We start from the raw sequence: 115343 nt of genomic DNA, 5'->3' as shown, positions 1-115343 counted from the left end.
ATTGGCAACCTGTAATTCACCGGTTAATTTCCTGGTCATGTCGGAGATTATGGGTTATGAATGTTTTGGAGGATCAGGGGCTGCTGACGGTAACGGCATGCGGCTGATAGACCGTTTCGACTTGTCACAGAACCCATCTTCGACCGGTAGCAGTTGGGCTGGTTATTATTCAGGTATTTACCGTTGTAATGAATTGATAACCCGTGAAGAAGGAATACAGTGGAACGAGTCGGACAGCAAGCGTAATTTATACATGGGTGAATGTCGTGCCATCCGTGCCATCCGTGCTATCCTGTATTTCGATATTGTGCGGCAGTTCGGAAATATACCTTTGGTGGTAGAGCCTACTAATGAAAATGTTCCTCAGGCAGACCCGGCCGATGTGTATGCATTGATATTTAGTGATTTGAAATATGCGATTGAAAATATTCCGGCCGATGCCTATCCTAAGAGTCAGGCATCTACCAACGATGGGCATATTACTAAATATGCGGCTGAAGCCATACTGGCACGTGCCTATCTGTATTATACCGGTTATTATGGTACTGAGCCTGCCGATGTGACTAAGGCAGAGGCCTTGGCTGCTGTAGAAGATATCATTGCTTCCGGCGAGTTCGAACTGGTACCGGAATACAGACGTCTATGGCCGGCTGCCTGTGCAGGGAAGGCTGAAGTAGGCGATGTGGAAACCCTTTACGGTGATTATATAGGCGATGGAAATAGTGAGACCGTTCTGGCTGTAAAGTGTACAGCTACGGGAGACTATGCAGGTAACAACGATGGAAATACCTGGCAAGTAAATATTGCGATGCGTACGACCACTGGAATTGCTCCCTATATGTACGGATGGGGGTATGCTCCGGTAAATCCGCTGTTCGTTGAGGAATATGAAGAAGGGGATACCCGTCGTGAGGCTTCAATCATTGATGCGAAGGGAGAAGGACTGGAAGACAATCCGAATTTTGGCGTATGTATCAGCGGATCGCAGGAATATACAGGTTATTATATCAAGAAATATGCTCCGCTTGCCTTCACTAACGGCCAGAGCGCGGCCAAAGAAGACGGTACAGGAAATCTTATGATTAGCAATCATCAGGATTATGTACTGGTACGATATGCTGATGTCTTGCTGATGGCTGCCGAACTGGGAAGCCCTAATGCTCAGACTTATTTCGATAAAGTTCGTGAACGTGCTTTCAAAGGTAAAGACGGAAGTTTGTCCCCGTTGTATGTTGCCAAAGCTGCCACAAAGGAGAATATCATGGAGGAACGTCGTTTTGAGTTCGCTTTTGAAGGAATCAATTATTGGGACTTGCTACGTCAAGGTATTGAATATGCAGCCAATAAACTGGCGGTTCAGAATGTTCCGGTCTTGACGGCAGGTGCCCCTGCGGAAATAACAATTAATGCTCAAGATATTATTGATAAAAAAGGCCTTTCCATGATTTCTGAAACACAGATAACGCTTTCCAATGGTGTATTGAAACAGAATCCAGGTTGGGATTAAGGCGCTGTCAGGTACTTGTTCCTGAATGGTTTGAAAGGATTTCTTGTGTTGCTTTTACCTGATTGGCCTGGAGTGATAATAGCCTGTTCCGTCAAGGCTGACAGGTAAAGGCGACCTGGACTCTGGATAATAAATCGTATTTTTGACTTCTCTGATTCATGGGGTAAGTGAGATTGGATGAAGTAAAGATATATGATTATGGAGTATATCAACGGAATTGGGGCGACTGGCTCCTGTTGATGTGGTTTACAAATTTAATTCAAGTCAGCATGAAGATAAAATCATTTTTCTTGGTATCGTGCGTAATGGTATGTTTATCCTCTTATGCACAAGATGCCTATAAGTTTCAGAATATGAAACTTCCGGATGAGAAGCGCATTGATCTTCTACTCAAGGAACTTACGCTTGATGAGAAGATAACCCTGTTGGGAAGTGATTTGGCTGTTCCCCGTTTAGGAATTCTCCCCTGCAGACATCATGAGGGTTTGCATGGCTTGGCCTTGGGGGGACCGGCAGCTTGGGGAGGACGTGAGAAGGGAGAAAACGGACGTATGATTCCTAAGGATTGTCCGACTACCATTTTCCCTCAATCTTATGGACTCGGTTCTACTTGGGACGTTGATTTGGTGAAGAAAGTAGGGGAGCAGGCTTCAATCGAGGCACGTTATTATATGCAGCGTCCCGAAAACAAGCGGACAGCATTGGTTATGCGTGCTCCAAACGCCAATCTGGCACGCGATCCACGGTGGGGACGTACGGAAGAAAGTTTTGGTGAGGACCCGTTTCTGACTGCTCGTCTGACCGTGGCCAACATTGAAGGTTTACAGGGAGATAATCCGCGCTACTGGCGTACTGCTGCTTTGATGAAACACTTCTTGGCTAACAGCAATGAAGATAGACGAGACAGTACTTCAAGTGATTTCGATATGCGCTTGTTCTATGAATATTATGCGTATCCTTTTTATAAAGGTATTACGGAAGCCGGTAGCAGGGCATTTATGGCAGCGTATAATGGATGGAATGGCATCGCGATGTGTATTCATCCTTGCCTGGAGGAGATTACCCGTAAGAAATGGGGGAACAACGGTATCATTTGTACCGATGGTGGCGCATTGAAGCTGCTGGTAAACTCTCATCACGCTTTTCCGACCTTGGCAGAAGGGGCTGCAGCGGTGGTGAAGGCTACTACAGGACAATTCTTGGATGAGTATCTTCCATATATTAAGGAGGCTTTAGAAAAAGGTTATTTGACTGAGGCCGATATTGATAAGGCTATCCGAGGTAATTTGTATGTCGCATTGAAACTGGGCTTGTTGGATGGAAAAGATTCCAAGGACCCTTATCGTACGATTGGAACGGACCCGAATGAAATACCTCCATATCAACAGGAAGATGCCCGCCAATTGGCACGTGAGGTTACTGCCAAATCGGTCGTTCTTCTAAAGAACAGTCAAGGTTTGTTGCCGCTTGATGCTTCGAAACTGAAAAAGATTGCAGTCATTGGACCATACGCCGGTAAAATTGTACAGGATTGGTACAGTGGAACTCCTGAATACGAGACTACCATATTGAAAGGTATACGTGAGGCCGTAAATAAGGATACTGAAGTTATTTATGCGCCCAATAACGGGATTGACCAGGCTGTAAAAGCTGCGGCTGCGGCTGATGTTGCTTTGGTATGTGTGGGTAACCATCCATTCGGTACGCGTCCGGACTGGTTCTTTTGTCCGGTTCCGAGCGATGGGCGTGAAGCAGTAGACAGAAAGTCATTGATGTTGCCCGATGAAGATTTGGTAAAGCAGGTTTTTAAGGTGAATCCAAATACGGTATTGGTATTGGTTAGTAGTTTCCCGTACACCATCAATTGGAGTCAGGAACATCTTCCTGCCATTGTACATATAACTCACTGCAGCCAGGAACAGGGTAATGGCTTGGCCGATGTTCTTTTTGGTAAGGTAAATCCTGCCGGACGGACAGTACAGACCTGGGTGAAAGATATTACTGATTTGCCTGATATGATGGATTATAATATTAGGAACGGACGTACATACATGTATTATAAAGGTGATGTACTTTATCCGTTTGGATATGGTTTGAGCTATACTACCTTTGATTATCAGAAGATAGAATCCATCCAACAAGATGATGAGCATGTTACAGTGAAAGTCCTGGTGAAAAATACAGGTTCACGCGACGGCGAAGAGGTCGTGCAGCTTTATGCCAGTTACCCGGATTCTAAGGTTGAACGACCGATGAAGCAGTTACGTGCTTTTACTCGTGTCCCGATTACTGCCGGCGAAGTGAAAGAAGTTGTTCTCACGATTCCTAAGATTGATTTCGGATACTGGAATGAAGCACAAGATAAATTTGTTGTTGAACCTGGTAAGGTTAGGTTATTGGTAGGCGCTTCTTCCGCAGACATTCGTCTGGAAGGAGAAGTACAATTGACTGGTGATAAATGATTGCCGTAAAGAATTGTATGGAAATTTGGTCTTCGGACTGGATTTCTATACAATTCCTGTATTAAAAGAAAGTAGAAGGTTATGAAATACAAAAAAATATTGGTTTGGACACTGGGGGCTTTTTTATGCTTTCCGTTGAAGGCACAATGGCGAATGGCTCCTACACCTAACGATACGCTTCAATCTGTTCGGATTGAAAAGGATGGTAGTGTGGTGCTAAGTATCTATGCGCCTCAGGCGCAGAATGTTCGTATAGGCGGTGATATTGTTCCATGGGGAAAAGAGTTGAAAGTCGTGAAATCGGACGCCGGCGTTTGGTCTATAAAGGTACCGGAAGTGAAAGCCGGTGTTTACCGTTATCATTTTTTAGTTGATGGGATAAAGGTGTTTGATCCCAAATCTCCAGAGGCAAGTGAAACATCGGCGTTGATGAGTGTAAAATCTGATGGGAATGATTTCTTTGCAATGAAGCAGGTACCTCATGGCGCGATTGCCCAACGCTATTACTATTCCAAATCTTTGAAGACTACTCGTCGTTTACATGTATGGACCCCGGCTGGATATGAAAAAGGTTCGGATAATCTGCCTGTTTTGTATCTGATTCATGGTGGGGGTGATACAGATAATTCCTGGCCCACTGTAGGATGTGCTGGCAATATATTGGACAATTTATTGGCTGAAGGTAAAATCAAGCCGATGATTGTAGTAATGCCGAACGGGACTATTCCGTCGGAAAATTTGATGGACGAGGTCCCTTTGTTTGCTGAAGATTTGATGAATGATATTATTCCTTTTATTGAGGCGAATTATCGGGTGCTGACAGATAAAGATCATCGTGCATTAGCCGGTTTGTCTATGGGAGGAATGGAGACATTGGAAGCAGGATTGAATCATTATCATCAGTTCGGTTACCTGTGGGTCTTGAGCTCAGGCTGGTTTGAAGACGATACGGAAATGTATGCGGAACGAGGTGCATATCTGAAGAAAATTGCAGCTGATTTCAATAAGACGGTCCGTGTATTACATTTTACTCAGGGAGGTCCGGAGGATATTGCTTATAAGAATTGTAAAGCTATGCTGAAGCTGTTTGATGCGGCGGGCATTAAGTATCAATATTCGGAAGCTCCGGGCGGACATACGTGGCATACCTGGCGTAATGATTTATACAATTTGGCGCAAAAGCTATTTAAAGATTAAATGAACAGTACAGTTATGACAACTTGTGAATGATGTTTGCCATAACTGTATTTTTTGAATGGCAGGTTCTACATTTCAGTGAATGAGCCGGCCGTTTGAACATCTGTGTTAGTTTTTTGCACAAATCGGATAATCTATGCCGGCCGTTTCCGCTAATTTTACGCTATCGGAATCGGATGGTTCCGCCACTGCTTTCCCTGTCAAGGGACGTAGAGGTAAACTGGACAGGAACCGGTTTGCTTTCCGAGGCAGTGGGGTGATAAAATTTATATGAATTACATAAATCTGTTACGAAAATGAAAAGCATTACTAGAATGGTAGGCATTGGTATTGCAGCCTTATGCATGGCTGTCCCTGCCGCACAGGCACAGGTGAAACTGAATGCCGGTAACATTGATGAAGTGATCGGTCAGATGACTTTGGAAGAAAAGGTACGCATGGTAATCGGCTGTGGAATGTCTATGGGCGATGGAGTCAAGTTTCCGGGTACAGCGGGACGTACCTACGATATTCCTCGTCTAGGAATCCCTTCAGTTTATTTGGCTGACGGGCCGCATCGCTTGGCCATGAGTGTAAAACGTGATTTTGACAGCCGGTTTTATTATGCTACAGAGTTCCCTTCAGGTACAACAGTAGCCGCGACCTTCGACCCTAATGCCGCATTTCAGGTAGGAGCTGCACTGGGAGAAGAAGTGAAGGATTATGGTATGGATGTCCTGTTGGCTCCAGGGGCAAACTTGATGCGTAATGCGTTGTGTGGACGTAATCATGAATATTATTCAGAAGACCCGGTAGTTACGGGAAAAATAGCGGCAGGTTACATTAACGGTGTTCAAAGTCAAGGGACAGGGACTTGCTTGAAGCATTTTGCTGTAAATAATCAGGAAACGAACCGTAACAACAACGATTCAAGAGTAGCACAACGTCCGTTGCGTGAGCTTTATCTGAAAGGTTTTGAAATCGCTGTTAAAGAATCACAACCGTGGAGCATTATGACTTCATATAATAAGGTGAATGGTAAATATACCTGTGAGGATATTGATTTGACTCAGAACATCCTGCGTGATGAATGGGGTTTCAAGGGAGTTGTAATGTCCGACTGGAATGCCGGTAAGGATGCTGTAACTTCCATGAAAGCAGGAAATGACATGTTGCAGCCGGGGCAGGATCGTCAGTATAAGGCTATCCTGGAAGCTGTACAGAACGGTACGTTGGATGAGGCTGTTCTGGACCGGAATGTAAAACGTGTTTTGGAACTGGTGGTGAAGTGTCATACATTCGCCGATTATGAATATGCCAATGAAACCGATTTGAAGGCTCATGCACAAGTTGACCGTACCATAGGAGCAGAAGGTATTGTCCTGTTGGATAACCGTGATGTTTTACCGCTGGCATCCGGTATTAAGAATGTAGCTTTGTATGGAACTACTTCCTATGATATGGTACCTGCCGGAATGGGCTTCGGCAGCACAGGAGTAGGTTATTATACTGTTTCGCTGGTAGAAGGTATGCGTAATGCCGGCTATACTGTAGATGCTGATTTGATTAAGCAGTATAAAAAGCATCTGGCCGATGAACAGAAACGTCTTTACCCGAATGGCAGACCTCCGTTCTCGTTGACCCCTCTTAAGCGTGCAGAAGAATTTGTTCCTACAGCAGAGGAATTGGCGGCTCAGGTGAAGAACAACGATGTGGCTATCCTTACTTTTGGACGTACTAGTGGTGAGGCTTCGGATAGACGTGTAGAGGAATTCTACATGAAGGAGAATGAAACAGCCCTCATCAAGCAGGTGGCTGAGGCTTATCATGCTGCAGGCAAGAAGGTCGTGGTTGTCCTGAATATCTGTAGCCCGGTTGAGACCGCTTCATGGAAAAACCAGGTAGATGCAGTCTTATGTGCTTTCCAGCCTGGTCAGGAAGTCGGCAATTGTGTTGCTGATGTGTTGACTGGTAAGGTAAATCCTTCAGGACACTTACCTATGACTTTTGCTGTGAAGTATGGTGATGCGCCGTCTGACGCTAACTTCCCGTATGATTACGAGTTCAAGATGCCTTCCTTCGCTATGGGCAGTGGCATGAATTTCAAATCGAAAGAGAAGGAAGAAAAACCGAAGGAACCGGAACGTAATGTCGATTTTACTGATTATGAAGAAGGCATTTATGTAGGGTATCGTTATTTCGATACTTTCGGTAAGGAAGTCTCTTATCCGTTTGGACATGGCTTGTCATATACAACATTTGGTTTTGAAGTAGTATCATCGGATATGGATGCCGAAGATTGCGAAATGAAGGTGGCTGTGACCAATACAGGTAAATGTGCGGGTAAAGAGTCTGTACAACTTTATGTAAAGGCTCCGGAAGGTGGTCTCGAGAAACCTGCCAAGGAACTGAAGGCTTTTGCAAAGACCAAGTTGTTACAGCCGGGCGAAACGGAAGTTGTAACATTGTCCTGGAAACTGATGGATATGGCTTCGTTTAATGAGAAGAACAGTTCTTGGGAATTGGCTAAAGGTACATATCAGTGGATGGCTGCCACTTCTTCGGCTGATGTCCGGTGTACGGTAGAACAGAAAGTGACCAAGTCTCAGAAAGTAAAAGTACACGATGCCATGAGACCTCTTTATAAGATTGCTGAAAATGATATGGTAAAACGATGAAGAAGCGTTTGTTTCATACTGCCATCTGTGCTTTCCTTTGGGGAGCACTGATGGCTTCGTGCACTCGAAATCTTGTACTTGAAGTGGATGGCGGACAGATTGAAGGAGTGATAGATGAAGAAGGAGTGATGGTTTATAAAGGTATTCCTTATGCAGCTCCTCCAGTTGGTGATTTACGCTGGAAGCAACCACAACCGGTACAACCATGGGAAGGAGTGAAGAAATGTGATCGTTTCGGCGCCGCTTCATTGCAGGGGGGACAGACCGAAGGTTCTTTTTATTGGAAAGAATTCTATCAGGACGGTAATCCGGAAATGAGTGAAGACTGTCTATATCTGAATGTATGGACACCGGCTGCCGGCAAGAAGGATAGCAGACTTCCGGTGATGGTGTGGATTCACGGTGGTGCTTTCCAGAATGGCTTCGGACATGAAATTGAGTTTGATGGTGATGCGTATGCAAAAAAAGGGGTTATTTTGGTCACATTGAACTACCGGTTAGGCATGTGCGGTTTCTTGGCTCATCCGTTATTGACAGCCGAAAATGCCGGGAAAGGTTCCGGTAATTACGGATTGTTCGATCAGTTGGCTGCTTTGAAGTGGGTGAAACGTAACATCGCTGCTTTTGGAGGCGATCCGGATAATGTGACACTTTTCGGACAAAGTGCAGGGGCCGGAAGTGTACAGGCTTTAATCTCTTCCCCGATGGCAAAAGGTTATATACAACGTGCCATCATACAGAGTGGAGGTGGATTAGGAGGTATTATTTCTACAGACTCTCTGCAAAATGCTGAAGAAAAGGGAAAGGCTATGTGGAGCATGTCAGGCTGTACAACTTTGGAACAAATGCGCAACTGCCCGGCTGCCCGGTTCCAGGAAATAATGATGAATTATATGAAACAGCAGAAAACCTTCAGTGGATTACCTTATGGTCCTTGTGTGGATGGACAGCTGTTGGAGCAATCGGTCTATGAGGTGGCACAACAGAACAAGGAACTGGATATCCCTTATATGATAGGGTATACCTCGGAAGATATCGCACCGGACAGAATGAAGCAAGCTGCTGTTGATTGGAGTCTTTTGCTTGAACGTCAAGGACGCATGCCGGCTTATGTCTATTGCTTCAGCCGTGATTTACCGGGTGAGGATATGCCTGACCCCAAGGGCGGTTTTGGAGCTATGAAAGGTGCGTTCCATTCCAGTGAGTTGTGGTATATGTTTGGTACATTAGATAAATGCTGGAGACCTATGGAGGCTGCTGATTATGAACTTAGCGACCGCATGGTTTCTTACTGGACAAATTTTGCCAAGACGGGTAATCCCAATGGAGATGATTTGCCGGAATGGAAACCTTGTACGCAGGCAAATACCTATATACAGGATTTGAATGTAAAATAATTGAGATAACTATTTAATGATAGAGAAATTATGAAGAAATTATTGAGTATTTTAGCTTGTGCCTTATGGGCTAGTATGGCCTGGGCTCAGCAGGCTTTGTTCGGTGGAAACCAGATCGTATCTCCAGAGGTAAACGCCGACGGTACTGTAACCTTCCGGCTTTATGCTCCGAAGGCTGTGAAAGTAGAAGTCACAGGTGATTTTTTGCCTCAGGTGAAAGTTCCTACTCCTATGGGTGAAATGGAGCAGCCAGGTGTGGCTCCGTTGAAGGAGGAAAAAGGTGGCGTTTGGACTTATACTACAACTCCACTTGCTCCAGAATTGTATTCTTACACGTTTAAGGTGGATGGAATGACTTATCTGGATCCTTCAAACGTATACATGTGTCGGGATATTGCGACTTATACCAATATTTTTATAGTAGAAAAAGAGAAAGGGGATACCGGTGACCTGTATAGTGTAAACGATGTTCCTCATGGTAATGTTTCGAAAGTCTGGTACGATAGTCCTACGTTGAAAATGAAGCGTCGTATGACTGTTTATACTCCAGCCGGCTATGATAAGGGAGGACATTATCCGGTGCTTTATTTGTTACACGGTGCCGGTGGCGATGAGGATGCCTGGACTACTTTGGGACGTGCTGCTCAAATTATGGATAACCTTATCGCAGAAGGTAAGGCTAAACCGATGATTGTCGTCATGACAAATGGAAATCCGAACTGTGAGGCTGCTCCTGGCGAATGGTCAAAAGGAATGTATAAACCTTCGTTCATGGGGCACATGGAATCCAAACCGGTTGCTTCCATGGAAGAAAGTTTCCCGGATGTAGTGAAATATGTCGAAAAGAATTATCGAGTATTGAAAGGTAAGAAGAATCGTGCTATCTGTGGCCTTTCCATGGGTGGCGGACATTCTTTCTCCATTTCTAAACTTTATCCTGATATGTTCGATTATGTCGGATTGTTTTCGGCTGCTATCTTTATGAATGGAGGTAACGATTCGAAAAAATCAGCCTTGGAACAGATGAATGCTGATCCGGAATTCAATCGGCAGATGGCTGCTTTATTTGGTGCTCACCCCAAATTGTACTGGATAGCAATCGGAAAGACTGATTTCTTGTATAAATCAAATGCTGATTATCGGAAATATCTGGACGAAAAGGGATATCCTTATGAATATCTGGAGACGGAAGGAGGACATATCTGGCGTAATTGGCGTGTATATCTGACGTTGTTTGCCCAAAAGATTTTCCAGTGAAAAGTGTCTGGGGCCTTCATCGTTTTATCCTGATTTGATGGCCTTGGAAGATACGTTTTCTTTCTTTGTGAAATTTTACATTAGGTTTATTTGCGGAGAGACTGCTTGGGTATCGGATTGATATTCTGAAAGCAGTCTCTTTTTATGTTCAGGGCAGAAGACATTGGTTATCCTGTGCGTCTCTTTTCTTTACAGATATGTTTCGGATTATCAGTTTCACGCTTTCACGTAAATTTAACTGCTTGTTATATAGGTTTTTGGGGTGAAAGACGATGTTTCACTGTGAAAGCACATTTCTAGCAATGTTCGTTCATTTTCACCAGTCGGGGTGACTGGATTCGAACCAGCGACCACACGCCCCCCAGACGCGTACTCTAACCGGGCTGAGCTACACCCCGAATTGCGAGTGCAAAGGTAACGCTTTATTTTGAATATCCAAATGAATTTTCAGGAATTGTTACGTTACGTGTCTTACTTTCTGTAAAGGCATACTCGTTGGAAAGAGTGAAAGTATGCTTTTACAGAATGAAGGCCAGCCGGTTATCCCATCGTTTCGCTATAGAAGTCCAGCAGTTCGTAAATTTCCTCCTGGCTGGCCGTCTGATTGATGCGGATATCTCCTATTTCTCCCAAGAGAGTAAAATTGATGCTTCCTGCAGCCGCATTTTTCTTGTCATGCTTCATATATTCATACAGGCATTCGTAATCGTTGCAGGTAAAGGGGAATTTCCCGTAATTTTCCTTGATGAAATAAAGTGTCTGGTGCATCTTGTCTTTGGGAAAACCTGTCTTCAGAGCCGACAGATACAGTTCGCATACGATTCCCCAGGCTACAGCGTAACCGTGCAGTACCGGATGTTCCCGTTTCAAGGCAAAGCTTTCGAAAGCATGGCCGATAGTATGTCCCAGATTCAGGGCTTTCCGGATACCTTTTTCGAACGGGTCTTGTGCTACGATGTCTTCTTTTACATGTACCGAGCGTCCTACCAGTTGTTGCAGACGCGCATAATCAATGTTGGTAAGGTCGAAGTTCAGCAGTTCAGCCCAATGAGTGGTATTGCTGATGAGTCCGTGTTTCAGCATCTCTGCATAGCCGGACAGGATATTTGCGTGATCGAGTGTCCGCAGAAATTCACAGTCTATCAGTACCTGATCGGCCGGAGCGAAAGCACCGATTTCATTTTTCAGCCCGTTGAAGTTGATTCCGGTTTTTCCTCCTACGGCAGCATCTACCATGGAGAGTAAGGTCGTAGGAATGTTGATGTATGAGATGCCCCGTTTGAAGGTTGCAGCCGCAAAACCACCCAAATCGGTAACCATACCGCCTCCCAGATTAATCAGTAGAGAATGCCGGGTAGCGCCTCGGGTACTCAACTGAGTCCAGACATAGGCCAGTGTTTCCAGGTTCTTGTGGATGTCTTCTACGCCGATACAGAGCAGTTCGGCTCCCTGTATGCAGGGGAAAGAGGCTATGAGGGGATAACACATTTTGCGCGTGTGTTCGTCGGTGAGGACGAAAAGTTTGTCGAACGAGTGGGAGGTGACAGCTTTCTCCAGATCCTGCCGCAGGTCCGTACAGATAATGACTTCTTGTTTGCTCATAAGATGAATGCATGTTTTATTGCGCAAAAATAGAAAAAAAGTCAGATGAGGATGTCAGAAAGATAACATTTAATTATTTTTGTGGACAAATTTTAATGAAATGTAATTATGAAAGGAATTTTACCTGTTCCGTGCAGAGTGGCAGGCTATGCACTTCTGCTGCTGGCTGTTTTTGTGCCGATGTTGATGTATATGTTTGGTATGGTGCACGATGGCAATCTGGTGCTTGTCAAACTGGGAATGAAACTGGTTATTTGGGTATCTTTATTCATGGTCTTTCTGGCAAAGACCAAGGATGAGAATGAAGTGACAGGAAGTTTGCGTCTGAAAGCGATGAAATATGCGCTTTATGTGTGGGGTATCTATTATGTGGTGGTTCTGGTGAAGGCTGCTATTGATAATGATATGCAGGAGGCCGACAATTCAATCGGTATCGTATATATGGTGATTAATGTCATCTGTTGGGAATTTCAGTTGCAGAAACAGCGGATGGAAAGAACATTCCGTCGTAAATAACTTTTTTTAAGATACGCCTGTTAAACCTTTTCGGCGGATAGGTGTCAAACGGACAACTGAAATAAAAAAATGAAGCAACGACGATGAAAAAGTGGGTAATGGGTATACTGCTGATGTCACTGATGGTGATGTCTGCTTTTGCACAAAGCGGTAGCAGGAGAGTGACGGTGTCGGGTACAGTACTTGATGGAGACGACAAATCGCCTGTCATGCAGGCGACGGTACAGCTCCTTGCACCGAAAGACAGTTCCATGGTGGTAGGAAATGTGACCAATCTGGACGGAAAGTTTTCTTTGTCTGCCAGGCCGGGAGACTATTTACTGAAAATTTCTTTTGTCGGGTATAAGCCGGTATTGAAATCGGTAAAACTGACAAGTGCCCGTCAGCGTTTGAATGTGGGTGAAATCGAGTTGAATTCGGATGCCATCATGCTGGAAGGAGCTGTGATTGTAGCGCAGGCTCCGGAGGTAACGGCTTCGGAAGATACCTTGGTGTACACCAGTTCGGCCTATCGTGTACCGGAAGGTTCGGCACTGGAAGAGCTGGTAAAGAAATTGCCGGGAGCCGAGGTGGATGAAAACGGTACCATTACCATCAACGGCAAGGAAATCAAGAAAATCATGATAGACGGCAAGGAATTCTTTGCGGACGACCCGAACATTGCCATGAAGAACCTTCCCGTAAACATCATCGACAAGATACGTGCCTACGATAAGAAATCGGATATGGCCCGGGTGACAGGCATTGACGACGGTGAAGAAGAAACCGTACTTGACCTGAGTGTGAAGCCCGGTATGAATCATGGCTGGCTGGGAAATGCCGATGTGGCAGCCGGTACAGAAGACCGTTATAGCGGTAAACTGATGGTGAACCGTTTCTGGGGAGACAATCAGTTTACGGTTATCGGATCAATGAACAATGTGAATGACAACGGCTTTCCTGGCGGCGGCGGTGGCGGCCGATGGGGTGGTCAGAACGGACTGAATGCCGTGAAAATGGGTGGTTTCAATTTTGCGACCAAAAGTGAAAAACTGGAAACAGGTGGTAGTGTGAACTTTAATTATAGGGATGCCGATATCCAGAGCAAGACGAATTCAGAAACGTTTATTTCCAGCGAAACCAGTTCATTCAAGAATGCCCTGACTGCGAACCGGAACAAGACCACGAACTTGACAGCCGATTTCCGTATCGAATGGAATCCGGATACTTTGACTACCGTACTTGTCCGTCCACGGTTGACCTACGGAAAAACAAACAATGCCAGTGATTCGAAATCGTATACGTTCAATGCAGACCCCGAACACGATACCGATGAACTGATGAATGCTGAGGATTTGACATCCTTGGTTCCGGAAGAAAACATCATCAATACCATTGTCCGTAATTCTTTGAGTAAGAGTGATGATGTATCAGCGGGAGGTTCCTTGATGCTTAACCGTCGTTTGGGTAAACCCGGCCGTAACATCAACTTCCGTGGTACTTATAATTATACCAACAGCGAAAGCGAACAGTTCTCTACATCAACGACAGAATATTATCAACAGACGCTTGAAGAGCAGTTGGAAATCTTGAACCGATATATCACAACACCGACAAAGTCGTATAATTATTCGTTGCGTTTCACTTACAGTGAACCGATTTTTAAAGGTGGTTTCCTTCAGTTCAGTTATAATTTCCAGTATAGCAAGTCGAAGACAGACAATTCGACCTACGATATGCCGAATGGCTGGACTATCCCTGAAGGGTATCTGACTGATGTGGCTGTGTTCAATCCGGATTTAAGTAAGACGGCAGAATACGATTACTATAACCACCAGGCAGATGTGCAGTTGCGTTGGATTCGTGAAAAGATGCAGTTGAATGTCGGAGGTTCTTTCCAGCCTCAGAATACCAAATTGTCTTACAAGCAGGGAGATTTGGATACAGCGGTAGTCAGAAAGGTCTTCAATTTTACACCGACCCTGGACTTCCGGTATAATTTTTCAAAGACCAGTCAGTTGCGTGTGAATTACCGGGGAAGAAGTTCACAGCCGAGCATGACAGACATGTTGCCGATTGTAGACGATACAGACCCCTTGGATATCCGTGTGGGAAATTCAGGATTGAAGCCTTCCTTCACCAACTCGTTGATGGTATTCTATAACATGTTCAACCCGGAAAAGCAACGGGGGGTCATGACCCATTTGCGTTTCCAGAATGTATTGAACAGCATCAGTAACCGCCGTCAGTATAACGAAGAAACCGGTGGATACGTTACGATGCCGGAAAATATCAACGGAAACTGGAACCTGTTCGGTATATTGGGAACGAATACCGCATTGCGCAACAAGAAATTTACCATCAATACCTTTACGATGTCACGTTTCAACAATATCGTCAGCTATATCAGTGATGAGGACCTGATGAATCAGGCCGACAAGAACAAGACTCGTCAGCTGACTTTGTCCGAGCGTCTGCGCGGAACGTATCGCGGTGACTGGTGGGAGTTCTCTTTGAACGGATCGTTGAACTATACGCGTACACGTAACAACTTCCAGAAAGAAAATAACATGGATACCTATCAGTTCTCTTACGGTGCCAGTACCAATGTGAATCTGCCGTGGAACATGTCCATTTCTACAGATATCTCTCAGAACTCACGTCGGGGATATGCAGATGCCAGCATGAACCGTGACGAACTGATTTGGAATGCACAGATTTCGCAGAATTTCCTGAAAGGGAATGCGGCAACTGTAAGTATCCAGTTCTATGATATTCTGAAGAATCAGAGCAACGTAAGCCGTACCATCAGTGCTGCCATGCGTCAGGATACAGAGTATAATGCAATCTACAGCTATTGTATGGTTCACTTCATTTACCGCTTGAATCTTTTCGGTGGGAAGGGTGCCCGTCCGGAGATGGGACCTGGTGGCCGTGGAGGATTCGGAGGCCCGGGTGGCTTTGGTGGTCCTGGCCGTCGTCGTTTCTGACAATAATACTGCTTTTGTTCATAGAAGGTTTACTTGGCTTTTAAGGCCGGGTGAACCTTTTTTTGTGCCGGTATAGACGAGTTTCGGAAAATAGTCGTAATTTTGTTGAAAAGCAATGCCTATGACTGATTTCTCCTTACTTGGTGAAGCTGCTTATGTAGTTTTCTACATTTTATATTTCAGCTTGATTTTCAGTATAGCTCTGGTCATTATTCTCGATAACCGGAATCCGGTCAAGACAATGGCTTGGATTCTTGTGCTTTTCTTTTTGCCGGTTGTCGGTCTTGTCTTTTATTTCTTCTTTGGGCGTAGCACGCGTAAGGAACGTCTCATCAGCCGGAAAGGGTACAGCAGGTTACGGAAACGTCCGATGGCTGAATTCCAGGCGCAGCTTTCTCTTCCGGTTTCGAAAGACCAGCATATCCTGATGGGATTCTTCAGGCGTACTTGTAATGCACTGACGTTTGAGGGGAATGCCCTGGCTATCCATACGGATGGAGCTTCCATGTTGCTGGATCTGATACGTGAGGTATCGAAGGCGCGCCACCACATTCATCTGGAATTCTATATATTCGAGAACGATGCTACCGGCAGATTGTTGCGGGATATTCTGAATGACAAGGCACGTGAGGGGGTGAAGATACGTGTGCTCTACGACGATGTGGGCTGCTGGAAAGTGGATCGTGCCTTTTATGAACAGATGCTTTTCGAAGGTATCGATGCCCAGAGTTTTCTGAAGGTACGTTTCCCGCAGTTCACCAGTAAAGTGAATTACCGGAATCACCGGAAGATTGTTGTCATCGACGGTAAGGTAGGTTTTATCGGTGGAATGAACATTGCCGACCGTTACATCAAAGGGACTTCGTGGGGCCCTTGGAGGGACACCCATGTGAAACTGTCCGGTAAAGCCGTGTATGGACTTCAGACGGCTTTTCTTACCGACTGGTATGTAGTGGACCGGACATTGTTGACTGGTGAGGTGTATTATCCGAAAATGCGGGAAAAAGGAACGGTAGTTGCCCAGATTGTGACTTCAGACCCGGTAGGGGAATGGCGGGAGATGATGCAGGGCATTATGATGGCAATCAGCAGTGCACGGAAGTATTTCTATGTGCAGACACCATACCTGCTTCCTACAGAGCAGATATTGACCGCACTGCAGACTGCGGCCTTGGCCGGAATCGACGTCAGGATCATGATACCCAAGAAGGCCGATACCTGGTTGACTCATAAGGGATCTTTTTCTTACCTGGATATGTTGATGAAGGCCGGTGTACGGATTTACCTGTACCGGAAAGGATTCCTGCATTCCAAGCTGATGGTATCGGACGACCGGTGGAGTACGGTCGGTTCGACCAACATGGATTTCCGGAGTTTCGAACATAATTTTGAAGCCAATGCTTTCTTCTATGACAAGGAGACAGCATTGGCTTTGAAAAATATCTTTCTGGAAGACCAGAAGAAATGCATGTTTCTGGTACCGAAAATGTGGGCGGCCCGTTCCTGGAGCAATCGTTTTACAGAGTCTGTGGTTCGGCTGCTGGCTCCGCTTCTCTGAAGAATGAGAAGTTTACACTGCCATAGTGCCGGTGTTCTATAAAATGAGGGTCATTTTCGAAACTGAGGTCTTTCCCGTGTTCCAGGACGAAAAGTCCGTCGGGTTTCAACAGGTTATAGCGGAAGACCAGTGAAGGGATTGTTTTCAGCTCTTTCAAGGCATAGGGCGGGTCGGCGAAGATGAAATCGAACTGTTCTCCGCACCGTTCCATGTACTTGAATACGTCTCCGCGTATCGGAAGGCATTTGTCGGTCTTCACTTCTTTCATGACCTTGCAGATGAAGGCATAGTGTTGCGGGTCTTTTTCTACTGATATGACCCGGTCGCATCCACGTGAAACCAGTTCGATGCTGATGCTGCCTGTGCCGGCAAACAAGTCGAGGGCCGTTACATGATCTTCAAAATCCAGGTAATTGTTCAGTACATTGAACAGGTTTTCTTTGGCAAAGTCTGTTGTCGGACGTGCTTTGAATGTATGGGGAACATCAAAACGTCTCCGTTTATAAATACCGCTGATTACTCGCATGATATCAAGGATTGCATGTCAAACGGAATCTCTTCGATACGGCTGGCTTCCGAGTCGTTGAATTCCGCCTGGGGGTTAATAATGTATACGTGTCTCAGGTAAGGCTGCAGCATTTGCTGCAGTTCTTTCTTGGGCTGGTTTCCGGCCAGATGCAGTTCGTCCCGTTCCTGGTCGTAGCCCAGTTCTTTCCATACGTTGAGTATGTAGTAACATTGGTCGGCCGTTTCTCTGATGGAATAAGTGTTCAGCAGTAACGGTTTCCCTTTGTCGAAGGCCAACACGTCGATGGAGGCGGGATGGAGGTTGGCAAAGAGTTTCCGGTTGTTCCCTTGCTTGCTTCGGGCAGCCAGGTATTCTATCTGCGGACTGATGGCTGCAAAGAAACGTGCTTCCGGAAATTTCTCTGACAGGAACACGTGAGTCAGTTTGTCAAGCGAAAAGAGGACCACTGAATTGCTTCTTCCCAATATATTGCACAGAATGACTTCGTTATTTTGTCTGGGCAGGTTCTGATAGAAAAGTGTATCCATCTGTTCGTCCTCGTACAGCTCCAGGGGAACAGGAGTATATCGCGACGAATGTATCAGCAGGTTGGTCTGGCGGTAAGGAAGTGAAAGTTCTTCGGTCTCTGCCAGAAAAGACTTCACGTTGGCCGCCAGTGAATGCTGGGTATGGATGGGGTATGGCTGGAAATAGAAGTCGCTGCCACTCAAGGGATTGTAGATAGAAAAAGAAAATCCATCCGCGCTCAGGCGGATGGATAATGTATATTGGTCCGATTTGCTTAAATCGATACGTTCAGTCATTTTTTATGTAATAGAGGAGATTATTCCCAGTTACCTGCGTTGTTGTTCGGCTGTTCGATATCACCGACTCTCAAACCGCAGTACTTGTTCAACTTAGTCTGCAAGTCTTTCAGATTAAGCAATTCCTGTTCGTTGATTCCGCTCAAATAAGTTTCGTAAGGAACCTGAGCCTGGAACAAGTTCAGAGGAGCACCTGTTTCTGTAGTATCTTTGCGGATAGCCAGTTCAAACTTGTTGCCATTTCCGTAAGGAACGAACGGCAGAGAGTCTGCAACGAATCCTTTCGGGAAGATAGTATCCATAACGGCTACCCATACAGTATCACGACGGAAGTTTTCCAGACCGGCAGCCTTTACTTCGTCCCATTTACCGGTACGTTTTGCCTTCTGGATCATTTCCATAGCTTTCTTTTCAGTCATACCACCATTCAATTGGTCGTCTGTCAAAGAACCTTCCTTCATGATGAACGGTACCTTGGCTGTTTTAACGAAAGTAATCAAGGTATCCCAGTTGTCTGTATAGCATCGGTGTGCTGTACGATATTCTTGTTGTGCTTTACGAATATCGATCAAACGAGCGATAATCGCTTTTTCTCGGATGTCTTTTTCTTTAGTGAAGTTGATAGGGCCCATGATACTGCCGTAGCAGATATACACTAAGCAGATTACGCAGACGGCTAATACAAGATTAATAACTGTTTTCATGATAATATTATTTTTTTAGTTTATATTCGTATCGCAAAAATAAATAAATAAATTTATTCACGTCAAACTTATGTAAACTTTTTCTACAGCATTATGTTAATTGATGATTTGACGCAGCAAATTAAGCGAAATTTTTTGTATAAACCAACAGATGAGCAAGAATTTGCAATGAAATCTTTTGCAGAATTTCTCTTTTCAGGAAATCAGGAGGGAATATTCTTGCTGAAAGGGTATGCAGGTACCGGAAAAACAACCCTAATCGGCGCATTGGTAAAGACCCTTGACCTGCTGAAGTGGAAGTGTGTGCTGCTGGCACCTACCGGGCGGGCGGCCAAAGTCTTTTCCCGCTATGCGCAACACCCTGCCTATACCATCCATAAACGTATCTACCGGCAGCGGACTTTCTCGAATGAGACAGACAATTTTACGCTCAATCAGAATTTGTACCAGCATACCTTGTTTATCGTCGACGAGGCTTCCATGATTTCGAACGACGGTCTTTCCGGAATGTCGTTCGGAACCGGGCGGTTGCTGGATGATTTGATTCAGTACATTTACGGCGGACAGGGGTGCCGGCTGATGCTGGTGGGAGATACGGCCCAGCTTCCTCCGGTAGGTGAAGAAGAGAGTCCGGCCTTGATGAAGGAAATATTACAAGGATACGGGCTCGTGCCGACGGAATGTGTGCTGACGCAGGTGGTGCGTCAGATGAACGACTCAGGCATCCTTTACAATGCGACTTTGTTGCGCCGTTACATTACGGAAGATTTCGGCTTTGATTTGCCTCGTATCCGGTTAGGCGGTTTTCCGGATATCCGGATTTTGCCGGGAAGTGAACTGATAGAAGCCATCAATGAGTGTTACGATAAGGTAGGGATGGATGAAACCATGATTATCTGCCGTTCGAATAAACGGGCTAACCTTTATAATAACGGTATCCGGAATACCATTCTTTACCGGGAGGATGAACTGAATACGGGCGAGCTGCTTATGGTGGCTAAGAACAACTATTTCTGGGGAAAGGATTGCAAGGAGGTGGACTTCATAGCCAACGGTGACATTGCGGTAGTTCGTCGTGTGCGTCGTGTGCGCGAGATGTATGGCTGTCGTTTCGCCGACGTGGTGCTCGAATTTCCGGATTACGAGAACCTGGAACTGGAGGTGAAGATTCTGCTGGATACTTTACACTCGGATGCCCCTTCGTTTCCTAAAGAACAGAACGACAAGCTGTTTTATACCATCCTGGAGGATTACGCCGATTTGCCGACCAAACGCGAGCGGATGAAGAAGATGAAGGAAGACTCTCATTACAATGCCTTGCAGGTAAAATATGCTTATGCGGTAACCTGTCATAAGGCTCAGGGCGGACAGTGGCAGCGGGTTTTCCTGGATCAGGGATATATGACCGAGGAGATGCTGACTCCGGATTATTACCGTTGGCTTTATACGGCCTTTACCCGTGCTACCGAGGTCTTGTATCTGGTGAACTGGCCGAAGGCGCAGACGGAAGAAGCCGAATGAAGAAAACGAACTCGTGTCCGGATGAATTTGCCCGTTCGTTTGACTAAGAACGCCCGTTCGTTTCAATGAATACGTCCGTTTGTTTTGTGGAATGCGTCCGTTCGTTTTGGAAGAGACGGATGCTTGACTGAAATCCGATAAAAAGTAACGGCCCTGTCTTTCGGAAAGGCAGGGCCGTTGTAAGGTTTTATCGGTCATGTGCCGTAAACGGTTGTTCACGGTACATGAAGAATACGATTATAATCCGGCAAGTTCGATGATCTTGTCGACTGCAGCATTCAGACCGTCGATGTTCTTACCACCGGCAGTCGCAAAGTGAGGTTGTCCTCCACCACCACCTTGAATCAGTTTGGCGGCTTCTTTCACCAGAGCACCGGCTTTCAGACCTCCAGCCACAAGATTGTCGCTCAGCATGACGGTCAATGTCGGTTTTCCTTCGAACTGGGTTCCGGCAACGAAGAAAAGGTTTTCCGTGATTTCACCTCTCAGTTGGAATGCGATGTTCTTGACTGCTTCAGGGCTAGTCATCAATGCGCAGAGTTTGATAAGTTTGACTCCGTTCACTTCCTTGATGTTGCTCAAGAGTCTTTCCTTCATCTGTGCCTGCTTTTCTTTCTTGAATTCTTCCATCTGTTTCTTCAGACCGGTATTCTCGTCGATGGCCTTGCGGATGGAATTGGCCAGGTCGGGAGCATTGTTGAACAGGGACTTCAATTCACGCAGGGTATCCTGGAATCCGTCCAGCATTTCTTCTACGCGGGCACCTGTAATGGCTTCGATACGGCGTACACCGGCTGCGACAGAACTTTCAGACAAGATTTTCACCATACCGATGTTTCCGGTAGCGGCTACATGGGTACCACCACAGAATTCGATGGACGAACCGAACTGGATGACACGGACATGGTCGCCGTACTTTTCGCCGAACAAGGCGATGGCGCCCAGTTCCTTCGCTTCCTCGATAGGAATGTTACGGTATTCCTTCAGTGGAATGTTGGCACGAATCTTGGCGTTGACAAGGTGTTCTACCTGACGTATTTCTTCGTCGGTCACTTTCTGGAAGTGTGAGAAGTCGAAACGGAGTGAGTTCGGAGTAACCAATGAACCTTTCTGTTCTACATGGTCGCCCAGCACTTCGCGCAACGCTTCATCCAGCAAGTGTGTACAAGAGTGGTTGGCTGCACAGGCTGCACGTTTGTCGGTATCTACACAGGCCATCATCGGAGCATCCAGATGTTCCGGCAATTTCTTGGCGATGTGGATCGGCAGGTTGTTTTCTTTCTTCGTATCGATGATGTCGATGGTTTCGAATTCACTGACGATGACACCGGTATCGCCCACCTGACCTCCGCTTTCTGCATAGAACGGAGTCTTGTCGAGTACAATCTGATACAGCGTCTGGTTTTTCTGCTTGATCTGGCGGTAGCGCAGGATGCTGGTTTCGTACTCGGTATAGTCATAACCTACAAATTCGGTTTCACCTTCTTTCAGTACCACCCAGTCGCCGGTTTCTACAGCGGCTGCGTTACGGGCACGCTGTTTCTGTTTCTGCATTTCGGCTTCAAAACCAGCTACATCGGCAGTCAGACCGTTTTCACGCAGAATCAGTTCGGTCAAGTCGAACGGGAAACCGAAGGTATCGTACAAGGTAAAGGCGTCTACACCGCTGATTTCGGTCTTTCCGGCAGCTTTGGTATCAGCCATGACCTTGTCCAGCAGACGTATACCTGTTTCCAACGTACGCAGGAAGGCTTCTTCTTCTTCCTTGATGACCTTTTCAATCAGTCCTTGCTGTGCTTTCAGTTCCGGATATGCGCCACCCATATTTTCAATCAGTACAGGAATCAGCTTGTACATGAAAGCCTGTTTCTGGTCGAGGAAGGTATAGGCATAACGTACGGCACGGCGCAGGATACGACGGATTACGTAACCGGCCTTGGCATTAGACGGCAACTGACCGTCGGTGATGGAGAAGGCGATGGTACGGATATGGTCGGCAACCACACGCATGGCGACATCGATTTTCGGATCGTCACCGTATTTCTTGCCGGAAAGGTCACCGATGGCCTTGATGATGGGCTGGAATACATCGGTATCATAGTTGGAAGTCTTTCCCTGCATGGTACGTACCAGACGTTCGAATCCCATACCGGTATCGATTACTCTGGCTGGAAGCGGTTCCAGGCTGCCGTCTGCCTTACGGTTGTATTGCATGAATACCAGGTTCCAGATTTCGATAACCTGCGGATGGTCCTTGTTCACCAGTTCGCGTCCGGGAACTTTGGCCTTTTCTTCTTCCGAGCGGGAGTCGATGTGGATTTCCGAACACGGACCGCATGGACCTGTATCACCCATTTCCCAGAAGTTGTCATGCTTGTTTCCGTTGATGATGTGGTCGGCCGGCATGAACTGTTCCCAGTAGGATGCTGCTTCGTTGTCGCGTTCCAGGCCTTCCTCAGGACTGCCTTCGAATACGGTAGCATACAGGTCTTTCGGGTCGATTTTCAGTACATCTACCAGGAATTCCCATGCCCAGCTGATGGCTTCTTTCTTGAAATAATCGCCGAATGACCAGTTACCCAGCATTTCGAACATGGTATGGTGGTATGTATCGTGACCTACTTCTTCCAGGTCATTGTGCTTTCCGCTGACGCGCAGACATTTCTGCGAGTCGGTTACACGTTTGTATTTGGCAGGATGGTTACCCAGGATAATGTCCTTGAACTGGTTCATACCTGCGTTGGTGAACATCAGGGTCGGGTCGTCTTTGATGACCATCGGTGCAGAAGGCACAATCTGATGTCCTTTCGACTCAAAGAATTTGACGAATGAGTCGCGGATTTCATTTGCTGTCAACATACTTCTTATAATGTCTTGTAGTTAATATTCTGAAAATTGATTTGCAAAGATAATCTGTTTTATTATTTTTGTCCGTATGTTTGGCTCAAAAACTTGGGATTTTGTGCCTTAAAAAAATCCAAATCAGGTTTGAATGCGTAAAGTTTATTACATTTATAATCCGAAAACACGTACGTATGACCGGATTTATCCGACGATGCGTCAGCGGGTCTTGAGTTACCTGCGCCGCTTGTTTGTGGGAATGGGGCTGGGAGCCGGCAGCTTTCTTCTGCTGCTGTGGGTCTTCGGTTCTCCTTCGGAGAAGGACCTGAGAGTGGAAAATTCGCGTCTGCTGTCTCAGTATCAGATTCTTTCCTCCCGTTTGGATGAAGCCCAGAGTGTGATGCTGCGCTTGCAGCAGCGTGATGATAACCTGTATCGTGTCATGATGCAGGCCGACCCGGTGCCTGAAGAATTGCGTTCGGCCAGTTACCGGCGTACCAACCGTTACGAGGAACTTCAGGATTTGGCCAGTGCCGACCTGGTCATCAATACCACCCAACAGATGGACCGTCTGTCGCGAGAAATCTATATCCAGTCAAAATCTTTTGATGAGGTGGTGGAACTTTGTAAAAAGCACGATGACATGTTGGCCAGTATCCCCGCCATCCAGCCGGTGTCTAACAAGAACCTGAAGCAGACCGCTTCGGGGTATGGTACCCGTATCGACCCTATCTACAAGACAGTGAAATTCCATGCCGGAATGGATTTTTCGGCGAATGTCGGGACGCCTGTCTATGCCACCGGAAACGGAAAGGTAGTGAAAGCCGGTTGGGAAGGACTTTATGGAAACTGTATTGACATTGACCACGGTTTCGGTTACGTCACCAAATATGCTCACCTGAGTAAGATTAAGGTAAGGGCGGGACAGCAGGTGATGCGAGGAGAGATAATCGGTGAGGTGGGCAGTACAGGAAAGAGTACAGGTCCGCATTTGCATTATGAAGTGCATGTGAAGGGACAGATTGTGAATCCGGTGAACTATTATTTTATGGATTTGAGTGCCGACGATTATGACAAGATGGTGGAAATCGCGGCCAACCATGGTAAGGTGTTCGATTAATCTTGTAGGTAATTATGGCATTGAAGGCAGATAAAGAACTGAAGTTGTATTATTCCATCAGCGAGGTAGCGAAAATGTTCGGAGTAAACGAGTCGTTGCTCCGGTATTGGGAAAAGGAATTTCCCATGATTGCTCCCAAAAAGGCCGGTGGGAATATACGCCAGTACCGGAAGGAAGACATCGAGAATATCCGGCTGGTATATCATCTGGTGAAAGAGAAAGGAATGACGCTGGCGGGTGCCAAACAGCGTCTGAAGATGAACAAGGAAACTACCATGAATACGGCTGAAATTCTGGAACGTCTGAAGGAGATAAAAAAAGAGCTCCTCAGCATGCGCAAGGAGCTCGATTATTTGACTTGAGATAGCTTTTTCAGTCGGTCAGTTGTCCGTCGAAGTTCTCGATACGGGTTACCCGCTTGATGTTTTCCACCTTCTTCAGGTTTTCGCAGATGGTGTTCACATCGTCTACATCGTGTACGAAAAGCTGGATTCTTCCTTCGAAGATACCATCGTTTGATTCGATGTACAGCTTGTGGATGTTTACGTTCAGTTGCTGTGAAATAATCTGTGTAACCTGATTCAGCACACCGATGGCATCAATACCTTTTATATATACGTTTACAGGGAAGTTCAGTGCTTTCCCGATTTCCCATTGTACGGCCAGCAGCCGGTTCCCGAAGCTGGTCTTCAGCTGTGAAGCAATCGGGCATTGGCGTTTATGGATGATAATCCGGTTGTTGTCATCGATATATCCCAGGACGTCATCCCCCGGAATCGGTTTACAGCAGTCGGCTATGATATAGTTCTTCTGAATGGCATCCGGAGTCAGCTTGATGATTTTCTTCTTGTCTATATCCAGTTGGGCAGGTTTCTCTTCTGCCTGTTTTTCGCTCGACGTTCCGTTCCCCTTGTTCTTGTTGCCGCCAAAGGCGAAAGAAATGTATTTCTTCCAGTTGTTCTGGGTAGGTCTCTCTTTCAGTTCATTGACTTCGTTGTTGCCCAGCAGGATAATCTTTTTTCCGATTTTCAGTGCCAGCTCATCCACATCTTTCACGCTGTGCATGGCGCATAGTTTCGAGATGTTGGTTTCGTTCCATTCCAGTCCTTCCTTCTTGAAGAAGTCGTGCAGCATGTCTTCTCCCTGCATCTGCAGTTCCTTGTTTTCCCGCTTCAGGATGGCCAGAATCTTGGCTTTGGCTTTGGCTGTCGTAGCGAAGTTAATCCACGAAGGTTGTACTTTCTGCGACTTGGAAGTCAGAATTTCCACCTGGTCTCCGCTTTGCAGTTTATGGCTTAGCGGAACCAGCTTGTGATTGACTTTGGCTCCGATACAGTGGCTTCCCAGGAAAGTATGGATAGAAAAGGCGAAGTCAAGTGCCGTACTGTTCTGAGGCATGGTCTTGATTTCACCCTTCGGTGTAAATACAAAGATTTCTGAAGCAAACAGATTCAGCTTGATGGTATCCAGGAAATCCAGGGCATCCGGTTGGGGGTCGTCCAGAATTTCTTTGATGGTCTTCAGCCATTTGGACAGTTCGCCTTCATCTTCGCTTCCGCCTCCTTCCTTGTATTTCCAGTGGGCGGCGAAGCCTTGTTCGGCTACGTCGTTCATGCGCTCGCTACGTATCTGCACTTCAATCCATTGTCCCTTGTTGCTCATCAGGGTGACATGCAGTGCCTGATATCCGTTGGCTTTCGGATGGCTTACCCAGTCGCGCAGGCGGTCCGGATGTGGCTTGTAGATTTTTGAAATGGATACGTAGATGTTGAAGCAGTCGTTCAGTTCTTCCTCTTCAGAGCGTGGTGTGAAGATGATTCGGACAGCCAGAATGTCGTATATTTCTTCGAAGGTGATATGCTTGGCCTGCATCTTGTTCCAGATGGAATAAGGTGACTTGATGCGTGCCAGAATCCGGTAGGGGATTCCCATCTTGTCCAGTTGCGCACGGATAGGGGCTGTGAACTCTTCGAACAAGGTGTCACGTTCGGCCTGTGTGGCTTTCAGTTTTTCTTCTATCTGGTGATAGGTTTCAGGATGTTCGTACTTGAAGCTCAGGTCTTCCAACTCGGTCTTGATGCGGTTCAGGCCCAGTCGGTTGGCCAACGGTGCATAGATGTATAGGGTTTCTCCTGCAATCTTATACTGCTTGCTTGGCAGCATGGACCCTAAGGTACGCATGTTATGCAGACGGTCGGCAATCTTAATCAGAATGACGCGGATGTCATCATTCATGGTCAGCAGCAGCTTCTTGAAGTTTTCGGCTTGGGCAGAAGCGCGGTCACCAAAGATACCACCGGAAATCTTGGTCAGTCCGTCTACAATCTGTGCGATTTTCGGGCCGAACAGGTTCTCGATGTCTTCTACGGTATAGTCTGTATCTTCGACAACGTCATGCAGTAAGGCTGCACAGATGGAAGTAGAGCCCAGTCCGATTTCTACGCATGCGATACGGGCTACTGCCAGAGGATGCAGGATATAAGGTTCGCCCGAACGGCGTCTCACCCCTTTGTGTGCCTGTTTGGCGAAGTTGAATGCTTTGGTTATGATTTCTACTTTCTTCCGATGTCTACTTTCCAGGTATCTGTCAAGCAGCTCATTAAAGGCCGCATTGATTTGTTTCTCATCGTTTTGTTCTTGCATTAATGTATCATCCGTCATAGTGCTTACTCTCCATTCTATCAATAATGCAAAAATAAGGAAAATAAATAATTATGCAAGTGTTTCACGAAGACAATCGGAAACACTTGCATAATTTTTTTTCCTATCGGATTCTGAGGGATTTTCCGGCCCGGATGTTGTTTCCTCTGAGGCCGTTCAACCGGCGTAACTGGCTTACACTGACACCGTATTTGGCGGCTATGCCTCCCAAGGTGTCACCTTGGCGGATGCGGTAGTAAACGGCCTTTCCGCTTTTACCCTTTTTGGCGGACGTGCTTTGTGTTTCCGCTTTGACCGTGACACGGCGGGTCTGGTAGATTTCCGGTTTATAGTTGTAAATGGAATCTTCGTTTTCGAGGAACCTGCTGATGATGCTGTTCGGCAGACGGAGCGCGTAAGGCTCTGTGCTGAGCGGAATGATGTCTTTCTTGAACTCCGGATTCAGTGAACGCAGCTCATCGATGTTGATTTTGCAGACATCGGCCACTTGGTTCAGGTTCAGGTTGCGGGTGATATGGATGGTATCGGTTCCTTCGGGCAACCGCATTTCCAGTGGGCTGATATTATGTTCACAGTAATAGTTCATGATATAATTGGCGGCGATGAAGGCCGGAACATATCCCCGGGTTTCACTGGGCAGATAGTTGTAGATTTTCCAGAAATCGGTTTCTCCTCCTGCCCGACGGATAGCCTTGTTGATGGTACCCGGTCCGCAGTTATAGGCCGCCAGGACAAGGTTCCAGTCGTGATAGATTTCATACAGGTCTTTCAGGTAGCGGGCTGCCGCATAGGTCGATTTGATAGGGTCTCTTCGTTCATCTACCAGGCTGTTGACTGTCAGTCCGTAAAGTTGTCCGGTACGTAGCATGAACTGCCAGAGTCCTACCGCTCCCTGGCGTGAAGTCGCTATCGGGTTTAGCGCTGATTCGATGACCGGGAGGTATTTCAACTCCAGCGGGAGGTCATTCAGGTCGAGTGCTTCCTCAAAGATGGGCATGTAGAAATTGTTGGCGCTCAACATGAATGCTACTTTCTGGCGCAAGCGAATGGCATACATGTCGATGAATTTCCGTACAATATCGTTGTAGGGCATTTCGATGATGGCTGGAATACGTTGTAACCGGGCGATGTAGGCGGAGTCGCTTACTTCCGGATTGTCCTGTGTCATGGTACAGTTTTCAGCAGGATTGATATAATGCTTGGAAATCCAGTCCAGGTACAGGCTGTCTGTTTCCGAAAGCATACCTGCCGGAAGGTCTATGATTTCCTCTTCTCCTGTTTCTGTGCGTACAGTAATGCTTTTCTCATTTTGTTGTGCACAAAGTGTAGAAGCACTGATGAATGTCAGAAGGCTGATGACTAGTTTTTTCATGGTCTTTAAAATTTGATACTACACCGTATACCGATAGCTTCGGGATAACCACGGTGTACATCGTTAAACACTGCAGGTTCGAATGTCATACTCAAATCTTTGGAGATATCGAAGTCGGACAACTCGGCATCTACATAGGCATCGATGACTGAAAGCAGATAGACACCTATGAATACGAAGACACTTAAGTCGCGCTGTCGCCGGTAAGCGTCTTTTTTCCTTTTGAAGGTAGATTGGAAGTATTCCAGTTGCCGATTGACATCTTCTACGGTATAGCCGGGTGGAAGGAAATCCAGGTAACTGTCCTGACTGGGGTTGTTACTCATGATATCCTGATAGGCTTGTGAATAGTCTTTGTACATCTGGGAGTTCCAGGTCAGGGCATAGGCACATCCTACAAATCCTCCGTAAATGATGGGAAGTTTCCAGTATTTACGGTTGTAGATTTGGCCTGCTCCGGGGAGTACCATTGCCAGCCAGACAGATTTGTTGGAATTAGGTATCCAACGCTTTTTAGGAACTTCCATGGCTGCCTGCTGCTGGAGGGAATCGTTCTTGTGAGCCAGTAAAGCAGTATCGACCGGTGCTTCCATGGACCGGAGGATGGCTTCGCGATTGATGTCGATACTGTCCATTAAGGCCAGGCTGTCGGCGATGTGCTGCTGGCGGATAGAATCTGCGTCTAGCAGACCTGCCCGATGTTTTCGTGCCCTTTGTGCGGATACCTCGGTATGGCTGCATAAGATGACACTGAAGGCCAGGAACAAATATAAGATGTATGTATATTTATGCTGTTTCAATGTTGTCCTTTATTTATTCGGTTGATTTCAAGGAATCCAGAATCTCCATGATACGTTCCAGATCTGTTTCGTTATCGAAAGGAATACTGATTTTTCCTTTTCCCTTCGGGCTGCATGACAATTGTACCTTTGTTCCGAAAAAGTTGCACAGGTGATCCTGCAACAACGTATATTCTTCGGAGAGCTTGCACCCTTTAGGGGAAATCTTTTTTCCTCCGGATTCAATCGTTTCACCCGCCGAAAGCGATTTGACGATTTCTTCTACTTTTCTTACAGAATATCCTTGGGTGATGATTTCATTGAAAATCCGGATCTGGGCCTTCGGGTCATCCAGTGCCAACAAGGCTCTGGCGTGTCCCATGTCGATTTCCTTGTTTTTCAAGGCCATCTGGATGGGAGCAGGCAACTTCAACAGGCGGATATAGTTGGCAATGGTAGCTCGTTTTTTACCGACCCGTTCACTCAGACGCTCTTGGGTCAGGTCATATTGTTCAATCAGATGCTGGTAGGCCAATGCGATTTCCAGTGAGTTCAGGTCTTCCCGCTGGATGTTTTCTATCAGAGCCATTTCCATGACGTGCTCATCATTGGCCGTGCGTATATAGGCCGGGATGCTTTGCAGTCCTGCCAGAATAGAGGCTCTGTAACGGCGTTCACCGGCAATAATCTGATAGGAGTCTTCGCTCATCTGCCGCAGGGTAATCGGTTGGATAATCCCGATTTCTGCGATGGAATCAGCCAGTTCCTGTAAGGCGATGGGATCAAATTCACGGCGGGGCTGGTTCGGATTGACCGAAATCTTGCTCAGCTCTATCTCGTTGATAGAAGAAGAACCTGACGTCTTGACCTCATCGTTGGATATCAGCGCGTCAAGCCCTCGGCCTAATGCAAATTTTTTCTGTACTGCCATATTTGTTTTTTATGTTTCAAGCAGATACAGGGAATTCCAGAACTTTCCCGGGGTACGGGAGTCTGTGTACCGGAGATTCTCTGTACGGCTTTTATTTATTCTTGTTAATAATTTCGTTGGCCAAGGCCAGGTGGTTTTTGGCGCCGGTAGATTCCGCATCGTACAAGATGGCCGGTATACCGTGGCTCGGAGCTTCGCTCAGTTTTACATTCCGCTGGATGATGGTCTTGAATACCAGTTCCTGGAAATGCCGTTTCACCTCGTCATAGATCTGGTTGGCCAGACGGAGGCGGGAATCGAACATTGTCAGCAGGAAACCTTCTATTTCCAGTGACGGGTTCAGCTTCGTTTTGATGATTTTGATTGTGTTCAGCAGTTTGCTGATTCCTTCCAATGCGAAGTATTCACATTGCACCGGAATGATAACCGAGTCTGCCGCTGTCAGGGCATTGATGGTAATCAGTCCCAATGAAGGCGAGCAGTCTATCAGGATGTAATCGTATTCGCTTTTGATGGATTCTAGCGCATGTCTTAATATTTTCTCACGGTTCTCCAGGTTCAGCATTTCTATTTCTGCACCTACTAGGTCTATGTGAGAAGGAATGATGTCTAATCCGTCAATATCGGTTGTATAAATGGCTTCCCGGATATCGGCCTGTTTTATCAGACATTCATATACAGAACTGTCAATATCTTTCAGGTCCACTCCCAGGCCCGATGATGCATTTGCTTGGGGGTCAGCGTCTATTACCAGTACTTTCTTCTCGAGAGTAGCTAAGGATGCAGCCAAGTTAATAGTTGTTGTCGTTTTACCTACGCCACCTTTTTGGTTGGCTAAAGCAATAATTTTTCCCATATTCATCAGTTTATTCAACGTGCGAAGTAACGAATAATCGGTGACAGTACCTATTAAAAAACGGCTACTTTTTTCAAAGTGTTGATAACTTACCGCTTTTGTTAATAACTTCGGCAGGGCAAAGATACATAAATCTCCTAAATATCGGGAATGCTTTGATAAGATTAAGATTTGTAAACGGATTGTCACGGTCTTTTCTTTGCCGTATCAGCGGAAAGGTTGTACCTTTGTAACTGTAAAAATGAAAGAAACATGACTGAAACAAGTAGACCTTTATTGTTGCTGTCGAATGATGACGGCTTTCAAGCAAAAGGAATCCAATGTCTTATAGAAACTTTGCGGCCGATTGCCGATTTGATTGTGGTTGCGCCTGACGGACCTCGTTCCGGAAGTTCCGCAGCCATTACTTCCATCTGTCCTATTCAGGTGAAATGCCTGACAGAGGGAGACGGGTTGAAACTGTACAGTTGTAGCGGAACGCCGACAGACTGTGTCAAGATAGCCCTGCATTCCTTTGTTCCAAGAGTACCGGATATGGTGATAGGAGGTATCAATCACGGTGACAATTCTTCGGTAAATGTCCATTACTCCGGTACGATGGGAGTGGTTATCGAAGGATGTCTGAAAGGAATACCTTCCGTAGGATTCTCGCTGTGCAATCATGATGCGGATGCTGATTTTAAGCCTGCATACCCTTATATTCGGCGGATTGTAGAGGAAGTTCTGGAGAAGGGATTGCCGAAAGGAACCTGTCTGAATGTGAATTTCCCGGATACACCGAAGCTGAAAGGTGTCCGTGTGTGTCGGCAGACCGACGGGGTATGGACGCAGGAGTATGTCCCTTGTAATCATCCGCGTGGCGGGGCTTATTTCTGGATGACCGGTGTTTACCAGAATGACGAACCGGAAGCGGAGGATACAGACCATTGGGCGCTTGACCATGGCTATGTGGCTATTACACCGACTAAAATCGATGTAACGGATTACGAGTTGAAGAAGCAGATAGAATCCTGGAACTTACACGTATGAAATATTATCTGATAGTTGGAGAGGCCTCGGGAGATTTGCATGCATCCAATCTGATGAAGGCACTGAAGGAAGCGGATGCTTCGGCCGAGTTCCGCTTTGTTGGAGGTGACCTGATGGCGGCGGTAGGAGGAACCTGTGTGAAATCGTACAAGGATATGGCTTACATGGGCTTTATCCCGGTTTTACTTCATTTGCGGACCATCTTCCGTAACATGGATTACTGCAAGGGGGATATTGTATCCTGGAATCCGGATGTACTGATTCTGGTTGACTACCCGGGATTCAACCTGAAAATAGCCGAATATATCCGCGCACATACGCGTATCCCTATCTATTATTACATATCTCCGAAAATCTGGGCCTGGAAGGAATACCGCATCAAGAATATCAAACGTGATGTGGATGAACTGTTCTCTATTCTTCCGTTTGAAGTGGATTTTTACCGGAAGCATCAATATCCTATACATTATGTGGGAAATCCATGTGTAGATGCTGTTTCGGCTTTTCTTGATTCAAAGAAAACAGATTCCCAGGGATTTGTCCGTAAACACGGGTTAACGGATAAACCTATCGTCGCTCTGTTGGCAGGTAGCCGTAAGCAGGAAATCAAGGATAACCTGACTCGGATGATTGCCGCCTCGAAGGAATTTCCGGACTATCAGTTTGTGGTAGCGGGTGCGCCGGGTATCGAACCGGAATTTTATCGGAACTATATGGATGAGCATACACAAATTGTATTCGGTGAAACTTATCCGTTGCTCCAGCATGCTACGGCTGCTTTGGTGACTTCGGGTACCGCTACATTGGAAACGGCGTTGTTCCGGGTACCTCAGGTTGTCTGTTATTATACGGCTGCAGGAAAACTGGTCTCTTTCCTCCGCAGGCATATCCTGAAAGTGAAATACATTTCGTTAGTCAATCTGATTGCCGGAAAAGAAGTGGTGACAGAGCTGGTAGCAGATGGAATGACGATTCCAAATATACGGAAGGAATTGAGAGCTATTCTTCCTTCCGGAATGCAACGTACACGGATGCTGGAGGATTATGACAGGTTGATTGCCATACTGGGTGAGCCTGGTGCTTCCGGCCGGGCTGCAGGACAGATTGTACAGTTGTTGAGAGAACGGAAATAGTACAACAAACAACAATCCCCTTTGCTTGTCTAGTCAGGCAAAGGGGATTGTTGTTTGTTGATGGTGCCTCGTAGCGGGGGCTTAGATTAGGCTGATGAAATACAGGTAGCAGACTGCTGCCGGAATAGCCAGAATGCTGCTGTCGAACCGGTCGAGCATCCCTCCGTGTCCGGGTAAGATGTTACCGGAATCTTTGATTCCCAAAGTGCGCTTCAAGAGGGATTCGGTCAGGTCGCCCCAGGTCCCGAATACTACTACTACCAGTCCCAATCCCAGCCATTGCATGGTACTTAGGAACGGGAAGTAGAGTGAGAGTACGTAAGCTGCTATCATACTGAATACTGCTCCGCCGATTGAACCTTCCCATGATTTCTTTGGTGAGATACGTTCGAATAATCTGTGCTTGCCGAACAGCATTCCCGTACAGTAAGCTCCCGTATCATTTACCCAATTGAAAATGAAGATGGAGAGCGGAAGAATCGGGTTGTATTGCGATACACTGGTTGTCGCATCGCTGTGATAGGCTAGAACGTTCAGCAAAGAAAAGGAGAGTGCGATGTATATCTGGCTCATCATGCTGTAGGCCCAGTTGTTGACCGGATTCGGTTGCTTTTTGTACAGCTCGCTGATTAGCAGGTAAATGATTAGCAACAGATAAGGGATAAAGATTTCATTGCTGCCCGGCGCTACACCGATGTAGCCGAAACACAGGAAAAGGAAAACACCTGCCAGTGCTGAAATATTCCGGTTCATCTGTACATGACCGGTACGGTTTACAATGGTTCCGAATTCATAGATGCTCATCGCTGTGATAAGAGCGAACAGGATGGTGAACGGAATAGGACCGGTCAGGATGCAGCCTACAAGGCATGCTACAAAGATGATTCCGGTAATGCTTCGCTGGATAAGGTTATTTTTCACGATATGGACTGTTTATAGGTTATACTCAGTATCAAAAAACTATAAGTCTGTCATATCCTGAACCTGATAGGGTGGTAGGATATGACAGACTATGATGCAGGGTTTTAAGCCTCCGTAGTATTCGACGCAGATTCTGCTGGAAGAGCAGGCTGTTCATTCTCTGTCCCTTCGGCCGGGGCGTCTGGAGCCGGTTTCTCTTCCGGAGCTTCGATTGCCATGATTTCTTCCGAGCGGGAAGTCCATGGACGTTTACCGAAGATCTTTTCTACATCTTCTGCAAAGATGACTTCTCTTTCAATCAGCAACTGAGCCAATTGATTATGGCCTTCCTTGTGCTTTTCCAACAGGGCCTTGGCACGGGCATATTGCTCGTTGATCATGTTTTGGACCTCTCGGTCAATCAATTCAGCCGTATGTTCGCTGTAAGGTTTGCTGAAGCTATAGTCATCGTTGTTGTAATAACACAAGTTCGGCATCTTGTCACTCATACCGGCATAGGCTATCATGCCGTATGCTTGCTTGGTGACTTTCTCCAGATCGTTCATGGCACCGGTAGAGATGTGTCCGATAAAGACTTCTTCGGCAGCACGTCCTCCCAAGGTGGCACACATTTCGTCCAGCATCTGTTCCTTGGTTGTTATCTGACGCTCTTCCGGCAGGTACCATGCGGCACCTAAAGCTCTTCCTCGTGGTACGATGGTTACTTTAATCAGTGGATTGGCATGTTCCAGGAACCAGGAGATGGTGGCATGTCCGGCTTCGTGTAACGCAATGGCTTTCTTCTCGGCTACGGTCATGACTTTGGTCTTCTTCTCCAGACCACCGACAATACGGTCGATGGCAGCCAGGAAGTCGTCTTTATCTACTGCATTCTTTTTATGGCGGGCCGCAATCAGGGCGGCTTCGTTACATACGTTGGCGATGTCTGCTCCACTGAATCCTGGAGTCTGGCGGGCCAGCAGGTCGACGTCAACACTTGGGTCTAATTTCAGCGGTTTCAGATGGACACCGAATACTTCCTTCCGTTCATTCAAATCCGGTAGGTCTACATAAATCTGTCGGTCGAAACGTCCGGCACGCAGCAAGGCCTTATCCAGAATATCTACACGGTTGGTTGCAGCCAGGATGATGATACCGCTGTTTGAACCGAAACCGTCCATTTCTGTCAGCAACTGGTTCAAGGTATTTTCGCGTTCATCGTTTCCACCCATGTTCGGATTCTTTCCACGGGCACGGCCTACGGCATCAATTTCATCGATGAAGATAATACAAGGTGATTTCTCTTTGGCCTGGCGGAACAGGTCGCGTACACGGGAAGCACCTACCCCGACAAACATTTCGACGAAATCTGAACCCGAAATCGAGAAGAACGGGACATCGGCTTCACCGGCTACCGCTTTGGCTAAAAGAGTCTTACCGGTTCCCGGAGGGCCTACCAGCAGTGCTCCTTTGGGTATTTTACCTCCCAATTCGGTATATTTCTGTGGTTGTTTCAAGAAATCTACGATTTCCTGTACTTCCTGCTTGGCGGCTTCTTGTCCTGCTACGTCTTTGAAAGTGATTCGGTTTGCTCCTTTTTCAAATAACTGCGCCTTGCTTTTTCCTACGCTGAAGACATTTCCGCCTCCACCTGGACCGCCACCGCCACTCATGCGGCGCATAAGGAAAAACCAGAGACCGATAAGGAATACGATAGGTACTACATTCCAGAAAATGAGTCCGAAGTAATCACTCTTTTTTTCGTAACTGATGGAACCGGTAAAGTTTCCACTGCTCTGTTGTTCGTCCAGGAATTTATCCAATGATTCCATGGAACCTACCTGTACATGTATAGACGGACTTCGCCCTACTTTGCTGGCATCTTTCTTGAATACATCGACGATGTTCTCCGGTTTGATGAACATCTCGACCGTATTGTTGTCGTATGCTATGATTTTGCTGGCATATCCTTTGCTTACCATCTCCTTGAATTCGGTATAAGTCACTTCTTTCGAGGCGCTTCCTTCATCACTGGAAAGCCAAAGGTAGGCAAAAACAATGGCAATGACTACGTATAACCACGTCAGACTGAAACGTGGTACGTTCATTTTAGGTTTATTGTTGTTGTCACTCATAGTCGTTTTTTATATCAATGTTGTCAATCCAAATCGGGAATGCGGGTCAATTGTGCGTCAGCCCACAAATGCTCCAGATTATAGAATTCTCTTACTTCCGGGAGGAATACATGTACCAGAATATCCCCGTAATCCATTGCTACCCATTGTGCATTTCTTAATCCGTCAATGCCATATACTTTTTCACCGGCATGTTTGCGGACATATTCTTTCACTGAATCTACGATGGCAATCACTTGGCTGGGAGAGTTTCCCTGGCAGATGATAAAATATTTGCAGATGGTTTCTTCGATGCCGGTCAAATCGGCGATAACAATATTCTTACCTTTCTTTTCTTGGATACCTTCGGTTATTTTCTCAATCAATTTTTTTGTATCGCTCATTCTACTTTGTATTTCTTTAATATTTGAATTCTATTTATATAACGTCTGACAAATATACTTGGTTTTCCTAATATCACGAAAGAAAGTCTGCTATTTCTCATTGTTTTTGTATTTTTTTGGATGCAATGAACTGAAAATCCAGTGATATCGGGCGCTTTTTCCGTTAAAAACAACATTTCTTCGAAAAAAAACGCCGAAAATGTTTGCGTATAAAAAAAAAGTTGTACCTTTGCAGCGTCAAACGAAAAATGACAGCGTTCATGTGACTTTGGGCTATGGTGTAATGGTAACACAACAGATTCTGGTCCTGTTTTTCTTGGTTCGAATCCAGGTAGCCCAACACATTCACAAGTAGAGGTCCTCACGGAGAGGATATCGAAATTTGCTTGGGCTATGGTGTAATGGTAACACAACAGATTCTGGTCCTGTTTTTCTTGGTTCGAATCCAGGTAGCCCAACTTGAAAAAGCAATCCTGAACAGGGTTGCTTTTTTTATTTTATATTTCCTATTGATATTCGTTTTTACATTAATTGGGCTCAGTTTGAGAATTGGGGGGATTAGGTTAAAAGTCTTTTTCCTGAGTTTCTATTTTTTTTCTTTCTATTTTATTTCCACCCATGTTTCCATGGGTAATCTGTTAAGCTTATGTTCCGGTAGGGGCTGAAAAGTCCGGATGGTGCTCGTAAAACAGATCGATTGGTTCTGTCATCATCTACCTTTTATTCTCGGAAATCGTTAGTATTTATGTTTTTGGGCATTTTTTGAACAAGCATGCTATTTTTTGAACAACCGGATAAGTCCTTTTGAACATCGATGCTATCCTTTTGAATAAACCGGACACTCTTTGACGATTAATTGGATTAATATTGTATGCGGAAATAAGCTGTCTTTGGAAGATGATTTTTGAAGGTTCCGATGGGCCGGTTAAAATTAGATTTCGAATGATGATTCTGAATGAGCCATCGGATAGCTTATGGTGGATTATGTTTGTATTTCAAAAAGAAGATAAGTCATGAAAAAGTCTGTATTGGTCATATTGGCATTGCTCTCTTTGATGGAAGGGTGGGCACAGGTTGTATTTAAGAATGATGAGGTGACTGTATCTGAATTGTCAGAGAAGACATGGGTCTTCGAGACTTGGGATTATACCACTATGTATTTGTTGGAAGGCACAGAAAGAGCGATGTTGATTGACGCAGGAACTCGATGTGCTGGTTTGGATAAGATAGTGGAAAGTATTACTGATAAACCTTATGATGTCGTTATTACTCATGCTCATCCTGATCATGCTGGTTGTATCGGTTATTTTGATGAGGTCTGGATGCATCGGAATGATAGTGTATTGATTCAGGAACGTACCAAAGATTATAAAGGAAAAGTTCGTTATTTGCAGGACGGACAAATCTTTGATTTGGGAGAACGTCAGTTGGAAGTGAAGTTAATGCCTGGGCATACTCCAGGGTCTGTGGTACTTCTTGACCGGAAACGGGGAGATTGTTATTCGGGTGACGCTTTTGGCTCAGGTGAAGTTTGGCTGCAATGTAGACCGATGTTGCCTATTGAAACATTTTATCGTTCTTGTTGTCGCATGGAAAAGTTGATGCTGGAGGAAGGTATCAGTAAAATATGGTGTGGACATTATCCTTATTTGAAGAATTATTTGCCTTTGAGTTACATCCAGACTATGATGAAACTGTCCCGGAGGTTGGCTGATGGTAATCAGGATGGAGCTAAACCTTATACTAATCCATCCATACCTCAGCCATCTACGACTCGTAGTATTTCTGATGGATATTGCAAAATAGTGTATGACCTCACCAATGTGACAGATAAAGAAAAGTGAACGATATCACTTACTGCCGGAAATTGATAATAAAGCAGTGACGGTATTGGGAAATGTATATTTATATTATGAAAAATAATAGAGTTATGAAACGAATTTTATTTTTCCTTCTTGTTGTGGGTATGGCTTTATCGATACATGCCCAAGCTCCTTGGGGACCGCAAAGTAAGGTAGTGACTGATACTATCTATAGTAAGATATTGAAAGCAGAGAGGGCTTATACCATTTATCTGCCGAAGAGTTATGAAGTAGATAAGACACGCAGTTATCCGATTCTTTATTTGTTGCATGGGGTGATGGGGGTGAATACCAGTTGGTTCACTGACCAGCGTGCGGGAGAGGTTGCCGACTTGCTGATGGCTTCCGGTGAGGCTTGCGAAATGATAATCGTCAGTCCTAATGCGGGTGGAAATCCTTATAAAGGTGATTGGAACGGTTATTTCAATATGCCGGGATGGGCTTATGAGGATTTCTTTTATCAGGAATTTCTCCCCTACATCGAAAAGACTTACCGTGTAAAAGCAGACAAAGAGCATCGTGCCATAGCCGGATTGTCAATGGGAGGCGGTGGAACAGCTAGTTATGCACAGCGTCATCCTGATATGTATTGTGCTGCTTATGCTATCAGTGCTTTGATGGATATTCCGGAGGTAGGAGCTATGCCTTCTCAGAGTCCTGATGATAAGATGGCTATCCTTACGAAATCAGTGCAGGAGCATAGTTGTATCAAATATGTACTTAATGCCGATGACGCAACGAAAGAGAAGATTCGTTCGGTACAATGGTTTGTAGATTGTGGAGACGATGATTTTTTGCTTGACCGTAATATCGAATTTTTCCAGGCGATGCGTCAGGCACAGATACCTCTTCAGTTCAGGGTACGCGATGGAGGACATGTCAATGAATATTGGCATTCGGCACTCTATACCTGTTTACCTTTTGTCAGTCGTTGTTTTGGAAAATAATCATTTAAAACTATAAATGTATGCAGATGAAACGATTATTTGTGGTAGCTGCAGTCCTTTTGATGAGTGCTGCAACATGGGCACAACAGGCCTTGTGGGGAACAGCTCCAGTAGTTTCTCCAGATATTCATGATGATAATACAGTAACTTTCCGTCTGAAGGCACCTAAAGCGGTCAGTGTACAGGTTACCGGAGATTTTCTTCCCGCACGTCCGATAGAGACACCTAGAGGAGTATGGGAAGCACCGGGAATAGCTGATCTGAAGGAAGGTAAAGATGGTGTTTGGGAATTTACAACCACTGCTCCGCTGAAACCGGAACTTTATAGCTATTCTTTCATTGTAGACGGGCTGAAGATCATGGACCCGAGTAATGTGTATATGATTCGCGATGTGGCCACAGTCACTAATGTTTTTATTATTGGTGGCGGACGCGCTGACTTGTATAAAGTGAACGATGTACCTCATGGAACAGTAAGCCGTATGTGGTATAATAGTCCTACATTAGGGATGGACAGACGGATTACAGTATATACTCCTGCAGGTTATGAAACGAGCGGAAAACGTTATCCGGTGTTTTATCTGCTTCATGGAGCAGGAGGCGATGAGGAGGCCTGGATAAATCTGGGACGTACTTCACAGATACTGGACAACCTGATTGCAGAAGGCAAAGCTGAGCCGATGATTGTAGTAATGACCAATGGAAATGCTTGGCAGGAAGCTGCTCCAGGCGAGTCTTCAAAGGGATATACCGTACCTTCTATGCGTCCTGATGAGGCTAAAAATACGGTGGAAGGTGCTTTTGAACTGGCTTTCCCTGATGTCGTGAAGTTTGTGGAAAAGAACTTCCGTACAAAGAAAGGCCGTGCTAACCGTGCGATTGCCGGACTTTCAATGGGAAGTTTCCATTCTGCTAACATATCCCGTTATTATCCGGATATGTTCGGATATGTAGGTTTGTTTTCAGGTGCTACTTCGAAGAATGAGAAATCAACCAGTCCGGTATATGCCGATTTCGATGCTAAACTGAAGGTTCAGTTCTCTAAAACACCTTTGTTATATTATATCGCTTGCGGTAATACGGATTTCGTATTCAAAAGTGTAACTGACTATCGTAAGATGTTGGATGAGAACGGATATAAGTATGAATATTATGAAAGTGACGGCGGCCATATCTGGCGTAACTGGCGTATCTATCTGACAGAGTTTGCTCCCAAATTATTTAAATAGTTAGAAATCGATATTTTGTAAATTTAATAATATGAAAAAACAACTTTTTTCAATGGCAGTAGTTGCTGCTACATTATGTGCTTGCGGTTCGAGTACACCGCAATTGGGGAAAAATTCCATCGATGAGGTGATTGGAGCCATGACTTTGGAAGAAAAGGCTCACCTGGTAGTAGGTACAGGTATGAAAGGCTTTTCGGGAGACAGTGCTGTGATAGGTACTACGAAAACATTGGTGCCTGGTGCTGCAGGAACAACTTATCCGATTGAACGTCTGGGAATTCCTGCAGTCGTTTTGGCAGATGGTCCTGCCGGATTACGTATCGATCCGATTCGTGAAGGAGATTCAGCTACCTATTATTGTACACATTTCCCTATCGGTACACTGTTGGCATCTACTTGGAACCAGGAGTTGGTAGAGCAGGTAGGTCAGGCTATTGGTAACGAAGTGTTGGAGTATGGTGCAGATGTCTTGTTGGCTCCGGCTTTGAATATTCACCGTAATCCGCTTTGTGGACGTAACTTTGAGTATTATTCTGAAGACCCTGTTGTTGCAGGTAAGATCGCCGCTGCGTATGTACGGGGTGTACAGAGTAATGGAGTAGGTACATCTATCAAGCATTATGCAGCAAACAACCAGGAAACGAACCGTACAGGAAATGATGCCCGTGTCTCTCCACGTGCGTTACGTGAAATTTATCTGAAAGGTTTCGAAATTGCAGTAAAGGAATCTTCTCCTTGGACTGTGATGTCTTCTTATAATTACTTGAATGGAACCTATACTTCAGAAAATCCGGAATTGCAGACTACTTTGTTGCGCGATGAATGGGGATTCAAAGGTATGGTCATGACAGACTGGTTCGGTGGTAAGGATGCTATTGCTCAGATGAAAGCAGGTAATGATATGTTGCAGCCGGGTACCGATAAGCAGTATGAGGCTATTATAGAAGGTGTGAACAATGGGAAACTGGATATGGCAGTGCTCGACCGGAATGTAAAACGCATCTTGGAGATGATTGTACAGACCCCGCGTTTCAAAGGGTATAACTATTCCAATAAACCGGACTTGAAGGCTCATGCAGCTGTAACTCGCCAGTCTGCTACAGAAGGTATGGTATTGTTGAAAAATGATAAGGAAACATTGCCTTTGGCTTCTACAGTCAAGAATGTGGCTTTGTTCGGTTGCACTTCGTATGATTTCATTGCCGGAGGAACAGGTTCTGGTAACGTGAACCGTGCTTATACGGTATCATTGCTTGACGGTTTGAAGAATGCCGGTTATACTGTCGATGAAAATCTGAAGAATACCTATGAACAATATGTCGCTGCAGAGAACAAGCGCTTGCAGGAAGCCAAGAGAGAATGGTTCATGCCATTGTCTCGTCCAACTGAAATGAAACTTGATGCTTCAGAAGTAAGTCAGTTAGCAGCCAAGGCTGATGTTGCATTGGTGACAATCGGTCGTACATCGGGTGAATTCCTTGACCGTCAACGTGCAGATTTCAACTTGAATAAAGAAGAAATGGATTTGCTGAAGTCTGTATGCAATGCATTTCATGCAGCCGGTAAGAAAGTGGTAGTCGTACTGAATATCGGTGGTGTAATAGAAACTGCTTCTTGGAAATCTCTGCCGGATGCTATTCTTTGTGCTTGGCAGGCTGGTCAGGAAGGTGGTAACAGCGTAGCCGATGTATTGAGCGGTAAGGCTTCTCCTTCTGGACGTTTGACAATGACCTTCCCGGTTAAATTCGAAGATGCCGCTTCTTCTGCTAACTTCCCGATTAACTTGAAAGCTAACATTGACATTACAAACAAGGAACAACAGAAAGGAAATGTCAAGAATGTAGATTATACCAACTATGAAGAAGGAATCTATGTCGGCTATCGTTATTTCGACAGCTTCAATAAAGAAGTATCTTATCCTTTCGGTTACGGTTTGTCTTATACCTCTTTCAGCTACAGCAATCCTGCAGTGAAGTCTGATAACGGTGTTTATACTGTTACGGTAGATGTACAGAATACAGGTAAGACAGCAGGTAAAGAAGTGGTTCAGCTTTATGTTGCGGCTCCGGATGCAGCCAAATGCAATAAGCCTGAAAAGGAACTGAAGGCTTTTGCTAAAACAGCCGAACTGAAACCGAACGAAAAAGCAACTGTAACCTTGAAGGTAAATGCTGCTGATTTGGCTTGGTTTAATGAAGCTTCTTCATCTTGGGTTGTAGATGCCGGTACATATAACTTCCTTATCGGTGCTTCCTCACGCGATATCAAAGCTACACTTCAGGCTGAAGTCGCTGCTTCTTCTCAGAAGGTCAATGATATTTTGAAACCTCAAGAAGCTATTCAGGAATTGAAGAGATAACTGGCTATTTGTAGAATTGGGAAAGACCCGGTGAATACCGAACTGGATTTTGCCGGGGCTTTCTTTTTATAACCTTATATATTTATCAATAGAATAACATGAACAAGAAAGTTTTTTTATCGCTGGCCTTGGCGACAAGTATGTTTACGGCTACTGCTCAACAGGTAGCGCCGGCCATTCCTCGGGATGAAAAGATAGAACAGCAGGTAGAAGCATGGTTACAGAAGATGACGCTCGAAGAGAAAATCGGGCAGATGTGTGAACTGACTATCGATGTTTTGCAACAGCGTACCAATCCGTTTGAAGGCCTGAATATGGAGAATCTGAAAGTTGCTGATCTGCAGAAGATTCTCAAGAAATATGGAATAGAAAAAGAATTCGATCTCTCAGGTGGAATTCCTGATAAGGATGTGATGATGAAAATCTACATGCGTATCCAGGGAATAGAAAGTCAGAAAGGTTTCCAACTCAGCGAAGCTATGCTGGACTCTGTCATTGGTAAATACAAAGTAGGTTCTATCCTGAATGTCCCGAACGGTAAGGCTCAGACTGTACAGAAATGGCAGGAAATCATCAAGCGTATTCAGGAAAAATCGATGGAGGAGATAGGGATTCCTTGTATTTATGGCGTTGACCAGATTCATGGAACGACCTATACGCTGGGGGGAACTTTCTTTCCACAGGGTGTCAATATGGGAGCTACTTTCAACCGTGAACTGACACGCAGAGGAGCCGAAATCTCTGCTTATGAGACAAAGGCAGGAAGTATTCCTTGGACTTATGCTCCGGTAACCGATTTGGGTCGTGATCCACGTTGGCCACGTATGTGGGAGAATTACGGAGAAGATTGTTATCTGAACGCTGAAATGGGACGTGAAGCTGTACTTGGTTACCAGGGAAATGATCCGAACCATATTGGCGATAATTCGGTAGCCGCTTGTATGAAGCACTATATGGGATATGGTGTTCCTGTTTCCGGAAAGGACCGTACGCCTTCTTCCATTACTGAACAGGACATGCGTGAAAAGCATTTTGCACCTTACCTGGAAATGGTGAAAAACGGTGCCTTGTCTGTAATGGTGAATTCTGCCATGAACAATGGGTTGCCGTTCCATGCAAATTATGAACTGCTTACGGAGTGGTTGAAGAATGACCTGAATTGGGATGGTATGATTGTAACAGACTGGGCGGACATCAATAACCTTTACAGCCGTGACCATATTGCTAAAGACAAGAAGGAAGCCATTAAGCTTGCTATCAATGCCGGTATCGATATGTCTATGGATCCTTACGACTGGAAGTTCTGTACATTATTGAAAGAGCTGGTGGAAGAAGGAGAAGTTCCGATGAGCCGTATTGACGATGCTGTGCGCCGTGTCTTGCGTCTGAAATATCGGTTGAACCTGTTTGAGAAGCCTTATTATGACCTGAAGGATTTTCCTCTTTTCGGTAGTGCTGAGCACGCAGCAGCAGCTTTGAAAGCTGCCGAAGAATCCTTGGTTCTGTTAAAGAATACAGATGGCATACTTCCGCTGGCAAAAGGTAAGAAGATTTTGTTGACAGGTCCGAATGCCAATTCTATGCGTAGCTTGAATGGTGGTTGGTCATACACTTGGCAAGGTAGTAATGCTGAAGATTGTTCAGAACCTTATAATACGATATTGGAAGCCTTTACCAATAAGTTTGGGGCTGAAAATATTATCTATGAGGCTGGAGTGACTTACAATGAAAAAGGAAATTGGTGGGATGAAAATGCTCCTGAAATTGAGAAAGCTGTAGCAGCAGCTGCCCAGGCTGATTACATCGTGGCTTGTATCGGTGAAAATTCTTATTGTGAAACTCCGGGAAACCTGACTGATTTGACGCTTTCTGAGAATCAGCGTAATCTGGTGAAGGCACTGGCTAAAACCGGTAAGCCTATCATTCTTGTGCTCAACGAAGGTCGTCCGCGTATCATTGCTGATATCGAACCGTTGAGTAAGGCTGTTGTGAATGTTATGTTACCGGGAAACTACGGTGGAGATGCTTTGGCTAATCTGGTAGCCGGTGATTCCAATTTCAGTGGTAAGATGCCTTATACTTATCCGAAAGAAATCAATTCACTGATTACTTATGACTATAAGCCTTGTGAGCATATAGGTAAACAGATGGAAGGTGCCTACAATTACGATGCAGTAGTCAATGTACAGTGGGCATTCGGCTATGGATTGAGTTATACGACTTTTGCTTACAGTAACTTGAAGGTCGATAAGACCAGCTTTACAGCCGATGATGTACTTACTTTCACCGTCGATGTGAAGAATACCGGCAATCGGGTTGGTAAAGAGAGTGTACTGCTCTTCAGCAGTGATTTGGTAGCTTCGCTTACTCCGGACAACCGTCGTTTGCGCGCATTTGATAAGGTGGAATTACAGCCTGGAGAGACCAAGACTGTTACCTTGAAAGTTAAAGGTTCAGATTTGGCTTTTGTAGGGTACGATGGCAAGTGGATACTTGAAGAAGGAGACTTCCGCATGCAGGTTGGTGACCAAGTGGTTGGAGTCGCATGTTCACAGACAAAGAAGTGGGACACTCCTAATAAATGACTATTCTTAGAATAGTACTTAGCTGATAAGCGTGAAGAGGAAATCTGCATACCTGATATCAGGCAGATTTCCTCTTTCTTATTTGGGGATACTTCTGTTAGAGTAGAGACGTTTTCTGTCCATGAAAAAAGCCTGTACTAAGGAATTGACTTCCTTTTGTACAGGCTTTCATGATATGAGAACAATGTTTTTTTATTCTTTGCTCAAGGCTTCATCGATGGCAGCTATCTTTTTCTGTACCAGCTCCATATCTGCTTTCAGCCGTTCTATTTTCCGGTTGATTTCTGATACCAGCGAATTCCCTTTCTTCGATGAAGAATTAAGGAAACCCAGGTTGTTTTCATAGGTCTGGATATCGTTTTTCAGCCCTTCGTAAGTACGGACCAGTTTCTCGCGGTCTCTATACAAATTACCTTCCTTGTTCAGTCCAGACTTGAAGTTGCTCAGTTTCTTTTCAGTTGCGGAAAGATGCAGCTTGTCGAACAGGCGGTCTACTACGGCATGATATTCCTTGTACAGCCGGTCTTTTTCCTTGAAAGGTACGAAACCGATGCTGTTCCATTCCTTCATGAGGGCACGGGTCTTGTCCGCAGTTGCTTCGTCAGTCGTTCCGGCTTCATCCAGGGCCTTGAGCTGGCTGATGACAGCTTCCTTCTTGGCTTGGTTTTCCGATTCAATGCTTCGCTGAGAAGAAGTGGCTTTGTTCTTTTGTTCGAAGAAATAATCGCAGGCTCCTATGAAGCGTTTCCATACGGCATCTGAGTGCTTTTTGGCAACCGGACCGATGGTTTTCCATTCTTTCTGTAACTTAGTCAGGATTTCGGCTGTTTCCTTCCAGTCTGTACTGTCTTTCAGTGATTCGGCTTTCTCGCACAAGGCTTTTTTCTTTTCCAGATTCTCGGCCATACTCTCTTTGATGGATTTGAAGAAAGCGGCTTTGCGGCGGAAAAATTCGTCACAGGCAGCGCGGAAACGTTCGAAAATCTTCACGTTCATTTTCTGAGGGGCATAGCCGATAGTTTTCCATTTAGCCTGTAGTGCCAGAATTTCCTGGGTCTTGTCTTCCCAATCTGCGAATGTCTTGAATGTATCATATTCCATTGATTCGACGATTTCGCAGATAACAGTCTTCTGGTCCAAGTTATTCTGTTCCTTTTCTTTCAATTCTTCGAAATGCTGCTGGTGACGGCGGTTTACCGTAGTAGATGCAGCCTTGAAGCGTGCCCAGATGTTTTCGCGCAGTTCTTTGGCTACCGGGCCGATGCTACGGAATTCCTGGTGCAGTTTCTGCAGTTGATGGAATGCTGATACCACATCGGGTTCGGTCGCCAGTTTTTCGGCGGCTTCGCACAGATGCAGTTTGGCTTCCAGGTTTTTCTTGAAGTCATATTCGCGGAATTCGTTGTTCAGTTTCAGCATGTCGTAGAATTTCTCGGTATAAAGCTGATAGCTTTTCCATAGTTCGTTGACTTTGGCTGCCGGAACCTGTTTGATTTCGTTCCATTCCTGTTGCAGTTGCTTGAATTCGTTGTAACGTTTGCCTGTGTCTTCAGGGGTTTCAGTGAATTCCTTCATCTTGTCCAGAATAGCCAGTTTCTTAGCCAGATTCTCTTCTTTTTCCTGCTCCTGTGCAGCTGTCAGCGTATTCCGTTTTTCTTTGATAGAGCCCATAACCTGCTTGAATTCGGCTTCTTGCGGGTCTGGGGTAGGGGTGAATTCTTCGGCTTTCCCGCCTCCTTCGATGAAGGCTTTGCGGGCAGCTTCTTGTTCGGCTTTATGTAGTTTATAGAAATTCTGTTTTAAGGCATCGATTTCCTGTTTATCTGCATTGCAGGCGTCTTCGTCTATTTCTTTCAGGCGCTGTATGACTTCTTCTTTTGTTAGTTTGGAGGGAAGTGTTACATTCTCAGTTTCTTCGATAGGGGGAACCGAAACGGAAGGTGTGTTTTCCACCGGAGTTTCAGTTAACGGGCGGTTAGTATCATTTAATTCCATCGTGAGTAGATTTTAAGTATATGCTTACTTGAAGTATCATTACAAAATAAACAAATTAAATCTGATTTTCATATTTTTTTGCAAGTTATTTTTGGTCTTATCCCTGTTTTTCCTTCCTTTTTTTACGAAATGCTATTCAAATAGCCCTTTTCTGTGAAAGTATTTCATCGTAGAGGGGGAGTTGTGTGTCTGTATGACGTATGGGTACTTCGGATATTCATGAAACAGAAACCGCTGGAAAAGCAGGTTCCTGTTTCCAGCGGTCAAGTTGTATATATTAATATGGTGTATCAGGAAAGCATGACGGTGATTCCCATGTAGAGCAACATGCCGATAATGTCGTTCGTAATGGAGATGAACGGACCGGTAGCAATGGCCGGGTCTATTTTCAGTTTCTCCAGCGTCATAGGAACCAAGGTACCGAAGATAGAAGCGAACATCACGACAGCAAACAGGCTGATGGATACGGAATAGCTGACTGTTGCACTGGCTCCGAAACGGATGAAGTTGTAGATATATACCAGCATGGAGATGATGGTAGCGTTGATGAGGGCTACAACCGATTCCTTCATGACTTGCTTCAGGGTGTTTTCGGCGTTCAGGGAACTGTTGGCCAGACCTTGCACAACCAATGCGGAGGATTGGGTACCCACATTTCCTCCGGTACCACCGATAAGCGGAATGTAAAGAGCCATTTCGGGATGAGCGGCAAAAGTGGAATCGAAATTTCCCAGAATCATGGAGTTACCGATACCGCCTAACATACCGATGAGCAACCAGGGCAGGCGGGCTGTCGTCTGACGGAAGACGTTATCGTCCGATTCTACATCCTGTGACAAACCGGAAGCCAACTGATAGTCACGTTCTGCCTGTTCACGAACTTCGTCCATGACGTCGTCTACAGTGATACGTCCTACCAGACGTCCGATGCTGTCTATTACAGGTACAGCTACCAGGTTGTATTTTTCGATGATTTGTACGACTTCTTCGATAGGGGTATCTACATGGACAGAAACAGGGTCTTTCTTCATGACGTGTTTCACTTTCGATACAGACGGGCTTGAAATCATTTTCTTCAACGGGAATACGCCGCGCAGCCGTTCATCGTCGTCTACTACATAGACATAGTAGATTTCGTCCATGTCTTCTGCCTGTGTCCGCATTTCACGCAGGCATTCCGGCATACTCCAGTTCTCGTTCACTACTACCATTTCGGTACCCATCAGACCACCGGCAGTATCCTCGTCGTATTTCAACAGGTCGACGATATCGCCCGCCTGTTCAATGTCTTCGATGTGTGAAAGGACTTCTTCCTGTTTGTCTTCGTCCATTTCACGGATGATGTCGACGGCATCGTCCGAGTCCATGTAGTCTACGAAGCGCTTGGCGATGGTTTCAGAAGGAAGGATTTCCAGAAAACGCTTTCGGGCGTCTTCGTCCATTTCAATCAATACATCGGCTGCGGTTTCGTTGTCCAGCAGCAGGTAGATGAAACGTGCTTCCTCTGCATCCAGTTCGTTGCAGAGTTCAGCGATGTCGGCAGGATGCAGTCCGCTCAGGTATTCTTTCAGTTGTTCCGATTCTTTGCTTTCTATCAGTTCGGAAACATGCTTTAATTCGTCGTTGTTCATCCTGGTAAATGAGATTAGAAGAGTTTGTTTAAAGTATAGTAGTTATTCCCGTTTTACCTCAGAGGGGGTATCGGCCAAAGCCTTTTCCACCCGATTGGTCAACTCGATGAAGTCTTCCACCGAGAGTTGTTCCGGCCGTTTGTTGAATAGAGGGTCGGCACTTAGCGGGCTGTTCTTGTCCAGAATGGGGGAGATGGAATTCCGTAGGGTTTTCCGCCGTTGGTTGAAAGTGGTCTTCACAATCTGTTTGAACAGCTTCTCGTTGCATCCCAAGTCCTGGGTTTCATTCCGTGTCATGCGGATGACCGCGCTTTTTACTTTGGGAGGCGGATTGAATACATGCTCGTGTACGGTGAACAGGTATTCTACCCGATACCAGGCTTGTATCAATACGCTTAGAATACCGTAGGTCTTGTTGCCGGGTTTGGCGGCAATGCGTTCGGCCACTTCCTTTTGTATCATACCGGTACAGCACGGGATGAGGTCTTTGTATTCCAGCATCTTGAAGAATATCTGGCTGGAAATGTTATACGGATAGTTGCCTGTCAGCACGAAAGGTTTTCCGTCGAACAGGCTGTTCAGGTCCATTTTCAGGAAATCCTGTTCGATGATGTTGTCACCCAACTGAACGAAATTTTCTTTCAGGTAAGCGACCGATTCGAAATCCAGTTCCACCACTTTCAGTGGTCTACCTTTCGGAATCAGGAACTGGGTAAGTACACCCATTCCCGGCCCTACTTCCAGAATAGGGATATCCGGACATGTATCTACCGTGTCGGCGATGTCTTGAGCTACCTGCAAATCTTTTAGAAAGTGCTGTCCTAGAAACTTTTTGGGTCTGACTAATTTCATCCAGTAAATATTTTCGGGTTATTGAATGCTTTTTGTTGGTAAAAAATTATCTTTGCAACGTGCAAAGTTAAGCATTAATCTTCATATTTCGATTGATTTTGGAACGAACTGAAAGAAAAAAAATACTGAATAAAGTCTGGCAGATTGGCTTCCCGTTGGCTTTGGGCGTAGTGATACTGGTATGGATTTACCATGACTTTGATTTCCAGCGGGTATGGCAGGTCTTGGACGGTGGCATGAATTACGGCTGGATGCTGTTTTCGTTGGTGTTCGGTGTCTTTGGACACCTGTTCCGTGGATGGAGGTGGAACCTTACGTTGGCCCCTTTGGGCGAGTATCCTAAATTGTCGGACAGTGTCTATGCTGTTTTTGTCTCATACGCGGCCAATCTGGTAATTCCCCGTGTCGGCGAGATTTCCCGTTGTGGTATTCTGGCCAAGTATGACGGGGTTTCCTTTTCAAAGTCGTTGGGGACAGTGGTCACCGAGCGTCTGATTGATACCTTGTGTGTCGTCCTTATTACCGGGGTGACTTTGTTGCTCCAGTCGCGGGTGTTTTCTGATTTCTTTGCGAAGACAGGTACTAACATCGGATTTTTCACCGAACTGTTTACTTCTACCAATTTTTACATTACCCTGATCTGTATCCTGGCAGTCATTGTTCTGCTTGTTTATCTGTTGCGCCACCTGACTTTCTTTACGAAAGTGCGTGGTATTCTGCAGAATATCTGGATAGGGTGTCTGTCGTTGAAGCATGTCAAGAATCTGCCTTTGTTCCTCTTCTATACAGTGGGAATCTGGGCCTGCTATTTCTTCCAGTTCTACGTGACCTTTTTCTGTTTTGATTTTTCGGCCGATTTGGGTTGGATGCCGGCACTGGTCATGTTCGTGGTAGGCAGTATTGCGGTAGCGGTTCCTACTCCCAACGGAGCTGGTCCGTGGCATTTCGCTGTCATAACAATGATGATGATGTATGGGGTAAATCGGGAAGATGCAGGAATATTTGCCCTGCTTGTGCATGGAATTCAAACCTTTTTGCTAATTTTGTTAGGCATTTATGGATTGGTGGCATTGCCGCTTACAAATAAAAAGAAAAAATTATGAGTGAACTTCTTTCTTTAGCTCCACAGAATGTGTGGAAACATTTCTATTCATTGACTCAGATTCCTCGTCCGTCAGGACATCTGACCAAGGTACAGGCATTCTTGCTGGAATTCGGTAAAAATGCCGGTGTAGAATCATTTCAGGATGAAGCCGGAAACATCATTTACCGTAAGCCGGCTACTCCGGGGATGGAAAACCGCAAGACTGTTATCCTGCAGGCACACATGGATATGGTTCCGCAGAAGAATAACGATACTTGCCATGATTTTGAAAAAGATCCTATCCAGACCTATGTCGATGGGGAATGGGTAAGAACAAAAGGTACTACATTGGGTGCCGATAACGGTATGGGGGTAGCCGCCATCATGGCCGTGATGGAGGACAAGACTTTGAAGCACGGTCCGTTGGTAGGTCTGATTACTGCCGATGAAGAAACGGGCATGTACGGTGCATTCGGTTTGAAACCGGGAACTATCGAAGGTGATATCCTGTTGAACCTGGATTCTGAAGAAGAAGGTGAACTCTACATCGGTTGTGCCGGTGGTGAGGATCTGACAGCTACCTTGCAGTACAAGGAAGAAGAAACCGACCCGACGGATGTGGCTTTGAAGGTGACCTTGAAAGGATTGCATGGCGGACATTCCGGTATCCAGATCGGTTGTGGCTTTGCCAATGCCAATAAGCTGATGGCTCGTTTTCTGAATCAGGTGATTGCTTACGATGAGGCTTGTCTGGTATCGTGGGTAGGTGGAAACATGCGTAACGCTATTCCGCGTGAATGTGAAGTCATCATTACAGTGCCTGAAACAGAAGTGGAAGATGTTATCGCTTACGTAGGCGAATGCCAGCAGGTATGGCAGGAAGAGTTTGATACGATTGAAGAAGGCATCGAGTTCAAGGCCGAACGGGTAGAATTGCCGGCTTACATGGTACCGGAAGAAATCCGTGATAACCTGGTAGATGCCATCTATGCTTGTCCGAACGGAGTAGAACGCTACATTCCGACGATTCCGGATACGGTAGAGACTTCTTCTAACCTGGCTATTGTAGAAATTGGTGGAGGAAAGGCCGAAATCAAGATTCTGACCCGTAGTGCCCGTGAGTCCATGAAGGATTACCGCAATACGGCTTTGGAAAGCTGCTTCTCGATGGCAGGTATGCATGTAGAACGTTCAGGCGGTTATTCCGGTTGGGAGCCGAATGTCAATTCGCCTATCCTGCATGCCATGAAGAAATCTTATCATGAACAGTTCGGAACAGAACCCGAAGTGAAGGTTATCCATGCAGGTCTGGAATGCGGTATCATCGGTGCGGTGATACCGGGACTGGATATGATTTCGTTCGGTCCTACGTTGCAGTATCCGCATACACCGGGTGAATGCTGTCACATTCCGTCAGTAGCCAAGTTCTACGATTTCCTGATTGCTACATTGGCCAATACTCCGGAAAAATAATGACTGTTGCAACAAACTGAAATTCTCATAAATCTTTGAAAGGAACTGTTTCCGAAGGGAGGCAGTTCCTTTTTTATACCCGTTTGCTTCTTTTAATACTACCACATGCAGTAGTCTGTCTGTTTTTTTCTTACATTAGTAGAAACGAGTCATTTATCATCAAAAACTTAGACTTATGATCAGATTACTGTGTGTTGGATTACTCTTGTTGGGAAGCCTTTTCCCTGTCAGGCTATGTGCCCAGCAATACGATACGATGTGGAAGCAGGTGGAAGACCTTCAGAAGAAGGACTTGGTAGAATCGGTTATCGGAGCGGTGGACGGGATTTACCGGAAAGCGGAGGCGGAACGGAACCTGCCGCAACTGATGAAGGCTTTTCTGGTACGTTCTTCGTATAAGATTGCTTTGACGCCCGATAGTCTGGAAGCGGAGCGGCAGGCTTTGGAAAAGTGGGCGGCCGGAGAAACCGATTCCATCGGGAAGGCAGTGCTCAACAGTCTGTTGGGAACCATGACGTTGGAGGAACGGCAACCGGATTGGGAGAAGGCTATCCGTTATTTCCGTCAGTCGTTGGAAGCCGAGGATTTGTTAGGGAGAACACCGGCCAAGGATTTCCGTCCCATGACCGTTTCTGAATCTTTCAGTGAACGTTATTTCGATGATAACCTGTTCGATTTGTTGGCTCGGAGAGCGATTCTTGCCTTGTCTACCAACTGGAACTTGCGGATGAACACCGAAGTTCAGGGCGAAATTCTGGCTTTGTATCATCGCCTGATGGCGTTTTATGACGGAAAGAACCGGAATGCGGCCTTGCTGACCCAGGTAGCTTACCTGGTAACCCGTTCGGCTGGTAATATGTATGTGATGCAATACCGATTGGAAAATCAGGAGATTATCCGTCAGTTGGCAGAACTGGCAGAAACTTATCGGGGGGAGGAAGCCTGTGCGGATGTCTATTTGAAACTGGCTTATTTCTATAAATGGGAACAACAGCCCGCCAAGCAGCTGGAAGCTGCCCGTACCGGTCTGAAGCTTTATCCCAAATCGGATTTGAAGGAGGCATTGCAGCAGCAAGTCGATGAGGTATTGGCGCTGGGACTGAATATAGACATACCGTGGATGTATCCGTCGCATGAAGTCGAGATGAAGGTCCACTATAAGAATCTGACGAGATTTACCATGGAGTGGTACCGGTTGGATGTTTCGCCGGCTGATTTTACCGGAGATACCGATAAGCCTGAACAGCTGATCCGCCAGAAGGGAAAGAAGGCGGGAAGCTGTACGTATACGTTGACACCGGCTACCGATTATCTTACTCACGATACGGTCTTGACTTACCGGGTGCCGGAAGCTGGTATTTATCTGTTGAAACTGATTCCGGAAGGAGATAAGAAAGGCATTTCGTATACTTCCATGTTTGTTTCTCCATATCAGTTGGTAGCTATGCTTGTCAATTCCCATACATTTGAAGTGACTGCGGTCGACCGCTTGAACGGCCATCCCGTTCCGCGGGCTGAGGTGGTGACCTATACCCGTGAAAACGGAAAGTTCGTCCAGGAACAGGTATATCCTGCAGATGCGGAAGGAAAGGTGTTGATTCCGTTGGGGATGGATCGTTCCGGTTATCGTCCGTTGAAATACATGCACGTGCGTACTCCGGGTACTGATTTTATGGCTATCGGGGCGTCTGCCTTTTACGGTGGAAAATTTCGTGAAGGCGAAGATACAGGATGGAAACAACGGGTCGCCTTGTTTGCCGACCGTTCCTTGTACCGGCCGGGACAGACATTGCATCTTTCGGGAGTCGTTTACCGGCAATTGGGCGATTCGTTGGAAGTGATTCCTGCCGCTACCCGTGAACTGACTGTTTCTGGAGGAGGCAAAGAAGTGGCAAAACTGTCTGTACGTACGGATAATGAGGGTGTCTTCGCTGCCGATGTACCGCTGCCGGCAACCTTGCTTCCGGGGATTTTCCAGGCCATGGTAGCTGGTGAAGCGAGTCTGTCTTTCCGGGTTGAAGCCTATAAGCGTCCTACTTTCGATGTGATGCTTTCCCCTTATCAAGCTGTCTATCAGGTAGGAGATAGCCTGCAGATAACGGGTGAAGCCCGTTTCTTTTCCGGGGCTCCGGTACGTACGGCGAAGGTCAGTTATCGGTTGATACGCTCCAAGAACTGGTTCTGGCGGGGAAGTTTCGATTCGGAAGAACTGGCGAATGGAGAATTGCAGACCGATGCAGAAGGTAAATTTACGGTTCCGGTCTGGTTGGAGCCGCCTGCTGATGCCGATAAGGAAGGGAGTATGATTTATTATTATAACTACCGGGTAGTAGCCGAAGTCACGGAAAATTCAGGTGAGACGCAGGAAGGGAGCACTGATTTGCCTGTGGGGCGCTATTCCATAGGACTGGACATCCAAGGCTTGGATGAGATGGTACCCCGAGAGAAACAGTTGAAAATCCAGTTCCAGACGTTGAATTTGAATCGGCAACCTGTACATACGGAAGTGGAGTATCGGGTCTATGCGTTGGATAAGGATTTGAAGCCGGGTGAACTTTGCTGCGAAGGAAAGGCAAAGTCGCAACAATCGTGGGTGCCGACCGAGGTCTGGGCATTACCGGCCGGGCGTTACCGGATGGTGGCTACCGTTACCGATGAACGGAACCGAACGGTGCAGGATGAACAGGATTTTGTCTTGTTCTCGTTGGATGATACCCGATTGCCGGTTCCGATGACCGACTGGTTCTATCAGGACGGAGAGACTTTGTCTGCGGAACATCCGGCTACGGTATCTATCGGTTCTTCCGAGGATAGTGTCCATTTGTTTGTGGATGTATACCGGGCTGACCGCCGGATTGAATCCCGTCGGTTGATACTCAACCATGAAATAAAAAAGTTTACCTTCCCATACCGGGAAGAATATGGCGATGGCATTTCGGTCAATTTTGCATTCCTTCGGGAGGATAGGTTGTATAGCCATCTGGTACGGCTCACACGTCCGGAACCGGACAAGAAGCTGGTCTTGAAATGGGAGACTTTCCGTGACCGTCTGGAACCGGGAAGCCAGGAAACCTGGACTTTGACGATAACCGACCCGTCCGGAAAACCGGCGGATGCCCATTTGCTGGCTTCGCTGTACGACGCTTCGTTGGACCGTATTTACCAGCACGGGTGGCAGTTCAGTCTGCCTTTCAACCGGTATACTCCTTTTGTACAGGTAATTACTTCGAGCGCGGGAAGAAGTGTTTATTTGTCCGACCGCTTTCCGGTGGTTGCGTCTGGAAACGGCTATGATTTGTTGGCACCCGATACGTATAGCCGTTTGACTGATTTTTCGGCTTTCGGTTTGAGGAGGTATCAGATGAACGGAATGAAAGTCCTTTATGCGGCAGCGGCTCCTATGACCAGAAGTAAGGCACAGAGTGACGAAGCCGTATCCGTTGTCACACAAGAAGAGTCGGGTTCTGCCGTAGAAGTGGAACTTCTTTCGGCAGAGTCGTCAGAAGCTCCGGTGGATGTATTGCGTACACCGGCTGATGAAACCGCTTTTTATTATCCGAATCTGCATACTGATTCGTTGGGACAGGTATCCATTCGTTTTACAGTACCCGAGGGGTTGACAGAATGGCGTTTCCTGGGTTTTGCCCATACAGCATCCATGGATTTCGGATTGCTGGACGCAAAGACTCGGACCGTGAAGGAATTTATGGTGCAGCCTAATCTGCCTCGCTATGTCAGGGCAGGGGATGAAGCGGTATTGTCTGCTTCGTTGGTAAACCTGTCCATGGAAACGGTGGCAGGAAAGGCCTGGATGGAATTGGCCGACCCTGTAACCGGACGTGTCGTTTACCGCAAGGGACAGGATTTTGAGATGGCTGAAGGCAACAGTGGTACGGTTCGTTTTGCTTATAAGGTTTCTGATAAATACGATGTACTGGTATGCCGGATTTGGGCCGAAGCCGGTAATGCCAGCGATGGCGAACAGCATTACCTGCCGGTACTTTCTGACCGTGAATGGGTGACTGAGACTATACCGGTACAGTTGAACGGTGAAGGCAGTGTGACGGTTTCTTTGAAGGACCTTTTCAACGGACAGAGCCGGACGGCCAAAGACAAGCGGTTGACGGTGGAACTGACTGCCAATCCTACATGGTATGCCGTACAGGCTTTACCGGCGGTAGGAGTACCTGAAAGTGATGACGCACTTTCTTGGATGACGGCTTATTACGCCAATGTATTGTCCCGGAAGTTAGTGACCGATAATCCACAGATAACTCATGCCTTGGAGACCTGGAAACAACAACCGGAATCGGAGACATGGCTTGGTAATCTGCAGAAGAATACAGACCTGAAAGGCTTGTTGCTGGACGAAACTCCTTGGTTGTCGGAGGCAGCCGATGAAACGGCCCGGAAACGGAACTTGGCTCTGCTGCTGGATGTAAATGCTATGGACGACCGTTTGCAGACGGCTGTCCGGAAACTGGAGAATCTGCAAGGGCAGGACGGTGGCTGGAGCTGGTACCCAGGCATGGAAAGTAACCGCTATACGACTACGGAAATGGCAAAGCAACTGGCGCGTCTGACAGCTTTGCAGGCACCGTTGGACGAACCGATGAAACAGATGTACCGGCAGGCACTGAAGTTCCTGAGCACACAGCTGCAGAAAGAATACGGGCAGATTCGTGAAACGGAGAAGCAGACTGGTACGCGTCCGGGACTGAGTGATGAGGCTATCACTTACCTGTATATATGCTCGCTGGATACTTTTGCCAAACAGCAGGTCAAGGCGGAAGTGCTGAACTACTGCCTGGAAACCTTGCAGGAGAAGGTACGTCCGGTAGATTGTTCTATTTTGGATAAAGCACGGATAGCTGTCATTCTGCAGGCTTTTGGAAAACGGCAGACGGCTATGGAATGGTTGCAGTCTGTCCGCGAGTATTCCGTTTACACGCCGGAGATGGGGCGGTATTACGATACGCCGAAAGCTGTTTATTCCTGGTGCAGTTACCGTATCCCGACGCAGGTAGCCGCCATGGAGGCAATCCGTCTTCTGGCTCCGGATGAGCAGACGCTGGCAGAAATGAAGCAATGGTTGTTGAAACAGAAGCAGGTGCAGTCTTGGGAAACCCCGGTGGCTACTGCCGATGCGCTTTATGCATTGTTGACCGGTAATCCGTCGTTGCAGGCCGGAGGAATGATGGAGGCTCAGGCCGGTGAGGTGAAGGTGAATACAGGTACCGATGCCATCGGATACGTACGTGCGACTTTGCCCGAAAAGGCAGTCGGCGTACCGGCCGTGAAAATCACAAAGACAGGTACCGGATTGGGCTGGGGCGCTGTCTATGCCCAATATACCGAAAATACCGAGGCGTTGAAACAGAATCGTGCAGGCGGATTGTCCATTGTGCGCCAATTGTTGAAGGACGGAAAGGAAGTGACTGAAGATACGCCGCTCCGGTTGGGAGATAAACTGACAGTCCGCCTGACTGTCCGGGCAGACCGTGACATGGATTTTGTACAGATTACGGACGGACGGGCCGCTTGTATGGAACCGCAGGAACAGTTGTCCGGCTACCGTTGGCAGGCTGGCATCTCCTGTTATCGGGTATCGAAGGATGCCTCCACCCGTTTCTTTATTGACCGCCTGCGGAAAGGTACCTATACGATTGATTATGAAGTCTACCTGGACCGTATGGGAACATACGTGGGGGGGACGGCAACGGTCGGTTCGGTATATGCGCCCGAGTTCAGTGCCCGTACCGGAAGTTTGACGGTGCAGGTCGGTGAGTGAGGATTTAGCATTTATTCTCAGTTGACTTTTGCGCACAAATGATTTTCTGTCTATCTTTGTTTCCGGAAATTAGAAAATCATGACCGATGAAACGTATCTATCTCTTTATAACATGGCTGGTACTGGCTGTCACGGCAGTGCAGGCCCAGCCGAAAATCGCTTTTGACCAAGAAACGAAAGACCTGGGGTATGTGCTGTGGAAGAATCCCACAGCCATTACCTTCCAGTTTACCAATACCGGCGACAAGCCGTTGGTCATTTCGAATGTGACCACCTCCTGCGGGTGTACCAAGGCGGAGTGGACACAAGAGCCTGTCCCTGCCGGAGGAACCGGTGAGGTAACGGCTGTATTCGATGCTGAAGCTATCGGACGCTTCTACAAGGAAGTGGGGGTGTACTGCAATGCCTCGCCTACACCGTTGTATCTGGAATTCAACGGAGAAGTGACCGCCGATTCGAAGAATTTCTCGTTTACCCATCCGTATGGTATCGGACCTATCCGGTTGAACATGGACGAAATCGCATTCGAGGATGTGAACCGGGGAGACAAACCGGTCATCGAACTGTTGGTGGCCAACGCTTCGAACAAGAGTTATACACCGGTGCTGATGCACTTGCCTCCTTACCTGAGCGCGAAAGCTGTACCGGAAAAATTGGGAAGAGGTAAGGCCGGTAAAATCCTGATTACCCTTGATACCGAAAAAGTTCCTAAGTTAGGTATTACCCGTTCGTCGGTATACCTGGCACGTTATCCGGGCGATAAGGTGGGCAGTGATAATGAAATCCCTTTGTCGGTAGTGCTGTTGCCCGATTTCGAAGGGGTATCGGATTTGGAGAAGAAGAATCCGCCGCATATCAGCCTGTCGGCTACGGAACTGGAGTTCAAAGACTTGAAACCGAATCAGCATAAATCGCAGACTGTTGTCCTGACCAATACCGGGAAATCGGACTTGCAGATTAAAGATATGCAGGTCTTCAATATTGCGTTGGGAGTGAAACTGAAGAAACGTACCTTGAAACCGGGCGAATCGACCAAGATGAAGGTGACCGTGCTGGCAGAGAATCTGCCGCGTGTGAAAGGTACGCCGCGTGTGCTGATGATTACCAATGACCCGGACCAGCCGAAACTGACCGTCCGTGTCAAAGCTTCCTTGATGGAATAAACCCTTAAATCTAATATGATATGGAACACCCCGAAAACAATGAAGCCTATAAGGGGTTAACAGTGAACAAGGGCATCGAACAGCCTTCTGTAGTTAATCCTTACCTGAAACTGCGCAAGAAGCCGCAACGGCGTCAGTATACCGCTGCCGAATACGTGGAGGGTATCGTGAAAGGTGATATTACGGTGTTGAGTCAGGCGGTAACCTTGGTGGAAAGCCTGAAGCCTGAACACCAGGTACTGGCACAGGAAGTGATAGAGAAATGTCTTCCGTATTCCGGAAACTCGGTCCGTATCGGAATCAGCGGGGTACCCGGAGCGGGAAAGAGTACATCCATCGATGTGTTCGGTCTGCATGTACTCCAGCAATATGGTGGAAAACTGGCGGTACTTGCCATCGACCCCAGCAGTGAACGTTCCAAAGGAAGTATTTTGGGCGATAAGACCCGTATGGAGAAGCTCTCCGTACATCCGGATTCATTCATCCGTCCCAGCCCGGCAGCCGGTTCGTTGGGAGGAGTAGCCCGCAAGACCCGTGAAACCATTATCCTGTGCGAAGCGGCTGGTTTCGATAAGATTTTTGTGGAGACGGTAGGAGTGGGGCAGAGTGAAACGGCTGTTCATTCCATGGTGGATTTCTTCCTGCTGATTCAGTTGGCCGGTACGGGCGATGAACTGCAGGGAATCAAACGGGGTATCATGGAGATGGCCGACGGCATTATCATCAATAAAGCCGACGGAAGCAATGTGGAAAAGGCCAAACTGGCTGCTACCCATTTCCGGAACGCGTTGAGGCTGTTTCCGCCTGCAGAATCGGGCTGGACTCCGGAAGTGTTGACCTATTCCGGCTTCTATGGATTGGGTATCAAGGAAATCTGGGATATGGTTTACCGATATTTTGACTTTGTACGTGCCAACGGTTATTTCCAGTACCGGAGGAATGAGCAGGCCAAGTATTGGATGTACGAAACCATCAACGAACACCTGCGTGACAGTTTCTACCAGAACCCGACCATTGCTGCCGAACTTCCGCTTCGTGAACAGGAAGTGTTGGGAGGTCTGGCCACTTCGTTTACAGCGGCCAAGAAATTGCTGGATGCTTATTTCAATGAATTGAAGAACAAGGCATAATGTGTGCCGGAAAAACGAACGCCCGTTTTGATGAAGATGTCTAATCGTTTGAATCAAAATGGGCGTTCGTTTGGACTGGAATGTCCGTTCGTTTTTGGAGAAAGGATTTTATGGATACAAATCGCCCGGACTTTCGTAGGAAAATCCGGGCGATTGATATGATAGAGGGTTGTATCTCTTATCGGAGTACGGTATCAGATAGACAGTTCGCGAAGCACATTCACCAGTTCACGGTCAATCGGCTTGTCGTTCTTGATAGCCTTGGTGAACGGTACATAAACGATTTCATCATCTTGAATACCAATCATTACGTTACGCTGTCCTTCCATCAGAGCCTGAATACTGGCTACACCCATACGGCTGGCGATGATACGGTCGTGTGCAGTCGGACGACCGCCGCGCTGCAAGTGTCCGAGGATGGTGACACGGGTATCGTACTGTGGATATTCGTTCTTTACACGTTCTGCGTAATGCATGGCTCCACCGGTGATTTCACTTTCAGCCACCAATACGATGGAACTGCTCTTTGATTTGCGGAAGCCGTTGTTGATTACTTCCTCCAACTGGTCTACTTCTGTATTGAATTCCGGAATAATGGCTGCTTCTGCACCTGCAGCGATAGCACCGTTCAATGCCAGAAAACCGGCATCACGTCCCATAACTTCTACAAAGAACAGACGTTCGTGTGAGGTAGCGGTATCACGGATCTTGTCAACAGCGTCCAAAATGGTATTTAAGGCTGTATCATAACCGATAGTCGTATCGGTGCCATACAGGTCATTGTCGATGGTACCTGGCAGACCGATACAAGGTATATCGAATTCTTGGGCCAACAGACGCGCGCCGGTCAATGAACCGTCACCACCGATGACAACCAAAGCGTCGATACCTTCTCGCTGCATGGTTTCATACGCAATCTGACGCCCTTCAGGAGTCTTGAATTCCTGGCAGCGGGCTGTTTTCAGAATCGTACCTCCTAGTTGGATGATGTTACTTACATTTTCTGTGCGGAATTCCTTGATTTCGCCTGTAATCAATCCTTTATAACCTCTGTAGATACCTTTTACTTGCAATCCGTTGAATATGGCAGAACGTGTGACCGCACGGATGGCTGCATTCATACCCGGGGCATCGCCTCCTGACGTAAGAATACCGATGCATTTAATACTTCCCATAGTTTTTATAGTTAGTTTGATTTTACTGATGCAAATGTATAAAATTACCCGTAATCACGTGATGAAAAACACATTTTTTTATCATTGTTTTTACATTATAAGGACTCTTCGTCCCTGATTACTTTTTTGCAGGCTTCCATCAGCCATTTGGGGGTGGAAGTCGCTCCGCAGATGCCGATTGATCCTATATTCTGAATCAGTTTCCGGTCTATTTCCTCCGGCTGGTCTATCCGATAGGAATTTGGATTGACTTTCTTGCATTCCTCGAAGAGGATTTTTCCGTTGGAGCTTTTGTGGCCGCAAACAAAAAAGATCAGGTCATGTGCGGCGGCAAACCGTCGGATATTCGGCATACGGTTGGCTACTTGCCGGCAGATGGTATCGAAATACTGGAACGTCGCTGTTGGGGCGATATGTTCTTCGATGTAGGCTACAATCTGCCGGAACTCGTCGAGCGACTTTGTGGTCTGTGAATAGAGACGGATGTCTTTGTTGAAATCCAGCTTGTGTACTTCCTCCAGTTTCTCGATGACAATGGCCTTGCCTTCTGTTTGTCCTACCAGGCCCAACACTTCTGCATGGCCGTTTTTTCCGTAGATGACAATCTGTTTCTCCCGGTCGGCAGGAGTGGCATTGTACTCCTGTTTGATACGTTTCTGTAGCTGAAGGACCACCGGACAGGTAGCATCGATGATTTCGATGTGGTTCTCCTTGGCCAACTGATAGGTTTCGGGAGGTTCCCCGTGGGCACGGAGCAGGACTTTGGCGTGTTTCAGCTTGGCAAATTCTTCGTGATTGATGGTTACCAACCCCAGCTTTTCCAATCGTTCGCATTCCTGTCCGTTGTGTACAATATCTCCCAGGCAATAGAGTGTTTCACCCTTTGCCAGTTCTTCTTCTGCTTTCCGGATGGCGGTAGTCACTCCGAAACAGAATCCTGAACCTTCGTCTATCTCAACACGTTGCATGGGTCGCTTTTTCAAATTGGGTTTTCAACCATTCTTTCTGCTCGGCAATGGTCAGGTGGCTGTTGTCCAGTAAGATAGCGTCGTCAGCCTTACGGAGCGGACTGACAGCACGGCTCTGGTCGATGCGGTCGCGCTCTTCTACATTCCGGAGAATGTCTTCGAAAGAGGCTTCCTGGCCTTTGGCCTTCAGTTCATCGTACCGGCGTTGGGCACGGATTTCGGCCGAAGCGGTAACGAATATCTTCAGTTCGGCTTCCGGGAAAACGGCGGTTCCGATGTCTCGTCCGTCCATGACGATACCTTTTTCTTTACCCATTTGCTGTTGTTGCTTGACCAATGCTTCGCGTACGAAGCCCAAAGCGGCAACCGGACTGACGTGTGAGGATACTTCCAGTGAACGGATGCGGTCTTCTACATTTACACCGTTCAGGTAAGTCACCGGGCGTTGGGTTTCCGGGTTCAGTTGGAACGAGATGTGAATGTCATTCATGTGGGCTTTCAAGGTCTCTTCATCGATGTTGCCGGCTTCGTCAAACAAGCCTTGCTCGATGCAGTAAAGGGTGACGGCACGGTACATTGCGCCACTATCTATATAAATGTATCCGATTTCGCGGGCCAGGTCTTTGGCCATCGTGCTTTTTCCGCACGAAGAGAAGCCGTCAATGGCAATGATAATCTTCTTCATGATTTTCAGTTTAGTAAGTTACTGGGAATCTGTAAACGGTTCAAAGATAGTGAAAGGTGAGCGGAGAGGCAAACGAAAAACAAAGTTTTTCAAGTTTGACTCTTCCGAACCGCATCCTGTCTTATGGAAAGATAGTGAAAGGTGAGCGGAGAGATCCTCCTCGCTCCATGGAAGGATGGTGAAAGATGGGCGAAATGGAAGAGATGCTAAAATGTTTTGTCGTTCTGTAATTTTTTTCGGATAATTTGTTGGGTTTTCACAAATTAATGCTACATTTGCCGGACAGAGAAACATTAACCTATAAATTCATTTTATGGAAATTAAAAAATCGCCGAAAGCGGACCTTGAAGGAAAGAAAACGACTGGTCTGTTGATTGGTTTCGTGCTGATATTGGCAGCGATGTTTGTTGCGTTCGAATGGACAGAACGTGACAAAAAGGTCACTACCGATACTGGTGTCGTAGAACCTGCGTTTGAAGAAGAAATGGTTCCTATCACGGAACAACAAGAACAACCTCAGGCTCCTCCTCCTCCTCCTGAAGCTCCGAAGATGGAAGAAGTATTGCAGATCGCTGAAAACGATGCAAACGTTGAAGAATCTACCATCGCAACTTCAGAAGAAGTCGGTGAAGCTGTCGTAGTCGTACAGCAGGCACCTGTTGAAGTTGAGGAAGAAGAAGTGGAAGAACAGCAGATCTTCCAGGTAGTAGAAGAGATGCCGGAATTCCCGGGTGGTATGGCTGAATGTTTGAAGTTCTTGGCTAAGAACATCAAGTATCCGACTATCGCACAGGAAAATGGTGTACAGGGACGTGTTATCGTTCAGTTCGTGGTTAACCGTGACGGTTCTATCGTTGACCCGGTAGTTATGCGTTCAGTAGACCCGTATCTGGATAAGGAAGCACTCCGTGTGATCATGATGATGCCGAAGTGGAAACCAGGTAAGCAGCGTGGTAAGGCAGTACGTGTAAAATATACCGTGCCTGTAACCTTCAAGTTGCAGTAATATTTGGAAAGTATAGTAAAAAGGCTGCTCAATGGGCAGCCTTTTTTATTCTTTGATTGGAAACCTCTAAAATCTGATGTATGGAACAATTGAGCAGTGAACAGCTACTGGCAAAGGTGCAGGAATTTATCGCAAAATCGGATTATGCCCGCGAACCGATGGGAATGTACGATCCGATTAAATATGTGCTCGATTTGGGTGGAAAACGTTTGCGTCCGGTCCTGATGTTGCTGGCCTATAATCTTTATAAAGAAGATGTCGATTCGATTCTGTGGCAAGCTACCGGAATCGAGACTTATCATAACTTTACATTGTTGCATGATGACTTGATGGATAAGGCAGACATGCGCCGTAAAAAACCTACGGTACATAAGAAGTGGAATGAGAACACAGCAATTCTTTCAGGAGATGCTATGTTGATTCTTTCATATCGTTTCATGATGGAACAGTGTCCGGTTGGTAAAATCCAGGAGGTGATGAAGGTGTTCGGGCAGACTGCTTTGGAAGTCTGTGAAGGGCAGCAGTGGGATATGGAATTTGAAACCCGGATGGATGTTACGGTGGATGAATACATTGAGATGATTCGGTTGAAGACTTCTGTGCTGTTGGCGGCATCGTTGAAGATCGGAGCCATTTTGGGAGGTGCTTCGGAGGAAGATGCAAACCGTTTGTACGACTTCGGCATTCGGATGGGCTTGGCTTTCCAGTTGCAGGATGATTACCTCGATGTGTATGGCGATCCGGCTGTGTTCGGAAAGAAAATAGGCGGTGACATTTTATGCAATAAGAAAACCTATATGCTGATTACCGCATTAGAGAAGGCAGAGGGCGAACTGAAGGCTGAACTGATGAAATGGATAGCGGCCACAGGCTATGAACCGGCTAAGAAGATTGCTGCCGTCACTGATATATATAATAAGGTAGGAATTGCCGGGTTGTGCAAGGAACGAATCGAAGCCTACTATCAGGATGGCTTGCACCTGCTGGACGCAGTGGATGTCGAAGCATCCTTGAAAAGAAACCTGCATGATTTTGTATTCAGTTTAATGAACCGTAATTTATAAGCTTATGACGTTACTGACAGATACACATACGCATTTGTTTACTGAAGAGTTTGATGAAGACCGCGACTTGGCGATTATCCGTGCCCGTGAATCGGGAGTCTATCGCTTGTTTATGCCGAATATTGATGATACATCGGTGGAATCACTTCTGTCTACTTGCAAGACGCATCCGGCCTGTTATCCGATGATTGGTTTGCATCCTACCTCTGTCGATGCTGATTGGGAGAAACGGTTGGCGGCGGTCGAGGCTTGGCTACGGGGCCCGGAAACTTTTTACGGTATCGGTGAGGTCGGTATTGATTTGTATTGGGACCGTACGTTCCGTAGCGAACAGATGAAAGCTTTCGATATTCAGGTGCAATGGGCCTTGGAGTTTGAACTTCCGTTGAGTATTCATAGCCGAAGTGCTTATCCGGAGGTCTTGGAGGTGTTGGAACCCTACCGTAAGGAACCTGCTCTCTCCGGTATTTTCCATTGCTTCTCCGGGTCGGTGGAAGAGGCTGCTCCTCTGTTGGAATATGAAAACTTCATGTTAGGTATAAACGGAACGGTGACTTATAAGAAAAGTACGTTGCCTGAGGTCTTGAAGCATATCCCTTTGGAGCGGGTGGTGCTGGAGACAGATTCTCCGTATCTGGCTCCCGTCCCTCATCGGGGAAAACGGAATGAGAGCGCTTATCTGGTCAATGTGGCCGAAAAATTGTCCGATATCTACGGAACGTCATTGGATGAAATTGCCGCTCAAACCACCGGAAATGCCCTGAAAGTATTCTCAAAAGCCTCCCGTACCTTTTAATTTTTATTAATTTTAGGGGATAAGGAAAACTTTTGCCGGTCAGATGTGATGTATCATGAAAAAAAAAGATACATTTGTAACGGAAATCGCTTGCAGTTCGCATTTTTATTTGTAATTTGCACCCGATTTAAGAAGAAAGCCTATTCCGAATGGCCCAAGGAGAGATGCTCGAGTGGTTGAAGAGGCACGCCTGGAAAGCGTGTATACGTCAAAAGCGTATCACGGGTTCGAATCCCGTTCTCTCCGCAAGATGGTTTTAATAGAAAAACAACTAAATCAATTTATAACTATTAATTAATTAATCTTAAAAATTAGACACACAATGAAAAAGTTATTTGCAATTCTTGCAGTGATGGGAGTCCTCTCATTTGGAATGACTCAGACAGCTATGGCTCAGGATTCTACAGCTACAGCCGCTCCGGCACAGACAGAACAGGTTGCAGCAGCTGACGAAGCAGAAGCAGCACCGGTTGTTGTAGAAGAAGGTGGTTTACACAAAGAGTTGAAAACCAAATTTATCGAAGGTGACGCAGGCTTCATGTCTTTGGTTGCTATCGCATTGGTACTTGGTTTGGCTTTCTGTATTGAACGTATTATTTACTTGAGCTTGGCTGAAGTAGACGTTAAGAAATTGATGGCTAAATTGGAAGGCGCTTTGGAAAAAGGTGATATCGAAGGTGCTAAGACAATCTGCCGTAACACTCGTGGTCCTGTTGCTTCTATCTGCTATCAGGGTTTGATGAGAGTAGACGAAGGTTTGGACGTAGTTGAACGTTCAGTTGTTTCTTACGGTGGTGTTCAGGCTGGTTACCTTGAAAAAGGATGCTCTTGGATTACATTGTTCATCGCTATGGCTCCGTCTTTGGGATTCTTGGGTACTGTAATCGGTATGGTTATGGCGTTCGACCAAATCCAGCAGGCTGGTGATATTTCTCCGACAGTTGTAGCAGGTGGTATGAAAGTTGCCTTGATTACTACTATCTTCGGTTTGATTGTTGCTTTGATTCTTCAGGTATTCTATAACTACATCTTGTCTAAGATTGAAGCTATCACAAGCCAGATGGAAGATTCTTCTATCACATTGCTTGATATGATTATGAAGTACAACTTGAAATACAAAAAATAATAAGAACAATGGCTAAATTATCATACAAAGTATCATACTACGTATTCTATGTATGCATCGCACTGATTTTGGTAGTGCTGGGCATGTTCTACGGAGTAGGATACAGCGAAACAAATGCAGCTGGTTTGGTTGAACCGGCTAATACTCCAGCCCTGATGTACCTGATGTACGGTATGTTTGCTGTCTGTGTCGCTGTTACAGTTATTGCAGCAGTACTTCAGTTTGGTGCTGCATTGAAAGATAATCCGAAAGGCGCTATCAAGTCTTTGTTTGGTCTGATCCTTTTGGTCGTATTATTAATTATAACATATAATATCGGTTCTAACGTACCTGTATTGTTGGGTGGTGGTGCTGTTTACGAAAATGCAACAATGTTGAAAGTTACAGATATGTTCCTGTATTCAACTTATGCATTGCTTGTTGTTGCAGCAATTGGTACATTGCTGAACCTGACAGGTATTTTCAAACAGAGATAATATCATTCATTGAGTTTAATAATTTAATAAAGTAAGTAAAATGGCAAAAAAGAAAAGAGATGTGCCGCAGATTAATGCAACCTCTACGGCCGATATTGCCTTCATGTTGCTTATTTTCTTCCTTATTACAACATCAATGGATACTGACCGTGGTTTGGCAAGACAGTTGCCTCCTCCACCGGAAAATAATCAGGAAAAGAGTGATATTATCGTTAAGGAAAGAAATGTTCTCCAGGTTCGAATCAACAAGGATGACCAGTTGATGGTAGGTGGAGAATGGTTCGACATCAAGCAGCTGAGAGAAAGGGCAAAAGAATTCATTGCCAATCCGAATAACGACGAAAATATGCCGGAAAAACATCCGAAGCATCTGCCGTATTTCGGTGACGTAATGATTACAGAAAAACATGTAATTTCTGTACAGAACGACGTTGGTACTAGTTACGACGCTTATCTGCAGGTTCAGAATGAACTGGTTGCTGCATACAACGAATTACGTAATGAGTTGGCTCAGTCACAGTTCGGAAAGAGTTATGCAGAATGTTCAGAAGATGAACAGAAAGCTATTCGTGACTACTATCCACAGAAGATTTCTGAAGCAGAACCTAAAAAATATGGAGGAAAATAATCATGGGAAAATTTAATAAGACTGGTAAGCGTGGCATGCCGGAGTTGAATACCTCTTCTTTGCCTGACCTTATCTTTACCATGTTGTTCTTCTTCATGATTGTAACAACCATGCGTGAAGTTACATTGAAGGTTCAGTTCAAAGTTCCGCAGGCAACTGAATTGGAAAAGCTTGAAAAGAAATCTTTGGTGTCTTTCATCTACATTGGTAAACCGTTGCCGGAATATCAGAAGAAGATGGGTACAACAGACCGTATCCAGTTGAACGACAAGTTCGCTGAATCTTCTGAAGTTCAGGATTACATTTATCAGGAACGTGAAAACATGAAAGAGGAAGATAAACCGTTTATGACTGTTTCCCTGAAGGTTGATGCTAAAACCAAGATGGGTATCGTAACAGAAGTAAAACAGGCTCTTCGTCAGGCTTATGCTTTGAAAATCAACTATTCTGCTACTCAACGTCAGTAATAGTACATTTATAAGCTATAGAAAAAGGGATTGTCCATTCGGGCAGTCCCTTTTTGTTATGTCTATATCTGTGTGTTTGAAAATATATGTGGGTGTAATAGTTGATTATTATCTGTTTTTGTTGATTGGTTTGGTTAATCTTGTGGCTTAGCATAGTGTCGCAAAAAAAATCCTGTATATGTCTCAATACCTTCATGTAAATGAGGAGATTAATCTGTCTGTATTGACAAAGCTTAAAGTGACATAATATACTTGAAATTCTTAAATTTATATCTATTGGTTCTTTATTTCACTTTTTTGTTTCTATCTGGAATAAATTGTTTCTATAAATAGCGTCTATTTTTCATTTTTCTACATTAAAAAAATGTTATAGGGGAAATAAAATTTTTATCTGTTGGATATATATTTAAATATTTTTTCTAATTTAGCGAAAGCTGCATGAAAATACAAGAACTATACAGAGAAATGATTTGTGGTAAATCATACTAAAGACTAGAACTTAAATAAAGTATTAACCTTAATTGTTTAACTATGCAAAAACGATCATTTCTAGTAGTCACAATGTTCCTGATAGGAATGTTCCTGACTGGGATGTATGCCCAAACAATTACTGTTACCGGTAGTGTTATCGATAAGGAAATGGGCGATCCTTTAATCGGTGTGAATGTATTAGTAAAGGGAACTACCAATGGAACGGTTACCGACATGGACGGACATTATTCGTTAACCGTAAATCCGAACGATGTGTTGGTTTTCTCTTACATCAGTATGAAGACGGTAGAAGAAACGGTAAATGGAAGAAAAACAATCAATGTTACCATGGTTTCGGATGCCGAAAGTTTAGGTGAAGTTGTTGTAACCGCAATGGGTATTCAGCGCCAATCTGAAACATTGACCTATTCAGCCCAGACTGTAGGGGGAAGTGATGTTAATGATATCAAGAGTGTGAACATGATCAACTCCCTGCAAGGTAAAAGTGCTGGTTTGATGATTACTCCAAACTCTACCGGTGCCGGTGGTTCTTCAAAGATTCTGTTCCGTGGTAATAAGTCTATCAGTGGTAGCAACCAACCGTTGATTGTAGTGGATGGTGTTCCAGTGATGAGTAGTGTATCAGGAGCACAGGTGAGCAGTAATTATGGAGGTGAACGAGACGGTGGTGATGTGATGTCAACCATCAATCCAGATGATATTGCTTCCATTACTTTGTTGAAAGGAGCTTCGGCAGCTGCTTTGTATGGTGCAGTAGCTGCTAACGGTGCCATTATGATTACTACTAAATCGGCCCAGTCCGGTAAGGTTTCAGTTAATGTATCCAGTAATACAACGATGGAAACACCGATGGTACTTCCTGAATTCCAAAATACATACGGTGTAAGTGACAACGGTACATACAGCTGGGGTGAGAAACTTTCAACACCTGCTCCTAATTATGCAAAAGAATTTTATCGTACCGGATTTACCACTAACAACTCTATTTCATTGTCTGGCGGTAACGACAATATCCAGGCTTACTTCTCTTATGGTAATGTTTATTCAGAAGGTATGACTCCTGAGAATACATACCGTAGCCATAACTTGAATTCAAAGGTAGGTTTTAATATATTGAAGAGTGTACATGTTGACTTCAGTGCGAAATACACCAATCAGTATGTGAAGAATCAGGCAGCTGCAGGATATCTGTTTAATCCATTGACAGGTGTATATCTGTTCCCTCGTGGCGAGGATTGGAATTATTATAAAGATAATTTTGAAGTGTATGATGCCACTAGAGGTTGCAATATCCAGAACTGGACGAATACAGGACTTCAGCAGTATAGTAACCCGTATTGGACTTTGAACCGTCAGACTCCGATTACAGACCGTAACCGTTATGAATTCGGTGGAAGCATCAAGTGGGATATCACCAAAGATTTGAATATTCAAGGACGTATGCGCTACGAAAGAGGTGAAGAACGTTGGCAACACAATCTGTATGCTTCCAGTATCGCTAATCTGTATCCGATGGGACGTATGAAGGATAATCGCTATTTCAGTGACCAGCTCTACGGAGATGTATTGCTGAGCTATAGCCATACATTCAATGATTTCTTCGTTTCGGCTACTGCAGGTTCCAGCTTTACTAAGAGTAAGACCGCTCATGTAGATTTGTGGGCAGAAGGAACTCAGTTTACTTCACCGGGTAACGGTAACATCTATTATCCGAACATCTTTACTCCGAATAACTATTACACCAACATGTCTACCGTTGGTAAAAATGATAATTGGAATACAGAAAAACGATTGAACGCTGTGTTTGCTACTGCACAGTTCGGTTATAAGGACGGATTGTTTATCGATTTCTCTGCTCGTAATGACTGGTCATCTGCTTTGGCATTTACCGAAAGTTGTTCATTCTTCTATCCGTCAGTAGGTGGTAGCTTCCTGTTAGACAGATTCGTCGATTTAGGTAAGAATGTGAACTTATTCAAAGTTCGTGCCAGCTATTCTATCGTAGGTAATGACGTTCCGGTATTTATGAGTAATTTGCTTTACTCTTTGCAGACACAAGGTTCCATTACACCGCCCGAAAATGCTCCGTTCCGTACATTGAAGCCGGAAAAGACGCATTCCTTTGAAGTTGGTTTTGACGGTACATTCTTCCAGAACCGTCTGACCATCGGTTTGACCTATTATAAGACGAATACCAAGAATCAGTTCTTCTCAGTTGCTGCTCCGTATGAATCAGGTCTTCGTAACCGTTATGTCAATGCGGGTAATGTGGAGAACCAAGGTTTCGAATTCAGTGCCGGATGGTATCAGCAATTCAATGATGACTTCAGTTGGAGTACAGACTTGAACTTCTCTTACAACGACAATACCATCAAGGAACTGGTGGATGATCTTCCGAACGGTTTGACATTGACTGATTTCGGTGGTGCCAAGATTATTCTGAAAGAAGGTGGTTCTTACGGAGACTTGTATGTACGTCATATCATGCGCGACGATAGCGGTAAACCGATGAAGGACGCTACTACCGGCAATCCGATTGTAAGTGGTGATACTACAGAAGATATGATTTATGCAGGCAATATGAATGCGAAGTTCAATGCCGGATGGTCAAATACCTTCCATTACAAGGATTTCACCTTGTCTTTCCTGATTGATGGTAAATTCGGAGGTAAGGTATTGTCAATGACAGAAGCTACACTCGATGGTTGGGGTGTTTCCAAGCGTACAGGTGAAGCCCGCGATGCAGGTAAGGTAGTAGTAGACGGTGTAGAATTCGAACCGAAGGCATGGTATACAACAACTGGTGCCAGCAATTTCAATAGTCCGTATGCCAATGAATTCTATGTTTACGATGCAACCAATGTACGTCTACGTGAATTGAGTCTGGGTTATACCTTCCGTAACCTGTTTGGTGTAGGAAAGAACCTGACAGCCGCTATCATCGGACGTAACCTGTTCTTCTTCTACAAGGATGCTCCGATGGATCCGGACGTATCTGCCGGTACCGGAAACGGTGTACAGGGTGTGGATATGTTTGCGTTACCTACTTCACGTAGCTTTGGTTTGAATCTGAAACTTAACTTCTAAAAAAGCCTGATTATGAAACGAAATAAAATTTATCAATATGCCCTTTTAGTGGCTCTTCCATGGATGGGAAGTAGTCTGATGACTTCTTGTACAGATAATTTCGAGTCGCTGAATACCAATAGTGTACAGGTTGACCCGAATAACCTGCCGTTTTCTGCCCAATGTGCGGAACCGATGCAATACTGCTATCCTCCCCAGCAGAATATGTTCCAGTTCTGGACTAATCTGACCATTGACTTGTATAGCGGTTACTTCATGACTCCGAACGGTAACTTTACCAATGGTGATATGGGTGAGAACCGTGGACATAGTGGCGGTATGTATGAAAACTATTACCTGCATATCTTCAACAATACCCGCCGTATCATTGCCGATTGTGATGAAGAAGGCAATCTGGGCTTGGCCGGTGTAATGCGGATTGTACAGGCGTATGGTACCTTGATGACTACCGATGCGCACGGTCCGTTGGCCTACAGTTCCATTCTTTCCGGAGAATATGAGTCTTATTATCCGTTCGATAGTCAGCAGGAGTTGTTTGTGGCGATGTTCAAGGACCTGGATAAGGCAATTACTGATATCCAGGCAATGTCTGAAGCCGAAAAGACTACACTCGCAACTTTTGATAGCTGGTGTAATGCTGATACACAATTGTGGGTGAAGGTCGCTAATACCTTGAAGTTGCGTATGGCTCTCCGTCTTTCCAAGCGTGAAGCGGAAATGAAGGAAGCAGGAATAGACTTGAAGCAGGTAGCAACCGAAGCTGCTGCCAATACGTTGGCTACAGTAAATACCGATATTGTTATCGATAAGAGTCTGGAGAATGAAATGTGGCTGATGTTCAACTGGGGCGATTGTGGATTCAATGCCAACCTGGTTACTTTGATGTCGGGTATGAAAGACCCGCGCCAACCGCTGTACATGACGAAGAACAGTGCCGACGTAGTTGATTTGAACGGTAACGTGGTGGTTCCGGCCGGAACACAATACTTGGGAATCCGGTTTGCCGCCGGTCTGCCTGGTAAACCAAACAATTGGGCAAGTTTCTCACAATGGATTGACCCACAGAATACCATCGGTGTCTATTCCATGCCGTTGCCTATCTTCAAGGCTGCTGAATCCTACTTCCTGTTGGCTGAAGCTAAGCTCCGTTGGGACATTGGTAGTGCCAGTGTACAGAGCTTGTACGAAGAGGGTATCCGTGTTTCTATGGCAAACGAATTAAGTTACCGTGGTAAGTATGCAGGTGTGGAAGCCTACGAGGCTGGTGCGGTAGATGCCTACATTAACGGTACAACGACTCAGATAGATTTTGTAGACCCGGTAGACCCGAAACTGAATACTCCGGCATTGAACAAGCTTTGTGTAAAATGGGATGAAAGTGCAGATAAGGAAGCCAAACTGGAGCGAATCATTACCCAGAAGTATTTCGCCTTGTTCCCGCTTTCTATCGAAGCATGGGCAGAACAACGTCGTACAGGATATCCTCGTCTGTTCCCGGCTTACGTGAACGAAAGTAACGGGGCAGTCAATACGGAAGAAGGTGTACGTCGTGTTATCTATAGTAGCAATGCTTACGACACTAATGCGCAAGGTATTGCTATGGGATTGGAGTTGCTGGATAAGGAAAATACAAGCAAGAACGGTATCTCCGGTGATAAGGGAGGTACTCATGTTTGGTGGGATAATGCTAACTTAGGCAACTTCTGATTGATTTAAGTTTTAACATGGGCGGGTGAGCTTTGGGGCTCACCCGTTTTTTGTTTGTGTATGATTTTACGGAATATATTTGTATACATACCTGTAGATGGATTCCCGGCACTTTTCGAACTCTTCTAGCGTGAAGATTTCTGTTCCTTTGGTCATGATGCGGAGTGGAAAAGGTTCTCCTCCGGCATGGTAGGGAGGCTGGAGATATTCATACGGATGCAGGGTGAAGCCGCATCGTTCGTAGAAGCCGATACGACGGCGGCTCAGTTCGTTTTCGGGGAGCTCTACCTCCAGTAGAACCAGACCCGGTACGAGTTCCGTCAGCTTGAGCATGATTTGTTTGCCGTAACCTTGGTTCCTTACCGAGGGGGAAGTCGCCAGGTGTTCCACATACGTGAAATCCGGGAATTGCCAGAGTGTGATAAGGCCTATCTCCAGAGTTCCATCTGTAATCAGCATGCATTTGAAACGCGGTTCGTTATCGGTGACTTCACGTTGGTCTTTTTCGGTTCTCCGTTCGGTAAGGGGGAACGAATCCAGCATGAGCTGTTCTACGAAAGGATAACTTGTGTGGTTTGTTCGGATGGGGATAAACTGTATCATAATTGTCGGTTATTTATCGGTGTAGAAACGGATGAGTTTTTCCAAAGCACGCTGGCAGACCGGACAGAATTGAGGTGCCTCGTTAATTTTCATCCGGCATTCGGTTGTAGGACGGTATACTCCTTTGGTAGTGTAGCCTGCTCCTTCGTATACCCCTACCTTCGTATAAAGAGTTTGTGGGTTGGTTTCTGCCGGAGTAGGTATCGGTGTCCCTTCGGGAACCAGGTCTTTCCATTTATCTTCAAAGTGAACCAGTGTTGTAATGTTTTGTTCCCATGGTTCGACGGTCTTCGGGTAGAAGGGACTTTCCGGATCGCCGTAAGCATATTCGTCGGCTAATCCTCCGAAGCTGTGTCCGAACTCATGAACTACTACCGGTTCGAACATCGGGTGATGGGCAGTGGTCAGGGTGTACGAGTTGTAGATGCCTCCTCCGCCATAGGTATCGGTATTGGCCAGGATGATGATGTGTTCGTACGGAATACCTGCCAACCAGTTGTGGATAGACTTCACGCTTCGGGTTGTAAGGTAGCGGTCGGAATAGAAGGTGTCGAAGTGGGAGCTGACTGCCGTCGATTTCCATTCTTGCTGACGAGGGATGCTGACACCGCTATCCAGTGATTCGCTCGCTACGGCTACAATGTTGAACCGGTCTTTCAGATGCTTGAACGGTTCGTGGTCGAAGATAGCCCGGCAAGCCTTTTCGGCATCCTGGTAGAAGAGGTCCATTTCCTGTGCGGTATATCCTTCGGCCATGATGGCTACGTCGATACAGTCCTCTGCTGTACCGCTCTGTAGCAGGTAGCGGTGTGGGGTGATGCGGCTGGTTCCTTTCTGGTGTATCAGGATATCATCCGGACGTACTTCGTGGCTCATGCTGGCAGAAGTCTTACGGAATTTGTCCTGCAACTCTACTGTAACGGTGACCGGTTGTTTAGGATACGGAATCAGAAACGAGTTTTCGAATCCGCGGCGGGTATGGAATGCTTCCGCTTCGCTTATCCATTCCTGAAACAGGCTGGAGAACGAAGTCCGGTAAATTACTTTTCCGGTAGCCTTGTCCGTTACGGTGACGTTTCCGTTTCCTTCCAGTGGAAGTTCACTCAGGTGATGCCGGCGTCCGGCCCATTGTGGAAGTGAACAGATTTCGTCCAGGCAGATATCCTGGTGGTGTGCATCGCCGGTAAAGATGTAGTCGAGTCGAAGGGTCTTGTCGGTGAAGTAATCGTCAAAATTCTGGGCATTCATCGGGAGAGCGATACATCCACCCAGAGCCCAGCAAAGCAGGAATTTTTTCATGGTCATAAATGTTAATGAATTGTGTAATATCCGACAAAGATACGATTTACTATTAATTTCACACTTATAGCCTGCATAAAAGTTATAGATAGCGGGTTTTATGTGGAAAAAAGATGTATATTTGTCGTGTTTTAATTGTATTAAAAATGGGACATCATCAGTTAGATAGCTTAGACGAACAAATTTTACGATTGATAGCCGACAATGCACGTATTCCGTTTCTGGAAGTCGCCCGTGCCTGCAACGTGTCCGGTGCCGCTATTCACCAGCGGATTCAGAAGCTGACGAACCTCGGCATTCTGAAGGGATCGGAGTTTGTTATTGACCCCGAAAAGATAGGGTATGAAACGTGTGCTTACATCGGACTTTACCTGAAGGACCCCGAGCAGTTTGACTCGGTGACCGAAGGGTTGAGACAGATTCCGGAAGTGGTGGAATGTCACTTCACGACAGGACAGTACGATATGTTCATCAAGATTTACGCCAAGAACAACCATCATTTGCTGGACATCATTCATGACAAGCTCCAGCCATTGGGACTTTCCCGTTCGGAAACCATTATTTCCTTCCGTGAAGCCATCAAGCGTCAGATGCCGATTCTGGATTTGGCGGATGAGGAAGATTAACCACTGGTATCCGGCTGATACCGGAAAGGTAAAAGATATAGAAAGTGCCCTATCATACTCCGTTGCGGGGAATGATAGGGCACTTTTTCTGGACAGGTGTCCAAGTATCATTGATTTTCTGAAGCCGGAACGTGTTCCTTTATCCGTTCATAATCGATGAAGCAATAAGGGTAGAGATGCTTTTCGTCTGTCGGGTGGCATTCTCTGTTTTTTTCGTGCCATACATTCAGATCGATGGCAGGGAAGAATGTATCGGCCGGTTGGTCTGCATCCTCAATCTCGGTCAGGTAGAGACGGTCGGCCAGGGGAAGTGCTTCGCGGTAGAGGCTCGCTCCGCCGATGATGAACACTTCTTCTTCTGTCCGGCAGGTTTTCAGGGCTTCTTCCAGTGAGTGGAAGCATTCGGCTCCCGGTATGTTCAGTTCCTGCCGGCTCAGTACGATGTTCCGGCGATTGGGTAGCGCACCTTTCGGAAGCGAATCGAACGTCTTTCGGCCCATGATGATGGTATGTCCGGTGGTCAAGGCCTTGAAGCGTTTCAGGTCGTTCGGTACCCGATAAATCAGCCGGTTCTCGAATCCGATGGCCAGTTTCCGGTTGACTGCTACGATGATGGATAGAATCATTGGAGTTATTTTTTAGTTGACTAGGTTTCAGTTGACTAGTTGACTAGGTTTCAGTTGACCAGGTCCAGTTAACGTATCTCTAGCGCATCGTTATTCATTATTAATTATTCATTATTAATTATTCATTAAACAGACACTTTTCCGGCAATGTGCGGCCATGGGTCGTAACCTTCCAACTGGAAGTCCTCATAGCGGAATCCGAAGATGTCCTTTACGTCCGGATTGAGTTTCATCACCGGAAGCGGACGCGGTGTGCGGGTCAGTTGCAGGTCTACCTGTTCCAAGTGGTTCAGGTAGATGTGGGCGTCTCCCAGCGTATGGATGAAATCGCCGGCTTCCAGTCCTGTCACTTGCGCCATCATCTGGAGCAGCAGGGCATACGAGGCAATGTTGAACGGTACCCCCAGGAAAGTATCCGCGCTACGCTGATACATCTGCAGGCTCAGTCTTCCGTTGGCCACGTAGAACTGGAAAAACATGTGGCAAGGTGGCAGATTCATCTTCTTCAGGTCGGCTACGTTCCAGGCATTGACGATGATGCGGCGTGAATCCGGATTCTTGCGGATGGTTTCTACGGCTTCCGAAATCTGGTCGATGAATCCTCCTTCGTAGTCGGGCCATGAGCGCCACTGGTAACCGTAGATATGTCCCAGGTCACCGTTTTCGTCCGCCCATTCGTTCCAGATGCGTACGCCGTTTTCTTGCAGGTATTTTACGTTGGTGTCTCCACTGAGGAACCAGAGCAGTTCGTGGATAATGGATTTCAAGTGCAGCTTTTTGGTAGTGACCAGTGGAAATCCGTCCTCCAGGTTGAAGCGCATCTGATGCCCGAACACACTGATGGTGCCCGTTCCCGTGCGGTCTTCTTTCTTCACGCCTTCGGTGCGGATGCGTTGCAACAGGTCTAGGTATTGTTTCATATTCGTTATCGTTTTTTCTTGGTGCAAAGGTAGGGAATTTTTAGAAGCGGTTAAACCTTCATAGTTAAAATTTAAAAGTGGAAATCCTGACCAGAATAAAGAAAACGTCCGTATGTCTTCATGAAAACATGCGGACGTTTTATGCAAAACAACCGTACGTTTTAACTAAAACATACAGACGTTTGAAGTAAAACGTACGGTTGTTTTGTCGTGAGGTAGAGATAAGCCGGATTTATAAGTTGAATTGTGATAATTCTTTGCTGGCTTGGATAAAATTTTTTACTTTGTCTCTGATGTAATGGTAAAGATAGAAGTCTACGGTCAGGGCAACTCCGGTGATACCTGTTAATATCATTAGTGCCTTAAGACTGCCGAATTGTATCATGAATAGGACAATAAAGGCAAATACACCGGCATATCCTATCAGGTAGGATAGGTTGGTATTCCGTTTGTATCGGACGATTTCAATCAGTTGTCGTTCCAGGTTTTTTTCCTGTTCTATGTCCTGGAGCATCCAGCAGAACCGGAACTGAAATACGATACCTGTCAGTAGGAACAAGGAGACTAAAACCCCGTTCAACATACCGAAATAGGGATTCTGTGTCCAGGCGATGTAAAAGAATACGGCGCATACGATGAGGAATACCAGTCCTGTACGTTCTATGCGTATCAGTTTTTCCATAGCGGATTCCTTGCGGGTAGTCAGTATACGTTTGATTTCTTCTTGACGGAGCAATTCTTGTTGTTGGATTTTTTCGTCCAGTTCTTTCCATAGTGTCTGTAATTCTTCTAGGTTCATGATTCGATGTATTAAAGGTTTGCTTTGTTTTTCAGTTTCTCTTTTATCCGGTGGAGGGTGGTGGCTACCTGGTTTCGGCTTGTGCCGATGATTTCTGCTATCTCTTCGTAGGTTTTTCCGTCCAGCCATAACATGATATACATGCGTTCCAGTTTGTTGAGTCCATGTATCATGCGGTACATTTCTTTCACCATCTCTTGTTTCGGGTCTCTCTCATCCAAAAGAGAGAAGGTAGTTTGCTCAAGCGAACAAGTGACTCCTTTTCGTTTTCTTTGTCGGACATCTGTGATGCAAATGTTCAGGGTAATCCGGTAGACCCATGTACTGAAGCTGCTCCGATTTTCGAAGCGTGTGTAACTTTTCCACAGGTTATAGACCGTTTCTTGATAGAGGTCGGCTATGTCTTCTTTTTCATTCGCATACATCAGGCAAATCTTATAGATGATGTGTTGGTGTTGCATCAGGAGGTCTGTAAATTCTTTTTCTTGATTCATCTTTTCTGTTTATGTTTCTATTCTATTAGTCGTGAAAGGCCTTTTAAAGTTACATGGAAAGTATTCTTTGTAGAAATAAAAATGGGTTTCCGGTATATTCCGGTTATTATGATGGATAACTTTCCTTTCTGGTGAAGTGGATTTTTTTACTTTTATCCGATTGTAAATCAGTGGTGAAATAATTATTAACAAATATGGCATGCAGCATTTCGGGTATTTTCTCTTTTTACAAGCGAACACTAATCTGAAAAGATAGTACAAAGAAAAAGTATTAACCCTAATTAAAATCAAAAGAAAAATGAAGAGAGTTTTTAAACCTGTGAAATGGATTTTTCCTATGTTGATGTTCGGATGTGCGTTTGCCTTTACAGCTTGTAGCGATGACGATGAAAATACACCTGTCGTTCCGGATGAAGTAACAACAGAAGCTATGTACGGAGATTATACCGGCAAGATGTTGACGCTGGCTGCATCGCCTACGGCAGATGAAGGAGAAGATACACCGGAGGGAGTAGATGTTTCAGCAAAGGTTGATAACGATACGGTATATCTGGAGAAATTCCCTATCAAGGACATTGTATTGTCCATCGTACAGGATGAGACTTTGGCCGATCAGATTGTAGAGGCTGTGGGCGATGTGAATTATAAAATCGGATATGAACCGACATTGTCAGAAGCCAAAGATAGCATTTCATTTGTTATGGAACCTGAACCATTGAAATTGTCTCTGAGTATGCCGTCAGCTACAGGAGACGCTCAGACAATGGTGGTAGAAGTGAAGGTAGAAGCCGTTGACGGTGCCGGATATGCGGTAGAAAGCGGAAACATGAAGTTTGATTTGTCGGCAACAGAAGTACTTTTGGGCGAAGGAGATAGCCAGATTTCTTTCCCTGGATTCCCTGCCACTACATTTAAATTCGATATGAACCAGCAGAAAGCTGAATAAAGGTCTGTGAGAATAAGTTTGAATCTGCAGAAGAGGTAATAGTCGATGAGTATCTTCGGAAAGGAATGGCAACATTTCTCCGGAGATACTTTTTTATGGACTCTTTCTGATATAAAATCGACCGTTATCAGCGGAAATACTGTTTCGATGATAACGGTCGGTTGATATTCGTTGGATAGTAGGGTCATATTCATTCTACAATCCCCTGTAGCGACAGGAAGAAATACACGCCCGTGGCAATCATCAGGCATCCCAGTGCCGCATAAAAGAGGCGGGCCCGTTTCCGTCCCGTATTCGCAACGATGAACTGGGCGTTACGGGCCGTAAAGAACCAGTCCCAGTTGAATAGGGAGGCAAGCAGGGTAAGGAGCCCCACCAGAACGAAAATGGCCTGTATGATGTAATGCGTAATCATACCGGGGGAGGTTAGTCTTCGGGAGCGTCGAAGCGGATGATACGGCTACCGTCTTCCTGTTCCTCGATGGTTACGTTGACCGCATCGCCCGGAAGCAGTTCCTCTATCAGTTCCGGCCATTCGATGAAGCAGAGCGCGCCGCTATAGAAATAGTCTTCGTAACCCATGTCGTACACTTCTTCCAGTTTCTTGATGCGGTAGAAGTCGAAATGGTAAATCAGTTCGCCGGCATCCTCGGAACGGTATTCGTTGACGATGGCGAAGGTAGGCGAGTTGATGACATCGGTTACACCCAGTTCTTCGCAGACAGCCTTGATGAATGTGGTCTTGCCGGCTCCCATCTTTCCGTAGAAGGCGAAGACGGTATTGTCGCCCATGGCTGCAATGAACTCACGGGCAGCTTCGTGAATATGGTCGAGTGAAGTAATTTTTATTTCCATAATCTTTTGTATTTTTTAGTTGAGGCAAAAATAGCTAAAAAAAAGGAGAATCAAAACCATCGTTCTGAAAAACTGATGTCACTTCGTGAGCATCAGGGAGGGCTTCGCTTCTGCCTGGCGGTAGAATCACCTCCGTCGGGTGGTTATCAAACGGATGATTTTTGATAATGCGTAAAACAAGATGGAGATGAAGATGATGGCGGCTCCCGAAGGTATCTGGAGCTTGTAGGACAGGAACAGTCCGCCCAGACAACTCAGGTACCCGATACCGATGGACAACCAGATGATTCGCTTGAAGCTGTAGGTGAACAGGTTGGCGGTCATTTGCGGGAGGGTAAGCAGGGAGATGGCCAGCACGATGCCTACCATGCGCAGACAAGACACAATGGTAAGGGCAATGAGCATCATCAGTGCATACTCGAAGAAGGTAACCGGCATCCGTTGCGAACGGGCGAACTCCCGGTCGAAGGCGATGGCCATGATGGGGCGCAGGAACAGGGTGAAGAAGACGGCCAGTACCATACTCAGTATAGCCAGGAGCAGGATATCGGTCCGGTTGATGGTCAGGATATTCCCGAACAGGTACGAAGAAAGGTCGGGGGTGAATCCGGGCGCCAGAAAACTGAAGATGATACCGATGGCCATACCGAAGGTCCAGAACACGGCGATGGCCGAGTCTTCGCGCATGTCGCTGTTCTTGCTGAGCCATTCTACTCCGAAGGCGGAAAGTACGGAGAACACCGCCGCGCTCAGAAGCGGGGAGATACCGGTATAAAGTCCGATACCGATACCGCCGAAGGAAGCATGGGTGATTCCTCCGCTGATGAAGACCAGCCGGCGGGTAACGATGTAAGTCCCGATAATGCCGCACGCGATGCTGGCAAACAGGCTGCCGAGCAAGGCGTGTTGGAAAAAGGTATAGTCCAGTAGTTCGAGTAGGTTGTTCATAAGTCTAAAAAGGCGGGGTTAATGGAATCGGCGTTCGCCTACTATCAGGAAGAGTTCGTCTTTGATTTCGTCCGGTAGCTCGATACCCCGGAGCTGAAGGCTTCGGCACCATCCGGCTACTTCTTCTTCCTTCATGGTGTACATGATTTCGCGGAACTCGTCGGCCTCTTCCGGTGAATATTCCTCTGCGCTACGGCCTTTGAAACGGTCCAGTTCCTCATCGTCGTAATATTCTATCTGTTTGCTTACGGCGGCCAGCAGACTTTCCTTTTCACAAATCTGGTGTTGTCCGCAACATTCGCTATCTACCGTCACTACTTCGGGTTCTTCCTTCAGTTCGCCTTTGTCTATCTTCTTCTGGATATTCCGGTTGTAGAAATAACCGGCGGCGAGTCCGAATACGACTACTCCGATAAGAATCAATAATAAGATTATCATGTCTCTTTATATTATACTTCTGTAATGCCGAAACCGGCGGTTAATAAGTTGTCCCAATAGCGGGGATAGGATTTCGATACCACTTCCGGATGGTTGATGGCCAGCTTCTCCTGCCGGAGGATGGCTGGGGCGAACGCCATGGCCATGCGGTGGTCTTCGTAGGTATCTATGGCTGGGTCTGCATCGGCTTCGCAACGTTCACCTTCCCAATAGAGGATGGAATCTTCTGCTTCGCGGATGACGTATCCCAGTTTCTTCATCTCGGCGATGAGGGCGGCTATGCGGTCTGTTTCCTTGATTTTCAGACTTTGAAGTCCGGTAAACCGGAAAGGGATGTCCAGCAGGGCACAAGTCACGACGAAGGTCTGTGCCAGGTCGGGCTGGTTGATGAAGTTGTAATCCATCTGTGTTACCGGTGTTCCGCTTTTGCGGAGGATGACCTTCCGGTCCTCGTACACCGTTTCCACGCCCAATTGTCCGAAGAGTTCGGCTACCTTGGAATCGCCTTGATAGCTTTGGCGGAACAGACCGGGCAATTCGATTTCGGCTTTTTCGGCCAGGGCGGCCATTTCGTACCAGTAGGAGGCGGCGCTCCAGTCACTTTCTACGTAATAAGGTATCGGGCGGTACGGTTGGGCCGATACGGTCAGGGTATCTTCAGCATTCCATCCGGCTTCGGCACCGAACTCGTGCATCAGTTGCAGGGTCAGGTTGATGTAGGAGCGTGAAATGATGTCTCCCGTCAGGTGGATGGTCAATCCGTTTTCCTGTACCGGACCTATCATCAGCAGGGCCGAGATGTATTGCGAACTGACGTTACCGGGAAGGGTGATTTCGTGTCCGGCAAGTGTTCCTCCCGTAATGCGGAGCGGAGGAAAGCCTTCGTTTTCGGTATATTCGATGCGGGCACCCAGACTACGCAGGGCATCTACCAGCAATTGGATAGGGCGTTGTTTCATGCGTGCCGTACCGGTCAGGATGTGGGTACCTTCTGTTACGCTCAGGTAAGCGGTGAGGAAACGCATGGCGGTACCTGCCGCCAGTATATCAATGGTTTCGGGCATGTCCTGCAGGGCACGTATCATCACCCGGGTATCGTCACAATCGGACAGGTTCTCGGGTACGCAGGTTCCGTGAGCCAGTGCGTTGATGATGAGCGCACGGTTACAGATGCTTTTCGATGAGGGCAACTGGATGGTTGTCCGGATGCCGGCAGGAGCCGTAAGTTGAATCCGCTTCATGGCTGATATAGTTTGATTTTTCGTGTGGCAAAGATAGTGAAAGGTGAGTGGAGAGGCAAACGAAAAACAGAGTTTTTCAGGTCTGGCTCTCCCGAACTGCCCCCTGCCTTATGGAAAGATACGAAAAGACCGCTTCCTTTCTTATGGAAGGATAGGGAAAGGTGAGTGGTGAGTCATAATCTCAATGGCCCTATTCCGTTTGTTTATCTAAACATTATATTTTTACTCGAATAATCGAGTTTTTTTATACCTTTGTTAGGCAAGTGTGAACCTATAAAATAGTAAGTATGATAGATGATGTATATGCGGCCTCTCCGGAACGCTACCGGAGCGGCATGAAGTATCGGCGGGCAGGCCGGAGCGGTGTGCTTTTGCCGGAAATATCACTGGGTCTGTGGCACAACTTCGGCGATGTGGATTCTTTCTCGAACAGCAAGCGGAAACTTCATTATGCTTTCGATCAGGGAATCACTCATTTTGACTTGGCCAACAATTACGGCCCTTCTTACGGTTCGGCTGAAGCTACCTTCGGGCAGGTCATGAAATCTTCGTTCGCGCCCTATCGGGACGAATTGTTCATTTCTACCAAGGCCGGTCATGACATGTGGCCCGGTCCGTACGGCGAATGGGGTTCCCGCAAATACCTGATGGCAAGCCTGAATCAGAGTCTGAAACGGATGAACCTGGATTATGTGGATATTTTCTATTCGCACCGGTTCGACCCGGTGACTCCGTTGGAAGAGACACTTCAGGCACTGGTGGACATTGTGCGCCAGGGAAAAGCGTTGTATGTGGGAATTTCGAAATATCCTCCCGAAGCGGCCCGTTTCGCCTACCGGTATCTGAAGGAAAGGGATGTGCCCTGTCTGTTGTATCAAGGACGTTATAACCTGCTGAACCGGGAACCGGAGGAGGAAGGTATTCTTCAGGACGCACAGGAACAGGGAAGCGGATTCGTGGCTTTCTCGCCCCTTGCACAAGGCTTGTTGACCGACCGTTACCTGCAAGGTATTCCGTCCGATTCACGTGTAGCCCGGGGCGGGTATCTGAAGAAGGAAGCGTTGACACCGGAACTGCTGCATCGGATAGCGGCTTTGAATGAAGTTGCCGCCCGGCGCGGTCAGACACTGGCCGAAATGGCATTGGCCTGGTTGTTGAAAGACAACCGTGTGACGTCGGTCATCGTAGGAGCCAGTTCGGTGGAGCAATTGTCCGATAACCTGAAGGCTTTACGCAATACTTCCTTCACCGCGGAAGAATTGTCGGAGATAGACCGGATTATAAAGGGATAAGTCCTTTCTGACGGTTGATGTAACTCAGTGCCGCCCCTAAGGCCGTGCGGTATTCCGAATAGGGCGGTATGTAAAAGCGTATCCCATAGAGCGCTTCCATGCCGTTGAATATCTCGCGGCACTGGGGGAGGGTCGACAGGTTTCCGATGAGGGCGTAATCCTTGATGCCGCTATTCAGACCGGCCAGGTGTGCCGCACTTCCGATGGCCTGTAATACCAGGTAGACGATGCCGGTGGCGATGTCTTTTTCGGGAGCGTTGCTCTCTGCCTTGCCGAAATTGGAGGCGGTGGCTTCCAGGGGAAGGTTGGGGAGTGGCTGGTTGCAGATGTCTTTTATCTGGAGATTGATGTTTGCGATGTCGCCGTCCTTGGCCAGTTCCACTACCTGGTGGATGTCGTGCGATTTCAGCATCAGGCGGGAGAGTCCCTGCAGGGTTCCGCCCCCGATACCGGTACCTCCCAGGTGCTTGATGGCATCGCCTTCTATCTGGATGAAGGACGTTCCCGTACCCATGCTGACCGCTATCAGGCGGTCGAGTCCGCTTTGGTACTTGGCTCCCAAGGCATTGGCGATAAATTCGTCCGTCTTGGCCGTCGGCCGTCCGTATAGGGGCGTATTGATGTAGGCACTCCCTACGCCGGTCAGAATAATCTGTTCGATGTCTTCAAGGTTGAACTGATTGTCGTACAGGTATTTTCCGAATGCTCCGAAGAGCGAGGTGACGGGGTCTGTAGCAGTAATGAAGAGTGGGGACTTGAGTTTTCCGTTTTCAATACCGACGATTTTAGTAGTGCTTCCGCCTACATCGATGCCAAGGATAACAGCCATATTCGATTGAGTTTAGAATTCGGTACAAAGATACGGAATTTATCGTTCAAAAACATTTTATCACTGAAATGGAAATATTTCTTCTCCCACTAAGAGAACCGAAAAGGCGGAAGTATATGGGAAAAACCGTATTTTTGTCCATGTGAATAAACTGATACTAGAAAGAACGGCGTGGTATGAAGAGAAGAATTTGCTGGTTGTTGTGTCTGTTGCTTATCGGAGGAATCCTGAAGGCTCAGGAACGTCCCATCAAGGTTGCTTGTGTGGGAAATAGCATTACGGAAGGTTTTACATTGGCTCATCCCGAGACGGAAAGTTATCCGGCGGTGTTGCAACGCTTGCTAGGCGACGGATATGAAGTGGGGAATTTCGGCGTGACGGCTCATGCATTGATGCTGGACTCCGATTTGCCTTATCAGAAGACTACCCGTTTCAAGGAAGCGCTGGATTTCTTACCGGATATTGCGACCGTCAAATTGGGTACGAACGATTCCAAACCTTGGAACTGGCAACACCATGCATCTTTCAAGAAAGATTTGAACCGTCTGGTGGATGCTTTCGAACAATTGCCTTCCCATCCTACGGTGTATCTGTGTCTTCCGATACCGTCCGACCGGAAAGAATGGGGAATCCGTGACAGCATACTGGTATCAGGTGTGATTCCTTATATCCGCGAAGTGGCTCGTGAGCGGAATCTGCCGTTGATAGACTTGCGTACTCCCATGCTCCCGCATTATCCGCAGGATTATACCGACGGAGTACATCCCAACAAGCAAGGGGCAGAGATTATAGCCCGTGAGATTTACCGCGCATTGACCGGAAAGGACCTTTAGATTTTACCTGGATTATGAAAAACACTTGTCTCTTATTTCTTCTGCTCCTAAGTATCTGCTTGCCTTCGAGAGCGGCCGACAACTACATGTTCAAGTATTTCGATGTAGGAAGCGGTTTGTCCAATAATTCCGTCTATGCCATATTGAAGGATAGCAAAGGTTTCCTTTGGCTGGCTACCGAGTCCGGTCTGAACCGTTATGACGGATACGATTTTTCGGTATACCGTTCCGTAGAGGGAGATTCGCTCACTTTGCCGGATAATTTCATCAGCGATATAGTAGAAGCCGATGATTATCGGTTTTGGGTGAAGACTTCCCAAGGGTATGTGCTTTATGACGGAAAGACGGACCGCTTTTATCGGGACCGGCGGGCATTCATGAAACGCATCGGGAGCAGGGGAGAAATAGCCGAAGTATATGTAGACCGTTCCAAGAAATACACTTGGCTATGTGTGCCAGGTGAGGGATGCTATGTGCTTGCTTCGGAGACGGACGAATGCCGCTTCTTTTCGTTCGAAAAGAATGGTTTGCCGGCCGGCGGACTTTCTGATATAGGAGAATCGAAGGCCGGTATCCTGCTGGTGTACGACAATGGCCTGCTGGTTTGTGTCAATCCGGAAACATTGGAGGTGCTTTGGAAACGGGAGGATATCTGCCGCCAGATAGGGGACGGTAGGTTTGAGTCGTTCAGCCTTTTTGTGGACCATTCGGATGATATCTGGTTGTATAGTGCACTGGGCTTATGGTGTTACCGGAGTACCCTACAATCTTTCGATAATGAGGTTCCGGAGCGGTTGAGGCCTTATGGCGGATTTGTACATGCGATAGCGCAGGACGCTTCCGGAAAGATTTGGCTGGGAATGGATAATCAGGGGATTTTGATTTATGACAAAGAAACCGGAGAATGCCGGCAGGTATTGGCCAGCGGTACAAGGGAACGGAGTTTGCCGCATAATACCATCTATTCTTTGCTGGCCGATTCGAAAGGAGTCATGTGGATAGGTACATACAAGAAAGGGATAGCCTGTTATGCCGAAAGTATGTATAAGTTTGCTTTGCTTCCGATAGGAGATATCACCAACATAGCGGAAACGCCTTCAGGAGAATGGTTGTTAGGAACCAATGACAATGGATTGATTGTCTGGAATCCTCGCCAGCATACACAAAAAAATTTTAATTCTGACAACGGAAATTTTGAATCCGATGCGATTGTTTCTATACTCGTTGCGCGAGACGGTAAGGTCTGGGTCGGTACTTTCAGGGGAGGACTGGTCTGTATCGACGGAAGCCGGACTACCGTTTACCGGAAAACCGATTCCTCCGATGGACTGGCCGATGATAGTATCTGGTATTTGCAGGAAGATGCGGATGGACGCATCTGGATAGCGACTTTGAGTAACGGGTTGCAATGCCTGAACCCCGGGACGGGAAAGTTTGACACATACCGGCAGGACAATTCCGGCTTGAAAGACAATCACCTGTCGGCTTTGTGTCTTTGGGATACTCAGACGTTGTTGATAGGATGTGCTACGGAAGGTATTCAGGTGATGGATTTGTCTACCCGTCGGATTCGGCCGTTGGAAGGATTGGGACGGGTCAGTGTGAACGAACTCTACAAGGATAGCCGGGAGTGGCTTTGGGTAGCGGCACGCGAAGGGCTTACCGCTTTTGATTACAAACGTGGAAAGGTGATCACTCTCCCTCAGATGCCGGAATTGACCGGAAAGCCTGTTTCGGCGATTGCCGAGGACACCAGCGGAAACATCTGGATTACGGTATCCAACCGGATTATCAACATCAAGGTCCTGCGTGACAATCAAGGGTATAGTTTCGAAACCCGGGAATATGACAATAACGACGGATTGCAGACCAGCGATTTTAACCTGCGTGCCATGAAGCGTTTGCAGGACGGTACGATACTGGCCGGTGGACTCTACGGACTCAATTCGTTCAATCCGGAGCGGATGCATTATAACCGGTTGGTACCTAAAGTCTTGTTTACTTCCTTGCAATTGATGAATGAGCCGGTCTCGGTAGGTAAGGAGTATGATGGAAAAGTCATTCTGGAACAATCCTTGAACTTTGTCCGTGAAGTGAATCTGGCGTATCATCAGCATATCTTCAAGGTCTCCTTTACGACAGATAACCTGATTTTGCCGGAGAAGACCCAGTTTATCTATCAGCTGGAAGGTTTTCATAAGGAATGGGTGACACTTCCAAAGGGGGAACATGGGGTAACTTTTACCAGCCTTACGCCGGGAGATTATGTATTGAAGGTAAAAGCGGTGAATAGTGACGGTTATGCAAGTACGGACATTGCCGAACTCCGGATTGTGGTCCATCCTCCTTTCTGGTTGTCTGTATGGGCTTTCATTTTCTACACAATCCTGGTGTTGGGTATCCTGGTCTGGATATATTCGGCCATATTGAAACGGGAGCGTGAGAAATTCCGGATGAAGCAGATAGAACAGGAAGCGGCCAAGAACGAGGAAATCAACAACATGAAATTTCGTTTCTTTACAAACATCAGCCATGAGCTACGGACACCGTTGACATTGATTATCGCGCCTTTGGAAGAGATACTCAAAGAAACTCAGGACGCTACCAAACGCAAACGCTTGTTGTTGATGTATCGGAATGCCCAGCGTCTGCTGATGTTGGTCAACCAATTGCTGGATTTCAGAAAGGGGGAGATGAATGGGCATCGTTTGTCGTTGACGGAAGGTGATATTGTCGGCTATATCCATGGAGTATGCGATTCTTTCGTGCTGATGGCCGACAGGAAACAGATTCGGTTCTCCTTCTTCTCTGTAATGGACCGTTTTCCGATGGCTTTTGATGCCGACAAGGTAGGTAAAGTGGTTATGAACCTGTTGTCGAATGCTTTCAAGTATACTCCGGAGGGAGGTTGTGTCACCGTGAGTCTGGAGCATCTGGCAGATGCGGAGGAATTTCTGGAAATCAAGGTGGCCGATACCGGTATCGGAATCAGTGATGAGGATAAGAAGCATATCTTCGACCGTTTCTACCAGACGGAGCATAAAGGCATGGAAGAAGCTACCGGAACTGGCATCGGATTGAGTCTGGTCCGTGATTTCGTAACCTTGCATGAAGGAACGGTAGAGGTGTTCGATAACGGTGGAACAGGTACCGTCTTTGTGGTTCGTTTACCTGTCAAGCACGTGGATGTAGCGGCATCGCTTCCGGTTGTTCCGGAAATGTTCGATGAGGGGACTTCATCATCGGAGGATACCGGACAAGTGGAAACGGAACGTGGACGGTTTCCGCTCCTGCTGGTTGTGGACGATAATCCGGATTTCCGTGAATTCATGAGTGCGACTTTGGGATTGCAATATCGCATTCGGACCGCTTCCAACGGTAAGGAGGCTTGGGAGATGATGCAGGAAAACGAGTTGCCGGACCTGGTAGTGAGCGATGTCATGATGCCGGAAATGGACGGGAATGCCTTATGTAGGTTGATAAAGGAGACGGAACGCACTTCGCACATCCCCGTCATTCTGCTGACCGCAAAACAGACCATTGATTCCCAGCTGGAAGGGCTACAGACAGGGGCTGACGATTATGTGACAAAACCTTTCAACACGGATATTCTGATACTCCGTATCCAGAAGCTGATTCAGCGTAACCGTTCACATCATCCGGAGGCGGGGACCGGCAGAGCGGTCATCGACCCGGAACCGAGTACGATAGCCATTACTTCGCTGGATGAAAAACTGATAGAGAAAGCGGTGAAATATGTAGAAGACAACATGTCGCGTAGTGACTTGTCTGTAGAGGAATTGAGCCGGGAACTCGGAATGAGTCGTGTCCATCTTTACAAGAGGCTTCTGCAGATTACCGGCAAGACTCCGATAGAATTTATCCGGGTTATCCGTCTGAAACGGGCGGCACAATTGTTGCGTGAAAGCCAGCTTCATGTGTCGGAAGTAGCTTTCGAAGTCGGATTCAACAACCCGAAATATTTCAGCCGTTATTTTAAGGAGGAATTCGGAGTTTTACCTTCCGTTTATCAGGAAAAGGAGGGGAAATAACAAAAGATACCGTCATCGGCAACATTCCGTCTGCCGGCCATTCAAATCTTTCCCAACCTGAAAACATGTGAGGCAGGCTTTTGGCAAAGGTTCCGTGTATCTTTGTGATGGATTGATTGTTTAACTTTAAGCATTGTCTTATGATGAATATGAAGAACATTCCTTATTGTTTATTGGCAGGTCTGTTTCTGGTGGCCTGTTCCGATAAAGTCTATGAACAGACGGACCAAGGGGTGATTGTACATGTGACTCCGCAGGGAGAACATGCGGCGAGACTGGTGCGTCTTCAGGTAATGGGTGACAAACTGATTCATGTATCGGCTACACCCGAATCGAGCTTTGCCGACCCGAAGAGTCTGGTCGTACTTCCTCCGGCAGAACAGACTCCTTTTTCCGTAGAGCAACGGGGCGATACGGTGTCGGTCCTTACGCAGGCATTGAAGGCTTCGGTTTTGGCATCTACCGGCGAAGTCTGGTTTACCGATGAGGAGGGGCGGTTGATTCTCCAGGAAAACAAGGGAGGAGGCAAGGAATTCACGCCGATTACGGTAGAAGGAACTCATGGATATACCATCCGGCAGGTATTCGAATCGCCGGCCGATGAGGCTTTCTACGGCTTGGGACAACATCAGGCCGACGAGTTCAACTACAAAGGAAAGAACGAAGAGCTGTTCCAGTATAATACGAAGGTTTCCGTACCGTTCATTGTTTCCAACAAGAATTACGGCGTTCTGCTGGATAGTTATTCGCTTTGCCGTTTCGGAAATCCCAACGATTATTCACAACTGGGAGAGGTTTTCAAGCTGTTTGATAAATACGGTAAGGAAGGAGCCTTGACCGGTAATTATGTACCGGATGCAAAGTCGGGCGTACAACCTTTGGAACGTCGCGAAGATTCCCTTTATTTTGAACATCTGAAACGGGAAGATTTGTCGAAGGTGGTCAATCTTCCGGAAGGATTTCCGTTCATGGGTTCTAAGGTGACGTATGAAGGGAGCATTGAGCCTTCTCAGAGCGGTGAGTTCAAATTCATCCTTTATTATGCCGGCTATACGAAGGTGTACATCGACGGTAAACTGGTGGTTCCCGAACGTTGGCGTACGGCCTGGAATCCGAACAGCTATAAATTTTCCGTCAATCTGGAATCCGGTAAACGGGTTCCGTTGAAGATAGAGTGGGAACCGGACGGTTATGTCTCTTATTCCGGATTGCGGGTATTGGCTCCGGTGGCTCCCGAAGAGCAAGGCAAGCAGTCGTGGTGGAGCGAGATGACCAAACAGTTGGATTATTATTTCATAGCAGGCGATGATATGGATGAAGTAATCAGCGGATACCGTACATTGACCGGAAAGTCTCCTGTCATGCCGAAGTGGGCGATGGGATACTGGCAAAGCCGGGAGCGTTACAAGACTTCGGCTGAACTTATCGGTACCTTGAAAGAGTTCCGTGACCGGCAGATTCCGATAGATAATATCGTACAGGACTGGAGCTATTGGCCCGAAGATGCATGGGGAAGCCACGACTTCGACAAGTCCCGTTTCCCGGACCCGAAAGCTATGGTAGATTCTATCCATGCCATGAATGGCAGGCTCATGATTTCGGTTTGGCCGAAGTTCTATGCTTCTACCGAGCATTACAAGCAGTTCGACAAGAACGGTTGGATGTACCAGCAGGCTATCAAGGATAGCATCCGCGACTGGATAGGTCCGGGTTACATCGGGTCCTTCTACGATGCCTATAGTGCCGATGCCCGCAAACTCTTCTGGAAACAGATGCAGGACAAATTGTATGTATTGGGTATCGACGCCTGGTGGATGGATGCCAGTGAACCGAACATTCGCGATTGTACCGACATCGATTACCGCAAGGCTTTGTGTGGCCCTACCGCATTGGGCTCTTCTACCGAATTCTTCAATGCTTATGCCCTGATGAATGCGGAGGCCATTTATGACGGACAACGGGGAGTAGACAATGACAAACGTGTGTTCCTGCTGACCCGCTCGGGCTTTGCCGGCCTGCAACGTTATTCTACGGCTACCTGGAGCGGTGACATCGCTACCCGTTGGGAAGACATGAAGGCTCAGATCTCTGCCGGACTGAACTTCTCGATGAGCGGTATTCCGTATTGGACCATGGACATCGGTGGCTTCTGTGTAGAGAACCGCTATGTAGCCGGTCAGGAAGTATGGAACAAGACACGGACCGAAAATGCGGATTATAAGGAATGGAGGGAGCTGAATACCCGGTGGTATCAGTTCGGTGCGTTCTGTCCGTTGTATCGGGCACACGGCCAATATCCGTTCCGTGAAATCTGGAACATTGCTCCGGAAAATCATCCGGCTTATCAGTCTGTTGTTTATTATACGAAACTCCGTTACAACCTGATGCCGTATATCTATTCGATGGCAGGAATGACTTATTTCGATGATTATACCATCATGCGTCCGCTGGTAATGGACTTTACGGCTGATACGCAGGTGAATAATATCGGTGATGAGTTCATGTTTGGTCCGGCTTTCCTGGTAGCTCCGATATATCGGTATGGAGACCGCACCCGTGACATGTATTTCCCGGCTTGTGAAGGTTGGTATGATTTCTACACGGGCAAATTCCAGGAAGCAGGTGTGCAGGCTTCTGTAGCTGCGCCTTACGAACGGATTCCGTTGTATGTACGTGCCGGCTCCATTGTTCCGTTCGGCCCGGATATGCAATATTCCGACGAGAAACCGGCTTCGGATATCAAGTTGTATGTATATCAGGGAGCAGACGGTACGTTTACCTTGTATGAAGACGAAGGTACGAATTATAACTACGAAAAAGGGAAATATGCCATGATTCCTTTTGAATACGATGAGGATAGCCGGACACTGACTATCGGCGAACGTACCGGAGAATTCGATGGAATGTTGAAGGAACGTACCTTTACCGTGGTGGTTGTCGGGAAAGACAAGGCTCAAGGATTTGACAAGGATGCTAAAGGTATTGTCGTGAAATACGATGGAAGTAAACAAACGGTCCAGCTATAATTCATTTACAGACTATTTCCTTGGGTAGTCAATGAAAAGTGAAGGCGGGTCATTCAGAGTTCCTGGAATTTCTGAATGACCCGCTTGCTTTTGGGATTCTTGGTATGTCTGTAGATGTACTATGTCCTTCGTGCCTGGAACTTATGTCTTCCGTATGGAGGACGAATGTTCTGCGTATGGAATACGTACGTTCTTTCGATGAAGGACATAAAAGGCCGATGTTTTTCCGAAAGAAAACATGAAGGCAAAGTCTCATCGGGCATTCCGCCGGAGGGAAGAGCCTTTTTTCTTCTTGTACCAGAGGTAGTAGCCGCTCAACGGCAATATGCCACCCAGGAAAGCGGCCAGGAAATAGAGGATTTTGGTCCACATGCCTCCCCAGGTTCCGGTATGGAAACTATAGAAATATCCTTTCATCTTCTGAGAAATGGGGACTTGGTCGGAAGTCGTGATTCCGGTGATGGTACCGTCTTCGGCCTGGAAACGGGCGGTATCGCTTTTCCGCAACGAGCCTTCGGGCGATGTGATTATTTGGGCGCTGTTCCGCTCCAGCTTGATGCTGGTATAGGACGGATAGGTCTGTTGCAGACCTGCCAATACCTGGTCCCAGGTGCGATACGGACGTTGGGCGTTTTTCGGGCGGGTATCCGATTCATCGGTACCTGTACGCCGAGGTCTGGAATCCGGTTGGCGGTCCGGATGCGTATGATTCCGTTGGGACGTTGCGCCCGCTTCTCGGTTTCCGGCATTTCCGTGGCCGGCTTCCATTGTTTGCGGAGTGGCTCCGAACAGGGAATAGGCAGCGGTGCGGTACCACCCGAACGACCAGGTCAGTCCGGTCAAGGCCATGACGAGCAGGAATACCAGGGTATAGATGCCTGTGGCTGCGTGGCTATCGTACCAGAAGCGACGCCATCCTTTCGTACAACTGATTTTCAGCCGGTTCTTCAAGGCTTTCGAGGTACGGGGAATCCAGATGACCAGTCCGCTAAGGAGAATGACGACCATCAGCAGGGTAGTGACTCCGACGACGACCTTTCCCACGGATTTTTCGCCTTTTCTGGCGGGGGCGTCCAATAGCCAGCGGTGTAACTTGCGTACTTCCTGGAAGAAGGGATAACTTTGGCTCCATCCGTTTACTTCACCGGTATATGGATTGACACTCAAGGTCTTTCTGCCTGCATTCCGGAATCCGGCCCATACCGGTTTGTCCAGGTCTTGGGCGAACTGAAGGCTGGTAAGCTGGAGGGTGTCCGGAACTTGGCGGCTTATCGCTTCGGCCAGTTGCGAAGGGGACAGGGGAGTACTTCCGGAAGCCGCTTCAACACGGTACAGGTTCGGGTTCAATGCCTGGGTGATTTCCTGCTCGAACACCAGGATGGCTCCGGTGAGGCAGATGATGGAGATAAGGATGCCTAAGGGGATGGAAAGCCAGAGATGAATCTTGGCAAAAAGTTTTCTCATGCGGTATGACGTTTAAAAAAAGTGGACCTGTCCGGTAAAGAAACGGCTCTTCATCGGTTTCAGGCCCACTGATATTTGTTTCTACTAACAAGTTGTTATTCCTGAATGTTCAGTTTACCTACGGCGCTCAATTGGGTAGCCTCTACGGTCAAACCTTTGGTGGCGGTGGCGGTAGCCGGGTCAATCTTGTAGATGGCCGGATAACCTTCGGTCGTGGTGACGGTTATGTAAGCTTTTCCGTGCTCGACGTACGGTGAGTTGCCGAAGCCCGAAATCAGTTCGGTAGCCGGAAGTCCGTTCACGTAGGTCAGTTTCTTGTCGCCTGCCTTGAAGATGGCCAGCTGGTTGGCGGTGAATCCGGTTTCGGTCAACGGACGGTCATACATCAACAGAAGGAAATAGTCTTCGGCTATCGGCCAGCAACGCAGGAATGAATTTCCGCCGCTCAGTGCCTCCAGGTCGCAATAATAATCGTCGAAGTCTTCCGTTCCGGCCGGGATACGTACTACACCTGCGGGGAGAGTAGTCTGCTGGCGGGCGTCGCTCATCGTCTTGGCATAGCTTGGCGAGAATACGTAGATGTCTCCGTTGGCGTCTGCCCAAATCATCTGGTAATATTGTGACTTGTAACGTCCGCAGGCATAGCTGATTTTATCGGTCTTGATGAGCTTCTTGTCGGTCAGCGTTTCATCACTGAAGATGGCTACCCAGCATTCGTTCGGATATTGGGTCCATTGCAATTCGTCCTTGTTGTACGAACCGCTTCCGGAGCCTCCCGATTCGGTCTTGATGAGGTCTTCGTTGCCCGGAAGTACCCACTTGCCGTTCTCGAATTTCGTACCGTATTGGCTCAGCCCCATCGGTACGGCGGCACTGAAGAGTTTGCCGTTGTTTTCCAGCAATCCGGCGAGGGTGACAAATTCACCGTTGCCCAGGAAATTCTCGGAAAGGTAGGCTTCGTTTTTGGTATCGTTGGTGGTATACGTATCGGCGGCGGTATCCAGATAAGAAATCAGGAACGATTTCGGGGTGTATCCGTTTGCGTCGTTCCATTCGGTCGGTCCGTTACCGGTCGAAGTGGTCATGACATATTTCCCGTAGGTACCGAAGGTCGTGAAGCGGCGTACGGCAAATTCTCCGTTCCGTTTCTTCGGATTCCCGTTGTTGTCCAGGTAGAAGGAAGTGGTGATACCGGCGTTTCCCTGGTTGTAGCTCAATCCGTACAGGTACTGGTCGTTGTAATATACCCATTGGGTGGCACCGTCGTTTACCAGTCCGTTCTTTACGGTACTGATGCTTCCTTCTTCCAGTGTCTCGGCGGTCAGCAATACGTTGGTGGTATTTCCCGAAGCGGTTACTGATGCGGCGATGACGTAGCGGGAAGCCGATACTTCCGGTTGTTCTTCGTTTCCGTTCCCGTTTCCGGTATTCGACTCGTTGTTGATTACTTCTTCACCTGAGCAGGAGGTGAAACTCATGCCGGCCAATGCGGTAGCAAAGAGTCCGGCCATTAAAAGGTTCTTTTTCATGCTTATTTATCTTTTATTTTTAGTTCATTTTATTTTCCGAAATAGACACGTACTTTTCCGTAGAAGCTTCGTCCGGCCTTCTGGAGGCTGAAGTTGTCGTATAGCTTCTCGTCGGTGAAATTCCGGCATTCCAGCGAAAGGTTGTACCGTCCGTTCTTCAGGCTATAGGACAGGCTGAGGTTGTGCGAGAACTGGTTGGGCACGATGTAATCGCTACTGGAACCGATGACCTGCGAATAGTAGGAGAAACTATGCAGGAACTGGTTGTCGTAGGTCAAGGTCAGGACGTTCCCTTTTTCCCACAGGTCCCGCCAATAGAAGTTCACATCGGCATCGGCGAACTGATAGGGCAGGTTCGGCATGCGGGCCTGGTAGGCCAGGTTGGGAACCGTAGTGCCAATCATGGTTTTCATGTTGTCGCGTACATCCATCTGCGTGAAGTTTCCTCCGATGCTGAACCAGTTGCTATAGCTGTACCGTGCCGACAGGTTGAATCCTTTGGTGAGGACTTTCCCGTAGTTGGTGTAGGCGGCCGCGTATTTTCCTCCGCTCAGATCGGTTACGTTACGTTGGATATAATCCTTCGTATCGCGGTATATCACTCCTCCTTCCACATAGACGGAATGCTTGCCGAACGATTTTCCGTAGCTGACGTTCAGGTTGACGTTATCGCTATTCTCCGGACGGATGGTGATTTCTCCCATTTCCAGGTCTTCGTCGCCGAACATCTCTTCGATGGTGGGCAGGCGGTAGGCTTTCTCGTACGAGAGTTTCACCTGGAGTCCCGGCAGGATGAAATAAGTGCCGGCAATACCGTATCCGAAGGCGTCCATCTTTCTGCTAATCTTCTCGTAGTCGTCCTGATTGGTCGTTGTGGCCATAGGACCGGCTACATGTTGGTTATAGTATTTCCCGAAGACCGAAGCGTTCCAGTGTTCCGATGGCATCAGGCGGTAAGATAGACCGGAGATGTTCTTTTGCGTCTTCTTGGCGATGGCGTCGGTCTGTTCTTCGTTGGCCAACAGAGAGGTATTGTTGCGGGTAAATGCGTTCAATACGTGGTTGAAGGTAAACGTGTGCATCTTTCCGATGCGGTAGTTTACGGTCAGCGTCCCGTTCCAGTTATCGTTGTCGGCACGTGAATACTGATAAGATTGTTCTCCGCGGGAGTTCATCGGTTGCTTTTCTCCCAACCAGTTGTACTGGTAGGCGGCGGTATCGACGTTGGTCGTGGCATTCCGGTTGTAGTTGGCGGTGAGGGTCACGTCCAGTCCCTTGGTGAGCAGATTCCGTTTGCTATATTCCAACGAAGGCATCAGGGAGTGGCCTTTGCGGTGCTTTTCGCCGTAAACGATGCTTTGGCGTACACCGGTCTGGATTTCCTTGTACATGTGTGAGTAGGTGAATCCGAACATCAGCCGGTCTGCCCATTTTTTGTCTACGATACCTACTTTCCCTACAATCGCCTCGTTGTGATAGGTATCATTGAACCGTTTCACCCGTTGGTAAGTCCCGTTCAGGTTTCCGGTAGCGAAATCCTGTACCGGAGCATCTACGTAATAATCATTGTCCGAGTAGTTCTGGAAAGCATTGATTTCGTAGGTGAAACCGTTCTTGAACGTCTGTCCGAAGTTGATGTATGACTTGTGGGTATTGAACGAGCCGTACGAGTAGGAAGCGTCCAGGAACCAGTTGCGCCGTTTCTTGTTGGTCACGATGTTGATGACTCCGCCGATGGCGTCTGTTCCGAATCCTACCGGTACCACTCCTTTATAGACTTCGATGCGTTCGGCAAAGTTCACCGGAATGTTGTTCAGCCCGAACGAGCTTCCTACCCCTTCCTGCGGTACTCCGTCGATGAATACCTTTACGTGCTTGCCGCTGAATCCGTCCATCATGAGCTGCATGTCCGAGCCTACACCGCCCGATTCGCGCAACTTCATACCCGGAGCCTTGGTCAGGGCTTCACTCAGGCTTTTGGTGGAGTTCTGCATCTCTTTGGTATCGACCGCTACGGCATTGAAGGCCGAACGCTTCACACGGGAGACACCCGTAGAGACCACCACCACTTCATCCAGTTCGGTCACCGAAGGTTTCAATACGATGTTCTGTTTCAAGCGTTCGCCACCTGTCAATACGACCTGTTTCTCGGAGGTTTCGTATCCGATGGCCGATACGATGAGGGTATATGTACCCACAGGGGCTTTCAGGTGATAGATTCCTTTCTCGTTGGTGGTACATCCGTAGTTTGTACCTTTCAGGTATACGGTAGCAAAGTCTATTTCACTTTTGTCACTGGAAATGACTTTTCCAAAAACAATGGCTTCCTGTGCCCATGTCGTCATTGTACCCATCAGCATGATCAGAAGAAGCAGGCTGTGTTTGAATTTTGTTCCCAATTTATTCCCAATTTTATAATAGTTAGATAATCTTTGATGCCTTCTCCGGCATTGCGAGTGCAAAGTTAAATTCTATTTCAAAGTATAACAATCGCTAAAAATTGGTATTCTGATGTGTCGAAATTAGTCCCTGTTTTTGCTTTTATAATGTCAGTGGATTGGATGTTTCGGTAGAAATGTGTTGCCGAATTGTCTGATGGAAGAATAGAATGCCTTTTCTTTGTCCGTGATTCATTTGGTCGTGGAAGGTTGTGATAGGATAATGTCCGGATGGGCTACCCATAAATGGTTATCCGATGGGACGTGAGGCAAGCAAATGTCAATGGGAAATGGTGGACGGGAGATTTACGGACGGGTAACCGTCCGGTATAAAATTCATTTTATCGAGGTTATTTGTTTGGATATTTTTTGCGGGAATCGGCAAATCTTGCGAATATTGCAGAGTATTTGTAGCGATAGGGGTTACTTATTTTTTATTTTATAACTGAACTGATAAAATCTGACTATGAAGAAAAACAATTTGAAACGGTTGACATGGTTGTTTGCGGCGGCGATGTGTTTGTCATCGTATGCACAACAACAGGAGATAATTCCCCAAAATACCATTAAAGTGGAGGCGGGAGATACCGATGATGTGATTATCCGGAAAGCGGCCCATGTGGTTCCTACGGACAATCAGTTGGCTGCTTTGAGAAACGAGTTTATAGCTTTCGTCCATTTCGGTCCTAATACCTTCACCCGTCTGGAATGGGGAACGGGAAAGGAAGACCCCAAGATCTTTGATTTGAAGACCTTGGATACCGACCAGTGGTGTCAGGCCATGAAGGCCGCCGGTATGAAGATGGTCGTCTTTACAGCCAAGCATCATGACGGATTCGTATTGTGGCAGAGCCGTTATACCAAACACGGTATCATGTCGACTGGATATAAGAATGGGAAAGGCGATGTCATGAAAGAACTTTCTGCTTCGTGCCGGAAATATGGATTGAAACTGGGTGTCTACCTGTCTCCGGCCGATTTGTATCAGATAGAAAGTCCTGACGGGCTTTATGGTAACCTGAGTCCTTATACGTTGCGTACCATTCCTCGGGAAGTACCCGGGCGTCCGTTCGCCGTCAAGACAAAATTCCAGTTCGAGCTGGACGATTATAACGAATATTTCCTGAACCAATTGTTCGAATTGTTGACGGAATACGGACCGATTGACGAAGTATGGTTCGATGGTGCACATCCCAAGACTAAAGGAGGTCAGAAATATAACTATAAGGCTTGGCGTGAAATGATTCGTACATTGGTGCCGAATGCTACAATCTTCGGAAGAGAAGACGTGCGCTGGTGTGGTAATGAGGCCGGAAATACACGGACATCCGAATGGAATGTGATTACTCCGTATACGGAGAATCCTGCCGAGATGGTGGAATTCATGGACTTGCACGGTGACTTGGGAGGTCGGGAAGTGTTGTTGAGCCGTGAAAAACCGTTTTACCTGCATTATCAGCCGGCCGAAACGAATACGTCTATCCGGGCTGGGTGGTTCTACCGGGACGATACCCGTCAGCAGACCCGGAGTGCCGATGATGTATTCGACATTTATGAACGTGCCGTAGGTGGTAACTCCATTTTCCTGTTGAATATTCCGCCTAACCGGGAGGGACGGTTCTCGGATGCCGATGTCGAGGTTCTGGAAGAGACCGGTAGAAGAATTCAGGAAACCTATGGCCATAACTTGCTGGACGGAGCAGATGGTCCGAAGGAGGTATTGGACAAGGATGAAAACACGTTTGTACTCTTGGACGGTACAGGACCGAAAGAACTGGTCTTTTCCGTACCGCAACCCATTACTTTCAATCGGATTGTGATTCAGGAAGCCATCGCCACACATAGCGAACGGGTAGAGAAACATGCCGTCGATGCATGGGTGGACGGACAATGGAAGGAGGTTGCCCGCTCTACCAATATCGGTCACAAACGTATTCTCCGATTCCCGGATGTGACTTCCTCCAAAATTCGGATACGTATACTGGAATCCCGTATGAATCCTGCCATCTGTGAGGTGTCTGCACATTATTACCAGCAACGTCCTCCGATGTTGTCCGTGGGTAGAAACGCGGAAGGTCTGGTCACCATTGCACCGAAGAAGGATGGTTTCAGTTGGTTGTATTGGGCCGATAAGAAAGGAGATGAGGCAATGCAGGATACGATAGATTATCAGATTCACTATACCACCGACGGTACTGAACCCGATGAGGCTTCGCCGTTGTATACGGTTCCTTTCGCTTTAGAGAATGGAGAAGTGAAGGCGGTTTCATTCCTGCACGGAAGAAAGGGAGCGGTTTCACGCGAACGCTTGGGATTTGTCAAGAAAGATTGGAAAGTACTGGATGTATCGGGTGAAACAACCGAGCATCCGGCTAGTGCCGCCATCGATGAACAGGCAGACACTTATTGGGTATCCGGCGGGCAGGAATCTCCTTATGTATTCGCTTTGGATTTGGGAATGGAAAAAGAACTGGCCGGATTTGCCTATACCCCTCAGAAGAAGGATGCGAAAGGTCTGATAGCGGCTGGGCGTCTTGAGATGAGTGCAGATGGTAAGACATGGAAGAAAGTGGAGGATTTCACATTCGGAAATCTGGTGAACGACCCTACCAAGCGTTACCATTACTTCAAGAAGGCGGTAAAAGCCCGTTATGTGCGGTTGGTCGCTACGGAAGTGACTTCGGGTGCAGACTTTGCTACGATGGCTGAACTGGATATCTTCTGAGTCAGTTCAATCATGAATTGAAAAGAAATCAGGAGCCTGTCGGTCCACTGGAATTTGGGTATTCCCGTTGGGCCGGCAGGCTTCGTTTGTCTATAAACACAATGCTTTTAGAGATGAAACGGTAGAAGAATTGGCGTATTCTATATAATTTGTCTATTTTTGTATGCTGAATGAAAAACATAACTCATCCTATTGTATGAAAAAAGAATTATTGCTGGCATGCTCGTTGTGTTGGGGAATGCTGCTGAATGCTGAACGTATGGAAATCAATACCTTTCATTATGCAGGACCTTATCCGGTCAAGGCACCGTATGAGGTCGATACCGTTGATGTCAATTCTGAACCATGGAAGGTGGACCGTCTGTTGAAAACTCCACTCTCACTGGAAACGGTGAAACAGGGTAAACTTCTTACCGCAGATGCTCTTCCGGTTGTGAATGACGGATATGCATTGCATCTGTTGGGCTTTACACTCGAAAATACCCGTTACGGGAAGGCTGAACTCAAGGTCGAGGGGGTAGATTCGTATCAGGTATATGTGGATGGCAAATTGTGCGAAGACCTGAAGCTTACATTGGAACCGGCTTCTCATCAGATTGTAGTGAAATACTTGTCTGCTCCCGACCGGAAGGAAACCCCGGAATTGTCATTGGATACAGAAAAAGAGGGAATCTTCACATTGACTCAGGAGGAAGGCCGTCTGTATACGTTGGCCGATGTGTTGCATGGGAAACGTTATACGGATGTCGAAGTTTCTCCCGATGGAAAATATCTGATTGTTGCTTATCGGACCACTCGGGTAGGTGGGCAGACTACAACTACGTATGTCGTTCGTGAGCTGGCTACCGGTAAGGTCTTGGCCGAACGGAGTGAAGAATTGCATTGGATGCCTCGTTCTTCCGACTATTACCTGACCCGTCAGGGGGTAGCAGGTAAAGAGCTGGTCCGGGTCAGTCCGTCTACCGGTATAGAAACGGTCTTGACCGCTTCGTTGCCGGAAGGGAGTTTCCGCTTTGCTCCGACCGAAGACTATCTGTTGTTCTCGCTCGTACAGGAAGGTCCGAAAGAAAAGAAAGAGATTTATGAATATGTTGACCCTGATGACCGTCAGCCGGGATGGAGAGACCGTATCTACCTGGCTAAATACGATTTGGCTTCCGGTCTGATGCAGCCGTTGACCTACGGATACCGGCAGGTGTTTGCTACCGATATTTCGGCAGATGGCCGTAAGGTACTGATGATGGTGACAAAACGTCGGTTGGAAGCTCGTCCTACTACGTTGTATTCTTTATACATGCTGGATGTGCATACGCTGGAATCTGAATTGCTGGTAGAGGACGACGGATTCATTTCGAATGCCTTGTTTTCTCCGGATGCCAAACAGGTGCTGATAGCCGGTTCGCCCGAATCTTTGGGAGGAATCGGGAAGCATGTCAAGGAAGGACAGACTCCCAGCATGATTGATACTCAGCTGTATCTGATGGAAGTGTCCGATAAGTCTGTCAAGCCGTTGACCTTGAATTTCCATCCGAATGTGATGCAGACGGTTTGGAACAAGGCCGACGGAAAAGTTTATTTTACCGCCGAGAACCGTGATTATTATTCCTTGTATCAGATGGAACCGGCTTCAGGAATTATCCGTCAGGTGGAGGTACCGGAAGATATGGTCATGAACATGGGAGTTTCTTCGCAGAAGCCGCTTCTGGCATTTTATGGAGAGAGCGTTTCCAATTCGCATCGGTTGTATACTGTCGATCTGAAGAATCTGAAACCGGTGTTGGTAGAAGACTTGAGTAAAGATATTCTGAAAGATATCCGTTTGGGAAAATGTGAGGCTTGGAATTTTGTCAACTCCCGGGGAGATACCATTTATGGACGTTATTATTTGCCACCTCATTTTGATGCCACCCAAAAATATCCGATGATTGTCAATTATTATGGTGGATGTAGCCCTACCAGCCGTAATTTTGAAAGTCGTTATCCGCACCATGCATACGCGGCCTTGGGCTATGTCGTTTATGTAATCGAACCGAGTGGCGCTACCGGTTTCGGTCAGGAGTTCTCGGCCCGTCATGTAAATACATTCGGCGATGGGGTAGCCGATGACATCATCGAAGGTACCCGGAAGTTTGCGGCCGAACATCCTTTTGTCAATGACAGTAAGATTGGTTGTATCGGTGCTTCCTACGGAGGTTTCATGACTCAGTATCTCCAGACTAAGACAGATATTTTTGCCGCCGCCATTTCGCATGCCGGTATCAGTGACCATACCAGTTATTGGGGAGAAGGCTATTGGGGATATTCATACAGTGAGGTTTCGGGTGCCAACAGTTATCCCTGGAAAAACAAGGAACTCTTTGTAGACCATAGCCCGTTGTTCAATGCCGAAAAGATTCATACACCGTTGTTGTTCCTCCACGGTTCGGCCGATATGAATGTACCGGTGGGTGAAAGCATACAGATGTATACGGCCTTGAAATTGTTGGGACGAGAAACAGCATTGGTGGTAGTTGACGGGCAGGACCATCACATTGTGGACTATGGCAAGCGTTTCCAGTGGCAGAACACCATTTTTGCCTGGTTTGCCAAATGGTTGCAGGATGATCCGTCCTGGTGGAACGCGTTATATCGTCCGAAATCTTTGTAACAGGAGATATATTTAAGGTTTAAGAGAGGCTGTCTGTTTGAGTCATTCGATGAACAGGCAGCCTCTTTTTTATGGCATTACAAGATTTATTTCACGGAATTTGGGGATGAAAGGAGTACTTCTTTGGCTTTTTTTGTTAAAACTCTATAATTGTATGGCTGTTTATGGGGCTACTTTAGTCAATCCGCTAATTTTGTAGGACATACACAAAATTTTATCACATTTTATGAATGAGATTCTCATTATTATCGGGCTTATCTTGTTGAATGGGGTTTTCGCCATGTCGGAGGTTGCTTTGATTTCTGCCCGAAAGTCACGGCTCTCTACTGATGTAAAAAAAGGAAACAAATCTGCTAAGATTGCATTGAAACTGGCTAATGAACCCGATCGTTTTTTATCTACCGTACAGATTGGTATTACATTGATTGGTATCTTGACCGGTATCTATTCCGGTAATCAGATAGCTGTAGATTGTAAGAAACTTCTGATAGAATGGGGAGTATCTACTCATTATGCCGGTGTATTGGCACAGGGTGGAATCGTAGTGATTGTAACTTACCTGACCATTATCTTTGGAGAGCTGGTGCCGAAGCGTATCGGTCTGAGTGTGGCCGAAAAGGCTGCCAAACTGATGGCACGTCCGATGAACTGGTTGTCTAAACTGACATTACCGTTCGTCTGGTTGTTGGCACAAAGTACTCGATTGATTTTTAATCTGCTGGGAATTAAGGATTCGGATAACAAAGTTACCGAAGAAGAAATCAAGTCCATCATTCAGGAAGGTACTGAGGGAGGAGAGGTTCAACCGGTGGAACAGGACATCATGCAGCGTGTGTTCATGTTGGGTGACCTGAAAGTATGTTCCATCATGACCCATAAGAGTGACATTGTCTGGTTGGATACCGATATGGGAATAGAAGAAATCCGGAAAATCTTGAGTGAGCACTTGTATGAATTCTACCCTGTAGCCGAAGGTGATTTGGACCATGTGAAAGGGGTTGTCAACCTGAAGGACCTGGTACTCCATCTGTACGATGAGACATTCTCTTTGGAGAAACTGGTACACGAACCGGTCTATTTCCACGAAAGCATGAATGTCTACAAGGCTCTGGAACAAATGAAGCAGCAGAAAATCAGCCGTGCGTTGGTTTGCGATGAATTCGGAACTTGTACAGGTATCATTACGTTGCGAGATATTCTGGAGGGACTGGTCGGTAATATGGATGAGAAGGGAGAAGAGCCCGATATCATCAAGCGTGTCAACAAGGAAGGCTGGTTGGTAGACGGACAGTGTCCGTTATATGACTTCCTGTATTATTTCAACCGCAGTGACTTGTTCGAGAAATCGGAATATCAGACATTGGGCGGACTTATCCTGCACCAGTTACAACACATTCCCCAAAGTGGTGAAAGCACGGAATGGAATGGCTTTGTGTTGGAAGTGGTGGATATGGATGGTGCCCGTATTGATAAGGTACTTGTCACGATTCCGGTCAGCGAAGATACGGGAGACGAAGAGGCTTGATGTTGTTTGTAAACTCTTTCTCTGTCCTCCCTTGGAGGTGATGGCAAATGATAATAAAGTTAACTTGAATATGATACACGGAACATGCAAAAAATGGCTGATGGCTGTAGCTTTAGGAATCATGATTGGAGAGGCCGTCGCACAAGTCAATCATGTTGAACCACCACTTATGGGTTGGAGTTCATGGAATACTTATCGAGTCAATATCAGTGAGGATTTGATAAAGAAACAGGCCGATGCCATGATTTCTCAAGGCTTGAATGAAGTGGGATATCGTTATGTGAACATTGACGACGGTTTCTTTGGTTATCGGGATGAAAAGGGAGTCCTCCATACACATCCGGAACGTTTTCCGAACGGCATGAAGGTTGTAGCCGATTACATCCATTCGTTGGGGTTGAAAGCCGGCATTTATTCAGAGGCGGGAGCAAATACCTGCGGTTCTATCTGGGATGCCGATAAGAATGGAATAGGGGTAGGACTTTATGGCTTCGAGCGTCAGGATGCCAATCTGTTTTTCAATGACTGGGGATTCGATTTCATTAAAATAGACTATTGTGGAGCCGGTCAGCAACTGGATCTTGATGAACAGGAGCGGTATACGGCTATTGTAGAGGCTATACGTGAGGTGTGTCCCCGGAATATTTCTTTGAATATCTGCCGGTGGGCTTATCCGGGTACGTGGGTCAGTGGTTTGGCACGTTCCTGGCGGATTAGTTCGGATATAAATCCATCGTGGGAATCGGTGAAATACATCATTTCCAAAAACATGTATCTTTCGGCTTTTGCCGGCGGAGGTCATTACAACGATATGGACATGCTGGAGATAGGACGAGGGCTGAAACCGGAGGAGGAAGAGACACATTTCGGTATGTGGTGTATCTTGAGTTCCCCGCTTCTGATAGGTTGTGATCTGACAACGATTCCGGAGGCTTCGCTTCGTTTATTGAAGAATCCCGAACTGATAGCCTTGAATCAGGATCCGTTAGGCATTCAGGCTCAGATCGTACAGCACGAGAACGGCGGATATGTTTTTGTAAAGGATATCAGAGAGAAGCGGGGAAAGGTACGTGCGGTTGCCTTGTACAACCCTACGGAGGAGACCTGTTCTTTTCAGGTTCCTTTGAGTCTTTTAGAGTTGGAAGGAAAGACAAATGTCCGCGATTTGGTTCATCGGAAGGATGAGCGTCCGGTAGATGATGCGCTTCGCTTTGATGTACTTCCTCATGGAGTCAAGATTGTAAGGGTGGAAGGAAGCAGACGTCTGGAACCCGTCCTGTACGAAGCGGAACAGGCTTATCTGAATGGCTTTGACGATTTGGCCAAGCGTAAGCGGGGAGTGGCATACATGCCTTTTGAAGGAGCTTCGGGTAGCATGGTTGTCACCAATCTGGGTGGTCATAAGGAGAACTATGCCCAATGGGATGAAGTGTTCAGTGAAAAGGGAGGAAAATATAAGATGATTGTCCGCTATATCCCCGTCACTCAAAGGGAACGTGAGATAAACGACCGTCGGTTGGAGGTTACGGTAAACGGTACCCGGGTGACGCTGGATAACCTGGAGACAGACAGTACCCAAGGAATTGCCCAGGCAGAACTGGCGGTCGATCTGCAGAAAGGATATAATGTCGTAAGAATCGGAAGCCGGTTTACATGGACTCCCGATCTGGATTGTTTCATGTTGGCTCCGGTGGAATGAGATACATGAAGACTAGCCTGTAACATCGACGTTTGTGTTTGAAACTTCAATGAAAGTTCTTATGAAAACTGAAAAAGAAAAATGTCATTCGGGAGAATTGTATAACGCTAATTACGATGCGGAACTGATTGGGGAAAGACAGGTTTGTAACGAAAAGTGTCATGCTTACAATCAGTTGCCCCCTTCATCCTTGAAAGAACGGGAAGCCATTATCCGCGACTTGTTGGGTAAAACCGGCAAGCAGTTTCTGATAGAGCAGCCGTTTCATTGCGATTATGGTTATAACATCGAAATCGGAGAGAATTTTTATGCCAACGTGAACTGTGTCATGTTGGACGGCGCTAAGATTACTTTCGGCGATAATGTATTCATCGCTCCGAATTGTGGCTTCTATACAGCCGGACATCCCCTGGATGTAACCCAGCGGAATCAAGGACTGGAATATGCCTATCCCATTACCGTGGGTAATAATGTCTGGATAGGGGCTCAGGTCTGTGTATTGCCGGGCGTCAGCATTGGCGATAATAGTGTCATCGGGGCTGGAAGTGTAGTGACGAAAAGTATTCCGGCCAATTCGGTGGCTGTAGGAAATCCTTGTCGTGTTATCCGGAAATTGGAAGAATAAGCCGGTTGCTCCACGGATACAGATAAAAATAAGAAGCGTTCAGGTTGGCTCTTTCTTGAAAAGAGTTCCAACGTGGACGCTTCTTTTTTATGTTTATTCTCTCGGCTCATTCGTTTTCCGGGACGGATTCTTCTGGAAAGAGCGGGCGATTTCTTTCCGAAGACTTCTCCAGCCGGGCATCAGTTTCAGTTCTTTACGTACCGGAGCATCATAAAGCAGAAAGAGGAGGAGCAGAAAGATACAGGCATAGCCTGCCCATCCGTAAATCTGCTTGATGCTGATTTCCATCATCTGCGATACGAAGCTTTCCATATATTCTCCCAAAGGAAAAGGATGCCGGCTAAAGGAGACCCGGTCGATGGCTGCTCCGTATCGGGCCATGTTGTCCGGCAGGTAATAGGCGAGGCCTTGGGTATAGAGGGCTGAACCGATGACACCACCTACCACCATGTGCAGCATGTTGAATACGCTCAGTGCCTGAAAAAAGTGCTGGAAGGTCATGATTTCTTCCAGACAGACCATGAAAGTGGCGCTTAGAATAGCGTAGGCAAATCCTCTGCAGGCAGTAGGCAGATAGAGCTGTGAAATATGTATCTCGCCCGAGAGGGTAAAATAATAGCCTAGCAGATAGCCGATGAGGCCTATGATTCCGATGCTAAGTAACCGGATATAGCTGAAGCGTTTGATGTGCATCCACCAGTAGGCAAACAGACACCCTGTAAGGATTCCTCCGAGAGTCAACCAGTCCAGTTGTACACTGACAGTCTCTGTATAGTGCATCACCTCTTCGTAGAATACTTCTTCCAGTACCCGTTCGGTAGCCAGGAAGGCTTCAACCAGTGTTATCAGAATCAGTATCGGAACAAGATGTCTGTATGTCCACATCCGAGGTTCGAGAAAGGGATGGCGGATGGTCAGCATGCGCCAGATGCAAAGCAGGAATGTAATGCCGATAGCTACTGCCAATTGTCTGATGACCGGACTGTTCCACCAGTCATACCAGTCGCCGTAATCGAAAAAATAGGCGATTTCCAGAAGCAGGCAGGCCCATAGTATGGCTCCCAGCCAATCGATACCGAACAGAGGGAATTTCTTCATGAGGCGGAAATGACGGGTACAAGTCTGTAGTATCATCAGGTTTATCAGCATGATGGCTGCGATAAACCCATGCATATAGCTCCAATGATAATGATACATCAGGTACGTGCACAGCAAGTCGGATAGTTGCATGCTGCCTAGTATGATGATGTGAAGTAACGGGAAAAAGACTGTGAAATCACGTTTGGGCGTCATCCATAATTGGATATTCGACATACATTCGAAAGTTCCCTGAATCTTGCAGATACCTTCGATGAAACAGATTCCCCATAGCAGCGGAAGGTAGGTGATGTGGGGAGCAATCAGGTTACTTGCCAGAACGCCCCCTGCCGCGGCCAGAAGCAAAGTCTTGTTGGTAAAACGGAACTTCATGCGGAACAGTAAGGGGAAATAAATGGCCATTCCGGCCAGGTTGGCATAGAGACACATCAGCAGGTCTTCCCGCATCAGGGTAGTTTCGCCGACCATTTGGTTCAAGGTACCCAGATAGAGCCCTCCGGAAAGCTGGAAGGTGACGGCCATAAAGACATAAATCCACGGTTGGAGTTTCCGAGGCACGAAGTTGCGGAACATCAGCATCGTAAACGGTCCGTTCAGTACAGGGGCTCCCATAATCAGTGTTTTACTTTACATTCTACATTGAATCCGGCACGCAGAAGCTTTAGCTTTTCGGAATCGTTTCCTTTCAGGCTGATGCGTACAGGTACACGTTGTTCCACTTTGACGAAATTGCCGGTAGCATTGTCTTGAGGTATCATCGAAAAGGCGGCTCCGGTTGCGTCCGAGATGGATTCTACGGTACCCGTATAGGTCACTCCCGGTACGGCATCGGCGGTGAGGGTGACACTGGAGCCTTCGTGGATGTTCGGAAGCTGAGTTTCCCGGTAATTGGCGATCACCCACAGGTCACTGCTGTCGACGATGTCTACCATTGTCTGTCCGGGTTGTACCAACTGGCCTTCGTGGATATCTTTCCGTCCGGTTACACCGTCGCAGGTAGCTACAATGACGGTATACGACAGGTTGAGTCGGGCCAGCGATACGGCCGCTTCTGCCAGGCGTACGGCTGCCGCGTTCTGGCCGAGCCGGTGCGTCTGTTCATCCTTGACTAGCGAAGTGGAATGTTTGGCACGTTGTACCTGCTCGTAGCGGGCTTTGGTCGCTTCGTAGGCAGTCTGTACATTATCGTATTGTTGACGGGTGACGGCATCTTGTGCCAGCAGTTTCTGGTAACGCTTCAGTTCCCGTTCGGCATTTTCCAGTTGAACACGTACTTCGGAGATTCCTGCATCGCTGACACGCAGGTTATTCTGGGTTGTGGCGATTCCCGCGGAGGTTGCCTGTTGTCCCGAGCGGGCATTTTCCAAGTCTGCCTCGGCTTGAGCCAATCGGAGTCTGAACTCGGAGTCTTCGATAATCAGCAGGGTATCTCCCTTATGTACCGGTTGATATTCCTCGAAACAGATTTTCTGGATGAAGCCTGATACCCGGGTGTTGACCGGGGTGATGTGTTGTTTCACTTGGGCGTTGTCTGTATATTCTACTCCCAGATGGATGAATCGGGAACCTACATAGATGAGTGCTCCGAACAAGAGGCAGATGATAACGATGTTATAAGTCAGTTTCTGTATTTTTCTGGTTGTCATGATTCTTTTCTTTTTAAAGTGGATGGTGTATGAGTCGTTTAAAGGGTATGGGTGACATATTTCATTTTGTAATAATGATATATGACGTTGATGCGGGCGTTGACCAGACTTAAGTCGGCACTGAGTTTGGTATTGCTGGCGTCAAGCATGTCGGTCAGCAAGGCCAGGTCATTCTGATAACGGTTGCTGGTTACATCGTAGTTCTGGTCGGCCAGTTCCACACTCTTCTTTTGGGTACGAAGGTCTGTAAATGCTGTCAGAAAATCTACATACGTAGCTTGTATGGTGTTTTCAACCTGTTCCTGCATCAGCTGGTGTGTCTCCTGAGCCTTCTTGACATTCAGACGGGCCTGTTTCAGCTTGTGGTTGTTCTTGAAGAGCGAAGAGAAATTGTATGTTATCCCTACACCTACATACCAGTAATTGAAGTTGTTGTCCAGTACCGGAACTTCGATGGTTATCGGTCCGTCCAGGTGTTCGGCCGCTACAAGAGCAATTTTAGGCAGACGCTCCGAACGCTCCAGTTTGACTTTCTGCTCATTGACCTGGATACCTACTTGTGTCTGTTGCAGGTCGAGGTTGTTTTGGCTTGCCAGTGCTTGCCAATTCTTTTCGTCAAGTGTTTGAATCTGTTCATCCAGCAGGGTCGTATCGGGAATGATTTCAGTACCTTCGGACAGATGCAGGGTAGTTACTAGCTGGTGGTTGATGATGGTGCTTGCATCTTTCACCTTGGCCACCTGTAATTTCAATGTTTCCTTCTGGAGTTCATAGCGGGTGATGTCATTCTGAAGGGCAGTTCCCTGTTCGCGTCGTACCCGCATGTTGGCTATGACTTGTTCTGTCAGTTCAAGGTTCTTTTTCAGTACCTGCATCTGGTTGTGCAGCTTGTAGAGGTCCAGGTAATAACCGGTAAGCAGAAAGCGGACTTCCTGCCGGTTCTTTTGTGCATCGAGTTCGGCGCTATGTTTCCCCAGTTCTGCCAGTTCGATGCTGCTGCTGATGGCTCCTCCGGCATAAATTACCTGTTGGGCTTCGAGGGAAAAATTGTTCCCGAAGTGGGGCATGTCTATGTTCATGGGGTTGCTGAAATCCCGGTCCCAAAGTTTTCCGTCTCCTAGATAACTGGCCGAAAGGGAAGCGTTTATATCGGGCAGACGCTGTGCTTTGGCCGCTTGCAGGGCTGCTTCCGCTGCATCCTTTCCGGTTTGATATACTTGAATACGCTGGCTGTTTTCATCGGCCAGACGAAACATCTCTTCTAGGCCCATTGTTCTCGGTTGGGCACATACATACTGGCTGCATAGTGCTATAAGACAATGCACTATGAGCCTGTTCTTTTTGCTCATAAGTAAAATTTAATGGAAGTTAGTAAGTAGATAATGAATCGGAGAGATAGAACGTTCCTTAAATCAATGCAGCCGCTCCCCATGCATGGAAATCATGGATTTTGTTCTTGTAGCGGATAAGGGTTGTAAGGATAATAACGTTCATAAAAATGATGGATTATGCTTTTATTCGGAGGACAAAATTATAGAAAACTTCCCATTAGTCGTAACCTTTGCATCGCGGTATTTTACAAGTTTTAACCTGATAATGCCTTTAAATCCGTCTTATATTTTCATTCTTTAAGAAATGTAGAGCCTTGTTTTTAGAGGATTGGGTTCGGAAAACAAATGTGATTTCCTATTTTTGTGAGATAATAGATTCATGGAATATGATTGGACGAAAATGGGTATATGGTATGATGCTGGCCAGTATGTTTTTATCTGCCTGTCAGCCTGTTGAGAAGACGTCGAAGAATGCGGATGAAGCTTCCGCACAGACAGAACAGAAGCGTGAAGTAACATTTCCTTTCCCTCAGATTCCGGCCCTTTTGACAGATGCAGAACAGCGGAAGGAGTATCTGTTGAAACATTATTGGGATAATTTTGATTTTTCAGATACATTGTTGGTCAATAACCGGAGCGTTAGTGAGCAAGGGTGGGTGAACCAGTTGGGATTGTTGGCTTCGGGGCCGGTTCCTGAGGCTTGGATAGAAGAAAGCTTGGATAATCTTTGTACCGGTATGGAGAAAACGGAGCAGGCACGCAGGTTTTTTATGTCGATGATAGACGAATATCTTTATAACCCGAATTCTCCGTATTATGATGAAGACTGGTATCGGATTTATCTGAAGCGGATGCTCCGAAGTACAGTTTTGGATGAGGCGAGTAAAAGTTCCTTGAAATTTCGTTTGGATTTGATTTCCAGAAATATGCCTGGAACACTGGCACAAGATTTTGTATATTATTTACCCGATGGTACACAGCATACGTTGAGAAAAACTCCTGTCGAAGGAAATCGGTTGTTGCTGGTGTTTTATGACCCGGAGTGTGGTAATTGTCAGGAATCATTACATGTCATGGCAGCAGATGATAAGTTGGCCGATGCTGTAGCTGCCGGGAGGTTGACGGTATTGGCCATTTATACGGAGGGAAATGAGGCGGTTTGGAGAAAGGCCTTACCAGAGATTCCACAATCATGGATTGTTGGAAACGATAGGCAGCAGGTGAAGGATGAGGCTAAATTCGATTTGAATGCAATGCCTAGTTTTTACCTGCTTGACGGGAAGAAAAAAATTCTGTTGAAAGATGCTTCGTATCCACAGGTTTGTGCCAGGTTAGGCTTGTAATTTCAGCTCCGCGAAAAAACGTCTAATTGTTTTAGTTGATTCGAACGTTCGTTTTATTTGACACATGAGGTTGTTTTGTATAAAACGAACGTTCTTTTTTTATATCTTATACGTTGTTACGCGTGCGCGAAATTTATATGGTGTCATTCTTTGACCTTTTGATTCTGAATCTTGAAAATTGTTGAATTTTATTCTTTTGTTTATCAGGTATTTGTGAATTAATTCCAGAAAATGTTTCAAAAAAGTTTCGAGGAATGCTTGTCGGTTTCGGAAAAGTCTGTACCTTTGCATCCGCTTTCGAGAGGGAAACGCGTTGAAGAAATGAAATTCTGATGACAGAGTGTAAGCCGGATGTCTTGCCGGAGGCGCTGCACCGAGTATCTTACCTTGCATGCTGCAAGGGAGCGAGAAAGGGTGAGCCCGGAGGGGGACGCGCTTCGGACCGCCGCTGAAAAATTTTTCTGAAAAAACTTTCTGAAAAATTTGGTGGTTACGAAAATATGACTTATCTTTGCAACCGTTTTCAACACAAGATTTGAAGGCAAGTTCTTTGAAAAGCTTTAGATAAACAAACAGAGATGTAGTACAAGAAGTAGTCCATATTAATATGGTATGGATGAAACGAAGAAGCACCGTCAAGATCCTGTCCCATGAAAATGGGGCGGAACAAGAAGAAGATTCGGTTTCCTGAACAGATTAAGACACGCGCCGGAGCAGTCCGGTGCGGAAAAGATATTCTTACAATGAAGAGTTTGATCCTGGCTCAGGATGAACGCTAGCTACAGGCTTAACACATGCAAGTCGAGGGGCAGCGGGAAGTCAGCTTGCTGACTTTGCCGGCGACCGGCG

82 protein-coding genes, 4 tRNA genes and 1 rRNA gene (1 of these 87 running past the window's edge) are annotated in these 115343 nt (G+C 46.6%); 49 read left to right on the top strand and 38 right to left on the bottom strand.

All coding sequences use genetic code 11. The features are described from left to right. The 6 genes from C510_RS0110330 to C510_RS0110305 all read left to right on the top strand — a co-directional run. Positions 1 to 1507, top strand: the 3' portion of a protein-coding gene (locus C510_RS0110330) for a RagB/SusD family nutrient uptake outer membrane protein (RefSeq protein WP_025892406.1). The gene continues 179 nt to the left of window position 1, outside the view; the window shows 1507 of its 1686 coding nt (coding positions 180-1686); its start codon lies off the left edge, out of view; the stop codon is at positions 1505 to 1507. 269 nt (positions 1508 to 1776) lie between these two features. After that, entirely contained in the window at positions 1777 to 3969 is a 2193-nt protein-coding gene (locus tag C510_RS0110325; RefSeq protein WP_025892407.1) for a glycoside hydrolase family 3 C-terminal domain-containing protein, read from the top strand. Positions 3970 to 4050: 81 nt separating this feature from the next. After that, positions 4051 to 5166 carry an alpha/beta hydrolase-fold protein gene (locus tag C510_RS0110320; protein WP_018711263.1) on the top strand — a complete coding sequence of 372 codons (1116 nt, stop codon included), beginning with the start codon at positions 4051 to 4053 and terminating at the stop codon, positions 5164 to 5166. 314 nt (positions 5167 to 5480) lie between these two features. Then, positions 5481 to 7823, top strand: a complete 2343-nt coding sequence (locus C510_RS0110315) for a glycoside hydrolase family 3 C-terminal domain-containing protein (protein ID WP_018711262.1) — start codon at positions 5481 to 5483, stop codon at positions 7821 to 7823. Next, the gene (locus C510_RS0110310) at positions 7820 to 9220 is read left to right on the top strand and encodes a carboxylesterase/lipase family protein (RefSeq protein WP_018711261.1); all 1401 of its coding nucleotides are present in this window, start codon (positions 7820 to 7822) and stop codon (positions 9218 to 9220) included. The genes C510_RS0110315 and C510_RS0110310 overlap by 4 nt, the downstream gene beginning before the upstream one ends. Positions 9221 to 9250: 30 nt before the next feature. Further along, positions 9251 to 10477 carry an esterase gene (locus C510_RS0110305; protein WP_025892408.1) on the top strand — a complete coding sequence of 409 codons (1227 nt, stop codon included), beginning with the start codon at positions 9251 to 9253 and terminating at the stop codon, positions 10475 to 10477. 323 nt (positions 10478 to 10800) lie between these two features. Here the strand turns inward: C510_RS0110305 and C510_RS0110300 are convergent. Then, a tRNA-Pro gene (locus C510_RS0110300) sits at positions 10801 to 10875 on the bottom strand. A 142-nt stretch (positions 10876 to 11017) separates the two neighbouring features. After that, entirely contained in the window at positions 11018 to 12079 is a 1062-nt protein-coding gene (gene aroB / locus C510_RS0110295) for a 3-dehydroquinate synthase (protein WP_018711259.1), read from the bottom strand. Positions 12080 to 12187: 108 nt separating this feature from the next. Between aroB and C510_RS0110290 the strand changes: the two genes are divergently transcribed. From C510_RS0110290 to cls, 3 genes are all read left to right on the top strand, one after another. Further along, a complete protein-coding gene (locus C510_RS0110290; RefSeq protein WP_018711258.1) occupies positions 12188 to 12595 on the top strand; it encodes a hypothetical protein in 408 nt (135 codons plus the stop codon). 83 nt (positions 12596 to 12678) lie between these two features. After that, positions 12679 to 15564, top strand: coding sequence for a TonB-dependent receptor (locus C510_RS0110285; RefSeq protein WP_022339596.1), 2886 nt, complete (start codon positions 12679 to 12681; stop codon positions 15562 to 15564). 121 nt (positions 15565 to 15685) lie between these two features. Beyond that, on the top strand, positions 15686 to 17122 hold the full coding sequence (cls, locus tag C510_RS0110280) for a cardiolipin synthase (protein WP_018711256.1): 1437 nt from the start codon (positions 15686 to 15688) through the stop codon (positions 17120 to 17122). Here cls and C510_RS0110275 read toward each other — a convergent pair. The 3 genes from C510_RS0110275 to C510_RS0110265 are packed head-to-tail and all read right to left on the bottom strand — an operon-like array spanning position 17082 to position 19158. After that, the gene (locus tag C510_RS0110275) at positions 17082 to 17648 is read right to left on the bottom strand and encodes an RsmD family RNA methyltransferase (protein WP_018711255.1); all 567 of its coding nucleotides are present in this window, start codon (positions 17646 to 17648) and stop codon (positions 17082 to 17084) included. The genes cls and C510_RS0110275 overlap by 41 nt on opposite strands. Continuing rightward, positions 17639 to 18454 carry a DUF3822 family protein gene (locus tag C510_RS0110270; protein ID WP_018711254.1) on the bottom strand — a complete coding sequence of 272 codons (816 nt, stop codon included), beginning with the start codon at positions 18452 to 18454 and terminating at the stop codon, positions 17639 to 17641. Before C510_RS0110270 ends, C510_RS0110275 begins: the two co-directional genes overlap by 10 nt. 20 nt (positions 18455 to 18474) lie before the next feature. Next, entirely contained in the window at positions 18475 to 19158 is a 684-nt protein-coding gene (locus tag C510_RS0110265; RefSeq protein WP_018711253.1) for a hypothetical protein, read from the bottom strand. A 93-nt stretch (positions 19159 to 19251) separates the two neighbouring features. Between C510_RS0110265 and C510_RS0110260 the strand changes: the two genes are divergently transcribed. Next, complete coding sequence (locus C510_RS0110260) at positions 19252 to 20679, top strand: ATP-dependent DNA helicase (RefSeq protein WP_025892409.1); 1428 nt, start codon at positions 19252 to 19254, stop codon at positions 20677 to 20679. Between the two features lie 237 nt (positions 20680 to 20916). Here the strand turns inward: C510_RS0110260 and alaS are convergent, their stop codons facing one another. Next, a complete protein-coding gene (gene alaS / locus C510_RS0110255; protein ID WP_018711251.1) occupies positions 20917 to 23538 on the bottom strand; it encodes an alanine--tRNA ligase in 2622 nt (873 codons plus the stop codon). A 133-nt stretch (positions 23539 to 23671) separates the two neighbouring features. On the opposite strand from alaS, the gene C510_RS0110250 reads away from it, so the two are divergent. Then, the gene (locus tag C510_RS0110250) at positions 23672 to 24640 is read left to right on the top strand and encodes a M23 family metallopeptidase (RefSeq protein WP_018711250.1); all 969 of its coding nucleotides are present in this window, start codon (positions 23672 to 23674) and stop codon (positions 24638 to 24640) included. Between the two features lie 14 nt (positions 24641 to 24654). Further along, a complete protein-coding gene (locus tag C510_RS0110245; RefSeq protein WP_018711249.1) occupies positions 24655 to 25002 on the top strand; it encodes a MerR family transcriptional regulator in 348 nt (115 codons plus the stop codon). Between the two features lie 10 nt (positions 25003 to 25012). Here the strand turns inward: C510_RS0110245 and C510_RS0110240 are convergent, their stop codons facing one another. The 5 genes from C510_RS0110240 to C510_RS0110220 form a co-directional block, all read right to left on the bottom strand. Then, positions 25013 to 27301 carry a RelA/SpoT family protein gene (locus tag C510_RS0110240; RefSeq protein WP_025892410.1) on the bottom strand — a complete coding sequence of 763 codons (2289 nt, stop codon included), beginning with the start codon at positions 27299 to 27301 and terminating at the stop codon, positions 25013 to 25015. A gap of 103 nt (positions 27302 to 27404) precedes the next feature. Beyond that, positions 27405 to 28673, bottom strand: a complete 1269-nt coding sequence (locus tag C510_RS0110235; protein ID WP_018711247.1) for a lytic transglycosylase domain-containing protein — start codon at positions 28671 to 28673, stop codon at positions 27405 to 27407. A 5-nt stretch (positions 28674 to 28678) separates the two neighbouring features. Beyond that, on the bottom strand, positions 28679 to 29473 hold the full coding sequence (locus tag C510_RS0110230) for a DUF5683 domain-containing protein (RefSeq protein WP_018711246.1): 795 nt from the start codon (positions 29471 to 29473) through the stop codon (positions 28679 to 28681). Between the two features lie 13 nt (positions 29474 to 29486). Then, the gene (locus C510_RS0110225) at positions 29487 to 30383 is read right to left on the bottom strand and encodes a ParB/RepB/Spo0J family partition protein (protein WP_018711245.1); all 897 of its coding nucleotides are present in this window, start codon (positions 30381 to 30383) and stop codon (positions 29487 to 29489) included. 91 nt (positions 30384 to 30474) lie between these two features. Continuing rightward, the gene (locus C510_RS0110220) at positions 30475 to 31239 is read right to left on the bottom strand and encodes a ParA family protein (RefSeq protein WP_018711244.1); all 765 of its coding nucleotides are present in this window, start codon (positions 31237 to 31239) and stop codon (positions 30475 to 30477) included. 252 nt (positions 31240 to 31491) lie between these two features. On the opposite strand from C510_RS0110220, the gene surE reads away from it, so the two are divergent. Next, entirely contained in the window at positions 31492 to 32268 is a 777-nt protein-coding gene (surE, locus tag C510_RS0110215; RefSeq protein ID WP_022339605.1) for a 5'/3'-nucleotidase SurE, read from the top strand. Then, on the top strand, positions 32265 to 33401 hold the full coding sequence (gene lpxB / locus C510_RS0110210; RefSeq protein WP_018711242.1) for a lipid-A-disaccharide synthase: 1137 nt from the start codon (positions 32265 to 32267) through the stop codon (positions 33399 to 33401). Before surE ends, lpxB begins: the two co-directional genes overlap by 4 nt. Positions 33402 to 33482: 81 nt before the next feature. Here the strand turns inward: lpxB and C510_RS0110205 are convergent, their stop codons facing one another. The 3 genes from C510_RS0110205 to rsfS all read right to left on the bottom strand — a co-directional run bounded on the left by C510_RS0110205 (position 33483) and on the right by rsfS (position 36819). After that, on the bottom strand, positions 33483 to 34322 hold the full coding sequence (locus tag C510_RS0110205) for a phosphatidate cytidylyltransferase (protein ID WP_018711241.1): 840 nt from the start codon (positions 34320 to 34322) through the stop codon (positions 33483 to 33485). A gap of 104 nt (positions 34323 to 34426) precedes the next feature. Beyond that, the gene (ftsH, locus tag C510_RS16445; RefSeq protein ID WP_018711240.1) at positions 34427 to 36436 is read right to left on the bottom strand and encodes an ATP-dependent zinc metalloprotease FtsH; all 2010 of its coding nucleotides are present in this window, start codon (positions 36434 to 36436) and stop codon (positions 34427 to 34429) included. Positions 36437 to 36459: 23 nt separating this feature from the next. After that, positions 36460 to 36819 (bottom strand): ribosome silencing factor, encoded by a 360-nt coding sequence (rsfS, locus tag C510_RS0110195; protein WP_018711239.1) that lies wholly within the window; start codon positions 36817 to 36819, stop codon positions 36460 to 36462. A gap of 269 nt (positions 36820 to 37088) precedes the next feature. Here rsfS and C510_RS0110190 point away from each other — a divergent pair. The 7 genes from C510_RS0110190 (at position 37089) to C510_RS0110155 (ending at position 45801) form a co-directional block, all read left to right on the top strand. After that, positions 37089 to 37159, top strand: a tRNA-Gln gene (locus tag C510_RS0110190). Positions 37160 to 37206: 47 nt separating this feature from the next. Then, positions 37207 to 37277, top strand: a tRNA-Gln gene (locus C510_RS0110185). Between the two features lie 555 nt (positions 37278 to 37832). Continuing rightward, on the top strand, positions 37833 to 38663 hold the full coding sequence (locus C510_RS0110175; protein ID WP_018711237.1) for an MBL fold metallo-hydrolase: 831 nt from the start codon (positions 37833 to 37835) through the stop codon (positions 38661 to 38663). An 86-nt stretch (positions 38664 to 38749) separates the two neighbouring features. Then, entirely contained in the window at positions 38750 to 39628 is an 879-nt protein-coding gene (locus C510_RS0110170) for an alpha/beta hydrolase (RefSeq protein WP_018711236.1), read from the top strand. A gap of 26 nt (positions 39629 to 39654) precedes the next feature. Further along, the gene (locus C510_RS0110165; protein WP_025892411.1) at positions 39655 to 40857 is read left to right on the top strand and encodes an esterase; all 1203 of its coding nucleotides are present in this window, start codon (positions 39655 to 39657) and stop codon (positions 40855 to 40857) included. A gap of 31 nt (positions 40858 to 40888) precedes the next feature. Next, the gene (locus C510_RS0110160; RefSeq protein WP_025892412.1) at positions 40889 to 43216 is read left to right on the top strand and encodes a glycoside hydrolase family 3 C-terminal domain-containing protein; all 2328 of its coding nucleotides are present in this window, start codon (positions 40889 to 40891) and stop codon (positions 43214 to 43216) included. A 98-nt stretch (positions 43217 to 43314) separates the two neighbouring features. Beyond that, positions 43315 to 45801, top strand: a complete 2487-nt coding sequence (locus C510_RS0110155; protein ID WP_018711233.1) for a glycoside hydrolase family 3 N-terminal domain-containing protein — start codon at positions 43315 to 43317, stop codon at positions 45799 to 45801. Positions 45802 to 45993: 192 nt separating this feature from the next. On the opposite strand, the gene C510_RS0110150 is transcribed toward C510_RS0110155, so the two are convergent. From C510_RS0110150 to rsmA, 3 genes are all read right to left on the bottom strand, one after another. Next, positions 45994 to 47796 (bottom strand): DUF349 domain-containing protein, encoded by a 1803-nt coding sequence (locus C510_RS0110150; protein ID WP_018711232.1) that lies wholly within the window; start codon positions 47794 to 47796, stop codon positions 45994 to 45996. A gap of 290 nt (positions 47797 to 48086) precedes the next feature. Beyond that, positions 48087 to 49427, bottom strand: a complete 1341-nt coding sequence (mgtE, locus tag C510_RS0110145; protein ID WP_018711231.1) for a magnesium transporter — start codon at positions 49425 to 49427, stop codon at positions 48087 to 48089. A 42-nt stretch (positions 49428 to 49469) separates the two neighbouring features. Further along, positions 49470 to 50279 carry a 16S rRNA (adenine(1518)-N(6)/adenine(1519)-N(6))-dimethyltransferase RsmA gene (rsmA, locus tag C510_RS0110140; protein WP_022339615.1) on the bottom strand — a complete coding sequence of 270 codons (810 nt, stop codon included), beginning with the start codon at positions 50277 to 50279 and terminating at the stop codon, positions 49470 to 49472. A gap of 98 nt (positions 50280 to 50377) precedes the next feature. On the opposite strand from rsmA, the gene C510_RS0110135 reads away from it, so the two are divergent. The 5 genes from C510_RS0110135 (at position 50378) to meaB (ending at position 60920) form a co-directional block, all read left to right on the top strand. Beyond that, a complete protein-coding gene (locus tag C510_RS0110135; protein ID WP_025892413.1) occupies positions 50378 to 51382 on the top strand; it encodes a lysylphosphatidylglycerol synthase transmembrane domain-containing protein in 1005 nt (334 codons plus the stop codon). Beyond that, positions 51379 to 52836 carry an aminoacyl-histidine dipeptidase gene (locus C510_RS0110130; RefSeq protein ID WP_018711228.1) on the top strand — a complete coding sequence of 486 codons (1458 nt, stop codon included), beginning with the start codon at positions 51379 to 51381 and terminating at the stop codon, positions 52834 to 52836. Before C510_RS0110135 ends, C510_RS0110130 begins: the two co-directional genes overlap by 4 nt. A gap of 175 nt (positions 52837 to 53011) precedes the next feature. Next, positions 53012 to 58627 (top strand): alpha-2-macroglobulin family protein, encoded by a 5616-nt coding sequence (locus C510_RS0110125; protein WP_026320184.1) that lies wholly within the window; start codon positions 53012 to 53014, stop codon positions 58625 to 58627. An 86-nt stretch (positions 58628 to 58713) separates the two neighbouring features. Beyond that, the gene (locus C510_RS0110120; RefSeq protein ID WP_018711226.1) at positions 58714 to 59790 is read left to right on the top strand and encodes a DUF1573 domain-containing protein; all 1077 of its coding nucleotides are present in this window, start codon (positions 58714 to 58716) and stop codon (positions 59788 to 59790) included. A gap of 20 nt (positions 59791 to 59810) precedes the next feature. Continuing rightward, positions 59811 to 60920: a methylmalonyl Co-A mutase-associated GTPase MeaB gene (meaB, locus tag C510_RS0110115; RefSeq protein WP_018711225.1), complete on the top strand. Its 1110-nt coding sequence runs from the start codon at positions 59811 to 59813 to the stop codon at positions 60918 to 60920. 194 nt (positions 60921 to 61114) lie between these two features. On the opposite strand, the gene pfkA is transcribed toward meaB, so the two are convergent. The 3 genes from pfkA to cmk all read right to left on the bottom strand — a co-directional run bounded on the left by pfkA (position 61115) and on the right by cmk (position 63748). Continuing rightward, positions 61115 to 62095: a 6-phosphofructokinase gene (gene pfkA, locus C510_RS0110110; protein WP_018711224.1), complete on the bottom strand. Its 981-nt coding sequence runs from the start codon at positions 62093 to 62095 to the stop codon at positions 61115 to 61117. Positions 62096 to 62190: 95 nt separating this feature from the next. Then, positions 62191 to 63063: a 4-hydroxy-3-methylbut-2-enyl diphosphate reductase gene (locus C510_RS0110105; protein ID WP_018711223.1), complete on the bottom strand. Its 873-nt coding sequence runs from the start codon at positions 63061 to 63063 to the stop codon at positions 62191 to 62193. Beyond that, on the bottom strand, positions 63050 to 63748 hold the full coding sequence (gene cmk / locus C510_RS0110100) for a (d)CMP kinase (RefSeq protein WP_018711222.1): 699 nt from the start codon (positions 63746 to 63748) through the stop codon (positions 63050 to 63052). Before cmk ends, C510_RS0110105 begins: the two co-directional genes overlap by 14 nt. 313 nt (positions 63749 to 64061) lie before the next feature. Between cmk and C510_RS0110095 the strand changes: the two genes are divergently transcribed. The 10 genes from C510_RS0110095 (at position 64062) to C510_RS0110050 (ending at position 74597) form a co-directional block, all read left to right on the top strand. Next, entirely contained in the window at positions 64062 to 64754 is a 693-nt protein-coding gene (locus C510_RS0110095) for an energy transducer TonB (RefSeq protein ID WP_018711221.1), read from the top strand. An 80-nt stretch (positions 64755 to 64834) separates the two neighbouring features. Next, entirely contained in the window at positions 64835 to 65818 is a 984-nt protein-coding gene (locus tag C510_RS0110090) for a polyprenyl synthetase family protein (protein WP_018711220.1), read from the top strand. 4 nt (positions 65819 to 65822) lie between these two features. Continuing rightward, entirely contained in the window at positions 65823 to 66614 is a 792-nt protein-coding gene (locus C510_RS0110085) for a TatD family hydrolase (RefSeq protein ID WP_018711219.1), read from the top strand. Between the two features lie 158 nt (positions 66615 to 66772). Next, positions 66773 to 66860: transfer RNA gene (locus C510_RS0110080), tRNA-Ser, on the top strand. Between the two features lie 76 nt (positions 66861 to 66936). Beyond that, on the top strand, positions 66937 to 67740 hold the full coding sequence (locus C510_RS0110075) for a MotA/TolQ/ExbB proton channel family protein (RefSeq protein WP_025892419.1): 804 nt from the start codon (positions 66937 to 66939) through the stop codon (positions 67738 to 67740). An 8-nt stretch (positions 67741 to 67748) separates the two neighbouring features. After that, a complete protein-coding gene (locus C510_RS0110070; RefSeq protein WP_018711217.1) occupies positions 67749 to 68216 on the top strand; it encodes a hypothetical protein in 468 nt (155 codons plus the stop codon). 40 nt (positions 68217 to 68256) lie between these two features. Next, complete coding sequence (locus C510_RS0110065; protein WP_018711216.1) at positions 68257 to 68844, top strand: ExbD/TolR family protein; 588 nt, start codon at positions 68257 to 68259, stop codon at positions 68842 to 68844. A 2-nt stretch (positions 68845 to 68846) separates the two neighbouring features. Continuing rightward, positions 68847 to 69311: an ExbD/TolR family protein gene (locus tag C510_RS0110060; RefSeq protein WP_018711215.1), complete on the top strand. Its 465-nt coding sequence runs from the start codon at positions 68847 to 68849 to the stop codon at positions 69309 to 69311. 531 nt (positions 69312 to 69842) lie between these two features. Beyond that, complete coding sequence (locus tag C510_RS0110055; RefSeq protein WP_022339808.1) at positions 69843 to 72890, top strand: SusC/RagA family TonB-linked outer membrane protein; 3048 nt, start codon at positions 69843 to 69845, stop codon at positions 72888 to 72890. Positions 72891 to 72902: 12 nt separating this feature from the next. Beyond that, positions 72903 to 74597 carry a SusD/RagB family nutrient-binding outer membrane lipoprotein gene (locus C510_RS0110050; protein WP_018711213.1) on the top strand — a complete coding sequence of 565 codons (1695 nt, stop codon included), beginning with the start codon at positions 72903 to 72905 and terminating at the stop codon, positions 74595 to 74597. A gap of 66 nt (positions 74598 to 74663) precedes the next feature. On the opposite strand, the gene C510_RS0110045 is transcribed toward C510_RS0110050, so the two are convergent. Both C510_RS0110045 and C510_RS0110040 read right to left on the bottom strand, forming a co-directional pair. After that, positions 74664 to 75200: a GNAT family N-acetyltransferase gene (locus C510_RS0110045; RefSeq protein ID WP_018711212.1), complete on the bottom strand. Its 537-nt coding sequence runs from the start codon at positions 75198 to 75200 to the stop codon at positions 74664 to 74666. A 9-nt stretch (positions 75201 to 75209) separates the two neighbouring features. Further along, entirely contained in the window at positions 75210 to 76499 is a 1290-nt protein-coding gene (locus tag C510_RS0110040; protein ID WP_025892421.1) for a M64 family metallopeptidase, read from the bottom strand. 146 nt (positions 76500 to 76645) lie between these two features. On the opposite strand from C510_RS0110040, the gene C510_RS0110035 reads away from it, so the two are divergent. Continuing rightward, positions 76646 to 77125 (top strand): Lrp/AsnC family transcriptional regulator, encoded by a 480-nt coding sequence (locus C510_RS0110035; RefSeq protein WP_022339806.1) that lies wholly within the window; start codon positions 76646 to 76648, stop codon positions 77123 to 77125. 107 nt (positions 77126 to 77232) lie between these two features. On the opposite strand, the gene C510_RS0110030 is transcribed toward C510_RS0110035, so the two are convergent. The 4 genes from C510_RS0110030 to C510_RS0110015 all read right to left on the bottom strand — a co-directional run bounded on the left by C510_RS0110030 (position 77233) and on the right by C510_RS0110015 (position 79964). Then, positions 77233 to 77751, bottom strand: a complete 519-nt coding sequence (locus tag C510_RS0110030) for a dihydrofolate reductase (protein ID WP_018711209.1) — start codon at positions 77749 to 77751, stop codon at positions 77233 to 77235. 125 nt (positions 77752 to 77876) lie between these two features. Next, complete coding sequence (locus tag C510_RS0110025; RefSeq protein ID WP_018711208.1) at positions 77877 to 78671, bottom strand: thymidylate synthase; 795 nt, start codon at positions 78669 to 78671, stop codon at positions 77877 to 77879. A gap of 232 nt (positions 78672 to 78903) precedes the next feature. Beyond that, on the bottom strand, positions 78904 to 79470 hold the full coding sequence (locus tag C510_RS0110020) for a hypothetical protein (protein WP_018711207.1): 567 nt from the start codon (positions 79468 to 79470) through the stop codon (positions 78904 to 78906). A gap of 11 nt (positions 79471 to 79481) precedes the next feature. Further along, entirely contained in the window at positions 79482 to 79964 is a 483-nt protein-coding gene (locus C510_RS0110015; RefSeq protein WP_018711206.1) for an RNA polymerase sigma factor, read from the bottom strand. A 298-nt stretch (positions 79965 to 80262) separates the two neighbouring features. Between C510_RS0110015 and C510_RS0110010 the strand changes: the two genes are divergently transcribed. Beyond that, positions 80263 to 80910, top strand: coding sequence for a DUF4840 domain-containing protein (locus tag C510_RS0110010; protein ID WP_018711205.1), 648 nt, complete (start codon positions 80263 to 80265; stop codon positions 80908 to 80910). A gap of 190 nt (positions 80911 to 81100) precedes the next feature. Here C510_RS0110010 and C510_RS0110005 read toward each other — a convergent pair whose 3' ends face one another. The 5 genes from C510_RS0110005 to C510_RS0109985 all read right to left on the bottom strand — a co-directional run bounded on the left by C510_RS0110005 (position 81101) and on the right by C510_RS0109985 (position 84392). Continuing rightward, the gene (locus tag C510_RS0110005; protein ID WP_018711204.1) at positions 81101 to 81325 is read right to left on the bottom strand and encodes an immunity 17 family protein; all 225 of its coding nucleotides are present in this window, start codon (positions 81323 to 81325) and stop codon (positions 81101 to 81103) included. An 11-nt stretch (positions 81326 to 81336) separates the two neighbouring features. Then, on the bottom strand, positions 81337 to 81765 hold the full coding sequence (tsaE, locus tag C510_RS0110000; RefSeq protein WP_018711203.1) for a tRNA (adenosine(37)-N6)-threonylcarbamoyltransferase complex ATPase subunit type 1 TsaE: 429 nt from the start codon (positions 81763 to 81765) through the stop codon (positions 81337 to 81339). 126 nt (positions 81766 to 81891) lie between these two features. Beyond that, positions 81892 to 82713 (bottom strand): metal ABC transporter permease, encoded by an 822-nt coding sequence (locus tag C510_RS0109995; RefSeq protein WP_018711202.1) that lies wholly within the window; start codon positions 82711 to 82713, stop codon positions 81892 to 81894. Positions 82714 to 82731: 18 nt separating this feature from the next. Beyond that, entirely contained in the window at positions 82732 to 83151 is a 420-nt protein-coding gene (locus tag C510_RS0109990) for a hypothetical protein (RefSeq protein ID WP_022339797.1), read from the bottom strand. 11 nt (positions 83152 to 83162) lie between these two features. Further along, positions 83163 to 84392: a 3-phosphoshikimate 1-carboxyvinyltransferase gene (locus C510_RS0109985; RefSeq protein ID WP_018711200.1), complete on the bottom strand. Its 1230-nt coding sequence runs from the start codon at positions 84390 to 84392 to the stop codon at positions 83163 to 83165. Between the two features lie 287 nt (positions 84393 to 84679). Here C510_RS0109985 and C510_RS0109980 point away from each other — a divergent pair, with 287 nt between their 5' ends. Continuing rightward, on the top strand, positions 84680 to 85684 hold the full coding sequence (locus tag C510_RS0109980) for an aldo/keto reductase (protein WP_018711199.1): 1005 nt from the start codon (positions 84680 to 84682) through the stop codon (positions 85682 to 85684). Here the strand turns inward: C510_RS0109980 and coaW are convergent. Then, positions 85671 to 86513, bottom strand: coding sequence for a type II pantothenate kinase (coaW, locus tag C510_RS0109975; RefSeq protein WP_018711198.1), 843 nt, complete (start codon positions 86511 to 86513; stop codon positions 85671 to 85673). The two genes, C510_RS0109980 and coaW, sit on opposite strands and share 14 nt — an antisense overlap. A 176-nt stretch (positions 86514 to 86689) precedes the next feature. Here coaW and C510_RS0109970 point away from each other — a divergent pair, with 176 nt between their 5' ends. The 3 genes from C510_RS0109970 to C510_RS0109960 all read left to right on the top strand — a co-directional run bounded on the left by C510_RS0109970 (position 86690) and on the right by C510_RS0109960 (position 94424). Next, on the top strand, positions 86690 to 87346 hold the full coding sequence (locus C510_RS0109970) for a GDSL-type esterase/lipase family protein (protein WP_081621836.1): 657 nt from the start codon (positions 86690 to 86692) through the stop codon (positions 87344 to 87346). Positions 87347 to 87360: 14 nt separating this feature from the next. Then, the gene (locus tag C510_RS0109965; protein ID WP_026320183.1) at positions 87361 to 91398 is read left to right on the top strand and encodes a hybrid sensor histidine kinase/response regulator transcription factor; all 4038 of its coding nucleotides are present in this window, start codon (positions 87361 to 87363) and stop codon (positions 91396 to 91398) included. 143 nt (positions 91399 to 91541) lie between these two features. Continuing rightward, a complete protein-coding gene (locus tag C510_RS0109960; RefSeq protein WP_026320182.1) occupies positions 91542 to 94424 on the top strand; it encodes a TIM-barrel domain-containing protein in 2883 nt (960 codons plus the stop codon). 252 nt (positions 94425 to 94676) lie between these two features. Here C510_RS0109960 and C510_RS0109955 read toward each other — a convergent pair whose 3' ends face one another. The 3 genes from C510_RS0109955 to C510_RS0109945 form a co-directional block, all read right to left on the bottom strand. Continuing rightward, positions 94677 to 95888, bottom strand: a complete 1212-nt coding sequence (locus tag C510_RS0109955; RefSeq protein WP_018711194.1) for a PepSY-associated TM helix domain-containing protein — start codon at positions 95886 to 95888, stop codon at positions 94677 to 94679. A 95-nt stretch (positions 95889 to 95983) separates the two neighbouring features. Continuing rightward, positions 95984 to 97417: a DUF4374 domain-containing protein gene (locus C510_RS0109950; RefSeq protein ID WP_022339790.1), complete on the bottom strand. Its 1434-nt coding sequence runs from the start codon at positions 97415 to 97417 to the stop codon at positions 95984 to 95986. Positions 97418 to 97446: 29 nt separating this feature from the next. Then, positions 97447 to 99762, bottom strand: a complete 2316-nt coding sequence (locus C510_RS0109945) for a TonB-dependent receptor (RefSeq protein ID WP_414691863.1) — start codon at positions 99760 to 99762, stop codon at positions 97447 to 97449. A 559-nt stretch (positions 99763 to 100321) separates the two neighbouring features. Here C510_RS0109945 and C510_RS0109940 point away from each other — a divergent pair. From C510_RS0109940 to C510_RS0109920, 5 genes are all read left to right on the top strand, one after another. Further along, entirely contained in the window at positions 100322 to 102580 is a 2259-nt protein-coding gene (locus C510_RS0109940) for an alpha-L-fucosidase (RefSeq protein ID WP_018711191.1), read from the top strand. Positions 102581 to 102776: 196 nt separating this feature from the next. After that, positions 102777 to 105227 (top strand): S9 family peptidase, encoded by a 2451-nt coding sequence (locus C510_RS0109935; RefSeq protein ID WP_018711190.1) that lies wholly within the window; start codon positions 102777 to 102779, stop codon positions 105225 to 105227. Positions 105228 to 105453: 226 nt separating this feature from the next. Further along, positions 105454 to 106752, top strand: a complete 1299-nt coding sequence (locus C510_RS0109930) for a hemolysin family protein (protein ID WP_018711189.1) — start codon at positions 105454 to 105456, stop codon at positions 106750 to 106752. Between the two features lie 70 nt (positions 106753 to 106822). Further along, positions 106823 to 108451, top strand: coding sequence for an alpha-galactosidase (locus tag C510_RS0109925; RefSeq protein WP_425311420.1), 1629 nt, complete (start codon positions 106823 to 106825; stop codon positions 108449 to 108451). A 61-nt stretch (positions 108452 to 108512) separates the two neighbouring features. Further along, positions 108513 to 109076, top strand: a complete 564-nt coding sequence (locus C510_RS0109920) for a sugar O-acetyltransferase (protein ID WP_018711187.1) — start codon at positions 108513 to 108515, stop codon at positions 109074 to 109076. A gap of 93 nt (positions 109077 to 109169) precedes the next feature. On the opposite strand, the gene C510_RS0109915 is transcribed toward C510_RS0109920, so the two are convergent. The 3 genes from C510_RS0109915 to C510_RS0109905 are packed head-to-tail and all read right to left on the bottom strand — an operon-like array spanning position 109170 to position 113169. Then, positions 109170 to 110786, bottom strand: a complete 1617-nt coding sequence (locus tag C510_RS0109915; RefSeq protein ID WP_018711186.1) for a membrane protein — start codon at positions 110784 to 110786, stop codon at positions 109170 to 109172. 2 nt (positions 110787 to 110788) lie between these two features. After that, positions 110789 to 111820: an HlyD family secretion protein gene (locus tag C510_RS0109910; RefSeq protein ID WP_018711185.1), complete on the bottom strand. Its 1032-nt coding sequence runs from the start codon at positions 111818 to 111820 to the stop codon at positions 110789 to 110791. A 38-nt stretch (positions 111821 to 111858) separates the two neighbouring features. After that, positions 111859 to 113169: a TolC family protein gene (locus C510_RS0109905; RefSeq protein WP_025892424.1), complete on the bottom strand. Its 1311-nt coding sequence runs from the start codon at positions 113167 to 113169 to the stop codon at positions 111859 to 111861. Between the two features lie 368 nt (positions 113170 to 113537). Between C510_RS0109905 and C510_RS0109900 the strand changes: the two genes are divergently transcribed. Together C510_RS0109900 and C510_RS0109895 are read left to right on the top strand one after the other, a co-directional pair. Further along, positions 113538 to 114494: a DUF5106 domain-containing protein gene (locus C510_RS0109900; RefSeq protein ID WP_154651975.1), complete on the top strand. Its 957-nt coding sequence runs from the start codon at positions 113538 to 113540 to the stop codon at positions 114492 to 114494. Between the two features lie 740 nt (positions 114495 to 115234). Then, positions 115235 to 115343: ribosomal RNA gene (locus tag C510_RS0109895) — 16S ribosomal RNA — on the top strand; the annotation flags it as partial.

This window comes from Phocaeicola barnesiae DSM 18169 = JCM 13652 (genome assembly GCF_000374585.1).
GTDB classification, from domain to species: Bacteria; Bacteroidota; Bacteroidia; order Bacteroidales; family Bacteroidaceae; genus Phocaeicola; species Phocaeicola barnesiae.
The sequence above is the reverse complement of the archived record's forward strand: the minus strand, read 5'-3'. Positions and strand labels throughout refer to the sequence as shown.

What these genes read in the sequence shown, in the direction of transcription:
- C510_RS0110325 (WP_025892407.1), top strand. Translation starts at nt 1,777, where the DNA reads ATGAAGATAAAATCATTTTTCTTGGTATCGTGCGTAATGGTATGTTTA.
- C510_RS0110320 (WP_018711263.1), top strand. Translation starts at nt 4,051, where the DNA reads ATGAAATACAAAAAAATATTGGTTTGGACACTGGGGGCTTTTTTATGC.
- C510_RS0110315 (WP_018711262.1), top strand. Translation starts at nt 5,481, where the DNA reads ATGGTAGGCATTGGTATTGCAGCCTTATGCATGGCTGTCCCTGCCGCA.
- C510_RS0110310 (WP_018711261.1), top strand. Translation starts at nt 7,820, where the DNA reads ATGAAGAAGCGTTTGTTTCATACTGCCATCTGTGCTTTCCTTTGGGGA.
- C510_RS0110305 (WP_025892408.1), top strand. Translation starts at nt 9,251, where the DNA reads ATGAAGAAATTATTGAGTATTTTAGCTTGTGCCTTATGGGCTAGTATG.
- aroB (WP_018711259.1), bottom strand. Translation starts at nt 12,079, where the DNA reads ATGAGCAAACAAGAAGTCATTATCTGTACGGACCTGCGGCAGGATCTG.
- C510_RS0110290 (WP_018711258.1), top strand. Translation starts at nt 12,188, where the DNA reads ATGAAAGGAATTTTACCTGTTCCGTGCAGAGTGGCAGGCTATGCACTT.
- C510_RS0110285 (WP_022339596.1), top strand. Translation starts at nt 12,679, where the DNA reads ATGAAAAAGTGGGTAATGGGTATACTGCTGATGTCACTGATGGTGATG.
- cls (WP_018711256.1), top strand. Translation starts at nt 15,686, where the DNA reads ATGACTGATTTCTCCTTACTTGGTGAAGCTGCTTATGTAGTTTTCTAC.
- C510_RS0110275 (WP_018711255.1), bottom strand. Translation starts at nt 17,648, where the DNA reads ATGCGAGTAATCAGCGGTATTTATAAACGGAGACGTTTTGATGTTCCC.
- C510_RS0110270 (WP_018711254.1), bottom strand. Translation starts at nt 18,454, where the DNA reads ATGACTGAACGTATCGATTTAAGCAAATCGGACCAATATACATTATCC.
- C510_RS0110265 (WP_018711253.1), bottom strand. Translation starts at nt 19,158, where the DNA reads ATGAAAACAGTTATTAATCTTGTATTAGCCGTCTGCGTAATCTGCTTA.
- C510_RS0110260 (WP_025892409.1), top strand. Translation starts at nt 19,252, where the DNA reads ATGTTAATTGATGATTTGACGCAGCAAATTAAGCGAAATTTTTTGTAT.
- alaS (WP_018711251.1), bottom strand. Translation starts at nt 23,538, where the DNA reads ATGTTGACAGCAAATGAAATCCGCGACTCATTCGTCAAATTCTTTGAG.
- C510_RS0110250 (WP_018711250.1), top strand. Translation starts at nt 23,672, where the DNA reads ATGCGTAAAGTTTATTACATTTATAATCCGAAAACACGTACGTATGAC.
- C510_RS0110245 (WP_018711249.1), top strand. Translation starts at nt 24,655, where the DNA reads ATGGCATTGAAGGCAGATAAAGAACTGAAGTTGTATTATTCCATCAGC.
- C510_RS0110240 (WP_025892410.1), bottom strand. Translation starts at nt 27,301, where the DNA reads ATGACGGATGATACATTAATGCAAGAACAAAACGATGAGAAACAAATC.
- C510_RS0110235 (WP_018711247.1), bottom strand. Translation starts at nt 28,673, where the DNA reads ATGAAAAAACTAGTCATCAGCCTTCTGACATTCATCAGTGCTTCTACA.
- C510_RS0110225 (WP_018711245.1), bottom strand. Translation starts at nt 30,383, where the DNA reads ATGGCAGTACAGAAAAAATTTGCATTAGGCCGAGGGCTTGACGCGCTG.
- C510_RS0110220 (WP_018711244.1), bottom strand. Translation starts at nt 31,239, where the DNA reads ATGGGAAAAATTATTGCTTTAGCCAACCAAAAAGGTGGCGTAGGTAAA.
- surE (WP_022339605.1), top strand. Translation starts at nt 31,492, where the DNA reads ATGACTGAAACAAGTAGACCTTTATTGTTGCTGTCGAATGATGACGGC.
- lpxB (WP_018711242.1), top strand. Translation starts at nt 32,265, where the DNA reads ATGAAATATTATCTGATAGTTGGAGAGGCCTCGGGAGATTTGCATGCA.
- ftsH (WP_018711240.1), bottom strand. Translation starts at nt 36,436, where the DNA reads ATGAGTGACAACAACAATAAACCTAAAATGAACGTACCACGTTTCAGT.
- rsfS (WP_018711239.1), bottom strand. Translation starts at nt 36,819, where the DNA reads ATGAGCGATACAAAAAAATTGATTGAGAAAATAACCGAAGGTATCCAA.
- C510_RS0110175 (WP_018711237.1), top strand. Translation starts at nt 37,833, where the DNA reads ATGAAAAAGTCTGTATTGGTCATATTGGCATTGCTCTCTTTGATGGAA.
- C510_RS0110170 (WP_018711236.1), top strand. Translation starts at nt 38,750, where the DNA reads ATGAAACGAATTTTATTTTTCCTTCTTGTTGTGGGTATGGCTTTATCG.
- C510_RS0110165 (WP_025892411.1), top strand. Translation starts at nt 39,655, where the DNA reads ATGAAACGATTATTTGTGGTAGCTGCAGTCCTTTTGATGAGTGCTGCA.
- C510_RS0110160 (WP_025892412.1), top strand. Translation starts at nt 40,889, where the DNA reads ATGAAAAAACAACTTTTTTCAATGGCAGTAGTTGCTGCTACATTATGT.
- C510_RS0110155 (WP_018711233.1), top strand. Translation starts at nt 43,315, where the DNA reads ATGAACAAGAAAGTTTTTTTATCGCTGGCCTTGGCGACAAGTATGTTT.
- C510_RS0110150 (WP_018711232.1), bottom strand. Translation starts at nt 47,796, where the DNA reads ATGGAATTAAATGATACTAACCGCCCGTTAACTGAAACTCCGGTGGAA.
- mgtE (WP_018711231.1), bottom strand. Translation starts at nt 49,427, where the DNA reads ATGAACAACGACGAATTAAAGCATGTTTCCGAACTGATAGAAAGCAAA.
- rsmA (WP_022339615.1), bottom strand. Translation starts at nt 50,279, where the DNA reads ATGAAATTAGTCAGACCCAAAAAGTTTCTAGGACAGCACTTTCTAAAA.
- C510_RS0110130 (WP_018711228.1), top strand. Translation starts at nt 51,379, where the DNA reads ATGAGTGAACTTCTTTCTTTAGCTCCACAGAATGTGTGGAAACATTTC.
- C510_RS0110125 (WP_026320184.1), top strand. Translation starts at nt 53,012, where the DNA reads ATGATCAGATTACTGTGTGTTGGATTACTCTTGTTGGGAAGCCTTTTC.
- C510_RS0110120 (WP_018711226.1), top strand. Translation starts at nt 58,714, where the DNA reads ATGAAACGTATCTATCTCTTTATAACATGGCTGGTACTGGCTGTCACG.
- meaB (WP_018711225.1), top strand. Translation starts at nt 59,811, where the DNA reads ATGGAACACCCCGAAAACAATGAAGCCTATAAGGGGTTAACAGTGAAC.
- pfkA (WP_018711224.1), bottom strand. Translation starts at nt 62,095, where the DNA reads ATGGGAAGTATTAAATGCATCGGTATTCTTACGTCAGGAGGCGATGCC.
- C510_RS0110105 (WP_018711223.1), bottom strand. Translation starts at nt 63,063, where the DNA reads ATGCAACGTGTTGAGATAGACGAAGGTTCAGGATTCTGTTTCGGAGTG.
- cmk (WP_018711222.1), bottom strand. Translation starts at nt 63,748, where the DNA reads ATGAAGAAGATTATCATTGCCATTGACGGCTTCTCTTCGTGCGGAAAA.
- C510_RS0110095 (WP_018711221.1), top strand. Translation starts at nt 64,062, where the DNA reads ATGGAAATTAAAAAATCGCCGAAAGCGGACCTTGAAGGAAAGAAAACG.
- C510_RS0110090 (WP_018711220.1), top strand. Translation starts at nt 64,835, where the DNA reads ATGGAACAATTGAGCAGTGAACAGCTACTGGCAAAGGTGCAGGAATTT.
- C510_RS0110085 (WP_018711219.1), top strand. Translation starts at nt 65,823, where the DNA reads ATGACGTTACTGACAGATACACATACGCATTTGTTTACTGAAGAGTTT.
- C510_RS0110075 (WP_025892419.1), top strand. Translation starts at nt 66,937, where the DNA reads ATGAAAAAGTTATTTGCAATTCTTGCAGTGATGGGAGTCCTCTCATTT.
- C510_RS0110070 (WP_018711217.1), top strand. Translation starts at nt 67,749, where the DNA reads ATGGCTAAATTATCATACAAAGTATCATACTACGTATTCTATGTATGC.
- C510_RS0110065 (WP_018711216.1), top strand. Translation starts at nt 68,257, where the DNA reads ATGGCAAAAAAGAAAAGAGATGTGCCGCAGATTAATGCAACCTCTACG.
- C510_RS0110060 (WP_018711215.1), top strand. Translation starts at nt 68,847, where the DNA reads ATGGGAAAATTTAATAAGACTGGTAAGCGTGGCATGCCGGAGTTGAAT.
- C510_RS0110055 (WP_022339808.1), top strand. Translation starts at nt 69,843, where the DNA reads ATGCAAAAACGATCATTTCTAGTAGTCACAATGTTCCTGATAGGAATG.
- C510_RS0110050 (WP_018711213.1), top strand. Translation starts at nt 72,903, where the DNA reads ATGAAACGAAATAAAATTTATCAATATGCCCTTTTAGTGGCTCTTCCA.
- C510_RS0110045 (WP_018711212.1), bottom strand. Translation starts at nt 75,200, where the DNA reads ATGATACAGTTTATCCCCATCCGAACAAACCACACAAGTTATCCTTTC.
- C510_RS0110040 (WP_025892421.1), bottom strand. Translation starts at nt 76,499, where the DNA reads ATGAAAAAATTCCTGCTTTGCTGGGCTCTGGGTGGATGTATCGCTCTC.
- C510_RS0110035 (WP_022339806.1), top strand. Translation starts at nt 76,646, where the DNA reads ATGGGACATCATCAGTTAGATAGCTTAGACGAACAAATTTTACGATTG.
- C510_RS0110030 (WP_018711209.1), bottom strand. Translation starts at nt 77,751, where the DNA reads ATGATTCTATCCATCATCGTAGCAGTCAACCGGAAACTGGCCATCGGA.
- C510_RS0110025 (WP_018711208.1), bottom strand. Translation starts at nt 78,671, where the DNA reads ATGAAACAATACCTAGACCTGTTGCAACGCATCCGCACCGAAGGCGTG.
- C510_RS0110020 (WP_018711207.1), bottom strand. Translation starts at nt 79,470, where the DNA reads ATGAACCTAGAAGAATTACAGACACTATGGAAAGAACTGGACGAAAAA.
- C510_RS0110015 (WP_018711206.1), bottom strand. Translation starts at nt 79,964, where the DNA reads ATGAATCAAGAAAAAGAATTTACAGACCTCCTGATGCAACACCAACAC.
- C510_RS0110010 (WP_018711205.1), top strand. Translation starts at nt 80,263, where the DNA reads ATGAAGAGAGTTTTTAAACCTGTGAAATGGATTTTTCCTATGTTGATG.
- C510_RS0110005 (WP_018711204.1), bottom strand. Translation starts at nt 81,325, where the DNA reads ATGATTACGCATTACATCATACAGGCCATTTTCGTTCTGGTGGGGCTC.
- tsaE (WP_018711203.1), bottom strand. Translation starts at nt 81,765, where the DNA reads ATGGAAATAAAAATTACTTCACTCGACCATATTCACGAAGCTGCCCGT.
- C510_RS0109995 (WP_018711202.1), bottom strand. Translation starts at nt 82,713, where the DNA reads ATGAACAACCTACTCGAACTACTGGACTATACCTTTTTCCAACACGCC.
- C510_RS0109990 (WP_022339797.1), bottom strand. Translation starts at nt 83,151, where the DNA reads ATGATAATCTTATTATTGATTCTTATCGGAGTAGTCGTATTCGGACTC.
- C510_RS0109985 (WP_018711200.1), bottom strand. Translation starts at nt 84,392, where the DNA reads ATGAAGCGGATTCAACTTACGGCTCCTGCCGGCATCCGGACAACCATC.
- C510_RS0109980 (WP_018711199.1), top strand. Translation starts at nt 84,680, where the DNA reads ATGATAGATGATGTATATGCGGCCTCTCCGGAACGCTACCGGAGCGGC.
- coaW (WP_018711198.1), bottom strand. Translation starts at nt 86,513, where the DNA reads ATGGCTGTTATCCTTGGCATCGATGTAGGCGGAAGCACTACTAAAATC.
- C510_RS0109970 (WP_081621836.1), top strand. Translation starts at nt 86,690, where the DNA reads ATGAAGAGAAGAATTTGCTGGTTGTTGTGTCTGTTGCTTATCGGAGGA.
- C510_RS0109965 (WP_026320183.1), top strand. Translation starts at nt 87,361, where the DNA reads ATGAAAAACACTTGTCTCTTATTTCTTCTGCTCCTAAGTATCTGCTTG.
- C510_RS0109960 (WP_026320182.1), top strand. Translation starts at nt 91,542, where the DNA reads ATGAATATGAAGAACATTCCTTATTGTTTATTGGCAGGTCTGTTTCTG.
- C510_RS0109955 (WP_018711194.1), bottom strand. Translation starts at nt 95,888, where the DNA reads ATGAGAAAACTTTTTGCCAAGATTCATCTCTGGCTTTCCATCCCCTTA.
- C510_RS0109950 (WP_022339790.1), bottom strand. Translation starts at nt 97,417, where the DNA reads ATGAAAAAGAACCTTTTAATGGCCGGACTCTTTGCTACCGCATTGGCC.
- C510_RS0109945 (WP_414691863.1), bottom strand. Translation starts at nt 99,762, where the DNA reads ATGACGACATGGGCACAGGAAGCCATTGTTTTTGGAAAAGTCATTTCC.
- C510_RS0109940 (WP_018711191.1), top strand. Translation starts at nt 100,322, where the DNA reads ATGAAGAAAAACAATTTGAAACGGTTGACATGGTTGTTTGCGGCGGCG.
- C510_RS0109935 (WP_018711190.1), top strand. Translation starts at nt 102,777, where the DNA reads ATGAAAAAAGAATTATTGCTGGCATGCTCGTTGTGTTGGGGAATGCTG.
- C510_RS0109930 (WP_018711189.1), top strand. Translation starts at nt 105,454, where the DNA reads ATGAATGAGATTCTCATTATTATCGGGCTTATCTTGTTGAATGGGGTT.
- C510_RS0109925 (WP_425311420.1), top strand. Translation starts at nt 106,823, where the DNA reads ATGATACACGGAACATGCAAAAAATGGCTGATGGCTGTAGCTTTAGGA.
- C510_RS0109920 (WP_018711187.1), top strand. Translation starts at nt 108,513, where the DNA reads ATGAAAACTGAAAAAGAAAAATGTCATTCGGGAGAATTGTATAACGCT.
- C510_RS0109915 (WP_018711186.1), bottom strand. Translation starts at nt 110,786, where the DNA reads ATGGGAGCCCCTGTACTGAACGGACCGTTTACGATGCTGATGTTCCGC.
- C510_RS0109910 (WP_018711185.1), bottom strand. Translation starts at nt 111,820, where the DNA reads ATGACAACCAGAAAAATACAGAAACTGACTTATAACATCGTTATCATC.
- C510_RS0109905 (WP_025892424.1), bottom strand. Translation starts at nt 113,169, where the DNA reads ATGAGCAAAAAGAACAGGCTCATAGTGCATTGTCTTATAGCACTATGC.
- C510_RS0109900 (WP_154651975.1), top strand. Translation starts at nt 113,538, where the DNA reads ATGATTGGACGAAAATGGGTATATGGTATGATGCTGGCCAGTATGTTT.